Raw genomic sequence first — 114,058 nt, 5'->3', positions numbered from 1 at the left:
GTACGGCCGCGTAGCCCAGGCACCCGAGTTTAAGGGCTGCCCCGTACGTCCGCCGAGAGGTGCCTGTCCCAGGGGAACGGGCTTGCACACAGCAGGACCGGCGGCAGCCGCGGACGGTTGCGTTCCGGTCCCGTCCCAGGTCGCGCCCGCCGCTCCGTCCCCGGCGGCCGGTCCCGCCCCCGCGTGGTGCTCGTCGTCCACCGGGGCCTCCAGCCGTGCGACGGCGCAGCGTGTTCCCGGCTCCGCGTAGGGGAGGTGGAGCACGCCGTCCCGGTTCCAGAATCCGGCCCCGGCCAGCCAGCCCCGCGGCGCGGCGAACTGGTGCAGCCGACGGCCCGCCGGGCGCCACACCCCCAGCCAGCTGCCCGCCGCCCCGTCGATCCGCAGCCCCACGGCGCAGCTCTCCGGCATCAGTATCTGTCCCGGCTGCACGGCGAATGGGGTCACCGCGACATCCGCCGGACGCAGGCACTCCGGGAAGCGCACCGGCAGACAGCTGCCGAGCACCCCCCACCCGAGCCGGTCGTGGCCCGGCGCGTCGGACCGGAGCAGCAGCAGCCCGCTGTCCGGGTCGGCGAGCAGCAGCCGGTCGTTGCTCCCCGGCGTGATCTCCAGCAACGGCGTCAGCTCACCGCCCCGCCCCAGGTCCAGGGCGACCGCCTTCACCGGGCCGTCGTCGGCCGTCTGCCGGTCCAGGGCCAGTATCCGGCCCGCCCGGTCCAGCCAGGCCCCGCCGGAGCAGCGGCCCGGTACGTCCGCGACCTTCTCCGGCCCGAAGGCCCCGCCCGCCACCAGCCAGAGCGCGGTGGAGCGCTCACCGGCCGACAGGGCGTACACGCTCCGGCCGTCCGGCGCGGGCGGCAGCAGCGTCAGCTCCGCGCATTCGACCGCGCCCAGCGGGAGTTCGCCGGTCACCGGCCCGGTGGGGTAGAGCAGCGAGAACGCGTGGTGGTCCGCCACCCGCCGCCGGATGAGCACCCGGCCGTCGGCGAGCGGCACCACCTGGGAGTCCGGCTCCTCGGGCTGGTCAAGGGGGAGGGGCACCGCGTACGGCTCGGGCCCGTCGAGGGTCCAGCGTTCCGGGTACCAGGCCCGCTCCCCGGGGTTTCCGGGAGCGAGGGTGAGCCGGGCCGCGTACGAGGCGTCGGCGGTGAGCGCGAAGGTCCCGTACGCGCCGGGCGCAAGGGGCGCGCCGGGCGCAAGGGGCGCGCCGGGCGCGCCGCTCTCACCGGGCGTGCCGGCTGCCCCGTGGGCGTCGTGCGCCCCCGGAGCGTCGCGTACGTCCGGCGACCCGGGTTCCTCCGGCTCGGCGGGCTCTTCGGGCAGGGGTTTCGCCGTCGTGGCGGCCCCGGTGGCCCCGCCCTCGATGGCACAGACAGTCATGGACTCGTCACCTCCGGCACCCGAAGCTAGTTTTCGCACTTCCTGCCGAACAACGCCACACCCTGCACTTCACACATAAGGGTGGTGATGCCCCGATTCGCCTGAGGGGGAGGGGGTGACTGTGCTGCCCGAGCCGGCCGTGGCTAAGGTTAGGCAGCCCTAAGCAATGCCTGCGCGACCCACAACTGGAGCAAGAGATGTCCCTTCGACGCCGCGGCACCGCCGCAGTCGGCCTGGCGGTGGCCGCCGCCCTCACCCTCTCGTCCTGCGGGAGCGACGGCGGGAAGACCGGCGACGCGGCCAAGGCCGACGCCGGCGGAGACAAGAAGGCGGCCGTCGCCACGGGCGGCAAGGACTTCGGCGACGCGGCGAAGAAGACGGCGGCGTACGGCACGGACGCCAAGCCCGGCGAGTTCCCCCGTACCCTCACCCACGCCATGGGCAAGACCGAACTGAAGGCCGCCCCCAAGCGCGTCGTCGTCCTGGACGTCGGCGAGTTCGACAACGTGGTCTCGCTGGGTGTGAAGCCGGTCGGCTACGCCCCCGCCGAGGGCGACGTGGCCATCCCCTCGTACCTGGAGAAGGACGCGGGCAGCCCGAAGAGCGTCGGCACCATCAACAACCTCAACCTCGAGGCGATAGCGGGGCTCAAGCCGGACCTGATCCTCGGCAGCCAGCTGCGGGCCGCCGACAAGTACGACGAGCTGTCCAAGATCGCGCCGACCGTGTTCTCCATCCGTCCGGGCTTCACCTGGAAGGAGAACTACCTCCTGAACGCCGAGGCGCTGGACCGGACCGCCAAGGCGGAGACCGAGCTGGCCGCGTACGAGGCGAAGGCCAAGAAGCTCGGCACGGACATCGGCCCGAACAAGCCGACGATCTCCATGGTCCGCTACCTGCCGGACAAGATCCGCCTGTACGCCAGGGCGTCCTTCATCGGCACGATCCTTGAGGACGCCGGCCTGCCGCGCCCCAAGAACCAGCAGATCGACGACCTCGCCGCGGAGATCAGCCCCGAGAAGATCGACGAGGCGGACGCCGACTGGATCTTCACCGGTGTGTACGGGGACGTGAAGGCCACCAAGCGCGACACCGCCCAGGCCAACCCGCTCTGGAAGAACCTGGAGGCGGTCAAGGCCGGACAGGCCAAGGACGTCTCCGACGAGACCTGGTACCTCGGCCTCGGCGTCACCGCGGCGGACCTCGTCCTGGACGACCTGCGCGCCGACCTCGTGAAGTAGCGGGCCGGGCCCGCGACGTAACGATTCATGTCCGGCCGCCGGTCCTGGCGCACAGGTCCGGCGGCCATGGCCGCCGGGGCACGGGGGACAGGTAGCCTTTCCCCCGTGCCCCGTCTGTCTGAAGTCATCGCCGAGCTCGACGCCCTCTGGCCCCCCGGGCGGGCCGAGGGATGGGACGCGGTCGGCACGGTGTGCGGCGAGCCCGGAGCGGAGGTCGACCGGGTGCTGTTCGCCGTCGACCCGGTCCAGGAGATCGCCGACGAGGCCATCGCCCTCGGCGCCCAGCTGATCGTCACCCACCACCCGCTCTATCTGCGGGGTACGACGACGGTCGCCGCCGACACCTTCAAGGGCCGGGTCGTGCACACCCTCATCAGGCACGGCGTCGCGCTGCACGTCGCGCACACCAACGCCGACACCGCGGACCCGGGCGTCTCGGACGCCCTCGCCGGAGCCCTGGACCTGCGCGTCACGGGCCCCCTCGTACCGGACCCGGCCGATCCCCGGGGCCGTCGCGGTCTCGGCCGGATCTGTGAACTCGACCACCCCGAAACCCTCGGCGCCTTCGCCGCCCGCGCCGCCGCCCGGCTGCCCGCCACCGCGCAGGGCATCCGGCTGGCCGGCGACCCGGAGGCGCTCGTGCGTACCGTCGCCGTCAGCGGCGGCTCCGGCGACAGCCTCTTCGACGCGGTCCGCGCCGCGGGCGTCGATGCCTACCTGACCGCCGACCTGCGCCACCACCCGGCCTCCGAGGCCGTTCAGCACTCGCCGCTCGGCCTGGTCGACGCCGCGCACTGGGCCACCGAGTGGCCCTGGTGCGAGCAGGCCGCCGCGCAGCTCGACGCGATTTCCGACCGCCACGGATGGGACCTGCGGGTCCATGTCTCGAAGCAGGTCACCGACCCCTGGACCACCCACCATTCCTCTGGAGCCCCCAACTGAACGCCGCGCCCGCCGACCAGATCCGACTCCTCGACGTCCAGGCCCTCGACGTACGTCTCTCCCAGCTCGCCCACAAGCGCCGGTCGCTGCCCGAGCACGCCGAGATCGAGTCGCTCAGCAGCGACCTCGCCCAGCTGCGTGACCTGCTGGTCGCCTCCCAGACCGAGGAGAGCGACACCACCCGCGAGCAGACCAAGGCGGAGCAGGACGTGGACCAGGTGCGCCAGCGCGCCGTCCGCGACCAGCAGCGGCTGGACTCCGGCGCGGTGTCCTCCCCCAAGGACCTGGAGAGCCTCCAGCGGGAGATCACCTCGCTGGCCAAGCGCCAGGGCGACCTGGAGGACGTCGTCCTCGAAATCATGGAGCGCCGCGAGTCCGCGCAGGAGCGGGTCACCGAGCTGACCGAGCGGGTCTCGGCCGTCCAGGCCAAGGCCGACGACGCGACCGCCCGCCGGGACGCCGCGACGAAGGAGCTGGACGACGAGGCGGCCGGTATCGCCAAGGACCGCGAGGTCGTCGCCGAGATCATCCCCGCGGACCTGCTGAAGCTCTACGACAAGCTCCGCGCCCAGCAGGGCGGGGTCGGCGCCGCCCGGCTCTACCAGCGCCGCTGCGAGGGCTGCCGGCTGGAGCTGAACATCACCGAGGTCAACGATGTGAAGGCCGCGTCGCCCGACACGGTGCTGCGCTGCGAGAACTGCCACCGCATCCTGGTGCGCACCTCGGAGTCGGGCCTGTAATGCCGCCTGTCCGCCGGCTTGTCGTCGAGGCCGACGGCGGTTCCCGGGGCAACCCGGGGCCCGCCGGATACGGTGCCGTCGTCATCGACCCGGCCACCGGCGAGACGCTCGCCGAGGCCGCCGAGTACATCGGTGTCGCGACGAACAACGTCGCCGAGTACCGGGGCCTGATCGCCGGTCTGGAAGCCGCGAAGGCGCTGTTCCCGGACGCGTCGGACGGTTCCGTCCAGGTGTGTGTGCGGATGGACTCCAAGCTGGTGGTCGAGCAGATGTCGGGGCGCTGGAAGATCAAGCACCCCGACATGAAGCCGCTCGCGGCACGGGCGGCCGCCGTCCTCCCGCCCACCCTCGTCACGTACGAGTGGATCCCCCGGGCGCAGAACAAGCACGCGGACCGGCTGGCCAACGAGGCGATGGACGCGGGCAGGCGGGGCGAGCAGTGGGAGCCGTCGTCCTCGACGGCGGACCTCGACACGCCCCGCGGCGGGCTTCCCCCGGTCCAGGGGCCGCCCGGTGACGCGGCGGCGGGCGCGGCGAAGGCCCGCGCGGCCCTGGCCGGTGCCCGTGCCGCGGGCACGGCACACCCGCAGGCCCCGGCACACCCGCAGGCTCCGGCGGCCACACAGGCCCCGGCCGCCCCCACGGGCACCCGGGCCGCCCCGGCTTCCGCGCCCGCCCCGCAGGTGGGCTGGGGTGCCGCCCCGGATCTGGGCGCGCCCGCCACCTTCGTCCTGCTCCGGCACGGCGAGACGGCCCTCACCCCCGAGAAGCGGTTCTCCGGCAGTGGCGGCGCCGACCCCGAACTCTCGGAGACGGGCCGCGACCAGGCGGCCCGCGCCGCCGGGCACTTCGCCGCGCGGGGCTCGGTCCAGGCGATCGTCAGCTCGCCCCTGCGCCGCTGCCGTGAGACCGCCGCGGCCGTCGCCGCCCGCCTCGGCCTGGACGTCACCGTCGAGGACGGCCTGCGCGAGACGGACTTCGGAGCCTGGGAGGGACTGACCTTCGCCGAGGTGCGGGAGCGCCACGGCGAGGACCTGACCACCTGGCTGGCCTCCCCCGACGCGGCCCCGACCGGCGGTGGCGAGAGCTTCGCCGAGGTCGCCGAGCGCGTCTCGGCCGCCCGCGACCGCCTGGTCTCCCGCTACGCGGGCCGCACGGTGCTCCTGGTCACCCATGTCACCCCGATCAAGACCCTGGTCAGGCTCGCCCTGGAGGCCCCGCCGCAGTCCATGTTCCGTATGGAGCTCTCGGCGGCCTCCATCTCGACGGTGGCCTACTACGCGGACGGCAACGCGTCCGTGCGCGTGCTCAACGACACCTCGCACCTGCGCTGAGGGCCGGGGGCCGCTCCGGCCCTCAGGCGCGCAGCGCCGCCGCCTCGGCGGCCAGACGCTCGACGCGTGCCCAGTCCTTCGCCGCCACCGCGTCCCCCGGAACCATCCAGCTGCCGCCGACACAGCCGACGTTCGGCAGGGCCAGGTAGGTGGGGGCGGAGGCGAGGGAGATGCCGCCGGTCGGGCAGAAACGGGCCTGGGGGAGCGGTGCGGACAGGGCCTTGAGATAGGCCGTGCCGCCCGCCGCCTCCGCCGGGAAGAACTTCATCTCCGTGACCCCGCGCTCCAGCAGCGCCACCACCTCGGAGGTGGTGGAGACACCGGGCAGGAAGGGCAGGCCCGAGGCCTTCATCGCGTCCAGGAGCGTGTCCGTCCAGCCGGGGCTGACCAGGAAGCGCGCTCCGGCGGCGACCGTGTCGGTCACGTTCCGCGCGGAGATCACCGTGCCCGCGCCCACGACGGCGCCCGGGACCTCGGCGGCGATGGCCGCGATCGCGTCGAGGGCGGCGGCCGTGCGCAGCGTCACCTCGATGGCCGGGAGGCCACCGGCGACCAGGGCCCGTGCCAGCGGCACCGCGTCGGCGGCGTCGTCGAGGACGACGACGGGGACGACGGGTGCGAGGTCCAGCACGGAGGCGGACGGGGCGGCGGGCGCGGCGGAGGGCGCGGAGGAGGTCATGGGGTCATCCTGCCGCGCACACAGCGTCCCATGCAACGAGCGTTGCGCATGATGCAACGCGACCGTCCGGCGGCGGTCAGTGAATCTCCGTCACCACCACGTCGAGCGCCCAGGCCTGACCGGCCCGCGCGGGGGCCGCCGCCTCGACGGTGTACCCGAGATCCCGCAGTGTCTCCACCAACTGGGCCGGCCTTCCCGGCCGTGCGCCCGCCACGAGCAGGTCGCGCACGATGCGGCCCTTGGTCGCCTTGTTGAAGTGGCTCACCACGGACCGCTTCTCGACCCCGTCGACCAGCTGGGAGTGGAGCACCCGCACGCTCGCCGTGCGCGCCGCGATCTCCCCCTTCGGCTTCCACGCCGCCGTGTACGCGGACGACCGCAGATCCAGGACGAGCCCGTCCCCGGCCACCTCCGGCATCACCGCGTCCATCCGGGTCCGCCAGAACGGCCCGAGGGCGCCGAGACCCGGCAGGCTCACCCCCATCGAGCAGCGGTACGACGGGATACGGTCGCCCACCCGCACCGCGCCCCACAGTCCGGAGAACACCAGCAGCGACTTCCCGGCCCGCCGCCGGGCCGCCGTGTCCAGCGAGGCCAGATCCAGCGCGTCGTACAGCACGCCCGTGTAGACCTGCCCGGCCGGACGGGTCCCGGCCGTCCGCAGCTCCGCGTTCTTCGCGATCTCGCCCCGCAGCCCCTCGCTCAGCCCGAGCACCTCACGGGCCTTGTCCTCGTCGGCCAGGCACAGTTCGACCAGCGCGTCGAGGACCGCCGCCCGCGCCCCGGCCAGCCCGGACAGGGACAGGGACTCCGGCTTCAGGGGTGCTCCGCGCCCCGAGGTGGCCTTTCCTTCGGAGGGCGGCAACAGCACGAGCACGGGCGGTTCTCCTTCGTACGCAAGCAGAGGGACCCGGCCTGCGCACAGGGCCCTCGGCAAGGGTACGGGGGCGCGCGGCGCCCCTCGGAACACCGGTACGCGCGGCGAAGGGCGCGCCGCTCACGGGCTGCCGGTCGCCGGTCGCCGCTCACGGGCCGCCGGTCGCCGGTCCCGCCCGGGGCGCCCGGGAGCCGGCCGCCCTGCCCGTCCCGGGCCCGGGATGCCGGTTGCCGCACCCGGCCCTACGCTCGGTTCCATGCCCCGCCGCCATCTCCACCTGACCGGAGCGGCAGACACCGTGCTGGGGACCGCCCTGCGCGACCTGCGTACCGAACTCGGCCTCCCCGAGGGCTTCCCCGCCGATGTGCTCGCCGAAGCGGCGGAGGCGGCGAAGCATCCGGATCTCTCGGCGCACGAGGACGCGACGGACCTGCCGTTCCTCACCATCGACCCGCCCGCCTCCACCGACCTCGACCAGGCGATGTATCTGGAACGCCGCCCCCGCGGCTACCGGGTGCACTACGCCGTCGCGGACGTCGCCCCCTTCGTCCGGCCGGGAGGCGCGCTCGACGCCGAGGCCCACCGCCGGGTGACCACGCTCTACTTCCCCGACGGCAGGATCCCGCTCCACCCCGAGCCGCTGTCGGAAGGCGCCGCGAGCCTGCTCCCCGGGGAGACCCGCCCCGCGGCGCTCTGGCGCATCGACCTCGACGCGGAGGGCCGCGCCGTCACCGCGGATGTGCGCCGGGCCCTCGTACGCAGCCGCGCCGGACTCGACTACGCGGGCGTCCAGCGGCAGATCGACCGGGGCACGGCCGAGGAACCCCTCGCCCTGCTCAAGGAGATCGGCCGGCTCCGCGAGGAGCAGGAGATCGCCCGCGGCGGCATCTCGCTCAACGTGCCCGAGCAGGAGATCGTCGAACACGACGGCAGCTACGGCCTCGCATACCGTGTCCCGCTGCCCGCCGACGGCTGGAACGCCCAGATCTCCCTGCTCACCGGCATGGCCGCCGCCCGCCTCATGACCGAGGCGGGCACCGGCATCCTCCGTACGCTGCCGGTCGCCCCGGACGGCGCCGTCGCCCGGCTGCGACGCTCCGCCCGCGCTCTGCGCATCGACTGGCCGCACCATGTCCCGTACGCCGAGGTCGTCCGCTCCCTCGACCCCGGGAAGAGCGATCACGCGGCCTTTCTCCAGGAGTGCACCACGCTGCTGCGGGGCGCCGGATACACGGTCTTCGAGCACGGCGAACTGCCCACACCCGCCGTCCACGCCGCCGTCGCCGAGCTCTACACCCACTGCACCGCGCCGCTGCGCCGTCTCGTCGACCGGTACGCGGCCGAGCTCTGCCTGGCGGCGGTCGCGGGGAACGAGCCGCCGGACTGGGTACGGGAGGCCCTCGCCGCCCTGCCGAAGGAGATGGCGGAGGGAACGCGCCGCGCCAACACGGTCGAGCGCGGCTGCGTCGACCTGGTCGAGGCGGCGCTCCTCAAGGACCGGATCGGCCAGGTCTTCGAGGCGTACGTCGTCGATGTGAAGGACCGGGAACCGGCCGTCGGCACCGTCCACCTCGCGGACCCGGCGGTCGTCGCCCGGATCGAGGGCGGCACCGCGCGGCTCCCGCTGGGGGAGCGGCTGAACGTCCGGCTCATCCGGGCGGACCCGGGTTCGGCGAAGGTGCTGTTCGCCCCCGCGTGAGCGCGGTGATCAGGGCAGCGGGAACGGCTGCGCGGCAGTGGTGCGCACGGGGGGCGATCCGGGGATTGTCCCCGCCGGCCGCCGCCTCGGCCCGTCGCATGGGCTCGGGCAGCAGGCCGATGTGGTGGTGCCGGACGGTCCGGGAGGTGACTCCGACGAGCTCGGGCGGTCTCTCCGATGCGCGTGGAGTCAGTGGAAACCCTCCCGTCGGGGCAGGGCCAAGCATCCGGGTTGACGCGGCTAACGGCGTTAGCCCATAGTGGGGCTAACGCTGTTAGCTCCACTTGGGAGGTCCGTCATGAGTGCCACCACAACCGCCACCGCCGCTGCTGTCGGCACCGGCACCGCTGCCACCACCGGTACGGCCGGCCGCCTGGCCCTCGCGCGCCGTGCCGCCTGGCTCGTGGGCGCCCTCTTCTGGTCCGTCCTCGCCGTCATGGAGGGCGTCAACCACGGCTGGACCGCCGGACTCCTCGCACTGGCCTTCTTCATCGCGCCCGATCTGACGATGCTCGTCGGCGTCGGCGAGGCCCGCGGCAACGCCCGGGGGCAGCTCCAGCCCCGCGCCGTGCCGTACTACAACACCGCCCACCGGGCCCTGATCCCGCTCGTCCTGCTGGCGGCGTACGCGGTCGTGCCCCTGACCTGGGCCCCGGCCATGGCGGCCCTGTGCGGCTGGATCGCGCACATCTCGTACGATCGCGCCTTCGGCTACGGACTCCGCACCAAGGAAGGCTTCCAGCGTGACTGACCCCGCCACCGGCCCCGCGATCGGCCGGCCCCGGCAGATCATCGCCGCCGCCCGCGCCCTTCTGGAGGACGAGGGCCCCGAGGCCCTCACCATGCGGCGGCTGGCCGACCGGGTGGGCATCAAGGCCCCCTCCCTGTACAAGCACTTCCCCGACAAGTCATGTGTGGTGACCGCGCTGGCCGAGGAGATGCTCCGGGAGAGCGGCGAAGCCCTGGAAGCCGCGGAGCGGGCCGCCCCCGGCTCCTTCCCGGCGCTGGCCACCGCGTACCGCGCCTACGCCCTGGCCCACCCCCACCTCTACCTCCTCACCACCGGCCGCCCCCTGGACCGCGCGGCCCTCACCCCGGGGGTGGAGGCCGCCGCGGCGGCCCCGATCCTGCGCGTCGTCGGCGGCGACGAGCACCGGGCCCGCGCGGCCTGGGCCTTCGCGCACGGAATGGTCGTCCTGGAACTCAACGGCCGCTTCCCGCCGGGCGCCGACCTCACGGCCGCCTGGGACACCGGAGCCGAAGCCTTCACCTGAGCGGCGCGCTCCCGCACCGCCGTCCGAGCCGCCCGCCGGGCCCGGTAGCATGGTCGGCACGGCAGACGAGCCGGGCGGACGGCCGCGTGGGGATCCTCGGATCTCCCCGAGGAACGTCCGGGCTCCACAGGGCAGGGTGGTGGCCAACGGCCACCCGGGGTGACCCGCGGGACAGTGCCACAGAAAACAGACCGCCCGGGACCTCGGTCCCGGGTAAGGGTGAAACGGTGGTGTAAGAGACCACCAGCGCCTGAGGTGACTCAGGCGGCTAGGTAAACCCCACCCGGAGCAAGGTCAAGAGGGGCCGTCGCAGGACGGCCCTGCGCGAACGTCCGAGGGCTGCTCGCCCGAGTTCGCGGGTAGACCGCACGAGGCCGGCAGCAATGTCGGTCCTAGATGGATGGCCGTCTCCCCGGCCGCCGCGAGGCGACCGGGTGACAGAACCCGGCGTACAGCCCGACTCGTCTGCCCCTAGGGCTTCTGACCAGCGAATACGCGGGTCGGGGGCCCTTCTTGCGGTGGACCGGGCCCTGATCGCACCGGGCGACCGGCGGGCAGACCCACCGGTCTCCGACGAGAGCACCGAACTCCGGTTCGTGGACCCCGGCGAGCCGGCCGCGCTGCCCATGCACCACACCCAGCGGCACCGGCTGACGCGCTTCCTGGAGGACCGGCCGACTTCCTGCCCGGGGGATCCCCGGCGCCTCGCCGGACCCGGTCAGGTTTCGGTGCGTCCGTCGGCACGGTGTGGTGCCGTTGCCCAGGACGGGCGCCAGGCTGCGCCGGGGAGCGGTGCCAGGTTCGCGAAGTGGCTGATGATCGCCCGGAGTCCGGGGTGCGGATTGGCTCGGGGGAAGAGGAGCGAGATCGGGTACGCGAGCGCCGGATTGACGATCGGGATGCGGCGCAGGTCGTGGTTGGCCGGCCAGAGGTAGCGGTCGCGCGAGCCCACGAGGGTTGCCACGTCCGCGGAGTCCGCGAGGATGTCGAGGAGTACCTCGTTGCCGAAGTTCGGGCCCGCGGCGTCGATGCGGAGGTCGAAGCCGGTGGCGAGCTGATCGTAGAACTCCGCCCATTCGCTTCGCGGCGCGATGCCCGGCACCCAGATCCGGTGCCCGCGCAGCTGGGCCGGGGTCAGTGTGCGCGCGGGGGCGAGCGGGTGCCGCGGGCCGACGAGGAGTTCCAGCGGGGAGTCGAAGGCGGGGATCATCCGGACGTCCTGCGGCAGAGCGGCCCGGTCGGTGACCGAGCGGAACGAGGCGTCGAGCTCGCCCGCCTGGACGGCGGCGACCGCCACGCGCGGGTCGTTGACCCTGAGGGTCACCACGTCGAGGTCGGTCTCGGGGTGCGACCGCCAGTAGTCGTGCAGAAGGACGGCCTGCGCGGACCGCAGGCCCAGTACGTCGATCCGAAGGGCCCGTGAGCCCGGCCTGATCGAGGTGATGGCGCGGTCGACGTCCGTGATGACGTTCCGGGCGTGCGGGAGGAAGGCCTGGCCGTCGAGTGTCAGCTCGACGCCCCGGGCGGTGCGGGTGAACAGCCGGACGTCGAGTTCGCGCTCAAGGGCCGCGATCCGCTTCGACACGGCCTGTTGCGTGACGCCGAGCTCGTCGGCGGCCTGTTGCAGCTGTCCGAGTTCGGCCGCGCGGACGAACGATCGGACCACCTCGGTATCCATCGGTCCAGCGTAGACGTGCCCAACCGATGGTTGTGGCTCGCCCGGGAGTGGGTTGTTTGATCCGCCGACTGCGCTGCCTGTGTGATGCGGAGGTCCAATTCCTGGTTGTCCTGGGGGAGTCGCATGCGTGTGCAGCTGGGGCGTGATTTCGGCCTGCTGTGGTCGGCCTACGCCGTCAGTACGTACGGTTCGTGGATCGCCTTCGGCGCGTTCCCGCTGATCGCGGTGCGCGTGCTCCACTCATCGGCGTTCGCCGTGTCGCTGCTGGAGGCGGCCGGACTCGCCGTCGCGGCCGTCGTCGCGTTCACGCTCGGGCCGTGGGTCGAGCACCGGGCCAAGCGGCCGGTGATGATCGTGATGGACCTGATCCGGTTCGTCGCGCTGGCGAGTGTGCCCGTCGCGTCCGCCCTGGGCCTGCTCTCGTACGGCCAGCTGCTGGTCGTCTCGGTCGTCTCCGGGACCGCGGGCATCGCGTTCACGGCCGCGTCCGGCGCGTATCTGAAGCATCTCGTCCGTGGCGATCACCTCCTTGTGGCGAACGGGAGATTCGAGGGGACGAGCTGGGCGGCGACCGCGGTGGGCCCGCCCCTCGGCGGTGCGCTCATCGGGCTGCTCGGCCCGGTCGTGACCGTCCTGGCCGACGCCCTCAGCTACCTGCTGTCCGCGCTCGGAGTGCTCCGCATCCGCGGGGACGACATCGCGGCACCCCGGGACCGGACCCCCGGGCCGCGCGGAGCCGGTCTTCTCACGGGCCTGCGGTTCATCCTCCGTGACCGCGTGCTGAGGCGCCTGTTCTTCAACTCGGTCCTGGTCGGCGGCCTGATCATGGCCACAGTCCCGCTCCTGTCCGTGCTCCTGCTGGGCCAGTACCACTTCCCGGCCTGGCAGTACGGTCTGGCCTTCGGCATCCCGGCACTCGGCGGCTTCGTGGGAGCCCGGCTCTCCGCGCGCCTCGTGGCCCGCTACGGCCGATACCGGGTCATGACCGTCTCCGGCCGGCTGAGGTCGCTCTTCCCGCTCGGCCTCGCGTTCGTCGGGCCCGGTGTCCCCGGACTTCTCACCGTGATCATCGTCGAGGGCCTGCTGATCACCTGCATGGGCGTCTTCAACCCGATCTACGCGACGGAACGCCTCCGGCGGACCCCCGCGGACCACACCGCCCGCATCCTCAGCGCCTGGAGTGCCGTCACCAAACTCCTGCACGCCGCCCTGATGGTGATCTGGGGAGTGCTCGCCACGCTCATCGGCCCGCTCGCCGCGATCACCGTGTCCGGCGTCCTCCTGCTCGCCACCCCGCTCCTGCTGCCCGCGCGGAGGCACCTTTCCGCCCCCGGGGCCACAGACCTCCGAGCAGGTATTTCCCTGCCGCGGAAGCCCTTTTCGTGTTCTCCTGACCCCTGATCACCGTCCCGCACCCGCACGGGTGGGCGGGACGTCCGGCGCGGAGACGGGGTTGGCGGATGGCACGGTACGAGTCGGGGCAGCGGGACCACAGCGGGATACGGGTACGCCGGGCGACCGCCGAGGACGCGGGGGCCATCACCCGCGTCTTTCTCGCCTCGCGCGCCGCGGCCATGCCGTATCTGCCCCGTGTCCACAGCGACGAGGACACGCTCGCCTGGATCACCCATGTCGTGCTGCCCGACAGCACGGTCTGGGTCGCCGAGAGCGGGGGCGGCGCCTCCGGTTCCGTGGAACTGCTCGGGTTCGCCGCGCTCGCGGGGGAGGAGCTGGACCACCTCTATCTGCGGCCCGACGCACTGCGCCGGGGCATCGGTACCCGGTTGCTGGCGCAGGTCAGGCAAGCCGCCCCGGAGCGGCTCAGCCTGTACGTGTTCCAGCGCAACACCGGCGCCCGCGCCTTCTACGAGCGGCACGGGTTCACCGCGGCCGGGTTCGACGACGGCGGGCGCAACGAGGAGAACGAGCCGGACGTGCTCTACCGGTGGGTGGCCTGAGCACCCCGCGCGTTCAGATGACCGGCGGCCTTCCCAGCCGTGTCATCCGCCACACCGTGGACCAGCGCATCGGGCGGCGGTCGCCGCACGGGGTGCGTACACCTTCGGCGAAGCCGCCCGCCCAGGCCCGCAGGCCCTTCACCGAGCGGGTGCGGGCCACGGTCAGCAGGGTCCAGGTGCCCAGGTAGGCGGGGACCAGGGGGAGCGGGAGGTTGCGGCGGGCGAGCCAGACGCGGTTGCGGGCGGTCATCCGGTAGTAGACCGCGTGCCGGGCCGGGGAGGTCTTGGGGTGCTGGAGCAGCAGGTCGGGCTCGTAGAGGATCTTCCAGCCCGCGTCGAGCGCCCGCCAGGACAGGTCCGTCTCCTCATGGGTGAAGAAGAACTCCGCCGGCCAGTGACCGGTCCGGGCCAGCATCTCCATGGAGAAGGCGTGGCCGCCGCCGAGGAACGCGGTGACCGGGCCGCGCCGCATCGGGTCGGCGGCGCGCAGCCGCGGGATGTGGCGGCGCTGGGTCTCGCCGTGCTCGTCGGCGATACGGAAGCCGACGATGCCCAGGCGGGGATCCGCCGCGAACAGCTCCTGGACCGTGCGGAACACGCCCTTGTCGACCAGCAGCCCGTCGTCGTCCAGCTCGATGACGACATCCACGTCGCCCAGTTCGGCGAGCCTGCGCAGGCCGACGTTGCGACCGCCGGGGCAGCCGAGATTCTCGTCCAGCTCGATCGTGGTCACCCCGCCCGTCAGGTCGGACAGGCCGGGGAAGGAGCTGAAGTCCGGGAGCTCCGTACCGTTGCCGATGATCACGAGCCGGGTGGGGCGGACGTCCTGCATGGCCACCGACGCCAGCAGCGCCTCGACCGCCTGCGGACGGTCCCCCATGGTCACGATGGATACGCCGATACGTGGTGCGGACAAGGTCGGTACTCCTGGGCTCGGCTGCGGCTCGACCGCGGCCCGGTTGCGGCCCGACCGGGCTCGGCAGCTTTCGGGCGGCGGTGCCCGCGATCGTAACGCCTCTCCGTTCGGTCCATGGACGGTGCCACGTCACCTGTGGGCCGGCCCGTGTTCAGCGGACCGCCCGCCGCGCCGGGCGAGAAGGGCTCCGGCGAGCAGTGAGCCGGCCAGGACCAGCAGGGAGTTGACCAGGATCGCGGCCGAGACCCCGGACAGCACGGCGTCCGGCCCCGTGGCCGCCCCCGTCCGGGCGGTGACGACGGCGCTCATGACCGGGATGCCCAGGGTGATGCCGACCTGCTGGGTCATCGTCGCCAGACCGGTGGCGAGCCCCTGCTCCTCGTCGGGCAGACCCGAGGTGGCGGTGACCATGAAGCCCACGATCATCAGCATGTTTCCGGCACCGCCGATGAACGTGGCCGCCAGCAGCAGCCAGATCCAGGACCCGGAGGTGCCCAGCGCCACCAGCGCGATCGTGGCCGCGGCCTGTACGGCGCCGCCGGTCACGATGGTGCGCCGGTTGCCGAACCGGCCGACCGCGCGTCCGCCGAGGGTGCCCCCGAGCACGGTGCCGATGCCGAGGACGCCGAAAGCGAGCCCGGTGGCGAGCGGCGAGTAGCCGAGGACCTCCTGGAGGTACAGGGTGAGCAGGAAGACCAGCGAGGTCTCGGTGGCGAAGGCGATCAGCCCGGCGGTGTTGCCCCAGATGACACTGCGCCGCTTCAGGATGTGTACGGGGACCAGGGGCGCGACGGCCCTTCTCTCGACGCGGACGAACGCGACGAGCAGTACGGCTCCGGCGAGCAGCGCGGCGAGCGTGGTGGGGGTGCTCCAGCCGGTCTCGCCCGCCTGGGTGAGGCCGAACACCAGAAGAAGGAGCCCGCCGGTGACGGTCATGGCGCCCGGCACGTCGAGCTTCGGCCGTCCGGCGGGACGGGCGTCGGTGATCATGGACGGGGCGAGTGCGACGACGAGTGCGGCGACCGGCACATTGACGAAGAAGGCCCAGCGCCAGGAGAGCAGGTCGGTGAGGAGACCTCCGAGGATGGCCCCGGCGGTGAATCCGGCGGACATCAGGGCGCCGTTGAGCCCGAGCGCGCGTTCGCGCAGTGGGCCCTCCCTGAACGCGGTGGTGAGCAGGGCGAGGCCGGCCGGGGTGACGGCGGCGGTGGCCAGCCCCTGCAGCACCCGCGCGGTGAGCAGGACTTCCGGCGTGGTGGCGAGGCCGCCGACCGCGGAGGAGAGGCCGAGGACGGCCATGCCGCCGATGAACAGGCGCTTGCGGCCGACGAGATCGGCCACGCGGCCGAACAGCAGGGTGAACCCGGCCGCGGCGAGTGCGAACGAGGTGGCGATCCACTGGAGGTGCGAGAGCGAGAAGCCGAGCCCTTCCCCGACGACGGGCAGGGCGACGTTCAGGATCGAGAAGTCCACGGCGACCATGAACTGGGCGCCGAGGAGAAGGGTGAGCACGAGCTTCTGGCGGCCCGTCATGCGGCTGCCCGGCGGTGGCGCGGTGGGCGGGGCGGATACGTGGGCGGGGCCGGGGGCCGATTCGGGGGCCGGGGTGAGCGAGGTACCGGACGCGGACATGGGGTGCCCTTTCCTGAGGCTGCCGCTTTAATGGTTCTACGGTTCCGTTAAGGTGGGGTCACCGTAGCAGGAGGAGGATTACTAATGGAACTGGAGGTCCGTTATGAAGGGTGAGGGCGAGGCTGCCGGCGGTGTGGAGCCGGGAACCGTGCGGCCCGGCGGCCGTACCGCCCGGGTGCGGGAGTCGGTCCTGCGGGCGGCGGGCGACGCGCTGGCCGAGCACGGCTTCGACCGGCTGGATCTGGCCGAGGTCGCCCGCCGGGCGGAGGTGGGCAAGACGACCGTCTACCGCCGTTGGGCCACGCCCGCGGGACTGGTCGCCGACCTCCTCACGGACATGGCGGAACAGTCCGTGCCGCGCACCGACACCGGCTCGCTGGACGAGGACCTGAAGGCCAACGCCCGGCTGGTGGCCCGGACGCTGACCGACTCGCGTCAGGGGGCGCTCTTCGCCTCGGTGATCGCCGCGGCCACCTGTGACGCGCGCACGGCCGACGCGCTGCACCGCTTCTACGCTGTCCGGATCCAGGAGTGGGCCGGCTGTGTGGAGGCCGCGGTCGCGCGTGGCGAACTGCCCGCGGGCACGGACCCGGGCGAGGTGATCACCGCAGTCTCGGCGCCCCTGTACTACCGGCTGCTGGCCGCCGGTGGACCCCTCGACGAGGATGCCGCCGACCGGGCGGCCGCGGCCGCCGCGGCCGCCGCGCGGGCGGGGGTGTTCGTACGGTGAGTCCGGTACGGGCCGACCGGCCTCCGGCACCGCGACAGCATGTCGATAAAGTGCCGGAATGATATTCGGGAAAGCCCGGTTCGAGAGCGCCGTCGCGGACTTCGAGGCCGCGCTCGCGGCCCAGGACGCCAAGCGGTCCGGCAAGGCCTTCGTCCGCCTCCAGGAAACCTTCGGCCAGGCGCGGGAGGCGGAGCTCCTGGACGGCGGGCCGCGGCTCGCCGCCGTGCTCGCCGAGGTGCCGCCCGGCCCGCGGGCCGTCGTCGCGGTGCTCGCGGGGGCCTGTGTCGAGCGCGGCGCGGACGCCGTGCGCTGCGCCCCGGGAGTCCTCACCGGGCTGCGTACGGCGCTGACGGAGGCCGGACGGTTCGCCGAGGCGTGGGCCGCGACCGGCGGCGGCGACTTCCCCGCCCCGGACGGCGGCGAGCCCGGCGAGGACATCGTCGAGCGGGCGGGCTTCGAGGCGGCCGTCGGCTGGTGGACACTGCCGCAGTGGGAGATGGCCGCCGCGGCGATGCTGAACCACTCCGCCGTGCGGCGGGGACCCGTCGAACGGGACGAACTGCTGCGGCTGCTCGATGTGGTGGAGCGGGCGTCCGGCCGGCGGTTCACTTCCCTCTCGTACGCGCTGCTGGTCAAGGACGACGAACCGCTGATCGTCCTCCACCGGGAGTCCGGCACCGGCTACGCCCTGCGGATCTCCGGCATCGGTGACAACTTCCAGCTGCACACCCTGCTCGCCGACGCGCTGATCGGCGGCGGGCATGTTCCCGGTCGTGCGCCGTCGGCCCAGGAGGCCGCCGTCTGCCGCGACACCCCGGGTCAGGCCGACACCATGGGCTCGTTCGACCTGATGGCCCCGGACGGCAGCAGGCTCTGGAACGAGGGGACCCCGGCCGACATCCCGGTCGTCGACGGCGTCCGGCTGCTGGTGCTCGACAGCCCGTCCTACGAGCGTTCCTGGCCCGCCGGGCGCCTCTTCCCCGGCATGCGTGGCGATGCCGTACTGGAGCGCGCCCTCGACCCGGAGGAGACGGCGCGGTGGTTCACGTACGTCTCCGAGGCCGGGGCCGGGGCCGGGGCAGGGGCAGGGGCAGGGGCAGGGACGGGGACAGGGACAGGGGCAGGGACAGGCGCTGACGCCGAGGCCGTCGCCGGCTGACGCTCAGCCGATCCGGGTGCCCGTCCCGGTGACCCTGATCCGGGCGTCGCCCTCACGCAGTTCGACGGTGAGCGTGCCGGGCCGGCCCATGTCCGTCCCCTGGTGCAGGGTCAGGACGGCGGCGTCCGGGACGAGGCCCCGGTCACGTGCGTACGCGCCGAAGGCCGCCGCCGCCGCGCCGGTCGCCGGGTCCTCGACGACTCCGCCGACGGGGAACGGGTCGCGGACGTGGAAGACGCTCCCGGACTCGCGCCACACCAGCTGAAGCGTCGTCAGATCGATCCGGTGCATCAGTGCTTCGAGCCGGGCGAAGTCGTAGTGGAGGTCCGCCAGCCGTTCGCGGCTCGCGGCGGCGACCACCAGGTGCCGGGCGCCCGCGTAGGCGATCCGGGGCGGCAGTGCGGGGTCGAGGTCGGTGGCGGGCCAGTCCAGCGCGGCCAGTGCCTCCGCCAGGTCGGCGGGGCCGATGTCCGTGACGTGCGGCTCGACGCTGGTCAGGGTGGCCCGCAGCTCGTCGCCCTCCCGGGCGACGGTGACCGGAACCTGTCCGGCGGCGGTGGTGAACACCAGGTTGCCGGGGCCGTCGCGGTCCGCGAGGGCGATGGCGGCCGCGACCGTGGCATGGCCGCAGAAGGGCACTTCGGCCTTCGGGCTGAAGTAGCGGACCGTGTAGGCCGCGTCGCCGGTCCGCTCCGTCAGGAACGCCGACTCGCTGTACCCGAGCTCCGCCGCGGCGGCCAGCATCGCCGCGCCGTCCAGGCCGGAGGCGTCCAGGACGACGCCCGCCGGATTGCCGCCGTCCGGGTCGGCGGAGAAGGCGGTGTAGCGAAGGACTTCGGGGACGGGGAGAGGGAGGGGTGCGGGGGCGGGGCTCCGGTCGTCCGGGTCCTGGGCCCGGTCCTGGCTCAGGCCCCGGTCCTGGCTGCGGCTCCGGCTCCGGCTCTCGTTCCGCTTGCGGCTGTCGCTCATGTGGCAGCTCAACCGTGCCGCCCGGTGAGACATTCCCGTCCCGAGCCGCAGGGCCGCCGCGGTCTCCACGGACCGCGGCGGCCGGAGCGAGGGCTGTCCGCCGACGGGTCAGTGGCAGGTGGTGACGCCCTTGCCCGCCTTCTTCCAGGAGCAGGAGTCCTGGAGCTTGCCGTTCGGCTTGATCAGCCGGGCCTTGTCGCCGGTGTTGTTCCAGACGTACGAGCCGCGGTTCCAGTACACGCTGCCCGAGGCGTTCTTGCCCTTGCCGGTGCGGACCTTGACGGTCTTGCCCGCGCCGACGGTGTAGCTGCCGAAGGTGTAGGTGTAACCGGTGTTGTCCTTCAGCTTGTAGCCCTTGAGCTGAAGCTTCTTCTTGCCGTTGTTGTGGATGTCCACCCACTCGGCGTTGAGGGACTTGTTCGACCGGGTGTCCTTGCCGGGGCTGTCGTACTGGATCTTGCCGAGGTGCAGCCCGCCCTGATGGGCGGCCGCCGAGGCCGGTGCCGTGGCGAGGAGCGAGCCGGCCAGAGCGGTGGCGGCGGCCAGGGCGATCGGCGCAGCGGTGCGTATGCGCATGCTGTGGTCCTTCTGTGTAGTTCCGGTGAAGGTGTAAGGGTTGGAGCATACGGCCATCACGCCCCCGCGCGGTGGCCGGATGGTCAAATCCGCAAAACCTTTCATATTACGGCGAGTTCCGGCAGGAACGGTCAACGGTGGGCGTCAGTCCCGCCCGACGTGGCGTCAGCCCCGCCCGACGTACGGCATCGTCGTCGCCAGCACCGTGGCGAACTGCACGTTCGCCTCCAACGGCAGCTCCGCCATGTGCAGTACGGTCCGGGCCACGTCCGCCGCCGCCATCACCGGCTCCACCGCCAGTTCACCGTTGGCCTGGAGGGTGCCGGTCGTCATCCGCCCGGTCATCTCCGTCGCCGCGTTGCCGATGTCGATCTGCCCGCAGGCGATCCGGTACGGACGCCCGTCCAGCGACAGTGACTTCGTCAGGCCCGTCATCGCGTGCTTGGTCGCGGTGTACGCCACCGAGTGCGGACGCGGCGTGTGTGCGGAGACCGAGCCGTTGTTGATGATCCGGCCGCCCTGCGGGTCCTGCTCCTTCATCTGCCGGTACGCCGCCTGCGCGCACAGGAACGCCCCCGTCAGATTCACGTCCACCACCGTGCGCCAGTCCTCGTACGCGAGGTCCTCGACCGGGACCGACGCGGGGCCGAACGTGCCCGCGTTGTTGAAGAGCAGGTCCAGACGGCCGAATCGCTCCCGGACGGAGGTGAACAGCGCGCCGACGTCGTCCGGGTCGGTCACATCCGTGCGTACGCTCAGCACGTCCGGCGAAGCGGCGGCCTCCGCCGTCCGTGCCAGGGCCTCCGCCCGCCTTCCCGCCAGTGCGACCGACCAGCCGGCGCCCGCGAGGGCGAGCGCGACGGCCCGTCCGATTCCCGAACCCGCACCCGTGACGACGGCAACCCTCCGCTGAGTGTTCATGGCCCGGCAGCGTACGGGAGGTGGCGGGAGTGCCGTACGGCCCGTGCCGGGCCGCCCGAACGAAAGACCTGGCCACAGGTGGCACGTGGTGCTCATCGAGCCGCCATGAGAATGTTGTGCACCCGACAACAGCAGGACGTCGCCCGGCACTCCAATGACTTCGACAACAGCCGTCAGGGGAGGGGCACATGACACTCGCACCGTTCAGCACCGCGCCCGGTCAGCAGGACCATTCGGCGGAACTCCGCACCGCCGCCCGGAGCCTCGGGGACGGGGTGGGCCGCCGTCGCTTCCTCACCGCGACCGGCGCCGCCGCCGCGCTCGCCTTCGCGGTGAACCTGCCGACCGCGGGCACCGCGAGCGCCGCGGAGCTCGACGCCCGGAAGATCACCGAGGACCCGTTCACGCTGGGCGTCGGCTCCGGCGACCCACTGCCCGACTCCGTACTGCTCTGGACGAGACTGGCACCGCGCCCCTACGAGGCCGGCGGCGGGCTGCCCGCCGCCCGCGTCCAGGTCCGCTGGGAGCTGGCCCGCGACGAGCGCTTCCGCCGCGTCGTGCGGCGCGGATCGGTCACCGCCCACCCGGAGTTCGCCCACAGCGTCCGCGCGGACATCAAGGGCCTCGACCCCGACCGCACCCTCTACTACCGCTTCCGCACCGGAAGCTGGGTCAGCCCGGTCGGCCGCACCCGCACCGCCCCCGCGCCCGGCGCCCGCACCAGCTCACTGACCCTGGCCGCGGTCTCCTGCCAGGCGTACCACGACGGCTACTTCACCGCCTACAAGCACCTCGCCGAGGAGGACGTCGACGTGGTCTTCCACCTCGGCGACTACCTCTACGAGTACGCGGTGACCGCGACCGGCGGCGCCCGCGACTACACCGACCGCAGGCTCCCCGCGCACTACAACCGCGAGACGATCACGCTGGAGGACTACCGGCTGCGGTACGCCCTCTACAAGTCCGACCCCGACCTGCGGGCCGCCCACGCCGCACACCCCTTCGTCGTCACCTGGGACGACCACGAGACCGAGAACAACTACGCGGGCGGGACCCCCGAGAACGACGTCCCCCCGGAGGAGTTCCTGCTGCGCCGGGCCGCCGCCTACCGCGCGTACTGGGAGAACCAGCCGCTGCGCACCCCGCAGCGGCCCACCGGACCCGACATGCGGCTCTACCGCCGCCTGCGGTTCGGCCGGCTCGCCCAGTTCGACATCCTCGACACCCGCCAGTACCGCAGCAACCAGGCGTACGGGGACGGCTGGAAGGTCCCCGGACCGGAGTCCGAGGACCCCTCGCGCACCATGACGGGCGCCGCCCAGGAGCGCTGGCTGATCGACGGCTGGCACGCCTCGCGTGCCACCTGGAACGTCGTGCCCCAGCAGGTCACCTTCGCGCAGCGGCGCGATGTGCCCACCGATGCCTTCAAGCTGTCCATGGACTCCTGGGACGGCTACCCGGCCTCCCGGCAGCGGCTGCTGAACGGCGCGGAGGCCGCCGGGGTCGACAACCTGATGGTGCTGACCGGTGATGTGCACGTCGGCTACGGCTTCGACCTCAAGCAGGACTTCGACGACCCGGCCTCCCGCACCATCGGTACGGAGATCGTCGCCACGTCCATCACCAGCGGCAAGGACGGCGCGGACAAGCCCGCCAACTGGAACAACCAGACGCAGGCCAACCCGCACATGAAGTTCTACAACGGGCGCCGCGGCTACGCCCGCATCACCCTCGGTACGAAGGAGGCGCGCGCCGACTTCCGTACGGTGTCGGCCGTCACCACCCCCGGCGCGCCCCTCACCACGGCCGCTTCCTTCGTCACCGAGGCCGGGAACCCGGGGCTCACGCCCGCGTAACGCCGGCTCCCGGGAGGCCCCGGCTCCCCGCCGCCCGCCCGGTGCTCAGCGGCCGGTACGGGGACGGGTCAGTCCCGCCCGTCCACCGCGTAGCGGACGCCGATGCGGTCACGTACCGCGTCGAGCGTCCGCATCACCGCGAGCGAACCGTCCAGCGGCACCAGCGGGGACTCGCTCTCGCCCGCCCGCACCGCGCGCATCACCTCGGCCGCCTCGTACTGGAGCCCGGTCAGGCCCTGCGGCCCCGGCCCCGTGGTGATCTCCTCCGGTTCCGCGCCCGCCCGATGCAGCACGAAGCGCTCCGGGTAGAAGAAGCTGTGCGGGAAGTCGATCCGCCCGGCCGTGCCGATCACGGTGGCCGCCGTCGGGTGATGCCCGACGATCGAGCAGGAGAGCAGGGCGGTGGCCCCCGAGTCCCAGCCCAGCAGCATGCCGGTGTTCAGGTCGACGCCCTCGGGCGACAGCAGCGCGTCGGCCTGCACCCGGTCCGGCTCGCCCAGCAGCAGATGCGCGAACGACACCGGATAGACCCCCAGGTCCAGCAGCGCACCGCCGCCCAGCGCCGGATCGCGCAGCCGGTGCCCGGGGCCGAAGTCGCCCGCGAACCCGAAGTCGGCCTGCACGGTACGGATCTCGCCGATGGCACCGTCCCGCACCAGCTCGGTCATCCGCCGGATGACCGGGTTGCAGTACGTCCACATGGCCTCCATCAGGAACAGCCCGCGCTCCCGGGCCAGCGCGACGAGTTCCTCGGCCTGCCGGGTGTCGAGCGTGAACGCCTTCTCGCACAGCACGTGCTTCCCGGCCTCCAGGGCGAGCCCGGCCGCCTCCCGGTGCGCCGAGTGCGGGGTGGCCACGTACACGATGTCCACGGTGTCGTCGGCGACCAGCTCCGCCCAGCTCCCGTACGCCCGCCCGATCCCGAAGCGATCGGCGAACGCCTTCGCGGAGGCGTCCGTGCGGGACGCCACCGCCACCACCTCCGCGTCCGGCATCGACTGCACGTCCGCGGTGAAACTCGCGGCTATGCCGCCCGTCGCCAGCACGCCCCAGCGCACAGTCCTGCTCATGCCCGCCCCCACAGAAAAGGTATCGACCACTCCGGCTGAGCTGAGAGCATAGATGCGGATTCAACGATGCGGAGAAGAGAATGCCGGACAGCGGCGGAAGCCGGGCCCAGCAAGAGCACATACCCACGACCGGAACGGGAACCGCGAGCGGCGGCGCACCCCTTCCCCACCCACCGGCCCCGGGGGCCGCGGCCGCCCGGCGCACCGGGCTGCTGGTCACCATGGTCCTCGGCGGGCTCACCGCGCTGCCGCCCCTGTCCATGGACATGTACCTCCCGGCCCTGCCCGAGGTCACCGACTCCCTGCACGCCCCCGCCGCGACCGTCCAGCTCACGCTGACCGCGTGTCTGGCCGGCATGGCGCTCGGCCAGCTCGTCGTCGGACCGATGAGCGACCGCTGGGGGCGCCGCAGGCCGCTGCTCCTCGGCATGGTCGTCTACGTCCTCGCCACCGCGATCTGCGCCCTGGCCCCCACCGCGGAACTCCTCATCGGCTTCCGCCTCCTCCAGGGCCTGGCGGGCGCGGCCGGCATCGTGATCGCCAGGGCCGTGGTGCGTGATCTCTACGACGGTGTGGAGATGGCCCGGTTCTTCTCCACCCTGATGCTGATCTCCGGGGTCGCCCCGATCATCGCCCCGCTGATCGGCGGGCAGGTCCTGCGGATCACCGACTGGCGCGGCATCTTCGTCGTCCTCACCGTCGTCGGCATCCTGCTCACCCTCGTCGTCTGGAAGTGGCTGCACGAGACGCTGCCGCCCGCTCAGCGCCACACCGGCGGGGTCGGCGACGCCCTGCGCACCATGCGGGGGCTGCTCGCCGACCGGGTCTTCACGGGCTACATGGTCGCGGGGGGTCTCGCCTTCGCGGTTCTCTTCGCCTACATCTCGGCCTCCCCCTTCGTCGTGCAGGAGATCTACGGGGCCTCCCCGCAGACGTTCAGCCTGCTCTTCGGGCTCAACTCGATCGGCCTGATCGTCGTCGGCCAGATCAACGGCAAGGTGCTGGTCGGCCGGATCAGCCTGGACAAGGTCCTCGGCTTCGGCCTCTCCGTCATCGTGCTGTCCGCCGTCGCGCTGCTCCTCATGACGACCGGGGTCTTCGGCGAGGTGGGGCTCGTGCCGATCGCGGCCGGGCTCTTCGTGCTGATGTCCGCGATGGGCCTCGCCATGCCCAACACCAACGCCCAGGCCCTGATGCGTACCAAGCACGCGGCGGGCTCCGCCTCCGCGCTGCTCGGCACGTCCTCGTTCCTGATCGGCGCCATCGCCTCGCCGCTGGTCGGCATCGCGGGCGAGAAGACGGCCGTGCCGATGGCGGTCGTACAGGTGGTGTGCGCCCTGGCGGCCGTGGCCTGCTTCCTCGGCCTGTGCAGGCCGTGGCAGCGGCAGGGACGCGAGGCGGGCGGCCTCTGAGGGCCGCGGGGAGTCCGAAAGGCCGGAACCCGGCCGGGGGAACGCCTTCCCCCGGCCGGGTTCCGGCCTTTCCCGCTGCTTCGGACCTCTCCTCACGGGCCGCCCGGGTGCCTGTCCGCGTCGGCTGCCCGGGACCGTCGGCCGCCCGCGTTCGCCGGCCGCCCGGGTCAGTCGCCGCGCGGGTAGCCGATCAGGTGGATGCGCTCCTGCCGGTCGGTCCAGCGGAACACTCCGACCCCGGTCATCTCGACCACGGGCAGCCGCGCGTTGCGCGACAGCTGGTCGGTCGTCCAGCTCGCGAAGTCCATGGAGACCGGCAGACCGCCCCCGGCCAGCGCGTCGGACGCGTCGCGTGCGTTGGCCGCCCCGTAGGCGATGCCGTCGTCCGTCACCGTGGCGAGGGTCAGATGGCTCGAACCGTCCTCGTCCTCGAAGCAGAACCCCTTCTTCGCCTCCAGGTCGAACGCGAGGTTCCCGGCGATCAGATAGCTGCCCGAGGGGGACAGGACCGCCTGCGGATAGCGGCCGGGCTTTATGGCGGGCTTGTGGCACTCCACCGAGACCAGCGGCTTCCCGGTCAGCGAGTCGTGCACCGTCCACAGCTCGTGCGTGGCCGCCTGCTTCGCCTTCTTGTCGAGCGTCCACTTCGCCAGCACCTGTCCCGGCGTCACGGACGTCGGAACCCCGCTGAGCTTGTCGACGCCCTTGGGCGCGACGTTCCGGCTGAACCAGCCGCCGCGTACCCAGAACTCCCGTACGCCGCTGACCAGCAGCCCCTGCGCGGTCTGGCCCCGCACCTCCGTGAGCTGCTTGCAGGTCTTGCAGCCCTTCGGATACTTCAGCTCGTCGGCCTTGACCTTCGTCACCGTGGCGGTGATCGGGTCGACCACCGCGCTGTTGGCCTTGCCGTCGCTGATCACGATGTCCGGGCCGGTGGCCGTGACATCCGGGGCGCCGGACCACGGCACCTCGATGCGCTGTCGCCTGCCGTCCGTCACGTCGTACACATCGAGGGAGACGAAGGTCTCGGAGGGCGAGAGCCCGTCGCCCACCTTCCCGTAGGACCACGTGGCGAAGAACTGCCGGTCGTTCTTGGTGACGGTCAGCAGATTCGGGTAGTGCAGGGGGTCCGGCGGCCGCCAGGCCTGGCCGCTCCACCCCAGCTCACCGGTGGCCGTGTCGACGGTGCGCAGCCGGTAGCGGTTCTCGGCGGACCTCTCCAGGTAGGCGAGCCGTCCCGTCGCGTAGGAGACCGTGACGTCGGGCGAGGAACCGATGATCTCCCAGCCGCGGGCGGTCGTGTAGTCGGGCGGAGCGGTGAGCCGGGTCACGGGACCCGCGCTCGGCAGGACCGATCTCTTCGGCTTGGCACCGCCCTTGTCCGTGTCCTGGTCGCTCTTGCCGCCGCCGCAGGTCGCCAGCAGGAGCAGCAGGGCAAAAAAGAACACCCCACCGACCAGGGCCAGCCGCACAATCCGTTGTCTCATGGCTCTCCCGATGGACAATCCTGATCTCGCGCGGGTCAGCGTAGCAACAGGCTCAGGAGGATGAGGAGTTCGGCCGGGTCGCTGTTGTGTACCGGTTCCGTGCAGGCGAAGCGGAATACGGCCGGGCCGCCACAACCGCCTACAATTCGGCGGTGAACGTCACCCTTCCCACCGCGGAATCCCTGCGCGCGGCCCTGGCCGGGCTGCTCGACGGGCTGCCCCCCAAGCAGGCCGCGCTGGCCGTCGACCGGCTGATCGCCAGCTACCGCGGCACCACGCCCACCGACGCCCCGATCCTGCGCGACCGGTCGGACGTCGCCGCGTACGCCGCGTACCGGATGCCCGCCACGTACGAAGCGGTACGTTCCGCCCTCGCCGCCCTCCGCGCCGCGGCGCCGCAGTGGTCGCCCGCCACCCACACCGACGTCGGCGGCGGCACGGGCGCGGCGAGCTGGGCGGTCGCCGGGGCCTGGGAGGGGCCGGAGACCACCGTCCTGGACTGGGCCGAGCCCGCACTGGCGCTGGGCCGCGAACTGGCCGGGGCCTCGGGCATCCCGTCGCTGCGCGGCGCCCGCTGGGAGAAGGCCAGGATCGGCGCGGAGCTGGAGCTGGCCCCCACGGACCTGGTGACCGTCTCCTACGTACTCAAGGAGCTCACCGAGCGGGCCAGGACCGGACTCGTCGACGCGGCGGCCGCCGCCGCGCGGGCCGTGGTGATCGTGGAACCCGGCACACCCGACGGCTACGCCCGGATCATCGAGGCCCGCGACCGGCTGATCGCCGCCGGGCTGACCGTCGCGGCACCCTGCCCGCACAGTGCCGCCTGCCCCATCGAACCGGGCACGGACTGGTGCCACTTCTCGGCCCGGGTCAGCCGGTCCTCGCTGCACCGGCAGGTGAAGGGCGGCTCGCTGAGCCACGAGGACGAGAAGTTCAGCTACGTCGTCGCCACCCGCTTCCCCGTGGAGCCGGTCGCCGCACGGGTCACCCGCAGGCCGCAGATCCGCAAGGGGCAGGTGCTGCTGGAGCTGTGCACCCGCGACGAGGGGCTGACCCGCTCCACGGTCACCAAGCGGCACGGCGAGCTCTACCGGGCGGCCAGGGGCATCGCCTGGGGCGACGCCTGGCCGCCGGCTCCCTGAGCGGCCGCCCGCCCCGGGGCGTGTGCCGAAAGTAGCCCCGCCCTTCGGGCGGACGGCGCCACTTTCGGCACACGCCCTAGTGCCGCAGCTCCTGTGTGCAGCACTTCACGCTGCCACCGCCCTTGAGCAGCTCGCCCAGGTCCATCGGCACCGGTTCGAAGCCCCGGTCCCGCAGTGGGTCGAACAGCCCCGTGGCGGCCTGCGGCAGCAGTACGTGGCGCCCGTCGCTGACCGCGTTCAGTCCGAGCGCCGCCGCGTCCGCCTCGCGGGCGATCAGGGCGTCGGGGAAGAGCCGGGCCAGCACGGAGCGGCTGCCGGGGGAGAAGGCGTCCGGGTAGTACATGATCTCGTCGCCCGCCTCGTCCAGCACACACAGGGCCGTATCCAGGTGGTAGTAGCGCGGGTCCACCAGATCGAGGCCGATGACGGGCCGCCCGAAGAACTCCTGGGCCTCGTCGTGCGAGAGCGGGCTGGACCGGAAGCCGCGGCCGGCCAGGAGGTAGGAGTCGGTGACCGCGAAGTCCCCCTCGCCCTCGTTGACGTGGGCCGGTTCATGGATCTCGGTGAAGCCGTGGGCCCGGAACCAGTCGCGGTGGGCCTCGGCCTCCGCGAACCGCTCCCGGTAGGCGAAGAGAGCGCCGAGCACCCGCCCGTCGATCACGGTGGCGCCGTTGGCGGCGAAGACCATGTCGGGCAGGTCGGGGCGCGGGGCGAGCAGGTCGACGGTGTGGCCGAGCGCGCGGTAGCGGTCGCGCAGGTCCTCCCACTGGGTCTGCGCCAGCGGCAGGTCGACCGGTTTCGAGGGGTCCATCCACGGGTTGATGGAGTAGGTGACCCTGAAGTGGGAAGGCGCGCACATCAGGTAGCGACGAGGGGTGGCGTCACGGTTCAACTGGGGCTCCTCACGAACGGCGGCCGGGCCGCGGAACGGTGGGATACGCACGGTCTGCGCGTGAGCCCATGGTGCGCTGTGAACCGCCTGATCCGCAGTGATCCGATCGGGTGGTTCACGCGGGGTGCGCGAACTGATCGGCGTGTGGTGTTTCCGTAGTCAACAAGACGAAACGTATCGACTCGGTGGGCGCTAGATTGGGTGGATGTCACCCAACAGGAATCCCGACTCCAGCCGCCGCAGCGACCGCTCCCGCCGGGCCATCTACGACGCCGCTCTCGCGCTCGTCGGGGAGACCGGCTACGCGAAGACGACGATCGAGGGTATCGCCGCCCGTGCCGGGGTGGGCAAGCAGACCATCTACCGATGGTGGCCCTCGAAGGCGGCCGTTCTCCTGGAGGCCTTCCTCGACCTCCAGGAGCGGGCCTCGGAGCAGTCGGCCGGGCAGTCGGCGGGTGAGGCGGCTGAGGCGGGCGCGGCGGGCGTGGTGGACGTGGCCGCGGAGGAGGGTGTGGCAGCAGGGGCGGGCGACGCCGCCGTGGCGGCGTACGGGATTCCGGACACCGGTGACCTGGCCGCCGACCTCAAGGCCGTCCTGCGGGCCACCGTCGACGAGCTGAACGACCCGGTGACCGGGGCGCCCACCCGGGCGCTCGCCGCCGAGAGCATCGTCGACCCGGTGCTGGGTGCCGAATTCGTCGAGAAACTGCTCGAACCGCAGCTCGGGCTGTATGTCACACGGCTGCGGGCCGCGCAGGCGGCGGGCCAGGTGCGCGCCGATGTCGATCCCCGGGTCGCGCTGGAGCTGCTGATCGCCCCGTTGACCCACCGCTGGCTGCTCAGGACCCTTCCGCTCACCCACGCCTACGCCGACGCGATCGTCGATCATGCGCTGCGGGGCCTGTCCGCCGACGCATGATCCATATCCGGTATGCGGTGACATCGGGCGTGATGGTGCTCACTCGGTGCGGTGGTCCCGGCCCCCCGCTGGCGAACTCTGGCCACCTGAGGCGCAGGATGGTGGGAGCATGGAGGAGCAACGCTGAGGTGAGGGGATAGATGGGCGCCGATTCCGGCCGCTATCGCGGCACAGAGAGCAGGATCTCCCAGTGGCTGCGGCGACGACCCAAACCGCAGCAGGCCGAGGACGACGAAGCGGCCCGGCTGGCCCTGCTCCTCGCCGTCGCCGAGGCGGGCATGCCGATCTCGCCCGCCGCCCATCCGGCCGGATACCGGTGTTCGTGCGATCGCATCGGCTGTCCCACGCCCGCCCGGCACCCCCTCTCCTTCGCCTGGCAGACGCAGTCGACCACCGACCGCGCACAGATCGAGCGCTGGGCCCGCAGCCAGCCGCTGGCCAACTTCATCACCGCGACCGGCATGATCCACGACGTCCTGGACGTCCCGCTGACCGCCGGCCGGCAAGCTCTGGAACGTCTCCTCGCCGCGGGCATCGACGTCGGCCCCGTCGCCCAGTCCGGTGAGGACCGGATGCTCTTCTTCACCGCCACCCGCGGTACGCCGGAGGACGAGGACGAGTGGTGGCCCTGCGAGCTGGACTGCCACCCCGAGACGATGGACGAGCACCCCGGACTGCGCTGGCACTGCCGGGGCAGCTACGTACTCCTGCCGCCCGCCCGGCTTCCCGGTGAGCTGGACGTGCACTGGGTACGGGGCCCGGAGAACGAGCTGCCCGATCCGCTGACCCTGCTGGAGACGCTGACCGACGCCTGCGCGAGCTATGCCGACAGCGCCGAGCAGAGCGACCTCGACCACGATGCGGTGGCCTGGCCATTGAGCCGTTGAGCCGTTGAGTCAGTGAGCGGTTGAGCCGTTGAGCCGTGGCAGGGCCGCCCGACCGTCGGGCGGCCCTGCCGGGTCCGTGATCGGGGCCGGTGCTTCCGGCCGGTTACGAGCCCTGTGCCGACGTCAGCCCCGGCAGCCTGTTGAGCACCCGCACCTTGCCGCCGGACTCACCGCCGCCGCGCCGGGGGATGTACACCAACTGGCTGGAGACCCGCTCCTTGGTGAGACTGCTCCTGACCTCACCGGTCAGCAGCGCCTCCACGTCCGAGTTGACCTCCGGCCGCAGCCCCTTCGCCGCCGTCTGCCGCTCGAAGTGCTTGCTGCTGAAGAAGACCAGCGCCCCGCCGTCCTTCGTCGACAGGCCGAGCGGCGCGAACGTTCCGCTGTCCAGGGCCCGGTCGACGTACTGGTACGAGAATCCCGCCCGCCGGGTGGTCCTGCGTGACTCCCGCCAGCCCGAGGTCGTCGACCCGGGGGCGAAGACATCCGGCTTCCCGTCCTGCAGATAGCCGGTGTACGTGGTGCTCAAGTCCTTCGGGGCGACGGCCAGTTCGCTGCCCCCGGAGTCGGCGGGCAGTGCCAGGCCGTCCGCGTCCAGCCGGAACTCCGGGACCTGGGAGGGGGCGACGACCGCCAGATAGGACGCCTTCCACAGCGCGTCGGGGGCCGTCTTCACGAACACCACCAGCCAGCGGGTGTCCAGCTTCCCGCCGTCCCGGTCACGGTTGGAGTCGGTGTCCGCGAGGAACCAGCGCGGCCAGCCGGCCTTCTTCGGGATCGTGTACGCGGCATCCGTCAGCTCCAGCGGCGAGTGATTCGCGTTGCCGTCCGGATTGTTCTTCTGCCGCGCCTTCAGGCCCGCCTGGTTGATCGCGCCGAGCGAACCGGTCACCCGGTCCGCGTCCAGCGCCGGATCGTACGCCTTGTCCGCCTTGTTGTAGGCGTCCGTGAAGTCCTTGAGCGCCTGCGCGGCCTCAGACTTCGTCGCCCCCGGCAGCACTTCCAGCTCGCCGTGCACCGTCACGCAGCCGCTCGCGCCCACGCTCAGCACCGTCGCTGTCGCGAGCCCCGTCGCCAGTCGACCCAGCCTTCTCATCCGTTGCCTTCTGCGCCTTCTGATCCGTCGCCCGCACTGACCGTCCGAACCCTACCGGGGCGAGGAACAGCGCGAGGGTGGGGATCAGATACAGCGCCCACACCGTGACCTGAAGCACGGTCGGATCGGGCTGGAAGTTGAACACGCCCTTCAGCAGCGTTCCGTACCAGCTGTCCGGCGGGATCGTGGCGCTGATGTCGAACGCCTTGTTCCGCAGCCCGCCCAGGAAACGGGCCTCCTGGAGGTCGTGCACCCCGTACGCGAGCACACCCGCCGCCACCACGACCAGCATTCCGCCCGTCCAGGTGAAGAACTTCGCCAGGTTGATCCTCAGCGCCCCGCGGTAGAAGAGCCAGCCCAGCACGACGGCCGTGGCGATCCCCAGCAGAACCCCGATCAGCGGCTCGGAGGACCCCTCGCCGCTGGCCCGCACCGACGCCCACACGAACAGGGCGGTCTCCAGGCCCTCACGGCCCACCGCGAGGAACGCGGTGGCGACCAGAGCGCCGGTGCCCATGGCGAGCGCCGCGTCCAGCTTGCCGTGCAGCTCCTTCTTCAGATGCCGCGCGGTGCGCCGCATCCAGAACACCATCCAGGTCACCAGACCCACGGCGATGATCGACAGGGAGCCGCCGAGCAGTTCCTGCGCCTCGAACGTCATCTCCTGGGAGCCGAACTCCAGCGCGGCACCGAAGGCCAGCGAGATCGCCACGGCGATCGCGATGCCTCCCCACACCGGACGCAGGGCGTCCCTGCGCTCCGTCTTCACCAGATAGGCGACGAGGATGCACACGACGAGGCTGGCTTCGAGACCCTCGCGCAGGCCGATCAGATAGTTGCCGAACATGCCGGTCCTTCCGCTGTGTCAGTCACACGCCGGTCAGGCGAAGAGCGCCCGGCCCCACCAGTCGTCCTTGTCACGGACGCCCGGCGGGACGGCGAAGACCGCCGAACCCACGTGCTGGATGTACTCGTTGAGCGCGTCGTGCGCCGCGAGGCTGCGCTGCACCGGTACGAAGCCCGTGCGGACATCGCGCTGGTAGGCGAGGAAGAACAGCCCCGCGTCCAGCCGGCCCAGACCGTCCGTACCGTCGGTGAAGGAGTAGCCGCGGCGCAGGATCGTCGCCCCGTCGTTCGTGTCCGGGTGGGCCAGGCGCACATGAGCGGTCGGCAGCATCGCCTTCAGGAACGGCTCGTCACGTTCCCCGGACCTGCCGACCGGGGCGCCCTCGCCCTTGTCCCGGCCGAAGATGTCCTCCTGCTCCTGGAGCGGGGCCCGGTCCCAGGTCTCGATGTGCATCCGGATGCGCCGGGCGACGAGATACGAACCGCCCGTCATCCACCCGGCGTCGTCCTTCCCGCCGACCCATACGTGCCGGTCCAGCGCGGCGGAGTCGGTGCCCGAGATGTTCCGGGTGCCGTCCTTGAACCCCATCATGTTGCGCGGGGTCTGCGCGTCCGGCGTCGTCGAGGACGTCTTGCCGAAGCCCAGCTGGGACCAGCGGATCGCGGTACGGCCCATGCCGATCCTGGCCAGGTTGCGGATGGCGTGCACCGCGACCTGCGGGTCGTCCGCGCACGCCTGGACGCACAGGTCGCCGCCGCTGCGGGCGGCGTCCAGGTTGTCGCCCGGGAACTTCGGCAGATCGATGAGCGCCTCGGGCCGTTTGCCGTCGAGGCCGAACCGGTCCCCGGCGAACAGCGAGGGCCCGAAGCCGATGGTCAGCGTCAGCCGGGACGGCTTGAGACCCAGTGCCTCGCCCGTGTCGTCGGGCGGGGCCTCGGCGAGCCCGCCGTACGCCCCGTCGCCGACCGTCCGCCCGGCCGTCATCCGCTCCGCGGCCCGGGTCCACTCCTTGAGCAGCGCGGTCAGTTCGGCCGGGTCCTTCGTCGTCACGTCGAACGCGGCGAAGTGCAGCCTGTCCTGTACGGCGGTGGCGATACCGGCCTGGTGCGCCCCGTGGAACGGCACCGCGGCCCCGCTCTCCGCGGCGGGCTCGCCGCTCCCGTCGGAGCGGACCGCGGCGACCGCGCCGCCCGCCGCGACGGCGCCGACCGCCAGCCCCGCCCCGCCCCAGCCCAGCAGGGCCCGACGGGACGGGCCGGAGCCCTGCTTCTCGGGGATGTCCCGGATGTTCTCTGCCATGGCTGAAGCCTCCTCGGACCCGCGGTTACTTCGTCACCGCGGCGGCCAGCCTGGACAGCGGCTCGGCGAGCGCGTTGACCGCGTCCGAGAGCTCCTTGCGGTCCGCCTTGCCGACCTTGTCGTACGAGGTGAACTCGTAGGACGCCTTGTCCTCGCGGTACTTGTCCAGCAGCGTGTTCAGCGCCGCGAACTGCTTGTCCAGGGAGGCGGTCAGCGCCGCGTCGTTCTTGACGGCGATCGGCTTCAGCAGTTCGTACGACTTCTGCGCGCCCTCGACGTTCGCCTTGAAGTCGACGAGGTCGGTGTGGCTGTAGCGCTCCTCCTCACCGGTGACCTTGCCGGTCGCGACCTCGTCGAGGAGTTCCTTGGCACCGTTGGCCATCGAGGTCGGGGTGATCTCGGCCTTGCCGACGCGGTTCTGCCAGTCGACGAGGTCCTTGTGGAGGACGGGGGCCAGCGCCTTCTCCTCGGCACCCAGCTTCTTGTCCTGCCACAGCGCCTTCTCCAGGCGGTGCCAGCCGGTCCACTTCTGGCCGTCCTCCAGGCCGTCCTCGCGCACATCGACCTTGGGGTCGATGTCGCCGAACGACTCGGCGACCGGCTCGGTGCGCTCCCAGCCGATACGGGAGTCGGCGTACGCCTTCTTCGCGGCCTCGATGTCACCCGCGGCCACCGCGTCCGTGAAGACCTTGACCTTGGGCAGCGTCTCGTCGGCCTGCGCCTGCACATAGGTGCGGTACCCGGCGACGGCCTTGTCCATCTCCGGGCTGCGCTTGGCCACCGTGCCACCGGTGACCTCGATCTTCTGCCGGATGCCGTCGCCCTTCATGCCGGGCTTGCAGGCGATCTCGTACGAACCGGCCTTCACCTCGGCGGTGATCTTCGCCTTGGTGCCGGGGCCGATGTTCTCCCGCTCGGTCACGATGCGGTCGTCCGGGAACAGTACGTAGACCTCGGTGACCTTGGACCCCTTGTTCTCCACGGCCAGTTCGACATGACCGGCGGGGAGCTCCGTCTTCGAGACCTCGCAGGAGTCGTCCTTGGCGACGACCACGACGGCGCCGTCCGCCTTGCCGTCGCTCTTGTCGGCGCAGCCCGTGACGGCGGTCAGTGCTGCCACCGTGGCGGCAGCGGTGACGACGGAGGAACGAACGGCTCGCATGCGGGCTCCACAGAGGATGGAAGGAAGGGGGTGAAGGGCCGGACAAAGGCGGGTGAGGCGGACCTAACTTAACTGACCCTTACCTGGCCGACACACCCCCGTGCAGTGATTCAACTCTCACCCCTCGCCAGGGGGAACGGACTGGTCACGGCTGACCCATGAACGACCCAGCCGGGGGTCAAGCGGCGGTCAAGAAGCCCGTTCCGGTACGACGAGAGGCGCCCCGGACCGCGGGTGCGGGAACACCTCCACCGGCTGCCGGTAGACCTCGCCGAGCAGTTCGCCCGTGAAGACGGCGGCCGGTGGGCCCTCCACCGCGATCCGTCCCCCGTGCAGCACCGCGGCCCGGTCGGCGTACGCCGCGGCGAGCCCCAGGTCGTGCAGCACCACCACGACGGCGTCCCCGGCGGCGGCCCGCTCGCGGCAGATCCGCAGCACCAGTTCCTGATGGCGCAGATCGAGCGCGGCGGTCGGCTCGTCGAGCAGCAGCAGCGGGGCGCGCTGGGCCAGCACCCGGGCGAGTGCGACCCGGGCCCGCTCACCGCCCGACAGGGCGGAGAACGGGCGGGCGGCGAACTCCGTGACCTCGGTGGCCGCCATCGCCGCGGCCACCGCGGGGTCGTCCTCGTCCTCCCGGCCGGTGCCCGCCCAGGGCGCCCGCCCCATCCGTACGACGTCCTCGACCAGGAACGGGAAGGACAGCGCGGCGGACTGCGGCAGCACCGAGCGGCGCAGGGCCAGTTCGGGCGCCGACCACTCGGTGGCCGGGCGGCCGTCGATACGGACCTCACCGCTCCCGGCGGGCAGATCGGCGGCCAGGGCCGCCAGCAGGGTCGACTTGCCCGCGCCGTTCGGCCCGACGAGCGCCACCACCTCGCCGGCGCGGGCGGTCAGATCGATGGAGTCGAGCACCTGCCGCTGCCCCAGCCGGACGGACAGCCCGACCGCCTCGGCGACGGCCGAACCGGCGGGGACGGGGGCGGGCAGCCGGCGGCCGCGTACCGTGAACGGATTCCTCGGCATCCTCATGCCCAACCACCTTGCTTGCGACGGGTCCTGCGCAGCAGCCAGAAGAAGAACGGGCTGCCGAAGAGCGCGGTCAGCACACCGAGCGGCAGTTCGGCGGGGGCGGCCACGGTCCGGGCGGCGAGATCGCCCGCCACCAGCACCAGCGCACCGCCCAGCGCGCTGCCGGGGACGAGGAAGCGGTGCCCGGGTCCGTTCGCCATCCGCAGCAGATGCGGGACGAGCAGGCCGACGAAGGAGATGATCCCGGCGACGGCCACCGCGGCGGCGGTCAGCAGCGCCACCACGAGGACCAGGATGATCCGCAGCCGCTCCACGTCGACGCCCAGGTGCCTGGCGGGGCGCTCGCCGAGCGCGAGCAGATCCAGCTTGCGGGCGTAGAACGGCGCGACGGCCAGGCCGATCACCGCACACGGCAGCACCGCGAGCACCTTGGGCCAGGTGGCCTGGGCCAGTGAACCGAGCTGCCAGAAGGTGATCTGACTGATCTGCGCGTTGTCCGCGAAGAAGATGAACAGTCCGATCAGCGCGCCCGCGAAGGCGTTCACCGCGATCCCGGTGAGGATCAGCGTCACGACCTCGGTCCGGCCGCCGGAGCGCGACAGCGCGTACACCAGCAGCACCGTCGCGAGTCCGGCGACGAACGCGCAGACGGTGATGGTCCAGTTGCCGAAGAAGCTGAGGCCCAGCGCGATCGAGGCGACCGCGCCGACCGCCGCGCCCGCGGAGATCCCGATGACCCCGGGCTCGGCGAGCGGGTTGCCGAACACGCCCTGCATCAGCGCGCCCGCGCAGCCGAGGGACGCGCCGACGAGCAGCGCGAGGACGACCCGGGGCAGCCGCACGTTCCACAGGACGCTCTCGCCGACCCGGTCCAGCGCGTGGCCGCCCAGTCCCAGCCGGTGCTGGACGGAGGCGAGGACGTCGTCGAGCGGGATGCTGTACGCGCCGAGCCCGGCGGAGAGCAGACAGCCGGCGAGCAGGGCGAGCGAAAGGACGAGGGTGAGGGTGGCCGCGTTGCCGCGCCCGGTCCTTGCGTTGCCCTTCGCCGGAGCCGGAGCCGGAGCCGGAGCCGGAGCCGGAGCCGGAGCCGGAGCGGTCGCGGGCTTCGGCGCTGCTCCGGCCCGTTCCCCGTACGAGGTGGTCACTTGCCCGATCCGCCCTTCGGGTAGAGCTGCCCGACGAGATCGGCGAGTACCTGGTCGGTGCGGGGCCCGTAGTTCAGCAGGACGCCGTCGTCGATCGACACGACCCGGCGGTCCATCCCGGCCGGGGTCTCCGCGATGCCCGGGATCTTCACCAGGCCGTCGATGCCGTCGACCGACTCCAGCCCCTTGCTCATCACCAGGATCGCGTCGGGCGCGGCCTTGGCCAGTGCCTCGCTGGTGATGGCCGTGAAGTCCTTCTTCAGCCCGGAGGCCTTCCCGGCGTCGACGGCGCCCGCGGCCTCCAGCAGCGAACTCGCCCCCGACTCACGGCCGCCGAGCAGATAGACCGAGGCCGATCCGCGCAGATAGAGGAAGGCGACCCGGGGCTTCCTGCCGTCCTCGTGGGCCGGTACGGACTTCTGTACGGCGTCGATACGGGACTGGGTGCGTTCCTTCAGCTCGGTGCCGGAGTCCGGTACGCCCAGGGCGGCGGCCACCGTGTCGATGCGGCGGCCGACGTCGGCGAGTTCCTTGGCCGGGTCGACGACCAACAGCGGGATACCGGCGTCACGGATCTGCTCGATCGCCTCGCCGGGGCCCGTCGTGGTGTCCGCGAGGACGACGGTGGGCTTCAGCGAGAGCACGCTCTCGGCCGAGACGTCATGGGCGCGGGTCACCACGGGCAGCTTCTCGGCCTGTTCGAAGGTCGCGGTGATGTCACGTGCCACCACCTGCTCGCCGAACCCGAGCGTGAAGACGATCTCGCTCAGGGAGCCGGTGAGCGGAACGATCCGGTCGGTGGAGCCGATGGTGACGCGGGCGCCGTCCGCCGAGCGCACCGTCACCGGCAACCGGGGCTCGGGGGAGGCGGCCAGCGGCTCGACCCGGTCGACGGTGGTGGCCGGGGTGCCCGTCGTGCCGGACCCGGCGGCGGGGTCCGCCGTACCCCCGCAGCCGGTCAGGACCAGGGCGAGGGTCACGGCGGCGGCCAGGGCTGCGCCCATCCTGCCGGGAGCGGCCCGGCGCACGGGAGCAGGTCCGCCGGGGCCCTGCCCTCCCGTGGGGGCGTAGTCCTGCGAGAAGCGCACTGGGCACCGTCCTGTCGTTCCGCTGCGTGTGGTTGATGGCTCTTCATGATGTTTCGCGAACTGTCCGGAACAGGGGGTTCCGGGACAGGCTGAACATAGCTTAGGTTAGCCTTACCTGACTCGCTAGACCTCGGAGGGGTCCTCATGCTGCCGTCCAGATCTGCCCGCGCGCTCGCCGTCGCGCTTCTCGCGGTGCTGCTGGGAGCCCTGCTCCCGGCCACCGCCGCGCAAGCGGCGAGCCGCACGGTGCAGGGCGGCCGACTGGACTGGGGCATCAAGTCCTCCTTCCAGAGTTATGTCACCGGGCCGATCGCGGGCGGCAGTTGGAGCCTGACCGGCGGCGCCGCGACGGTCGGCGGCAGCCAGTTCCGCTTCCACTCCGCCACCGGGTCCTACGACCCGTCGAGCGGCGCCTTCAGCTCCGGCTTCTCGGGCGGGGTGCGCTTCACCGGCCACAAGAAGGCCGGCGGCTACGAGCTCGACCTCGCCATCAGCAGGCCCACCGTCAGGATCAGCGGGGGCGGCGGCACCGTCTACGCCGACATGGTCAGCAAGGAACGGGGGAGCGGCCGGGTGACCTCGTCCGCACAGGTGCCGCTCGCCACACTCGGGCTCTCCGGGATCGACATGAAGGGCGGTACCACCCCGATCGCCCTCAACAACGTCCCCGCGACCCTGACTTCCCAGGGTGCCAAGGCGTTCGCCGGTTACTACACGGCGGGCACCCCGCTCGACCCGATCAGCCTCTCCGTCGACACGACCGGCCCGGCCGCGAAGCCGGACGCCGCGAAGAAGTCCTCGGGCTCGCCCTCCCGGGAGAAGGCCGCGGACGGGAAGAAGGCGAAGGCGGGCCGCTTCGAGGACGCCGCCGTCGACTGGGGAGTGCGCCGCACCTTCCGTGAGTACGTCACCGGAGCCATCGGCCAGGGGAAGTGGACCCTGGCGGACGGCGCCCAGGACGGTGGGGCCCTGTTCCGCTTCCCGCAGGGCAAGGGCACCTACGACGCGAAGAAGCAGTCCCTGGACGCCGCCTTCACGGGCAGCGTCCGCTTCACCGGAGCCCATGACCTCGACCTGACATTCGCCGGGGTGGCCGTCGAGGTGGCCTCGGGCAAGGGCACGCTCTCGGCGGACGTGACGAGCGGGGGAAGCACCCGCGAGGGCGTGCCCCTCATCACCTTCACCGCGAAGGACTTCGCACCCGAGGACGGGCTCGCCGTCCTCACCGAGTCCCCGGCGACCCTCACGGCGGACGGCGCCAAGGCCTTCGGCGGGATGTACAAGGCGGGCACCGCGATGGACCCGGTGTCGCTCGCCGTCACCGTCGACGAGAAGGCTCAGCTGCCCGCGCTGCCCGACCTCGGCAGCGAGGCGAAGCCCTCCCAGGAGCCCACGAAGAAGGCCGCGGCCGGGTCCGACGCCGAGCCGGTGGCAGCCGCCTCGGACTCGGGCACCGGCACCGGTACGTATCTCGCCATCGGGGGCGGCGCGGTGCTGCTCGCGGCGGCCGGTGCGGTGTACGCCGTCGGCCGCCACCGGTCCGGCCGGACGTCGTAGCCCTCCCGGTCCCCGCGACCCGGCGACCCGCCCCGGCCACCTTCCCCGGCCGCCCTCCCCGGCCGCCCTCCCCAGTTCCTTCCGGTCCCCACAGCTCTCCCCGTCCCGTAGCCGCGAAGTCGGCAGCTCCGTAGGGCCCGCATGGCCTCGCGGCCCCGCAGGCCACCCCCGTCCCCCCTGCTCCACCCCTGTTTCACCCCCGCTCCCCCCTCTCTCTCCCCCCTTCATCTCCCCTTCCTGACCTAGGAGACCCACGTCATGGCAGCCACCCGCCGCCCCATAGCCCTCGCCGCCGCCGTCGCCACGGCCGCCGCACTGGGCGCGACCTTCGCCCTCCCGGCGCTCGCCGCCGACAGCGGCCCGGCCAAGGACGGCACCTCGGCCGCCGCCCCCACGATGGAACTGAAGGACGGCACGCTGGACTGGGGCTTCAAGGAGTCCTTCCGCAAGTACCTCGCCTCCCCGTTCTCGGGCGGCAGGATCACGGTCACGGACGGTGCGAAGCAGGCCGCGGGCAACGGTGTGTTCACCTTTGTCAACGGCAAGGGCACGTACGACATGACCACCCACGGCACCGACACGGCCTTCGAGGGCGGGGTCAACTTCTATGCCCACAAGGGCGTCCTGGACATCACGCTCTCGGATGTGAAGCTCTCCACGGCCGGCAAGGGCGGCGCGATCACCGCCGATGTGAAGACCCCCGAGGGCACCAAGAACGACGTGGCGGTCGCCGCCCTGGACCTCTCGGCCGTCCGGCCGGGCCAGGGCGCGGGTGGCGCGATGGTCTTCAAGGACATCCCGGCCACGCTGACGAAGGCCGGCTCCGAGGCGTTCAACGGCCAGTACAAGGAGGGCGACGCCCTCGACCCGGCCACGCTCACGGTGAAGGCGGTCACCGGGCCTCCGACCGAGAAGCCCACCGAGAAGCCCACGGAGAAGCCGACCGAGAAGCCGACCGAGAAGCCGACCGAGAAGCCGACGGAGAAGCCCACCGCGCCGTCGACCGGGGAGCCGACCGGGAAGCCCACTCAGAAGCCCACCCAGCCCGCCGCCGACCCGGGCGCGGTGCTCGGCGGAACGCTGGACTGGGGCGTCAAGAAGTCCTTCCGCTCGTATGTCACGGGCCCGATCGCGCACGGCAGGATCGAGACGAGCGGCGGCGCCACCGCCTCCGGCGACGGCTACCGCTTCGGCGACGCCACCGGCCGCTTCGACGCCGACAAGAAGACGCTCAACGCCGAATTCGACGGCAAGGTCCGCTTCCTGGGCCACAAGGAGGGCGACGCCTACACGCTCGACCTCTCGCTCACCAACCTGGAGATCCAGGCGAACGGCACCTCCGGCAAGCTGATCGCCGATGTCTCCACCAAGGACCGGGAGACCAAGAAGGTCACCGAGTACACCGGTCTGGCGATCGCCGACCTGAAGATCCCCGCCGGTGCCCTCACCGCCAAGGACGGCGTCGTGAACCTCTCGGGCGTCCCGGCGACGCTCTCCGCCGACGGCACCAAGGCCTTCGGCGGCATGTACGGCAAGGGCGAGCAGCTCGACGCACTGACCGTCGCCGTCGCCCTCGACAAGAACGCGCAGCTCCCGGGCGGCAGCGGTGGCACGGGCAGCGCCGGCGGCGCGGGCTCGTCCGGCACCGGCGGTTCCGTGGGTGGCGGCACGGTCGGCGGCGGAACCGGTGGCACGGTGGGCGGCGCCGGTGCGCTGGCCTCCACCGGCTCCGACATCCCGACCGGCGCCCTGTTCGCCGCCTCGGGCGTCGTCGTGGCGGCCGGTGCGGGGGTGTTGATCGCGGCACGCCGCCGCCGTACGGTCTGATCCCTCCGGCGGGCCCGTCCGCAGGGCGGCCCGTCCGTCCGATCCGTCAATAACTCGTCAGAGACCCGTCAGGGCCGTACCGGCCGTACGCCGCCGGTACGGCCCTGCGGCGTCGCGGGCGTCCGCGCGGTGCTTGAATGCGCACGTGAGCGACTTCGACGTACCCGATGGCATCGACGTACTACGGGTGTTCTGCGGCCCGGACGGCCGGCACGGCAATGCGCTCGGCGTCGTACGGGACGGAGGCCGCCATCCCGACGAGGCGTCCCGGCAGGAGCTGGCCCGGCGACTGGGCTTCAGCGAGACCGTGTTCGTCGATGACCCCGAGCGCGGCCGGGTCGACATCTACACCCCCGGACTGCGGCTGCCGTTCGCCGGGCACCCGCTGGTCGGCACGGCCTGGCTGCTCGACCTGGAGATCCTGGAACTGCCGGTCGGAGACGTGTTCGCCCGGCAGGACGGCGAGTTCACCTGGATCAGCGCCCGCCCCGAATGGGTGCCGCCGCGCACGCTGGAGCGCTACGGCTCGGCCGCCGAGGTCGAGGCGCTGACGGAGCCGCCGCCGGGGGAGGGCTGGGTCTACGTATGGGCCTGGGAGGACGAGGCGGCGGGCCGGGTCCGGGCGCGGGCGTTCCCGCGCCGCGGCGACGGGATCGTGGAGGACGAGGCGACCGGCGCGGCGGCGCTGCTGCTCAGCGCGCGGCTCGGCCGGGCCCTGAACATCAGACAAGGACGCGGCTCCCAGATCCTCACGGCACCCGCGCCGGACGGCACGGTGGAGATCGGGGGCCGCGTCCTGCTGGCCGTCCGTGGCTGAACCACGGCTCTGTACTTGTCCGTACTGCTCGACTGCTCTGCTGCTGGACTGCTCTGCTTCTCTGTGTACCGCGTGAATTCCCCGTGTACGGCGTGGACTTCTCCGGCCGGTACTACGCGCTGAGCGGGAAGGCCTCGCCCAGCTCCCGGAACACCGCGGTGTTGAGCGCGAAGGCGCGCTTGCACTCGTCGATGACACGCTGCTTCTCCAGGTCGTCCGCGTTCACCGCGTCCAGCAGCTCGCGGTATCCCCGCTTGAACGCGGCCGGGTTGGAGATCTGCTCGAAGACGTAGAAGCGCACGCCGTCGCCCTTGCGCTCGAAGCCCCAGGTCTTCTCCGCCGTGTCCCGGATGATCTGGCCGCCGGAGAGGTCGCCGAGGTAGCGGGTGTAGTGGTGCGCGATGTAGCCGGCGGGCCAGTCGCGGGCGCACTCGGTGACCCGGTCGGCGTAGGCGGCGGTGGCCGGCAGCGGCTCCAGGCCGGTGCGCCAGCCGGGGCCGGCGAGGTGCGCCAGATCGCGTTCCAGCTCGGAGCCGCGCAGCAGCTCGGTCTGTATGAAGGGGCCGGCGACCGGGTCGCCGCGGAGCTCCTCCGCACCCTCCTCCAGTGCGCGGTACACGAACCACAGCTGCTCGGTGTAGCGCGTGTACGCGTCCACTCCGAGCCGCCCGCCGAGCAGATCGCCCATGAAGGTCGAGGTCTCCGCCTCGACGTGCTGCTCGTGCGACGCGGTGCGGATGAGCGTCGAGAAGGGGGTGGCGGTGGCGGTTGCGTCCAAGGCGGGCCTCCGGGGACCGAGGGGACGGGAAGTCCGAGGGAAGACGGAAATACCGGCAGCAACCGCCGCATATGGGTGCGGCGGCGCGTGCCGATATGCCGATCTTCCTACTTAGGCTTACCTAAGTCAACTGGTTCCCGACTGTCTGTCGGTAAAAAACCCTGCCCCCGATGGGCGGCCCGGCATGTTACGGAAGGGTGAGAATGTCCGCTCCGGTCTCCGTCACGACCAGCGTGTGCTCGAACTGCGCGGTCCGCTTGCGGTCCTTGGTCACCACGGTCCAGCCGTCGTCCCACATGTCGTACTCATGGGTGCCCAGCGTCAGCATCGGCTCGATCGTGAACGTCATGCCGGGCTGCATGACGGTGGTCGCGTGCGGACTGTCGTAGTGCGGGACGATCAGACCGGAGTGGAACGAGGAATTGATCCCGTGCCCGGTGAAGTCCCGCACCACCCCGTACCCGAACCGCTTCGCGTACGACTCGATGACCCGCCCGATCACATTGATCTGACGCCCGGGGCGCACCGCCTTGATCGCCCGGTTCAGTGACTCCCGGGTGCGCTCCACGAGCAGCCGGGACTCCTCGTCCACATCGCCGCAGAGATAGGTGGCGTTGTTGTCGCCGTGCACCCCGTTGATGTACGCGGTGACATCGAGGTTCACGATGTCTCCGTCCCGCAGCACCGTGGAGTCCGGGATGCCGTGGCAGATGACCTCGTTCAGCGAGGAACAGAGAGACTTCGGGAAGCCGCGGTATCCGAGCGTGGACGGGTACGCTCCATGGTCGATCATGAACTCATGGGCGACACGGTCGAGTTCGTCCGTGGTCACCCCCGGGGCGATGTGCTTGGCGGCCTCCTCCATCGCCTGCGCGGCGATGCGTCCCGCGATCCGCATCCGCTCCACGGTGTCGGCGTCCTGGACCTCCGGGCCGGTGTACGGCGTCGGAGCCGGCTTTCCCACGTATTCGGGGCGCCGGATGTTTCCGGGTACGGAACGGACGGGAGTGAGCTCCCCTGGTACAAGCAGCGACTGGCCAGACATGCCAGCGAGTCTAACCAGCGACCTTGGGGCAGCATGGCACAGAGGAAAGGAGCCGCTGATGGCCCTGTTCAAGAAGCGCACCGTCGGCAAACCGGGCGAGTGGTACTACTGCCTGGTGCACAAGAAGGTCGAGGAAGGCCCGGAGTGCCCGGCGAAGGACCGGTTCGGCCCCTACACCTCCCCCGAGGAGGCGCAGCGCGCGATGGACACCGCGCAGGAGCGGAACCTGGAGTGGGAGACCGACCCCAAGTGGCACGACCGGACCGGGGGCGACTCCGCGGACGGCGCGGAGCTCGGCCCGGAGGACGGCTCCGCGGGCCCGCCGAAGTAGCCCTTCCGGGCATCCGGCGGGCGGCGGTGTCAGGACGCCACGTCCGCCGCCCGCTTCCGCAGCGCGTCCTCGTCCGTATCGGAGTCGTACCGGATCAGCTTCGGCAGCGCCGCCGTCAGCAGCGCGACCGAGGCGACGCAGGCCACCCCGCCCGTCCAGATCGCCGACCGTGTCCCGGTCCACCCCGCCATGGCCCCGGCCCGGACCTGGCCGAGCTGCGGCCCGACGCTGTACGAGAGCACCTCGATGCCCGCGAGCCGCCCCCGCAGCTCCTCCGGAACGGTCTGGTTCCAGATGGTCGAGCGGCCCAGCCCGCTCAGCATGTCGCCCGCGCCCGCCACTCCCAGACAGACGAGCACCAGCCAGACATTGCTGAACCAGCCCGCCGCCGCGATGGCCAGCCCCCACGCCGCGGCGCCGAACACCACGAACAGCCCGTGCCTGCGCACCCGTGAGGTCCAGCCGCTGGTCAGCCCCAGCACCAGTGAGCCGACCGACCCCGCCGCGTACATCAGGCCCAGCGACCACTCCGCGTCCAGCTCGTCCGCCAGGAACGGGAAGATCGTGTTCGGGAAGGCGAACAGCATCGCCGCGAGGTCGATCGCGTACGTCCCCAGCAGCACCGGACGGCTCCAGGCGTAGCGCGCGCCCTCCGCGATCCCGCGCAGCGACGGCTTCCCGGCGTCGCGGGCGGGCGGCGCGGCGGCCAGACGCAGACAGAGCAGGACGGAGACGGTGAACGTGACCACCGTGACCGCGTACGCCGTCGCGTGCCCGGCGTAGGCCACCACCAGGCCGGCCAGCGCGGGGCCGGCGATCGCGCCGACCTGCCAGCGCAGCGAGTTCAGCGCCGCCGCGGCGGTCTGCTGGTGGTGCGGCACGATCCGGGCCATCAGGGAGTCCAGCGCGGGCCGCTGGAGCCCGGCGAGCGCGGAGACCCCGCCGGCCACCACGTACAGCGGCCAGAGCAGCGGGTCCGGCAGCAGGGCGTTCACCAGCAGGACGGCGGCGAGCACCCCGAGCCCCGCCTCGGTGAGCAGGATCACCTTCCGCCGGTCCACGGCATCGGCGAGCGCCCCGCCGTACAGACCGAAGACGACCAGCGGGACCAGTTCCACCGCGCCCATCGCCCCGACCGCGAGCGGTGACCCGGTCAGCTCCTTGATCTGGAGCGGCAGCGCGATCAGCGCCATGAAGCTGCCGAAGTACGTGATCAGCCCCTGGATCCACAACAGCCGGAAATCGGCGGAGGAACGCCAGGGCGAGAGGTCGGGCAGCAGCGCCAGGAGCCGGGAGGGGATCGGGGCGGGGCGGGCGCGGGGGCCGGGGGAGTCCGTCGCGTCCGGGGAGTCCGGCACCCCCGGGGCTGCCGAGGCGGCCGGAACGTCCGGAACACCCGGGTCGGCCGGAACACCCGGGTCGGCCGGGTCGGCCGGAGGATCCGGAGCGTCCGGTTCGGCAGGGGGAGTGGCTGAGGTCACGAGGTGCCATGCTCGGCGCCCTGCATGCCCTCTGCAACCGGTTTTACCGGCGGGCCGGGGGCGGCTCCGTCGGCCCAGTAGGGTCGCCCCCATGACTACCCAAGACAGTGGCAGCGCCCCCAAGCCCCCCGCCAAGGACCCCTGGGACCTGCCCGACGTTTCCGCACTCACCGTCGGTGTGCTCGGCGGGACCGGCCCCCAGGGCCGGGGCCTCGCCTACCGCCTCGCGCGTGCGGGGCAGCGGGTGACCATCGGTTCGCGGGACGCCGGGCGGGCCGCCGAGGCCGCGGCCGAGCTGGGATTCGGTATCGAGGGAGCGGACAACGCCGACTGCGCGCGCCGCAGCGACATCGTGATCGTCGCGGTGCCGTGGGACGGCCACGCCAAGACCCTGGAAGCGCTGCGCGAGGAGCTCACGGGCAAACTCGTGATCGACTGCGTCAATCCGCTCGGCTTCGACAAGAAGGGCGCCTATGCGCTGAAGCCGGAGGAGGGCAGCGCCGCCGAGCAGGCCGCGGCCCTGTTGCCGGACTCCCGGGTCACGGCCGCCTTCCACCACCTCTCGGCCGTCCTGCTCCAGGACGTGACGATCGAGGAGATCGACACCGATGTGCTGGTCCTGGGCGAGGCCCGCGCCGACACCGACATCGTGCAGGCGCTCGCGGGCCGTATCCCCGGGATGCGCGGCGTCTTCGCGGGCCGGCTGCGCAACGCCCACCAGGTCGAGTCGCTGGTGGCCAACCTGATCTCGGTGAACCGCCGCTACAAGGTGCACGCCGGACTGCGCGCCACCGACGTCTGAGCCGGACCGTACGGACCTCCGAGCCGGGCGGTAAGGACGTCCGAGCCGGACGGTGCCGATGTCCTGGCCGGACCGTACGGACCTCCGAGCCGGGCGGTAAGGAGGTCCGAGCCGGACCGGATCCGGGGCGGAGCGGGGCATGAGGGACACTGGACGGGACCGCGCACCATCCCCGGACAGGAGCCACCCCCCATGCCCCGCCTCGCTCTCTACGCGTTCGTCGTCTGCGTCCTCGCCGTCGTCGCAGCAGTGGTCTCCTTCGTCCAGGGCGGCGTCTGGATCGGGGTCCTCTGGGTGCTGGTGGCCGGGCTCTCGTCGAACATGACGTGGTTCTACGTACGCAAGCACCGGATGGCGGCGGACGCGGCCCGCTGACCGCTCGGACGACCGGGCCGCGCTACCCCGGAACTGTGCAGCGGGGGTCCTGCTCGCCCCAGAACTCCTGCCAGAAGCGGTAGGTGTCGAGGCCGCAGTACGTCTCGAAGTCGCTGACGCCCAGGCCCCGCAACAGCGCGTCGATCGCGTCGAAGAACGCGATGTTCACCTCGGGGATCCACAGGATGCCGAACACGGCGATCAGCCCGAACGGTGCGACCGGCTCGACCTGGCGGCGGATCCGGTACGAGAGCCAGGGCTCGATCACTCCGTAGCCGTCCAGCCCCGGAATCGGCACCGAGTTCAGGATCGCCGCGGTGACCTGGAGCATCGCGAGGAACGCCAGCGCGTACCGGAAGGCGGGCGGGACACCGTCCAGGGCGTCCAGCCAGAACGGTGCCGTGCAGACGACCGCGAACAGCACGTTGGTCAACGGGCCCGCCGCGGAGATCAGGCTGTGCTTCCAGCGGCCGGTGATCCGCCCCCGCTCGATGTAGACCGCGCCGCCGGGCAGCCCGATCCCGCCCATGATCACGAAGATGACCGGCAGCACGATGCTCAGCAGGGCATGGGTGTACTTGAGCGGGTTCAGGGTCAGATAACCCTTGTCCTCGACCGAGAGGTCCCCGCTGTGCAGCGCGGTGCGGGCGTGCGCGTACTCGTGCAGACAGAGCGAGACGATCCAGGCCCCGGTGACGAAGAGGAAGACCGCGAAACCGGCCTGCTCGGCGAAGCCCGTCCACACCGCCCAGCCCGAGACCGCGGTGACGGCGACGATCCCGAGGAAGATCGGGCTGATCCCTTGGCGTCCGGTGCGGGGCATGGGGTGAGTTTAAGGGCCGTCCCGCGATCCCTGGCGGGCGCGCGACGACAGGTGCGGCACCTCGCCGCGTGGTCGGAACGTCCGCGTACATCCGGGGTGACGTTCCGTCGCCTCCGGCGGGCCGGCCGACGCGGGACCCTCGCACATGGCGGGGCCGCGGCAGGCCGTGGTGGTGGGTGCCGCGTTTTTCCCGGGGTCCGTCGCGGAGAATGGGTCCGTGCGTTACTGCATCCTCGGCACCACCCAGGCACTCCGCGACGACGGCACGGCCGTCGCCCTCGGCGGGGCGCGGCTGCGCGCCCTGCTCACCGTCCTCGCGCTGAGCCCCGGTCGTGCGGTCCCGGCCGGGGTGCTCGTCGACGAGGTGTGGGACGGCGATCCGCCCGCCGACGCGGTGGGCGCCCTGCAGGCCCTCGTGGGACGGCTGCGGCGTGCGCTCGGCCGGGCGGCCGTCGGGTCGGTGGACGGCGGCTACCGGCTCACCGCCGCCCCGGACGCCGTGGACCTGCACCGATTCGAGCGGCTCGCCGGGGAGGGGGCCCGCGCCCTGGAACAGGGGGACGCCGCCGGGGCCGCCGCCCTGCTGGACGAGGCCCTCGCCCTGTGGCGCGGCCCTGCCCTCGCCGATCTGCCGGACCGGGCCGCCGCCGCGTCCCGGTGGGAGGCCCGCAGGCTCGACGCGCGGCGGACCGGGTTCGCCGCGGCCCTCGCGCTGGGCCGGGCGGAGGCGGCACTGCCCGACCTGGCCGCCCTCTGCGAGGACCACCCGCTCGACGAACCGCTCCAGGCCCTGCGGATCAGGGCCCTGCGCGACGCGGGCCGCACGGCGCAGGCGCTGGCGGCGTACGAGAAGGTGCGTACGGTGCTCGCCGACCGCCTGGGCACCGATCCCGGGCCCGGACTGCGCGCTCTGTACGGGGAGTTGCTGCACCGGACCGGGGCGGGCGCCCCGCTGGCGCACCCGGTGCCCGAGGGGAGGCCGGCCCCGCAGCTGCCCCCGGCCCCGGTGCCTTCCGACGTCGCGCCCCAGCCGCTTTCCGGGTCAGCCGGGCCCGCCGGGAACCTGCGGGCCCGGCTGACCAGCTTCGTCGGCCGCGAGAGCGACATCGCCTCCCTGCGCGAGGACCTCACCCGTACCCGGCTGATCACCCTCCTCGGGCCCGGCGGCGCGGGCAAGACCCGGCTCTCCCAGGAGGTGGCGGAGGCGGCCGCGGCGGCGTGGCCGGACGGTGTCTGGATGGCCGAGCTGGCCCCCGTGGACGACCCGGACACCGTTGCCGAGGCCGTGCTCACCGCGCTCGGCGCCCGCGAGACCGTGCTGCGCGGTGCCGGTGCGGAGGAGCTGAGGGCCGCCGAGCGCGGTGCCGGGGACCCCCTCGTACGGCTCACCGAACACTGTTCCCGGCGCCGCATGCTGCTGCTCCTGGACAACTGCGAGCACGTCGTCGAGGCCGCCGCCGTACTCGCCGACCACCTTCTCGCCCACTGCCCGCAGCTCACCGTTCTGGCGACCAGCCGCGAACCGCTCGGCGTACCGGGCGAGTTCGTCCGGCCCGTCGACCCGCTGCCCGACCCGATGGCGCTGCGCCTGCTCGCTGACCGGGGGAGTGCCGCCAGCCCCGGCTTCCGGACCGACGCGGACGAGGAGACCGCGGCGGCCTGTGCCGAGATCTGCCACCGGCTCGACGGGCTGCCGCTCGCCATCGAACTGGCCGCGGCCCGGCTGCGGATGCTCACCCCGCGCCAGATCGCCGACCGGCTGGACGACCGTTTCCGGCTGCTGACCAACGGCAGCCGCACCGTGCTGCCGCGCCAGCAGACCCTGCGCGCCGTCGTCGACTGGTCGTGGGACCTGCTGGACTCCGCCGAGCGTGCCGTCCTGCGCCGGCTCTCGGTGTTCGCGGGCGGCTGTGCGCTCGACGCGGCCGAGGAGGTCTGCGCACATCCCGCCGTACGCGGCCACGGCACAGCAGGCACCGCGGCCACAGCAGGCACCGGAACCACTGGCGGTGCCGGAGCCACCGCCGGCACCGAAGGGGCTGACGGCGTCGGAGCTGCCGACGGCACCGCGGGCACCGGCGCCACCGCGGGCACCGACGCCGCCGCACCCGCCGATGAGACCCCCGTCGACTCCCGGGACGTAGCCGCGCTCCTCGGCTCCCTCGTCGACAAGTCGCTCGTCGTCGCCGCGCCCGGCGGTGACGGAGCCATGCGCTACCGGCTCCTGGAGACGGTGGGCGAGTACGCCTCCGAGCGCCTCGACGAGGCGGGCGAGCGGACCGCCGTCGAGCGACGGCATCTGGTGCACTACCGGGAACTGGCGCGGATCGCCGGGCCGGAACTGCGCGGTGCCGGACAGCGGGCCGCCATCGACCGCCTTCAGCGCGAGTACGAGAATCTGCGCAGCGTGCTGCGCCGGGCCGTGGCCACCCGGGACGAGCACGAAGCGCTCTGTCTCGTCCTCTCGCTGGCCTGGTACTGGCTGATGCGCGATCTGCGCGCCGAGGCCCGCCACTGGGCCGACGCGGCCGCCGCGCTGGGCCCCGACCCGTTCGCCCCGCCGGGCACGCCCGTCCCCGCGCTCCTGCGGTCGGCCACCGACCTGCCGCCGCCGATGGAACCCGAGCAGCTCCAGGAGGCGCGGCGGGGCGTGGGGCTCATCCAGCTGGCCTGCATGGACCACGCGGAGGACCTGTGGATGCGCGACGACAACCTGGAACGGCTGCGGGTGATCGCGAGCACCTACCGGACGGGTCTGCCGCAGACCTGCCGTACACCGGGCTCGCTCTGGGTGTACGCCGTCATGCTGTCCGGTGAGGTCGACCAGCTCCGTGAGGTGATGGACGGGACCGTTCTGGCCTGCCGGGAGTTCGGTTATGTGTGGGAGCTGGCCGCCGCGCTCCAGACGCGGGCCAACTTCCTGGCCAACCATCCCGCGTCGGTGGACCGGGCCCGGCAGGACGCCGACGAGAGCCTGGAGATCTTCGTCCGGCTCGGCGACGCCTGGGGCGCCGCCGAAGCGCTCTCCTCCCGGGGCGAGGCCCATGAGCGGGCGGGTGACTTCGTCCGTGCCGCCGAGGACTTCTGCTCCGCCGTCGGCTACGCCGAACAGCTCGGCGCCCAGTCCCAGGTCGCGCTGTTGCGGGCCCGGTACGCGGCCGTCCTGTCCGAGACGGGCCGGAACGAGGAGGCGGAGGCCATCCTGCGTGAGGTCATCGAGGAGGGACAGCACTCGGGGAGCGAGGCGACCCCGGCCGCCCGGATGCATCTGGGGCTGTTGCTGGGGGAGGCCGGGAGGATCAGCGAGGCCAGGGAACAACTCGACCTGCTGAGCGCGGAGTTCAGCTCCGAAACCGTGGAGATCTTCGGTGGGTTCGTGCTCGGGGTGGTGGCCTGGCTGGACAACCTGGAGGGCGATCACTCCACGGCGCTGAAGCGCGCCCTGCAGGCCCTGGAAAGGTCACGGGACCGGCTGTCGCGGATGGTGGCGCCGCAGATGACGTCCGTTCATCTGGTCGCGGTCGCCTGGGCGCTCGGCGGGGCGGGCGGCGAGCGGGGCGCCCGCGACGCCGCGCGGGTGCTCGGCCTGCAGGCCGCGCTGCTGCCCGAGGGCCAGGTGTCGAGGGCGATGGAGCGGCGGAATCTGGCCCGTGCCGAGTCGATCGCTCGCGCCGCACTCGGTGACGCCGCCTATGAGCGGGCGTACGCCGAGGGCGGCGACCTCACGCTGGAGGAGGTCACCGCCCTGGCGGAGGCGTACCGCTGAGGTCGTCCGTCCGGATCGGACCCGCCCCGGGACGCCAGGTCCGCCCCCGGGCAGCAGGCCCGCGCCGGGATCAGGTCTTCCTGCGGAACCTGGACACCGCGAGGGGGGCCACCACCAGTGTGATCGCGGCCGCCCAGCCCAGCGTCACCCACACCGAGTGGGCGACGGGTCCGCCCATCATCAGACCGCGCGCGGCGTCCGCCAGGTTGGACAGCGGGTTGTACTCGGTGAACGTCTGCAGCCAGCCGGGCATCGTCTGCGTCGGGGCGAAGATCGAGGAGCCGAACTGGAGGGGCATCAGCACGAGCATCCCCGTTCCCTGAACCGCCTGGGCCGTCTTCATGGAGAGCCCGAGCAGGATGAAGATCCACATGATGGCGGCGCCGAACACCGCCGACAGCGCGATCGCCGCGATCAGCCCGAGCACCGAGGTCCCCAGCTCCATGCCGAGCGCGAACCCCATGGCCAGCAGGATGAACGTGGCGACCATCATCCGGCCCAGCTCGACCACGATCTTCGCTATGAGGACCGAGGAACGGGCGATCGGCATCGTCCGGAACCGGTCCATGACGCCCTTGCGGAAGTCGTCGTTGACACCGGTGCCGACCGCGGAGGCGATGCTCATGCCCATCATCGCCATCAGGCCGGGGATCAGGTAGTTCAGATAGTCCTGCCGGTCGCCGCCCAGGCTGCCGCCGACCGAGCCGCCGAAGACGTACACGAAGAGCAGCGTGAAGATGATGGGCATCAGGACCGCGTCGAACATCGACTCCGGGTCCTTCTTGATCTGGAGCAGATTGCGCCGCACCAGGGCCCCGATGTGCCGCAGATTGGCCCGCGGGCCGATCCGGCCCTCGCCGGGAAGTGCCTTCGGCGGTACGGACCCGGTGGGCGTGGGTGTCAGAGTCGCCGTGCTCATGCCGCGACCTCCTCGGGGATCGTGTCGGTCACCGACGGGGACTTCTCACCGGTGATGGCGAGGAACACCTCGTCCAGGCTGGGCAGTGCGGTGGCCACATGGGCGAGGGGGAACCCCCGGGTGCCCAGCAGCCCTATGACGGCGGTGAGCTGCTCGTCGCTGAGGATCGGCACGAGCAGCAGCCCCTCGTCCGGTACGGCCTGCGCGCCCGCGATCCCGTCGAGTCCGGCCTCCCTGAGCGCCTGGGCCATCGCGGCCAGCCGCGCCGGGTCCGAGGGCCGGATCTGGAGGGTGCGGCCGCCGACCTTCGCCTTGAGCTCGTCCACCCCGCCGCGCGCGATGATCTTCCCGTGGTCGATGACCGTCAGTTCGTCGGCGAGCTGCTCGGCCTCTTCCATGTACTGGGTGGTGAGCAGCACGGTCGCCCCCTCCGCGACCATGCGCCGCACCTCGTCCCAGACCTCGTTGCGGGTACGGGGGTCGAGACCCGTCGTCGGCTCGTCCAGATACAGGACGGCCGGGCTGCCGATCATGGAGGCGGCCAGGTCGAGCCGGCGCCGCATGCCCCCGGAGTACTCCATCGCGGGGCGCCGGGCGGCGGCGGTGAGCGAGAACCGCTCCAGCAGTTCGTCGGCGCGGGCACGGGCGCGCTTGCGCGGCAGGTCGAGGAGCCGCCCGATCATGTAGAGGTTCTCCCAGCCGGAGAGCTTCTCGTCGACCGAGGCGTACTGTCCGGTCAGCCCGATCCTGCGGCGCAGCTGCCGGGGCTGCCGCACCACGTCGTAGCCCGCCACGACGGCGTGCCCGGCATCGGGAAGGATCAGGGTCGAAAGGCAGCGTACGAGGGTGGTCTTGCCGGCGCCGTTGGGGCCGAGCACACCGAGCACGGTGCCCTCGCCCACATCGAGATCCACGCCGTCCAGCGCTCTGGTCGATCCGTAGTGCTTGACCAGCCCCCGTACCTCGACGGCGTTCCCGCCGTGCCTGAGGTTGTTGTCGATTCGCGTCATGTCCCCATGGGACCAGCCGCCACCGACAGCCCACCGACAGCCCACCGACAGCCCACCGACAGCCCCGGCGGCCGGGGGGTGACAGGGCGACAGCCCGCCGATGGGGGATGTCGGCGGGCTGTCGGTGGTGCGGGAAATGGTCCGCGGGAGGTGCAGTCCCAGGGTGTGCCGGAAGTAGCGCCGTCCGCCCGAAGGGCGTCACGAGCAGGGCGGGACTCTCGGCATACGCCCTAGTGGAACGTGTGCTCGGGCGCCGGGAACGAGCCGCCCACGACCTCGTCGGCGAACTCCTTCGCCGCGTCACCGAGCACCTTGCGCAGGTCGGCGTACTGCTTGGTGAAGCGCGGCACCTTGCCGCCGGTCAGGCCGACCATGTCGGTGTAGACCAGCACCTGGGCGTCCGTGTCGGGCCCGGCCCCGATGCCGACGGTCGGGATGTGCAGGGTGCGGGTGACCTCGGCGGCCAGCTCGGCCGGTACGAGTTCCAGCACGACGGCGAACGCGCCCGCGTCCTGCACCGCCTTCGCGTCGCGCAGCAGTTGCTGTGCGGCCTCCTCGCCGCGGCCCTGCACCCGGTAGCCCATCGCGTTGACGGACTGCGGGGTCAGACCGATGTGGGCCATGACCGGGATGCCGGACTCGACCAGCAGCCGGATCTGCTCGTGGGAACGCTCGCCGCCCTCCAGCTTGACCGCGCCGACCCCGGACTCCTTGATCAGCCGGGTGGCGTTGCGCAGGGCCTGGACGGGGCCTTCCTGGTACGAGCCGAAGGGGAGGTCGGCGACGATCAGGGCCCGCCTGGTGCCCCGGACGACGGCGGCGGACAGCATGGCGATCTCGTCCATCGTGACGGGCACGGTGGTCTCGTAGCCGAGGTGGCAGTTGCCCATGGAGTCCCCGACGAGCATGACCGGGATGCCGGCCTCGTCGAAGACGGACGCGGTCATCGCGTCGTATGCGGTGAGCATGGGCCACTTCTCGCCGCGCTCGGTGGCGGCGGCGATGCTGTGGACGGTGATGCGGCGGGTGCTCGTGCCTCCGTACAGCGCTTTGCTGCTGTCGGCGGTGGGACCCGCGGGGGATGGGGCGGAATGATTCTGCGCAGCCTGAAGCGACATGGCGAAACGGCTCCTTCGTCATCTCGAGGCGCCCTTACGGCGTCCCCGGATCCCCTCCATGGTGGCATCCCCGCGCGGCCGGCGGGAAGTGGGCCCGCACGAGTCGTCGAGGAGGGTAAAGACTTATCAATACGAGACGGTGTCGTATCGAAAGTGGGTTAGGGTCGGGGGCATGTCCATACCGACCGGCGCTCCCGCCGCCGTGCCCCGTGTCCCCGAGGCGATCCACCGCCGCCGCTGGGCGATCCTCACCGTTCTCATGTTCAGCCTGCTCATCGTGGTGCTGGACAACTCGATCCTGAATGTCGCGGTCAAGACGATCGCGAGCCCCGCCCCGACCGGGATCGGCGCCACCCAGAGCGAGCTGGAGTGGGCGATCAACTCCTACACGCTCGTCTTCGCGGGGCTGCTCTTCACCGCCGGTCTGCTCGGTGACCGCATCGGCCGAAAGAAGGTCCTCCTCTTCGGCATCCTCGTCTTCGGCATCGGCTCCGGGCTGGCCGCGCTCTCCTCCTCGCCCGCCGAACTCATCACCTGGCGCGCCCTGATGGGCTTCGGCGCGGCGTTCGTGATGCCCGCCACGCTCGCCGTCCTGATGAACGTCTTCGAGCGCGACGAGCAGCCCAAGGCCATCGGCATCTGGGCGGGCAGCGTGGGCCTCGGCATCGCCATCGGCCCCATCACCGGGGGGCTGCTGCTGGAGCACTTCTGGTGGGGCTCGATCTTCCTGGTCAACGTGCCCGTGGTGGTCGTCGCGCTGGTCGCGATGGTGCTGCTCGTACCGGACTCCCGGGATCCGAAGCCCGGCAAGGTCGACCCGCTGGGCGTCGTGCTCTCCATCGTCGGCCTGGTCCTGCTGGTGTACGGCATCATCCGCGGCGGCGAACTCGCCGACTTCACCGACACCACGGTGCTGGTCTCCACCATCGGCGGCCTCGTCGTGCTGGCCGGGTTCGTCTGGCACGAGAAGCGCAGCAGCCATCCGGCCATCGACATCACGTACTTCAGGAAGCCCGCCTTCTCCGCCGCCGTGGCCGCCATCGCCCTGGTCTTCTTCGCGCTGATGGGGGTGACCTTCTTCTCCGCGTTCTATCTCCAGAGCGTGCGCGGATACAGCGCGCTGGAGTCCGGGCTGCTGATCGTGCCGCTCGCCGCCGCGCAGATCATCTTCGCGCCGCGTGCCCGGCTGGTCGTCGACCGCTTCGGCGCCCGCGCCGTCTGCACGGTGGGCATGCTGCTGGTCGCGGGCGGGCTCGCCGCGTTCGCCCTGTTCGACGCCGGTACGCCGGTCTGGGTGATGTGCCTGGTCTTCTTCGCCCAGGGCACCGGCATGGCGCACATCATGCCGCCGGTCACCGTCGCCGTGATGCAGGCGCTGCCCCGGGAGAAGGCCGGTTCCGGCTCGGCGATCAACAACACCTTCCGTCAGGTCGGCGGGGCGCTCGGCGTCGCGGTGCTCGGCTCGGTGCTGTCCACCGTCTACCGGGGTGACATCGAAGGGCATCTCGCCGGGGTCCCGGCCGGGGTCAGGGACGTCGCGGGCGAGTCGATCGAGGCCACGCTGGGCGTCGCCGCCGGGCTCGGCCCGGCCGGCAAGCCGCTCGTCGCCGCGGCCAACGACGCGTTCATCGGCGCCATGCATGTGACCGCCCTCGGATCGGCGGCGGTCGCGCTGATCGGCGCGCTGGTGGTCGGACTGTTCCTGCCGGGCAGGCCCCCGGTCCGCGGGGACGGCACGGCGGGACCGGCCGCCGGCTCCGGTCCCGATCAGGAGCCGGTGCTGGAAGGCAGGACGGCAGGCCGGTAACCCCGGCAGCGGGCCGGGGCCGACGGCCGGAAGCCGCCCCCATGGGGTGACTCTCCGGCCGTCGGTCGTCCCGCACACTCCGGGTCGGCGAGAATCGTGGCGACGGCAGGACAGCGCGGCGAGAGGCGGATTTCCAGGTGCCGGAACAGGATCGGGCGGGTCGCACGGACCACGCGGACCCCGTGGACCATGAGGGGCACGAGGGCCGCACGGGTCCCGTGGACCACGAGGACGACACGGATCACGGGCAGGACCGCCACGACGCCGGCCGGGCGCCGGGCTGCGGCGGCGCCGGCCGTGCGCAGGATCCGGAACCCCGCCGTGGCCGCCCCCGCAGCGCCGCGGCCGAACGGGCCATCCTGGACGCCGTCATCGGGCTCCTGGAGGCCGGGGAGCCCCTGGCCGGCCTGTCCATCGAGCGCATCGCCCGCACCGCGGGGGTCGGCAAGGCCACCATCTACCGGCGCTGGAGCGGCAAGGAGGAGCTCTTCGTCGACGTCCTGCGCGACATGGAGCCCGCCGACGCCGTCGTCTCCGGCACCGCCGGACTCGACGATCTGCGGGTGCTCCTGGAGACACTGCGGACCCGCGGCCTCGCGCAGCGGTCCTCGGTCCTTCTGCACAACGTCTTCGCCCAGATGAAGAGCCACCCCAAGCTGTGGTCCGAATACCAGGGCACGGTGATCGCACCGCGCCGGGTCGCGATGCTGGCGGCGGTGCGGCGCGCGGTGGACGCGGGCGAGCTCCGGGACGACATCGATGTGGAACTGATCGACGATCTGTTCCTCGGCCCGATGCTCGTACGCACCGTCCACCGCCCCGACGCCGCGCTGCCGGAGGACCTGGCCGACCGCATCATCCGGGTGCTGCTCCAGGGACTTGCGCCGGAAGCCGCAGGCCAGAGCTGACACGCCGGGCCTTCGCCCGAGTATGCGTGTTCTGTCACAAGGGCCTGCGGCCCGGCTCCGGCCGGAACCCGCGGTCCCGGCCCGTTCGTCCTGATCTCCGAACGGCCGCGGTCGGCGGCGGGAAAGAAGCCGCTCATCGCCTAGGGTCGAGAACGCGGCGACGGGCATGGCACGAGGCAGTGAGGACAGCGAATGGTGCAGGCGTACGGAGCGGACACCGGGAACGGCAACGCGGAATCGCAGCGCACCGGATCCCGCTTCCGGGGCCTGCGGGAGCGATGGACCGCCGACCGCGGAATGTGGCGGCGCGGCATCGTGCTGGCGGCCTGCTCGGTCTTCATCACCCTGGTGATGGTCTTCCACGCGCAGATCCCCAACTCGGTCGGCAACCTCGGCAGCCTCACCGAGACGTTCATGCCCTGCATGGTGCTCCTGGTTCCCGTGCTGCTGGTTCTGGGGCTGGTGCGGCGCTCGGCCACCGCGCTGATCGCCCTGCTCCTCCCGGTCGTGGTCTGGCTCAATCTGTTCGGCGGGCTGCTCACCGACAAGGTGGGCACCGGCGGCGACCTCACCGTCGCCACCCACAACGTCAACGCGGACAACCCCGACCCCGCGGGCACCGCCCAGCAGGTCGCCGGTTCCGGGGCGGACGTGGTGGCCCTCCAGGAACTGCCGGGCCGGCAGGTGGCGACGTACGAGAAGTCGCTCGCCGACCTCTACCCGTACCACTCGGTCCAGGGCACCGTCGGGCTGTGGAGCAAGTACCCGCTGAGCGAGACCCGCCCCGTGGACATCAAGATGGGCTGGACCCGGGCGATGCGCTCCACCGTCACCTCGCCGAGCGGGAAGGTCGCGGTGTACGTGGCCCACCTGCCGTCCGTGCGGGTCAAGCTGCACGCCGGGTTCACCGCCAACCAGCGCGACGACAGCGCCGACGCCCTGGGCGAGGCGATCGCCGACGAGCCGCTCGAACGGGTGGTGCTGCTCGGTGACCTCAACGGCACGATGAACGACCGTTCGCTGAACGGGGTCACCGCGCAGATGCGCTCCACCCAGGGGGCGGCGGGCGACGGCTTCGGGTTCAGCTGGCCCGCCTCGTTCCCGATGGCGCGGATCGACCAGATCATGGTGAAGGGCGTCGAGCCGATGTCCTCATGGACGCTCTCGGCGACCGACAGCGACCATCTCCCGATCGCCGCCCGCGTCGAACTCTGACGCAACGGTCCGTTCACCTCGCGGCACACCACCTCTGCGAGAATTTGTTCCGGCTGCTTGCACAAGGTCGGGCGGCGCGGTCGCGCCCGTGGTGCCGAGCCGTTGCCCGGCACCGTGCGAAAGGTTCCTCCCCCCATGCCCCTGGCCCTGCTCGCCCTGGCCGTGAGCGCCTTCGGCATAGGCACGACCGAGTTCGTCATGATGGGCCTGCTGCCCAATGTGGCGGACGACCTGGGAACGTCCGTGCCCACCGCCGGCCACCTGGTATCGGCGTACGCGATCGGTGTCGTCCTGGGTGCCCCGCTGCTCACCGGCCTCGGCTCCCGGGTTCCGCGCAAGCGGATGCTCCTGCTGCTGATGGCCCTGTTCACCGTCGGCAACCTGGCCTCGGCGCTGGCCCCCGACTTCGGCCTGCTGCTGGCCGGCCGGTTCCTCGCCGGGCTGCCGCACGGGGCGTTCTTCGGCGTCGGTGCGGTCGTCGCCGCCCGGCTGGTCCCCGAAGGACGCCGGGCGCGGGCCGTCGCGACGATGTTCCTCGGTCTCACGGTCGCCAACATCGTCGGCGTCCCGGCGGCCACCCTGCTCGGCCAGCACCTCGGCTGGCGGGCGACCTTCCTGGTCGTCACGGTGATCGGGCTCTGCGCGATGGCCGCCCTGGCCCGGCTCGTCCCCCGGATCCCGGTCGAGGCGCACCAGAACATCCGCCACGAACTGCGCGCCCTCGGCAACCGTCAGGTGCTGCTCGGGCTGCTCACCGCGGTCTTCGGCTTCGCGGGAGTCTTCGCCGTCTACTCCTACCTCTCGGCCATGACGACGAAGGCGATGGGCTTCGGCGAGTCCTCGGTGACCCTCGTCCTCGCCCTGTTCGGCATCGGCATGACCCTGGGCGCACTGGCGGCCGGACCGCTGACGGACCGGGCGCTGCGCCCCACGCTGTACGGATCGCTGGGCGCGCTCGCCGTGGTCCTGGCCGTGTTCCCGTTCGCCGTCCATGTGCGGTGGGCGGCGCTGGTGCTGGTGGTGCTGCTGGGCGGAGTGGGGTTCATGACGACCACGCCGCTCCAGATGCTCGTGATGAACAAGGCCAAGGACGCCCCCACCCTCGCCTCGGCCTCCAACCACTCCGCCTTCAACCTCGCCAACGCGGGCGGCGCGTGGCTCGGCGGTGCGGCCATCGCGGCGGGCTGGGGCTGGACGTCCCCGGCCCTGGTGGGCGCCGTGCCGGCCGTGATCGGCCTGGCGGTGGCGGTCACTGAGGGCCTGCTGGACCGGGCCCCGTCGCCCTCGCGCGTGATCGCGAGCGCCGACGCCGCCACCCGGCCCGCACCGGTCGCCTCACGCACGTCCGGCGACTGAGAGCGGAGCGGCCGCGGCGACGGTGAACGGGGCGGCCCGCGGCGACGGATAACGGAGCGGCCGCCGGAGGTCCGAGCCCTCCGGCGGCCGCCCCGGCCGTCGTCCCCGCGTCACTCCGACTCGCGCCACCGGTTCGTGATCGGCAGCCGCCGGTCCTTGCCGAAGCCCTTGGGCGAGATCTTCGTGCCCGGCGGGTACTGCCGCCGCTTGTACTCCGCGGTGTCCACCATCCGCAGCGTCCTCGCGACCAGCGCCGCGTCGAACCCGGCCGCCACGATCGCCTCCAGGCCCTGGTCCCGGTCGACGTACAGCTCCAGGATCCGGTCCAGTACGTCGTAGTCGGGCAGCGAGTCCGAGTCGACCTGGCCGGGCCGCAGCTCGGCGCTGGGCGGCTTGGTGATCGACGCCTCCGGGATCGGCGGGGTCTGCCCGCGCTCCTCGGCGGCCCGGTTGCGCCACTTGGCGAGCCGGAAGACGGAGGACTTGTACACGTCCTTGATCGGTCCGTACGCGCCGACGGCGTCGCCGTACAGCGTCGAGTAGCCGACCGCCAGCTCGGACTTGTTGCCCGGCGCGAGCACGATCTGGCCCTCCTGGTTGGAGATCGCCATCAGCATCGTGCCGCGCAGCCGCGCCTGGAGGTTCTCCTCGGCCAGACCGGTCAGCTCCAGCGACCCCATGTACGCGTCGAACATGGGCTCGATCGGTACGGTGCGGAAGTTCAGCCCGGTACGGCGGGCCAGCTCGGCCGCGTCGCCCTTGGAGTGGTCCGAGGAGTACTTCGACGGCATCGAGACGCCGTACACGTGCGACGCGCCGAGCGCGTCGCACGCGATGGCCGCGACCAGCGCCGAGTCGATGCCGCCGGAGAGCCCGATCAGCACGCTGCTGAACCCGTTCTTCGCGGCGTACGCGCGCAGCCCGACGACCAGCGCCGAGTAGATCTCCTCGTCGGCGTCGAGCCGCTCGGCGTAGCCGCCGGCCAGCTCCGGCTCGTACGGGGCGAGAGGATCCTCGGAGAGCACGACATGGTCGATCCGCAGCCCGTCGTCCACGACCCCGGACGGTGCCTCGGCCGCGGCGGCCGGCAGATCCAGATCGAGGATCACACTGCCCTCGGCGAACTGCGGGGCACGGGCGATGACCTCGCCCTGCTTGTCGACGACGATCGAGTCACCGTCGAAGACCAGCTCGTCCTGCCCGCCGATCATCGCCAGGTAGGCGGTGGTGCAGCCGGCCTCCTGGGCCCGCTTGCGGACCAGTTCGAGACGGGTGTCGTCCTTGTCCCGCTCGTACGGCGAGGCGTTGATCGACAGCAGCAGCCCGGCCCCGGCGGACCGGGCGGCCGGGACCCGGCCACCGTCCTGCCAGAGGTCCTCGCAGATCGCGAGGGCCACATCGACACCGTGCACCCGTACGACGGGCATCGAGTCGCCCCGCACGAAGTACCGGAACTCGTCGAAGACCCCGTAGTTGGGCAGGTGGTGCTTGGCGAAGTTCAGCGCGATCCGCCCGCGGTGCAGCACCGCGGCGGCGTTGCGCGGCGAGCCGGAGGGCTGGCCGAAGCGCGGCGCGGCCGACTCCGAGCGGTCGAGGTATCCGACGACGACCGGCAGTTCGCCGAAGCCCTCCGCGTCGAGACGCGCGGCGAGCGCGCGCAGCGCGTCCCGCGACGCCTCGACGAAGGACGACCGCAGGGCCAGGTCCTCGACGGGGTATCCGGTCAGCACCATCTCGGGGAAGGCCACCAGATGGGCGCCCTGCTCGGCGGCGTGCCGGGTCCAGTGGACGATCGCCTCGGCGTTGCCGGTGAGGTCACCGACGGTCGAGTCGATCTGATTCAGTGCGAGGCGTAGTTGAGGCACGCCGCCCAGTGTAATCGTCTTTCTGACGCGATGTCCTGGCGGGCCCGCGAGAAAACGTCGGGGCCCACCAGGAACGGGCCTCGTGGCCCATCAGGAACGGGCGTCGGGGCCCACCGTGAAGAGGCTCAGCGGCGGTAGCCGAGGACCGTCATCATGCCCGCCTCCGCGTGGTAGACGTTGTGGCAGTGCAGCATCCACAGCCCCGGGTTGTCGGCGTCGAAGTCCACGGTCAGCGAGCGGTGCGGCAGAACGATCGCGGTGTCCTTGCGGGCCCCGGCGGCGTTGCCGGCCATCGCGAAGGTGTGGCCGTGCAGATGCAGCGGATGCCACATCGCCGTCGCGTTGTCGAACACCAGCCGGATCCGTTCCCCGGCCTCGACCGGACGCCGCTGACCCGTGGTGTACGGCTTCGCGTCGAAGGCCCAGTCGTACGCGGCCATGCCGCCGGTGAGCCGGATGCGCAGGGTCCGGTCCGGCGCGCGGGCGGGCAGTGCCACCGACTCGTCCGGCACCAGCCGGCCCGCCTGCACCAGCTTCCCGTCCAGCTCCCGGGGCCGTACGGAGGCGGCGGGCGCGGCACCCCCGCCGGTCCGCAGCAGCGCCATCGCCGACGCCTTCTTGCCCTCGGCGAGCGCGGTCAGCGGGAACACCCCGTCCCCGGCGGTGACCAGTACGTCGTACCGCTCACCCATCCCGAGCAGCAGCGCGTCGGTGGTGGTGTGCCGGACCGGGAAGCCGTCGGTGTGCGTCACCGTCATCCGGTGACCGCCGAGCGCGACACGGAACGCGGTGTCGCCGCCCGCGTTGATGATCCGCAGCCGGATCCGGTCGCCGGGCCGCGCGGAGAAGGCGGACGGGTCCCGCGCGGTGCGCCCGTTGACCAGGTAGTGCGGATAGGCGACATCGCCCGCGTCGCCGCCGAGCAGCGGGCTGGTGGCGCCCATCATCATCCGCGAGGGCCCGCCGCCCTCGCCCTCGGAGGGCGTCTTCGACATGTCGTGCCCGCCGCCGTGGTCCATGCCGCCGTGCTCCGTACCGCCGTCCCCGGAGCCGCCGCCGTCTCCGGAGTCGTCGCCGCCCATGCCCCGGCGCAGCTCGGCCAGGACCGCGTCCGGGGTGGAGCCGTCGACCCCGTCGACCCAGTCGTCGAGGACGACGACCCACTCCTTGTCGTACGCGAGCGGCTCCTTCGGGTCCTCGACGATCAGCGGGGCGTACAGCCCGCGGTCCTGCTGGACGCCCGAGTGCGGATGGAACCAGTACGTCCCCGGGTGCGGCACCGCGAACCGGTAGGTGAAGTCCGCGCCCGGCGCGATGTCCCGCTGCGTCAGCCCGGGGACCCCGTCCATGTCGTTGCGCAGGGCCAGACCGTGCCAGTGCAGCGAGGTCGGCTGCGGCAGATGGTTGGCGAGGGTGAGCGCCAGGGTGTCACCGGCGGTGACCCGGACCTCGCGGCCGGGCAGCCGGTCCCCGTACGCCCAGGAGCTGACGGTGCGCCCGCCGCCCAGATCGAGGCGGGCGGGGGTGGCGGTGAGCGAGACCTTCCGTACGGGGCCGGAGCCCCGCTCGGCCTCGGCGGCGGCGACCTCCTTGCCGTCGGGCGACACGAAGAGGTCATCGGCCTTCGCGCCGGAGGACGGACCGGTCGGCGCGTCATCGGAACAGGCGGCCAGAACTCCGCTGCCGGCGACGGCGAGGGCGGCGCCGAGCACGGCGCGCCGGGTGGGCTTGGTGGGCATGACTGAGTGCACCTCAAGGCGAGATCGTGTGCTGGGTAAGGGGAGGGCGGAGGAGAGCGCCCGCTCCTAAATACGCAGCACCGACACCTGGGCGAGCACGGATGTGCGGGGTGGTGGGTCCGGCCACAGGGCCCGCAGCCGCCGCTCGCCCGCCGCCGCACCGAGCGGCCGGCCGAGGGCACGGAGCCCGAGCAGCCAGGAACCGAGCAGAGCCAGGCCCCAGGCGCCGAGGACGGCGAGACAGACCGAGAGGGGGTCCATGCCGCTCATCGGCCCACCGTCGGGGGAGTGCGCGTCGAGAGCCGCGGCGAGGGGCGCGACGGGTCCTCCGGCGGACGCGGCGAGTCCCGCGGCGGGTGCGGCTGTGGACGGATGCGCCACCGGGTCGCCCGCGGGCACCTCATGTGCCGCGGTCATCCCGGAGGCCGGAGCGGCGTGCTCGGCGGGATGACCGACCGTATGCATGGTGACGATCCCGAAGAGCAGCGCGGCGAGCAGCAGCAGCCGCCCGTACGTCGCGTGCCTCTTCCCCTGACCGGCCATGCCCGCACCCTACCCCTACCGGGTATAGGGGCGGGAGGGTGGCCCAGTACTCCTTCCGGCGAAGGGGTACCGGGCCACGGGCTCTCGGTACAGCGGCTCCGTGGTCCAGGGGTTCAGGGCGCGGTGGCTCAGCGGCACAGCGGCTCGGCGACTCGGTCGCTCCGGGGCTCAGCCGCGTGCGTAGACCTTCTCCGCCCAGCCGGCGATCTGTTCCTCGGAGAGATGCTGCGCGAGGTCGGCCTCGCTGATCATGCCGATCAGCATCTTGTTCTCCACCACCGGAAGCCGGCGGATCCGGTGCGTCTGCATCTCCTCCAGCACCGCGTCCACGCCCGCGCCCGCGTCGATCCAGCGCGGCGTGCCCTGGGCGAGTTCGCCCGCGGTCACCTTCGACGGATCGTGACCCTTCGCCACACAGTCGACGACGATGTCCCGGTCCGTGAGGATGCCGACCATCCGGTCCCGGTCACCGTTGGCGGAGATGGGCAGCGCGCCCACGTTGTGCTCGCGCATCAGCTGCGCGGCGCGGTCGAGCGTCTCGTGGGCGGGGATCCACTGGGCTCCGGAATGCATGATGTCTCTGGCGGTCGTCATGGGGGATTCCTCCTGCGTGCCGGTGGGCACTGCCGTACGGCCCCGAGCGAACCCATCGTCGTGGGCCCGCCCGGAGCACGCGACCGCTATCACCCGTTCGGGTGTGTACGGGAGGTGATGCGACGGCTCAGGAGCGTGGTTTCGAGGCGCCGCGACGCCTCAGGAGCGTGGCTTCGCCCCTCGCGCCGCCAGCATGTCCGCCATCAGGTCCAGCTCGGACTGCTGGGCCTCGGCCATGCCACGGGCGAGCCGCTGTTCCGCCGGTACGGTGCACAGCCCGGCGCACCCCTCGGCCATGGCGACGCCGCCCTTGTGGTGGTCGGTCATCAGCTGGAGGTAGAAGACCTCGGCACGCTCGCCGTCGAGCGTGCGCAGCTCCTCCAGCTCGGCCCTGGTGGCCATGCCGGGCATGAGGGCGCCGTCCTTGCCGGCCGGCCCGGTCATCCCCGCCATGCCGTGCCCCTGGTGCCCGCCGCTGCCCGGGGCCATCCACGCCATGGGCGGCCGCCCGTCCGGGGCGACCTTCGGCAGTTCCCACAGATCCAGCCAGCCGAGCAGCATGCCCCGCTGGTTGGCCTGGGTGTTGGCGATGTCGTACGCGAGCCGGCGCACCTCCTCGTCCTGCGTGCGGTCGCGCACGATGAAGGACATCTCCACGGCCTGCTGGTGGTGGACCGCCATGTCACGGGCGAAACCCGCGTCGGCGGAGGCGGCCGACGGCACCCGCAGCCGTTCCGCGCCGCTTCCGCCGGGGGCCGGGTCCGGCCCGTCGTCCCGCGCGGAGGCGATGGTCGCCACCCCCGCGAACAGGACCGCGAGCGCCACGGCGGAGCTCGCCACCCACCACGTACGCCTGCCGGGCCGCGTACCGCCGTCGGGCCGCGAATCGCCGTCGGGCTCCGGGGTCACTGGGGCGCCGCCAGCCCGCCGGTGCAGGGCGCGCCCGGCTCCGGCGTCTGCGGCCCCTGGACGTACTTCGCGAAGAACTGGTCCACCCGCCGGTCGTCCGCGCCGTCCACCGTGACCTGCTTGCCCCAGGCGCTGAGCATGATCGCCCCGGCCTGGCCCTCGTACGGGCTCATCAGCGAGTAGGGCGTGGCCCCGACGCGCTCGGCGAGCTTCTTCACATCGGCCTCGGGGGCCTTGTCGTTGTACGTCACCCAGACCGAACCGTGCTCCAGGGAGTGGACGGCGTTCACGTCGGGGAGGGCCTTTTCGTATACGTCGCCGTCGCAGTTCATCCACGCCTGGTTGTGGTCGCCGCCGACCGGGGGCTTCATGGGGTAGGCCACGTCCCCGGCCACATGGTTGCGGGTCAGCTTCTTGGCGTCCCAGGTCTTCTCGTCCTTGACCGGCTCGGCCGCCAGCTCCTTCAGGTCCTTCTCGGTCTGCTTGGCGTCCTGCGCCACACCCTCCTCCCGCTTCTCCTTCGCCTCGGACTTCTCCAGCAGCATGTAGGAGCCGAAGCCGACCAGACCGGCCACGACGACGGCGCTGAGGCTTATGGCGATGACACGGGTGCGGCGGTCGCGCGCGCGGTCGTCGTTGCGCGTCTGCTCTGTGCGGGACCTGCGGTCGAAGCTCATGTCGTCGAGTCCTTCTGCGAAGGGGCTGGGAGGGACAGAACCGGTCCGGGGACCGGTGCGCACAGGCCGGCCCGGAGGCCGCTGTGTGCCGTGCACACCATGGGCGCCGATCGTAGTGGGTGGCCGAGTGCTCTCTCTCACATCGAGTGCGTAATCTGGGTGAAATCCCGGGTCGTGATACTGGAGTTCCTCCCCTACCCCGGGCGGTGGTGCACAGACCGTCTGAACTGCAAGGATGTGGCTATGGACAAGCAGCAGGAATTCGTCCTCAGGACCCTTGAGGAGCGCGACATCCGCTTCGTGCGGCTGTGGTTCACCGACGTCCTCGGGTTCCTGAAGTCCGTTGCCGTGGCCCCGGCCGAACTGGAACAGGCGTTCGATGAAGGCATCGGTTTCGACGGGTCGGCCATCGAGGGCTTCGCCCGGGTGTACGAGTCCGACATGATCGCCAAGCCGGACCCGGGGACGTTCCAGATCCTGCCGTGGCGCGCGGAGGCCCCCGGCACCGCCCGGATGTTCTGCGACATCCTGATGCCCGACGGTTCGCCGTCCTTCGCGGACCCGCGCTATGTGCTCAAGCGCATCCTCGCCAAGACCTCCGACCTGGGCTTCACCTTCTACACCCACCCGGAGATCGAGTTCTTCCTGCTGAAGGACAAGCCGGTCAACGGCACCCGCCCGACCCCCGCCGACAGCTCCGGCTACTTCGACCACACCCCGCAGAACGTCGGCATGGACTTCCGCCGCCAGGCGATCACGATGCTCGAATCCATGGGCATCTCGGTCGAGTTCAGCCACCACGAGGGCGCCCCCGGCCAGCAGGAGATCGACCTGCGGTACGCGGACGCGCTCTCCACCGCCGACAACATCATGACCTTCCGCCTCGTCATGAAGCAGGTCGCGCTGGAACAGGGCGTACAGGCCACCTTCATGCCGAAGCCGTTCTCGGAGTACCCGGGCTCGGGCATGCACACCCACCTCTCCCTCTTCGAGGGCGACCGCAACGCGTTCTACGAGTCGGGCGCCGAGTACCAGCTCTCCAAGGTCGGCCGTTCCTTCATCGCGGGGCTGCTCAAGCACGCGGCGGAGATCTCCGCCGTGACGAACCAGTGGGTCAACTCCTACAAGCGCATCTGGGGCGGCTCGGCCCGCAGCGCGGGCGCGGGCGGCGAGGCCCCCTCGTACATCTGCTGGGGCCACAACAACCGCTCCGCGCTGATCCGGGTCCCGATGTACAAGCCGGGAAAGACCGGCTCGGCCCGCGTCGAGGTCCGCTCCATCGACTCCGGCGCCAACCCCTACCTGACCTACGCGGTGCTCCTCGCCGCGGGCCTCAAGGGCATCGAGGAGGGCTACGAACTCCCGGCCGGCGCCGACGACGACGTCTGGGCGCTCTCCGACGCGGAACGCCGCGCGATGGGCATCGAGCCGCTCCCGCAGAACCTGGGCGAGGCCATCTCGCTGATGGAGAAGAGCGAACTGGTCGCCGAGACCCTCGGGGAGCACGTCTTCGACTTCTTCCTGCGCAACAAGAAGCAGGAGTGGGAGGAGTACCGCAGCGAGGTCACGGCCTTCGAGCTGAAGAACCTGCTGCCGGTGCTGTAGGAGAGGGCGGGCGCAGCGATATCGGTCTGTCGGCAGGGGTCCACGGCTCGCGGCTGTGGGCCCCTGCCGCTCTCCGGGGCAACGCCGGGCCGTCTACCGTTGTGTCATCAGGTACGACGCATCAGCATCAGCAGCCCGGGCGCGTCCCCCGGAGCACGTCGCTCAGAGCGCGTCCCTCAGAAACGAGTGAGCGTGAAAGCCCTACGACCTGTTGACCCGACGCTGCCGCCCGACCGGAGCCCCGAGCGGGTCTGGTACACGTCATACGGCTCCAACACGCACCTCGACCGGCTCGCGGCCTATATCAGGGGCGGGCGCGCATCCGGTGCGGCAAGGGAGAACCCGGGATGCCGGAACCCGGCGATGCCCGTCCGCTCCATCCCGGTGGAACTGACCGGTGCCATGTACTTCGCCACCCGCTCGCCCGTCTGGCGAGGGGGGCTGGCCTTCTACGACCCCCGAGCGGGCGGGCGTGTATGGGCCAGAGCGCATCTCGTGACCGCCGATCAGTTCTCCGATATCGCGGCCCAGGAGATGCACAGGGAGCCGGGTGCGGATCTGTGCCTGGAAGAAGTGCTGACCCACGGACGCGCCGCACTGGGTGAGGGCCGGTACGAAACCCTGGTGTGCGCCGGCCAGATCGACGGGATGCCCCTCCTGACCTTTACGGCTCCCTGGAGGATGCGCGATGTTCCATGGGTTCCGCCCTCGGCCGCGTATGTGCGGCTCCTGGCCCTGGGCCTCCGGTCCGCCGGCGCGTGGGACACGGAAGAGGTCGCAGCCTACGTCGCCGCACGCCCCGGTGCCGCTGACACCTGGTCGTATCAGTCAATTGTCGATCTTCTGAACGAAGGCGCGTGAGGAGCGGAGGAAGGTCCCCGGATCGCGCTGAGGCAGCCGGAAGCCCGTGCCGGAGGCCCTGACGGCTCCGGCGAAACCTGTGGCCCGCCCTCGGGCGGCGCGACGACAATCCTGGGTGTGACAGACGAGACGGCTCAGCGCCCCGCCAACCCGCCCCGCACAACCGCCGTCCTTCGCCCGCCCCGTCCCGAAATGGTGCGGCTGGTCGAGACGTTGGACGCGTGCATCGGCGAATTCTTCGAAGCCCGCACCGGATTGCTGGGCACCCATGGATGGGAGGCGCCCCGCGAAGGCTGGGCGCTCAGCAACCTGATGGTGCGCAACATGGAGGCGGTCCTGCTCATGGCGCGCACCGATGAGGTCATGGTGAGCGCCGCCTGGGCGAACGCGAGGTGTGTGTTCGAGCACGCCGTGCGCGTCATCTGGCTGCTGGATCCCCCGGACCGCTTCACGAGTGAATGCCGGTGGCTGGGCTTCCTGGCGGACGTCGAGCGTTTCCACCGCCTCGTGGGTGAGGCGGTGGAGAAGGATCCGGGGCTGGCGGGCGGCACCTTCCACCAGGAACTGGAGGGAGTGCTGCGTGAATTCCGTGAGGGGGTCATCGCGAGGCTTCCTGCGGGATACGAGCCCGAGAAGCCGCCTTCGTTCGAGGCGATGCTCCGCACCATGGACAGTTCCGCCATGTACCGCTACTACCGAGAGGGATCGCAGTACGTTCACGGATCGGTGTGGGGTACGGCGGGCTACCGGAAGAACTTCGGGATACACGCCGAGTTCGGTGAGTTCTCCAGCACCGCGGACTGGATCCTCCCTCTCCGGCTGTGCTGGCTGAGCCTGCGCAACGCGGGAGCGATACTCCTCGACCGGCTGGGGGAGTCGCCGAAGAAGTGCGACTGGGATTCCATGGAGAAGTCGCTCGCACGCGACTTCGAAGCTCTGGTGCGGGCGATAGCGCCGACGAGCGCGTGAGCAGCCGAATCCGCTCGCATCTGCGGCGGCGATCCGACTACCGGGACGGAGCGTGAGTACGACGACGAAGGTCGCCCCGTGAAAGCCGGGCCCGCCGCTTTCGGCGGATCGGACTGTGATGACCGAGGGGCCGGGGAACTCGGTCTTGAGCCACACCATCCGCAGGTCGGTGATGTGGAACGCGTAGTCGAGGACCAACCGCGTGGTGATGGTGCCCAGGCCGAGCCCGCGTGCCTCGCGGTCACCCGAATCCGCGGGCGATCTCGTCCAGGATCTCGTCGATGACCTCCGCCGGATCGCGCGTCAGGTCCTCCTCGATCCACATGCGCATCGCGATCCGCATCGAGGACAGGAACGCCGCGGCGAGGACCGTCGGCCGTACCGGCCCGTCGGTGGGTCCCGGGCGGGTGGCCACCGCTTCGGCCAGGTCGCGTTCCATCGTGGCGTGGTTGGCCAACTGGCGGGCGAGGAGGGAGGGGTGGCGCATGGCCAGGCGGGTGCGTACCGCCCAGGCGCGCTCCGGTGGGTTGACCCGGTCCGCGAACTCCGTCATCGCCGCCCGCAGCGCGGTCCAGGCGGGCTCGTCCGCGGGGCGCTCGCGCACGGCCCGGACGAGTGCTCTTATCTGCTGCTCCTCCCCGTACAGGAGGGCGTCCTCCTTGTTCGTGAAGTAGTTGGAGAACGTTCTGCGGGAGATCCCGGCCGCGTCCGCGACGGCCTCCACCGTCACATGGTCGAAACCGTGCTCGACCGTCAGGCGCAGCGTCGCCTCGTGCACGGCCTGCCGGGTGGCTTCCTTCTTGCGTTCCCGCAGTCCCACAGAGCTCTCCATGGGGGCATTATCCATCCCGGCCAACATTATTGCGCAGTGGGCAAAATTGCCCAGTGTGCATGTATGGTGAAGCCTTCCCTCTCCTGCCCGAAACCTCCGGAGGTTGCGCGTGAGCGCACAAACGGCCGCGCCGACCGACGTCGCGCCGATGGACCACCGTCATGTGCTGAGAGCCCTCAGCGGACTGCTCATCGTGCTGTTCGTGGCGATGATCAGCAGCACGGTGGTCTCGGTCGCGCTTCCGCAGATCATCGGCTCGCTCAACGGCACCCAGTCGCAGTACACCTGGGTCGTCACCGCGACCCTGCTCGCGTCCACGGCCTCCACCCCGATCTGGGGCAAGCTCGCCGACCTGTTCAGCAAGAAGCTGCTGCTCCAGATATCCATCGGCATCTTCGTCGTGTCGTCGATCGCCTGCGGGTTCGCCCAGTCCACCGAGCAGCTGATCGCCTTCCGCGCCCTCCAGGGCCTGGGCATGGGCGCCCTCCAGGTGCTCGTCCAGGTGATCATCGCCGCGATGATCAGCCCCAAGGAGCGCGGCCGCTACAACGGTTACCTCGGCGGCGTCATGGCCGTCGCCACCGTCGGCGGTCCGCTGCTGGGCGGCTTCATCACCGACGCGTCCTGGCTGGGCTGGCGCTGGTGCTTCTTCGTCGCGGTGCCGTTCACGCTCCTCGCCTCCGTGATGCTCGGCCGCACCCTGCACCTCGCCGAGGTGCGCCGCCCCGAGACCAAGGTCGACTACCTCGGCGCCACGCTCATCGCCGCGGGCGTCAGCCTCCTGCTGCTCTGGGTCACCTTCGTCGGCAACGACTTCGACTGGATCTCCTGGCAGACCGCGGCCATGGTCGGCGCGAGCGTGGTGATCCTGGGCGCCGCCGTACTGGTCGAGGCCCGGGTCAAGGAGCCGGTCGTCCCGCTCCATGTCGTACGCCGCCGGGACCCCGCCCTCGCGATCATCGCGAGCCTCGCGGTCGGCATGGCGATGTTCGGCGGCGCGGTCTTCCTCGGCCAGTACTTCCAGATCGGCCGCGGCTACTCACCGACCGAGGCCGGGCTGCTCACCATCCCGCTGATGGCCGGGGTGCTCGTCTCCTCGACCGTCGCCGGCCGCATGGTCTCCCGGACCGGCAAGGTCAAGCCGTACATCATCGCCGGAGTCGTCGTGCTCACCCTCGGCTTCCTGGGGCTGTCCACGATCGACCACGAGACCTCCCTGGTCCTCGTGTCGCTCGGGATGCTCGCCGTCGGCATCGGTGTCGGTATGTCGATGCAGAACCTCGTCCTGGTTCTCCAGAACACCGTCCCGCTCAGCGAACTCGGCGCGGCCAGCGGCGCGATCACCTTCTTCCGCTCCCTCGGCGGCACGATGGGCGTCTCGGTGCTCGGAGCCGTGCTCGCCAACCAGGTCGCCACGAAGATCACCCACGGGCTGACCGAGCTGGGCATCGACCCGGCCGCCTCCTCGTCGGGCGGCTCGACCCTGAACATCGCGGCGATGCCGCCGCAGATCCAGGAGGTCGTGCGTGCCGCGTACGGCGACGCGACGGGCCACATCTTCCTGATCTCGGCGGGGATCGCGGTGATCGGCGTGGTCGCGTCCCTGTTCCTGACCTCCACGAAGCTGCGCGACAGCGTGGACCTGTAGCGCCGAGGTTCCCGGCCCCCGCGGGTGTGCCCCGTGCCGTCACGGCACGGGGCACACCCATTCCAGGCGCGAGAACACCCGCTCGACTGCGGTAATGTGACCCCTCCCCGCACGGGGACCGAACCCCGACGCACGGGGACCAGACCCCGCACGGGGACCGACCGAGGAGGTGAGACCCATTACCGCTGTATCAGGCTGGGTGCTCATCTCTCACGATCGCGTCGTCCACCGGGCGTAGGCGGTCGCGGAGCGCTCATCGGCTTTCCGAAAGGCTCCGCTTCATGTCGGTCTTCCCCCCGTCCGCCCGCTCCTCGATCGTCAGTACGCTCCGCGCCGCCGGCTGTGTCTTCGCCGAGGACGAGGCCGGACTCCTCCTCTCCACCGCCGGATCCCCGGCCGCGCTGGCCGCCATGGTCGAGCGCCGGGCCGCCGGCCTCCCGCTCGAACACGTCCTGGGCTGGGCCGAGTTCTGCGGCCGGCGGATCGCCGTCGACCCCGGTGTCTTCGTGCCCCGCCGCCGTTCCGAATTCCTGGTCCGGCAGGCCGCCGCACTCGCCCCCGCGGACCCGGTCGTCGTCGACCTCTGCTGCGGAACGGGCGCGCTCGGAGCGGCCCTGGCCGCCTGCCTGGACCGGGTCGAACTGCACGCCGCCGACGTCGAACCCGCGGCCGTGCGCTGCGCCCGCCGCAATGTCGGCGAGCCCGGCCGGGTCTACGAGGGCGACCTCTTCGCCCCGCTGCCCGCCTCACTGCGCGGCCGCGTCGACATCCTGCTCGCCAATGTCCCCTACGTACCGACCAAGGACGTCGAACTGCTGCCCGCCGAGGCACGCGTCCATGAGCCCCGGGTCGCGCTCGACGGCGGCGGGGACGGACTCGACGTGATGCGCCGGGTGGTGGCCGAGGCGCCGCACTGGCTCGCCCCCGGCGGCGGTCTGCTGGTCGAGACGAGCGAGCGCCAGGCGGCGCGGGCGGCCCGGACCATGGGCGACGGCGGGCTCGTCCCGCGCGTGGTCACCTCCGAGGAGCTGTACGCCACCGTGGTCATCGGAACCCGGCCCGGCGGCGCACCCCTCAGCCGAACCGCCACCGCGTCTGGCTGAACGGCTCGCCCTTGGTGAAGCCGAAGGCCGTGCGCGGGGTCACCGCGAAGACCTCCGCACGGCCGGCCTCCCCGTTGACGAACGCGCCGTCGCTCACCTCGAAGTGCCAGTCGCCGCCGTACTTCGTCTCCCACGCCCCGGCCAGCCGGGTCAGCGCCCCGGTGTCCGTCACCTGTTCCGCGCGGCCCTCGACGACCACGTCGAAACCCGAGTCCAAGGTGTTGGCCCCGGTCGTCAGGACCACTTCGGGATTGGCGGCCAGATTGCGCGCCTTGCGCTCGGCGGGGCCCGTACAGAAATGCAGCGCATCGTCCCACCAGACCCCGATCAGCGGTGTCACATGCGGGCGGCCGTCCGGACGGACCGTGGACAGCCAGTACAGGCGGGCGGCGTCCAGCACGGCCGCCCCCTCCCGCCACGGGCGGGCGGTGGCGCCCGCGCTGCTGTACCGGGCATCCAGCTCGGTCACGGGAACTGCTGAGGACATCGTGCCTCCCGGGTTCACCCCCGGTGTGCGGACCGCACCCGGGTTCACCTCCCAGTGTGCGGACCGCACCCCGGCTCCGCGCACACCGGCGCGGGGATAGGCTCGAATCCGCTGTGAACGAGAATCGGTCGGCGGGCAGGAGAGCGCGGGATGACAACGGTGCCGGGGCGCAGGAGCAGTACCTTCACCCGACTGCTGCGGCACGGTTTCACCGACCCGTCCGCCGCCGGACAGCTGCTCGACCTCGATGCCCTGATCTCCGTACGGGCCGATCCCGTCCTCCTGGAAGCGCTCGGCGCCACCGCCGACCCCGATCTCGCGCTGCGCGGCCTCGTCCGGCTCGTCGAGGCGCAGGACGAGGACGAACGGCAGGTCCTGCTCGACACCCTGGTGACCGCCAAACCCCTGCGGGACCGGCTGCTGGGCGTACTCGGCGCCTCGGAGGCGCTCGGGGACCATCTGGCCCGGCATCCGCGCGACTGGCACGCCCTCGTCACCTACGAGGCCGCCGACCTGCACCCCGGGATCGCCGAGTTCGAGCAGGGGCTCGCCGACGCCGTCGACCCGGACTCGCTGCGCGTCTCCTACCGCCGGTGCCTGCTCGCCATAGCGGCCCGTGACGTGTGCGGGACGACGGACCTCGCCGAGACCGCCGCCGAGCTGGCCGACCTGGCCACCGCCACCCTGCGGGCGGCGCTCGCCATCGCCCGTACGTCCGTGCCCGCCGACGCCGCCCGGTGCCGGCTCGCCGTCATCGCGATGGGCAAGTGCGGCGGCCATGAGCTGAACTACGTCTCCGACGTCGACGTGATCTTCGTGGCGGAGCCGATCGAGGGGACCGAGGAGAGCGCCGCCATCCAGGCCGCCACCCGGCTCGCCGCCCACATGATGCGGATCTGCTCCGACACCACCGTCGAGGGCACCATCTGGCCGGTCGACGCCAACCTGCGCCCCGAGGGCCGCAACGGGCCGCTCGTACGCACCCTGACCTCGCACCTCGCGTACTACCAGCGCTGGGCCAAGACCTGGGAGTTCCAGGCCCTGCTGAAGGCCCGGCCGGTCGCCGGTGACCCGGAGCTGGGCGCGGAGTACGTGGAGGCCGTCTCCCCGCTCGTCTGGCAGGCCGCCGACCGGGACAACTTCGTCCCCGATGTGCAGAAGATGCGCCGCCGCGTCATCGACAACATCCCCGCCGACCGGGTGGACCGGGAGCTCAAGCTCGGCCCCGGCGGACTGCGGGACGTGGAGTTCGCCGTCCAGCTGCTCCAGCTGGTGCACGGGCGCAGCGACTCCACCCTGCACAGCGGAACGACGCTGGAGGCGCTGCGGGCGCTCGCCGAGGGCGGCTATGTGGGCCGCGCGGACGCGGCACAGCTCGACGAGGCGTACCGCTTCCTGCGCTCCATGGAGCACCGCATCCAGCTCTACCGGCTGCGCCGTACCCATCTGGTCCCCGAGGACGCAGCCGACCTGCGGCGCCTGGGCCGCTCCCTGGGGATGCGCACGGACCCGGTCAACGAACTGAACAAGGCGTGGAAGCGGCACGCCTCCGTCGTACGGCGGCTGCACGAGAAGCTCTTCTACCGGCCGCTGCTGGACGCGGTCGCCCAGCTGGCGCCCGGGGAGACCCGGCTCAGCGCGAAAGCGGCCGGAACCCGGCTCGAAGCCCTCGGATACGCGGACCCGGCCGCCGCGCTGCGGCATCTGGAGGCCCTGTCGTCCGGGGTGTCCCGCAAGGCGGCCATCCAGCGCACGCTGCTGCCGGTGCTGCTCGGCTGGTTCGCGGACTCCGCCGACCCGGACGCCGGTCTCCTCGGCTTCCGCAAGGTGTCCGACGCGCTCGGCAAGACGCCCTGGTACCTGCGGCTCCTGCGGGACGAGGGGGCGGCGGCGGAGAACCTCGCCCGGGTCCTGTCGGCCGGCCGCCTCGCCCCCGATCTGCTGCTGCGGGCCCCCGAGGCCGTCGCGATCCTGGGCGATCCGGAAGGGCTGAAGCCGCGCACCCGGGAGCACCTGGAGCAGGAGGTGCTGGCCGCGGTCGGCCGGGCGGACGGCGCCGAATCGGCGGTCGCCGTCGTCCGCGGCGTACGGCGGCGGGAGCTGTTCCGTACGACGGCGGCGGACATCATCGGCTCCTACGGCACCGAGGAGACCCCCGCCGAGCCCGACCACGGCGCCCTCGTGGACCGGGTCGGCTCCGCGGTCACCGACCTCAACGCCGCCACGCTCGCCGGGGCGCTGCGCGCCGCCGTCCGCGAGCGGTGGGGCGACACCCTGCCGACCCGGTTCGCCGTCATCGGGATGGGCCGCTTCGGCGGTCATGAGCTGGGATACGGCTCCGACGCCGACGTCCTGTTCGTCCACGCGCCGCGCGAGGGCGTCGGCGACGAGGAGGCGAGCCGGGCCGCCAACACGGTGGTCACCGAGATGCGCAGACTGCTCCAGCTGCCCACCGCCGACCCGCCGCTCCTGATCGACGCCGATCTGCGGCCCGAGGGCAAGAGCGGGCCGCTGGTGCGCACCCTGAAGTCGTACGAGGCGTACTACCGGCGCTGGTCGCTGGTCTGGGAGAGCCAGGCCCTGCTGCGGGCCGAGCCGATGGCGGGCGACGAGGCGCTGGGGCGGGGTTTCATCGAGCTGATCGATCCGCTGCGGTACCCGATGGAGGGGCTGGGGGAGGACGCGGTCCGCGAGATCCGCCGGCTCAAGGCCCGGATGGAGTCCGAGCGGATGCCGCGCGGGGCCGACCCGACGCTCCACACCAAGCTGGGGCGCGGCGGGCTGAGCGATGTCGAGTGGACCGTACAGCTGCTGCAGATGCGGCACGGCTGGGCGGAGCCCGGACTCCGTACGACCCGCACCCGGGAGGCGCTGGCGGCGGCGTGCGCGGCGGAGCTGATCCCGGCCGAGGACGCCCGCGTCCTGGACGACGCGTGGGTGCTGGCGACACGGGTGCGCAACGCGGTGATGCTGGTACGGGGGCGGCCCGGTGACATGTTCCCCTCCGACGCGCGGGAGATGACGGCCGTGGGGCGCTACCTGGGGTACGAGCCCGGCCATGTCGGCGACATGCTGGACGACTACCGGCGGATCACCCGGCGGGCGCGGGCGGTGGTGGAGGAGCGGTTCTACGGGGCGCAGTGAGGTTCCACGGCCGGCAGGGGCCGCGCACGGGGCCGCGCGGGGCCTCACGGCTCCTCGGCGGCCCGGGGCCTCAGCGGCGGCCCGAGGACTCCGGTACCGGGCGCCGGGCCCGTGGCGAGACGCCCTGGGACACCGCCGACAGACGTCCCCGGCCGGACGGCACCAGTTTCGGCAGGCGGTGGGGCAGCGATCCGTACCAGGCGTACGAGAGGGCGAAGCCGAACGCCAGGCAGGCCATGCCGCCCACCGCGTCCAGCCAGAAGTGGTTGGCCGTCGCCACGATCACGACGAGGGTGGCCATCGGGTAGAGCAGCCCCAGGATCCGGGCCCAGGGGGCGGACGCGAGCGCGAAGATGGTCAGACCGCACCAGAGCGACCAGCCGATGTGCATGGAGGGCATCGCCGCGTACTGGTTCGACATGTTCTTGAAGTTGCCCGAGGCCATCGAACCCCAGGTCTCGTGCAGCAGCACCGTGTCGATGAAGTGCCCGCCGTTCATCAGACGGGGCGGTGCCAGCGGGTACAGGTAGTAGCCGAGCAGGGCGACGGCCGTGGTCGCGAAGAGCACCATCCGGGCCGCCGCGTAGCGGCCGGGGTGACGGCGGAACAGCCAGACGAGCACTCCGACGGTGACCACGAAGTGCAGCGTCGCGTAGTAGTAGTTCATCGACACGATCAGCCATGTCACCGAGTTCACGGCATGGTTGACGGACTGCTCGAAGGCGAGGCCCAGCGACTTCTCCACCGACCAGATCCAGTCGGCGTTGCTCAGGGCGGCGGCCTTCTGCTCGGGAACGGCGTTGCGCACAAGTGAGTACAGCCAGTAACTGACCGCGATCAGCAGGACTTCGAACCAGAGCCGTGGACGGCGCGGGGCACGCAGTGCACCGAGCTTCGCCGTTCTTCCGTTCCGCTTGGCCTCGGGGGCCGCCTCGTCCACGATGGGTGACGGGGTGCCGGCCGTTCGGCCTTCCTGTGTTTTCACGTGCGATTCACCCATAGGCACAGAGTCTGCCAGATACGTCCCCCTCCGCCCGATCATCCTCCGGTCGGGTTCCGGTCGCACGATATGCACCTCAAGGACGAGAGTGGGACCCTGAGGAGGGTCCGGGTCCCGACGCCGTCGAACCGCGAACCACCAGCTCGGGCATGAAGACGAACTCGCTGTGCGGGGCCGGGGTTCCGCCGATCTCCTCCAGGAGCGTACGGACGGCGGCCTGGCCCATCGCCGTCACCGGCTGCCGGATCGTGGTCAGCGGCGGATCGGTGAACGCTATGAGCGGCGAATCGTCGTAACCCACCACCGACAGATCGCGCGGCACCTGTCGCGACAGCCGCCGGGCCGCCCGGATCGCGCCCAGGGCCATCATGTCGCTCGCGCACACCACGGCCGTGCACCCGCGTTCCAGCAGTGCCGAGGCGGCGGCCTGACCGCCCTCCAGCGTGTACAGAGAGTGCTCGATCAACTCCTCCACCCGCTCCGGGGGGAGGCCGAGCTGTTCGTGCATCGTGGCGTGGAAGCCCTCGATCTTGCGGAGTACGGGAACGAAGCGCTTGGGGCCGACCGCGAGGCCGATCCGCTGATGTCCCAGCGCGACCAGATGCGTCACCGCGAGCCGCATCGCCGCCCGGTCGTCGGGCGAGATGAACGGGGCCTGCACCTTCGGCGAGAAGCCGTTGACGAGGACGAAGGGGACGCCCTTGGCGCGCAGTTGTTCGTAGCGCCGCATGTCGGCGGAGGTGTCCGCGTGCAGCCCGGAGACGAAGATGATGCCGGAGACGCCGCGGTCGACGAGCATCTCGGTCAGCTCGTCCTCGGTGGATCCGCCGGGACTCTGTGTCGCCAGCACCGGGGTGTAGCCCTGCCGGGTCAGCGCCTGGCCGATGACCTGCGCCAGCGCCGGGAAGATGGGGTTCTCCAGCTCGGGCGTGATCAGGCCGACCAGTCCCGCACTGCGCCTGCGCAGCCGTACGGGGCGTTCGTAGCCCAGGACGTCGAGCGCCGCGAGGACGGATTCGCGGGTGGCCGCTGCGACACCGGGCTTGCCGTTCAGGACTCGGCTGACCGTCGCTTCGCTGACCCCCGCCTGAGTTGCGATATCGGCAAGCCGTGCGGTCATGGAAGGCGACTGTACCGGGCCTGTGTCGGATTGCCCACTGTGAGCGGGATTCGGGCGCGAGGCTCCCTCCCGGCCGTCGGTGACGGCGCCCGCCCGCAGATCCGCGGCAACGTCTTGCAAGCTCTTGCGGGCCCCTCGTGCGGGCCGCGATCAGATCGTCGCACTACGCATTCACCGCGCGTGGCCTGTGTCAGCAGGGGGTAGGGGATTCCGTCAAGGGTTCTGGCGGCAACCTTGAGGACACGCGAATGTAACGATCGCCGGACCTTGCAGAAATCTTCCGCAAGGTCTTTCGGTCCTCTTTCATCCTTGTTACGTTCACGTCGACCCGGCGCCGCGACGGAGCGGTACGGCAGTTGAAGGAGTTCAGATGCGACGTGGCATAACGGCCACCGCCCTGGTCGCGGCCCTGGCGCTCGCGGCGACCGCCTGCGGCAGCGATGACGAGTCCGGTGGCGGCAAGAGCTCGGGCGAGCTCTCCGGCACGGTTACCTGGTGGGACACCTCGACCGTCGGCAGCGAGGACAAGGTCTTCAAGAAGCTGGCCGAGGGCTTCGAGAAGGAGCACCCGAAGGTCGACGTCAAGTACGTCAACGTCCCCTTCGGCGAGGCGCAGAACAAGTTCAAGAACGCCGCGCAGTCGGGCGGCGGCGCCCCCGACGTGATCCGCTCCGAGGTCGCCTGGACCCCCGAGTTCGCGGACCTCGGCTACCTGGCCCCGCTGGACGGCACCGCCGCGCTGAAGGACGAGGGCGACTTCCTCAAGCAGGCCGCCGCGTCCACCAAGTACAACGGCAAGACGTACGCCGTTCCCCAGGTCATCGACTCCATGGGCGTCTTCTACAACAAGAAGATCTTCAAGGAGGCCGGGGTCGAGGTACCGACGACCATCGCCGACCTGAAGACCGTCTCGGAGAAGATCAAGGACAAGACCGGCAAGACCGGCCTCTACCTCCGCGGCGACGACGCCTACTGGTTCCTGTCGTTCCTGTACGGCGAGGGCGGCGACCTGGTCGACGCCAGCAACAAGTCCGTCACCGTCGACAAGCCCGAGAGCGTCAAGGCGTTCAAGGTCGTCAAGGACCTCGTCGAGTCCGGGGCCGCCAAGACCGACGCCACCGACGGCTGGGAGAACATGCAGTCGTCGTTCAAGGACGGCAAGGTCGCGATGATGATCAACGGCCCGTGGGCCGTCGCCGACACCCTCGCGGGCAATGAGTTCAAGGACAAGGAGAACCTGGGCATCGCCCCGGTCCCGGCCGGCTCCGTCGCCCAGGGCGCCCCGCAGGGCGGCCACAACCTCGCCGTCTACGCGGGCTCCAAGAACCTCGACGCCTCCTACGCCTTCGTCGAGTACATGACCTCCGTGCAGAGCCAGGCCCGGACGGCCGGCGAGCTGAACCTGCTGCCGACCCGTACCTCCGCCTACGCCAAGCAGGAGGCCGTGGACAGCGAGATCGTCGGCTTCTTCAAGCCGGTCGTCGAGACCGCCGTCGAGCGCCCCTGGATCCCCGAGACCGGCAGCCTCTTCGCCCCGCTGGTCACCGAGTACACCAAGGTCCTCACCGACCAGACCACCCCGGAGAAGGCCGCCTCCGCGACCGGCGACTCCTACCGCAAGCTCCTCAAGGGCTGGAAGTAACAGGAAGGTTGGCCCACTGATGGCTGTCCACACCAGCCAGTCGGTGGCGAAGGCCGCGGACGACGTCGTCGTCCGCGGCCCCAGCCGCGGTACTGGCAACCCCCCGACGCCGGGCCGGCTCCGGCGCGCCGTGTCGACCCACTGGTACGCCTGGGTCATGGTCGCCCCGGTCGTCCTCGTCATCGGCGTGATCATCGGCTACCCGCTGGTCCGCGGTGTCTATCTGTCGCTGACCGATGCCAACGAGCGCAACGTCGCCCGCTCCATCGGGGTCAACGAGATGCCCGCCACCTACAAGTTCGTGGGTGCGGACAACTACGTCGACGCGCTGACGGGTACCCAGTTCCTCGGCACGCTCGGCTGGACGCTGGTGTGGACGGTCTCCTGCGTGGGCATCACCTTCTGCCTCGGCATGGCGCTGGCCAATATCCTCAACCGCCGTATCGCCGGGCGCTCCGCCTACCGCATGGCACTCATCCTGCCCTGGGCCATCCCCGGCTTCGTCTCCGTCTTCGCCTGGCGCTTCCTCTACAACGAGGACCGCGGACTGCTCAACAAGGTCCTGAGCGGTGCGGGCATCGACGGGGTGCCGTGGCTGAACGACCCCACCTGGGCCAAGTTCTCCGTCATCGCGGTCAACGTCTGGCTCGGCATCCCGTTCATGATGGTCGCCCTGCTCGGCGGACTGCAGTCCATACCCTCGGAGCAGTACGAGGCCGCGGAGATGGACGGCGCCACCGCCTGGCAGCGCTTCCGTCACATCACGCTCCCCGGACTGCGCCCGGTCTCCACCACGGTGGTCCTGCTCTCCACCATCTGGACCTTCAACATGTTCCCGGTGATCTTCCTGCTGACCCGCGGCGGACCCGGCGAGGCCACCCAGATCCTCGTCACCCAGGCGTACAAGTTCTCCTTCGAGATCAGCCCGCGCGACTTCGCGCAGTCCTCCACCTGGGGCGTGCTGATCCTCGTACTCCTGATGCTCTTCGCCGTGGTCTACCGGCGAGTCCTGCGCACCCAGGGAGACAACTGGTGACCACCGCAGCCCAGCACCCCGCCCAGCACGCCGCCCGCAGGCCGCGCCTGCGCGGCGACCGTTCGCCGCTCGCCTCCGTGGCCCTGCACCTCACCCTGATCATCGCGTCCGTCATCGCGGTCTTCCCGGTGCTGTGGGTCCTGCTGACCTCGCTCAAGCCCGCCAAGTACGCCACGACGACGGACTTCTTCCGCGAGACCACGTTCGTGAACTACACGAACCTGATCCGGGACACCGAGTTCCTGAGCTGGTTCGGCAACTCCGTGATCATCGCGGGACTCTCCACCGTCATCGGGGTGTTCGTCTCCGCCACCACCGGCTACGCCGTCAGCCGCTTCCGCTTCCCCGGCAAGCGCGGGCTGATGTGGACGCTGCTGATCACCCAGATGTTCCCGGTCGCGGTCCTCATCGTGCCGATCTACAACATCATGTCGAACATCGGCCTGCTCAATCAGCCCGCCGGTCTCGTCATCACCTACCTCACCATCTCGGTGCCGTTCTGCGCCTGGATGATGAAGGGCTTCTTCGACACCATCCCGCGCGAGATCGACGAGTCCGGCCAGGTCGACGGCCTCACCCCGTTCGGCACGTTCTGGCGGCTCATCCTGCCGCTCGCCAAGCCCGGCCTCGCCGTCACCGCGTTCTACTCCTTCATCACCGCCTGGGGCGAGGTCGCGTACGCCTCCGCCTTCATGGTCGGCGACGAGAACCTCACGCTCGCCGGCGGACTGCAGAAGTTCGTCAACCAGTACGGGGCCCAGTGGGGCCCGATGACCGCCGCCTCCGTACTCATCGCGATCCCGGCCGCCCTGGTCTTCCTGTTCGCGCAGAAGCATCTGGTCACCGGCATGTCCGCCGGAGCCGTCAAGGGCTGAGCCGGACACCGGCAGAGCCCGCACGACCGACCGCACCCGTCACGGCGGCGCCGGACCCCCGACCCGGTCCCGGCGCCGCTCCCCACCCAGACACCCCAGGGACGACATGACCCAGCACCTCGCTGCCCCCTCCACCGGCACGTCCGACGACGCCCCGGGCCACCGCACCGGCTGGTGGCAGGACGCGGTGATCTACCAGGTCTATCCACGCAGCTTCGCCGACGGCAACGGCGACGGCATGGGCGATCTCGCAGGCGTCACCGCCCGGCTCCCGTACCTCAGGGACCTCGGCGTCGACGCCGTCTGGCTCAGCCCCTTCTACGCGTCGCCGCAGGCCGACGCGGGCTACGACGTCGCCGACTACCGGGCCATCGACCCGATGTTCGGCAGCCTCCTGGACGCCGACGCCCTGATCCGCGACGCCCATGACCTGGGCCTGCGCATCATCGTGGACCTGGTGCCCAACCACTCCTCCGACCGGCACGAGTGGTTCAGGCGCGCCCTGGCCGAGGGCCCCGGCTCCGCCCTGCGCGACCGCTACCACTTCCGGCCCGGCAAGGGCGAGAACGGCGAACTCCCGCCCAACGACTGGGAGTCCATCTTCGGCGGCCCCGCCTGGACCCGGACCACCGGCCCCGACGGCACCCCCGGCGACTGGTACCTCCACCTGTTCGCCCCCGAGCAGCCCGACTTCAACTGGGAACACCCGGCCGTCGCCGACGAGTTCCGCTCGATCCTGCGCTTCTGGCTCGACATGGGCGTCGACGGCTTCCGCGTCGACGTCGCCCACGGTCTCGTCAAGGCCGAGGGCCTGCCGGACCTCGGCGGCCACGACCAGCTCAAGCTGCTCGGCAACGACGTCATGCCGTTCTTCGACCAGGACGGCGTGCACGAGATCTACCGCAGCTGGCGCACCATCCTGGACGAGTACCCCGGCGAGCGGATCGCCGTCGCCGAGGCCTGGACCCCCACCGTCGAGCGCACCGCCAACTATGTGCGCCCCGACGAGATGCACCAGGCCTTCAACTTCCAGTACCTGTCCACCGCCTGGGACGCCGCCGAGCTCCGCAAGGTCATCGACACCTCGCTGGACGCGATGCGGCCGGTCGGCGCCCCCACCACCTGGGTGCTCTCCAACCACGATGTCACCCGGCACTCCACCCGCTTCGCCAACCCGCCCGGCCTCGGCACCCAGATCCGTACCGCGGGAGACCGCGAGCTCGGCCTGCGCCGGGCCCGCGCGGCGACGCTGCTGATGCTGGCCCTGCCCGGCTCCGCCTACGTCTACCAGGGCGAGGAGCTCGGCCTGCCCGACGTCACGGACCTGCCCGACGAGGTCCGCCAGGACCCGTCGTTCTTCCGCGCGCAGGGCCAGGACGGCTTCCGCGACGGGTGCCGGGTGCCGATCCCGTGGACCCGCGAGGGCAGCTCGTACGGCTTCGGCAGCGGCGGCAGCTGGCTGCCGCAGCCCGCCGGCTGGGGCGAGCTCTCCATCGAGGCTCAGGCCGGCGTGGAGGGCTCCACGCTGGAGCTGTACCGCTCCGCGATCGCCGCCCGCCGCGAACACCCGGGACTCGGTGCGGGGACCGCGGTCGAGTGGCTGGAGGCCCCCGAGGGCGTCCTGGTCTTCGGCCGGCCCGGCTTCGTCTGCACCGTCAACACCACCGGCACCCCGGTACGGATGGCGGCCCGCGGCAGCGTGCTGCTGTCCAGCGCCCCGGTGACCGTCGACGGCGCCGAGGCCGTCCTGCCCGCGGACAGCACCGTGTGGTGGACGGTGTGACCCTGCCCGCGCCCAGGACCGGTGCGGCCCCCCGGCTCTCCGACATCGCCGGACAGGCCGAGGTCAGCGAGGCGACCGTGAGCCGGGTGCTCAACGGGAAGCCGGGCGTCGCGGACACCACGCGTCAGCGGGTGCTCGCGGCGCTCGACATCCTCGGCTACGAACGGCCCGTACGGCTGCGGCAGCGCAGCGCGGGCCTGATCGGGCTGGTGACACCCGAACTCACCAACCCGATCTTCCCGGCGTTCGCGCAGTCCGTCGAACAGGTCCTGGCCGGGCACGGCTACACCCCCGTGCTCTGCACCCAGCTGCCGGGCGGCGCCACCGAGGACGAGCTCGTCGAGCAGCTCGTCGAACGGGGCGTCGGCGGCATCGTGTTCCTCTCCGGGCTGCACGCCGACCTGTCGGCGGACCCGGCACGGTACGCCGCGCTCACCGAGCGCGGCGTACCGTTCGTCCTGATCAACGGCTACAACGAACGGATCAGCGCCCCGTTCGTCTCGCCCGACGACTCCGCCGCCGTGCGGATGGCCGTCGGGCATCTGGCCGACCTCGGGCACCGCAGGATCGGCCTGGCCATCGGACCGCAGCGCTATGTGCCCTCGCGCCGCAAGCGCGACGGCTTCCTCGACGCGTCGGTCTCGGTGCTGGGTCTGTCCCGCGCCGAGGCCGAACTCCTGGTGTGCTCCACGCTGTTCAGCGTGGAGGGCGGCCAGGTCGCGGCGGGCGCCCTGCTCGACCTGGGCTGTACCGGCATCGTCTGCGGCAGCGACCTGATGGCGCTCGGCGTGGTGCGGGCGGCCCGGGGGAGGGGGCTCGACGTACCGCGCGACGTCTCGGTCGTCGGCTTCGACGACTCGCAGCTGATCGCGTTCACCGACCCGCCGCTGACCACCGTGCGCCAGCCGGTGCAGGCGATGGCGGCGGCGGCGGTGGGCGCGCTGCTGGAGGAGATCGGCGGGAGCCCGGTGCAGCGCACGGAGTACGTGTTCCAGCCGGAGCTGGTGGTACGGGGGTCGACCGCGGCGGTGGTACGCGCCGGGTGAGGCCGGCGGCGGCGGACACCCCGGGGTGCGGGCCGTCGCGGGAGAAGTCCCCACGTACAGGAGAGGCACCGGAGCCGGCCCGGACGGGCCTGCGGGGAGTGAGCGGCCCCGGGTGCCTCTCCTGCCGTGACCGGCCCGGCCGGCCGGGCGCGTGGGGCCCGGTGCGCCGAAGCGGCCGGGACCCCCGGCCGGCCGGACCGGAGTCCGGAGGAACGTAACACTCGCGCAATATCTTGCGGAAGACCTTGCAGGCAGAAAACTGCCGGATTTCCTGGATGTGTGCGGGGGATGTCCAAAGGGTTGACCCGGGCCTGGCGGGCTCGTACGGTCTGCTCCGCGGCAAGGTTTGCATTCTTGCAGCAAGAACCTTCAGAAGCCTTCAGGGCACGGCGCGTTGTCACGTGAGGCTGCATCGTCACCCGCGTTTCCCCCACCGCAGGAGGAATGACATGGCACGCAGACCGCTGTCCGCGGCGCTCGCCCTCGTGGCGGGCGCCGCCGTCCTCGCCGTACCCGCCCAACTCGGCGCCGCAGGCGCCGCGCAGGCCGCCGGGCCGGGCGACAAGGACGTCACCGCCGTGATGTTCGAGTGGAAGTTCGACTCCATAGCCAGGGCCTGTACGGACTCCCTGGGTCCGGCGGGCTACGGCTTCGTCCAGGTCTCGCCGCCCCAGGAGCACATCCAGGGCGGCCAGTGGTGGACCTCGTACCAGCCCGTCAGCTACCGGATCGCCGGGCGGCTCGGTGACCGCGCCGCCTTCGCGAACATGGTCAGCACCTGTCACGGCGCGGGCGTCAAGGTCGTGGCCGACTCGGTCATCAACCACATGTCGGCCGGTTCCGGCACGGGCACCGGCGGGTCCTCGTACTCCAAGTACGACTACCCGGGCCTGTACTCGGTCAACGACATGAACGACTGCCAGTCGCCGATCACCGACTACGGCGACCGCGGCAACGTACAGAACTGCGAACTCGTCGGCCTGGCCGACCTGGACACCGGCGAGGACTACGTACGCGGCAGGATCGCCGGGTACCTCAACGACCTGCTCTCCCTCGGCGTCGACGGCTTCCGGATCGACGCGGCCAAGCACATGCCCGCCGGTGACCTCGCGGCCATCAAGTCGCGGCTGAACAACCCCGGTGTCTACTGGAAGCAGGAGGCCATCTACGGCGGCGGCGAGGCCGTCTCGCCCTCCGAGTACCTCGGCACCGGCGACGTCCAGGAATTCCGCTACGCCCGGGGCCTCAAGCAGACGTTCCTCAACGAGAACCTCGCCAACCTCAAGAACTACGGCGAGGGCTGGGGCTTCATGGAGTCGGGCAAGTCGGCGGTCTTCGTCGACAACCACGACACCGAGCGCAACGGCGAGACGCTGACCTACAAGAACGGCGCCGACTACACCCTCGCCAGCGTGTTCATGCTGGCCTGGCCCTACGGCTCCCCGGACGTCCACTCCGGCTACGAGTGGTCCGACAAGGACGCCGGACCGCCCAACGGCGGTCAGGTGAACGCCTGTTACAGCGACGGCTGGAAGTGCCAGCACGCCTGGCGCGAGATCTCCTCCATGGTCGGCTTCCGCAACGCCGCACGGGGCCAGGGCGTCTCGAACTGGTGGGACGACGGTGGCGACCGGATCGCGTTCGGCCGGGGCTCGAAGGCGTACGTCGCCATCAACCACGAGGGCTCCGCCCTGACCCGTACGTTCCAGACCTCGCTGCCCGCCGGTGACTACTGCGACATCCAGTCCGGCAACGGCGTCACCGTCAACGGATCGGGCCAGTTCACCGCCACCCTGGGATCCAACACCGCCGTCGCCCTGCACGCGGGCGCCCGCACCTGCTCCGGCGGCGGCACGGGCCCGACCGACCCCGGTACGGGGCAGTCCGGCGCCTCCTTCGGCGTCAACGCCATCACCCAGCCGGGCCAGAACATCTACGTCACCGGTGACCAGCAGGCCCTCGGCGCCTGGGACCCCGCGAAGGCGCTGAAGCTCGACCCGGCCACGTATCCCGTCTGGAAGCTCGATGTGGACCTGGGCGCCGGTACGTCCTTCGCGTACAAGTACCTCCGCAAGGAGGCGAGCGGCAACGTCACCTGGGAGAACGGCGCCAACCGCACCGCCACCGTCCCGGCCTCCGGCAGGTCGGCGCTGACCGGCGACGTCTGGCGCGGCTGACCACGACTTCCGGGCGGGCCGGGGGCGCACGGCGGTGCGCTCCCGGCCCGCCCGGAGAACCCGCCCCCACCGGCACTCCGCCCCGCGGGAGAACTGCCCCGCAGGAGAACCGCCCCGCGGGCGACCCGCCCACGCGGCGCCCCCATTCCTCAGGCCCCCACATTCCTCAGGCCCCCACATTCCTCAGGCCCCCCCCACGCGCCCCACCCCGTTCCCACCGCAGAGAATCCGAGGAGTACCCGCCCGTGTCCCGAACCACCCTCCGGCGGGGGGCCGTCGCAGCACTCTGCGCGGCGCTGCTGCCCGTCGTACCGGCGGCCTCGGCGGCCGCTCCGTCCAGAGCCCCGGCCCCGCCCCCGGACGCCGCGCTGGCCCGGGAACCGGCCCGGCACGACCTGACCCGCGAGCAGTTCTACTTCGTACTGCCCGACCGCTTCGCCAACGGCGACCGGGCCAACGACCGGGGCGGGCTGACCGGTTCACGCCTGGAGACCGGGTACGACCCCGCCGACAAGGGCTTCTACCAGGGCGGCGACCTCAAGGGCCTGACCGGGAAGCTCGACTACATCAAGGGCCTCGGCACCACCGCCATCTGGCTGGCCCCGATCTTCAGGAACCGGCCCGTGCAGGGCACCGGCAAGGACGCCTCGGCCGGCTACCACGGCTACTGGATCACCGACTTCACCCAGGTCGACCCGCACTTCGGGACCAACGCCGACCTGGAGAAGCTGATCGACAAGGCCCACGCCAAGGGCATGAAGGTCTTCTTCGACGTCATCACCAACCACACCGCCGACACCGTCGACTACGCCGAGAAGGAGTACGGCTACAAGCCCAAGGGCGCCTACCCCTACCTCGACAGGGACGGCCGCCCGTTCGACGACAGCCGGAAGATGGCGAAGGCCGACCGGGACACGTTCCCGTACACCCCGAAGACCACCGTGAACGCGGGCACCAAGAAGCCGTCCTGGCTGAATGACCCCACGATGTACCACAACCGGGGCGACTCGACGTTCGCCGGTGAGTCGGCCGAGTACGGCGACTTCTCCGGGCTCGACGACCTGTGGACCGAGCGGCCCGAGGTCGTCGACGGCATGGCGGAGATCTACGAGAAGTGGGTCCGCGACTTCGATATCGACGGGTTCCGCATCGACACCGTCAAACACGTCGACCTGGACTTCTGGACCCAGTGGGCCACCGCGCTGGACACCTACGCCGCCCGGCGCGGCCGGGACGACTTCTTCATGTTCGGCGAGGTGTACTCCTCCGACACCGCGATCACCTCGCCCTATGTCACCCGGGGGCGGCTGGACGCGACGCTCGACTTCCCGTTCCAGGAGGCCGCGAGGGGGTACGCCTCCCAGGGCGCCCCGGCCTCGAAGCTCGCCGCCGTGTACCGCGACGACTACCGGTACACCACCGACAAGGCCAACGCCTACGAGCAGGTGACCTTCCTCGGCAACCACGACATGGGCCGGATCGGCACCTTCCTGAAGCAGGACAACCCGAAGGCCGACGACGCCGAACTGCTGAAGCGGGCCCGCCTCGCCAACGAACTGATGTTCCTCTCGCGCGGCAACCCCGTCATCTACTCCGGCGACGAGCAGGGATTCACCGGCGCGGGCGGCGACAAGGACGCCCGCCAGCCCCTCTTCGCCTCGAAGGCCGCCGACTACCTCGACGACGACCTGATCGGCACCGACCGTACGCACGCCACGGACGCGTACGACACCGGGCACCCGGTCTACCGCTCCATCGCCGCTCTCGCCGGGCTGACCAAGGAGCACCCCGCGCTGCGCGACGGCGTACAGACCGAGCGCTACGCGGAAGGCTCCGTGTACGCCTTCTCCCGTACGGCCACCGAGCGGCCCTACGAGTACCTCGTCGCCTCCAACAACGGCACCGCACCGCGCACCGTCGAGCTGCCCACCGCCTCCGCGCACATGGACTTCCGGACGCTGTACGGCGGTTCGGGTGCCGTCCGCAGCGGTGGCGACAAGAAGGCCACTGTCACCGTGCCCGCGCTCTCCAGCGTCGTGCTGCGCGCCGACAGGCCGCTCGGCTCCCCGGAGGCCAGGCCGACGATCACCCTGAAGGCGCCCGCCGCCGGAGCCACCGGCACCGTCGAGCTGACCGCCGGCACCGGGGGCGGACAGCTCGACCGGGTCGTCTTCGCCGCGCAGACCGGCAACGGCACGTGGCGCACCCTCGGCTCCGCCGACCACGCCCCGTACAAGGTCACCCAGCACCTGGACGCCTCGGTGAAGGCCGGGACGCCGCTGCGGTACAAGGCCGTCGTCATCGACCGCGCCGGACGCACGGCCAGTGCCCTCGCCTCGACCACGGCGGGCCAGGCGCCTCCCGCGGAGAAGCCCGTCGCCGTCGAACGCGACTACGCCGTCGTCCACTACCGGCGCGCGGACGGCGACTACGAGGGCTGGCAGCTGAAGTCCGGCGACGCCACCGCGGACTTCACGGGACGCGACGCCCACGGCGCGTTCGCCTGGATCAAGCTCGGCGAAGGCGCGTCCTCGCTCCCGTACACGGTCGAGAAGGCCGGTACGGCGGACGGCCCGCAGCGCACCGTCGACCTCGCCCGGACCGGACAGGTCTGGATCGAGCAGGGCAAGGACGGCCAGCGCACCGAGGCCCCCGAAGCACCCGGCCAGGACACCACCAAGGCCGTCCTCAACTACCACCGGGCCGACGGCGACTACGACGGCTGGGGGCTGCACACCTGGACCGGGGCCGAGAACCCCACCGACTGGGCCAAGCCGCTCCGGCCGGTGAGGAAGGACTCCTACGGAGTCACCTTCGAGGTCCCGCTCACCGACGGCGCCACCTCGCTCAGCTACATCCTGCACAAGGGCGACGAGAAGGACCTCCCCAGCGACCAGTCGCTGGACCTCGCCACCCACGGGCACGAGGTCTGGATGCTCGGCGGACAGCCCGGATACCTGCTGCCGCAGGCCGGCGGCGTCCCCGCCCCCGACCTCACCCGGGCCGAGGCCCAGTGGATCGACTCCGGCACCGTCGTGTGGAAGGTGAAGGCCACCGAGGCCACCAGCCAGCAGCTCGTGTACGCGAAGGACGGCGGCATCTCCGTCGTCGACGGCGCGCTCTCCGACGAGGGCCGGTGGCTGCGGCTGCGTACCACCGCCCTCACCGACGCGCAGAGGGCGAAGTACCCGCACCTCAAGGACTTCCCGGCGTTCAGCATCGACGCCCGCGACCGGGACCGGGTCCGTGAGTCCCTGCGCGGCCAGCTCATCGCCACCCAGCGCGCCGCGAACGGCGCCCTGCTCGCCGCCACCGGGGTGCAGACCGCCGGAGTCCTGGACGACCTGTACGGGAGGCACGCGAGCGGCGCGGCCCTCGGACCGGTCTTCCGGCACGGCACGCCCACGCTCTCGGTGTGGGCGCCCACCGCCCGTACGGTCTCCCTCGAACTCGACGGCCGCACCGTCCCGATGCGGCGCGACGACCGCACCGGCGTCTGGTCGGTGACCGGGAAGAAGAGCTGGCAGGGCAAGCCCTACCGGTACGCCGTGCGGGTCTGGGCACCCACCGTGCGGAAGACCGTCACCAACAGGGTCACCGACCCGTACTCCACCGCCCTGACCACCGACTCCGCCCGCAGCCTCGTCGTCGGCCTCGACGACCCGAAGCTGGCACCGCGCGGCTGGTCCGCCCTGAGGAAACCCGCCGCCACCCCGCTGCGCGACGCCCAGATCCAGGAGCTGCACATCCGGGACTTCTCCGTCTCGGACCGCACCTCGTCCCACCCCGGCCAGTACCTCGCCTTCACCGACACCCGGTCCGACGGGATGAAGCACCTGCGGCGGCTCGCCGACGCGGGCACCGGCTATGTGCACCTGCTGCCCGCCTTCGACATCGGGACGATCCCGGAGAAGGAGTCCGACCGGAGCCGGCCCGGCTGCGACCTGTCCGTGTACGCCCCCGACTCCGAGGAACAGCAGGCCTGCGTCGCGAAGAGCGCCGCGAAGGACGCCTTCAACTGGGGCTACGACCCGCTGCACTACACCGTCCCCGAGGGCTCCTACGCCTCCGACCCCGAAGGCACGCGGCGCACCGTCGAGTTCCGCCGGATGGTGCAGGGCCTCAACGGCGCCGGACTGCGCACCGTCATGGACGTGGTCTACAACCACACCGTCGCCTCCGGCCAGGACGACAAGTCCGTCCTCGACCGCATCGTGCCCGGCTACTACCAGCGCCTGCTGGAGGACGGCACCGTCGCCACCTCCACCTGCTGCGCCAACACCGCCCCCGAGAACACCATGATGGGCAAGCTCGTCGTCGACTCGGTGGTCACCTGGGCCAGGGAGTACAAGGTCGACGGCTTCCGCTTCGACCTGATGGGACACCACCCCAGGGCCAACATCGTCGCCGTCCGCGAGGCACTGGACGCCCTCACGGTGGCGAAGGACGGCGTCGACGGCAAGAAGATCATCCTGTACGGGGAGGGCTGGAACTTCGGCGAGATCGCGGACGACGCACGCTTCGTCCAGGCCACCCAGAAGAACATGGCCGGTACCGGGGTCGCCACCTTCTCCGACCGGGCCCGCGACGCCGTGCGCGGCGGCAGCCCCTTCGACGAGGACCCCGGTGTGCAGGGCTTCGCCACCGGCCTCTACACCGACCCCAACACCTCCCCGGCCAACGGCACCACCGCCGAACAGCGGGCCCGGCTCCTGCACTACCAGGACCTGATCAAGGTCGGCCTCACCGGCAGCCTCGCCGACTACACCTTCACCGACACCACCGGCCGCACCGTCAAGGGCTCGGCCGTCGACTACAACGGCGCCCCCGCCGGATACGCCGCCGCACCCGGTGAGGCCCTCGCCTACTCCGACGCCCACGACAACGAGACGCTCTACGACACGCTCGCCTTCAAGCTCCCGGCCGGCACCCCGGCGGCCGAGCGGGCCAGGGCACAGGTGCTGGCCATGGCGGTCTCCACCCTGTCCCAGGGGCCCTCGCTCTCCCAGGCGGGCACCGACCGGCTGCGCTCCAAGTCCCTGGACCGCAACTCCTACGACAGCGGCGACTGGTTCAACGCCCTGCACTGGGACTGCCGCGACGGCAACGGCTTCGGGCGCGGCCTGCCGCCCGCCGCCGACAACAAGGACAAGTGGTCCTACGCGAAGCCCCTGCTCGCCTCGCCCGCGATCACCCCGGGCTGCGCGCAGATCGACGGCGCCGCGGCCGCGTACCGGGACCTGCTCACCATCCGGTCCACCGAGAAGGCGTTCGGTCTCACCACCACCGGGCAGGTGCAGGCAGCCCTGTCCTTCCCGCTTTCGGGCAAGGACGAGACACCCGGCGTGATCACGATGCGCCTCGGCCCGCTCGTGGTCGTCCTCAACGCCACGCCCGGCACCGCGAACCAGCGCGTCCCCGCCCTCGCCGGTGCGTCCTACGCCCTGCACCCGGTCCAGGCGACGGGTGCGGACCCTACCGTCAAGAAGGCCTCGTACGACGGGAAATCGGGCAGCTTCACCGTCCCAGGGCGCACGGTCGCCGTCTTCTCGGCGCGCTGACGCCCACAGGGCTACGGTGACGGCAGACGTCGGCGAAGCGCCGCACAACAGCTGGACACCGTGCGCATCCGCCCCGGTCCCACGGCCCTGCCGCGACTCCCTCTCCCTCCGGGGAGACGGCGCCGCGGCCGGGCCGGCCGGGGCCCCGGGGCGGCGCTGCCGGGCGTCCGCTGCCTCACCGGCGGACCCCTGCTCCAGCGCGCCGGACGGTGATGATCGACCATGGTGGGAAACCTTCCCGAGGAGACGACCAGCTTCGTCGGACGGCAGGCCGAACTGGCCCGGCTGGAACGCGCGCTGGCCACCGGGCGGCTGACCACACTCATCGGCCCCGGCGGCGTCGGCAAGACCCGGCTCGCCCTCCGGGGCGCCCGGCTCGCGGCGGAGCGCCACCCCGACGGAGCCTGGTGGGCCGATCTGTCCCCGCTCTACGACGCGGGGCCGCTGATCCCCACCGTCTCCGACGCCGTCGGGTTCGCCGACCACACCCTGCGGATGCCCGTCGACGCCCTGTGCGAATGGCTCATCGACAAGCGGCTGCTGCTCGTCCTCGACTCCTGCGAGCACCTGCGCACCTCGTGCGGCCATCTGCTGGGGGAGATCCTCACCACGTCGCCCGGCCTCACCGTCCTCGTCACCAGCAGGCAGCCGCTGGGTACCCGGGGCGAACACGTGCTGGAGGTCCCGCCGCTGCCCGTCGACGGAGCCCCCGACGCGTTACGCCTCTTCCGGGAACGGGCGCGCACCGCCGACCCCGGAGCCAGGCTGGACGCACCGGGCGAGGCGGCGGCCGCCGCCGAGATCTGCCGCCGCCTCGAAGGCATCCCGCTCGCCATCGAACTGGCCGCCGCGGGCATGCGGGCGCACTCCGTCGAACAGATCGCCCAGCGGCTCGGCTCCCGCCTGGACACCCTCAACGACGACTCGTTCTCGCCGCGTCGCCACCGTGCCCTGCGCACCACCATCGGCTGGAGCCATGAACTCTGCACCCCGCTGGAGCGCCTCCTGTGGGCCCGGCTGACCCCCCTGCGCACGGACTTCGACGAGGACACCGCCCGGGAGGTCTGCGCGGCGGGCCCGCTCACCCCGGACGGCGTCGGCGAGGCGCTGCGGGGCCTGGTCGCCAAGTCCGTCGTGAAGCGGGACGGGGACCGGCACCGGATGCTCGACACCCTGCGCGAGTACGGCCGGATGTGGCTCGCCGAACTCGGCGAGGAACGGGCCGCCGCCGACCGGCACGCCGCCTGCTTCCTCGCTCTCACCCGCAGCGCCCACGCCGGCTGGACCGGCCGCGAGCAGGTCTCCTGGTACCACCGGATCGCCGACGCCCATATGGACCTGTGCGCCGCGCTCGACCACCTGCTGGCCCACGATGTCCCGGCGGCCCAGGAGATGACGGGCCGGGTCGGCTTCTTCTGGACCTGCTGCGGGCATCTGTCCGAGGCCCGCGGTTACGCCCGGCGGGCCCTGGAGGCGGCTCCGGCGGGCGGACCCGACCGGACGAGGCTCCAGTGGGTGCACGGGGTCGCGGCCCTGCTCCAGGGCGACTTCATGACCGCCGAGCGGCTCGGCGCCCGCTGCGCCGCCGTGGCCGCGGCGGATGCCGACGACGAGGGTGTCCTCAGCGCCGGCTATCTGTCCGGCCTCACCCACCTCATGACCGGGCGGCCCGGGGCGGCCCTCGACGCGGTCGCGGAGGTGCTCCGGGACACCTCCGCGTCCCCCGTGGAATCGGCCTACCGGCTGCGCTGCCACCTCGTCGCCCTGTTCGCCCTGACCGCGACGGGCAGGCTCGACGAGGCCTCGGAGGCCGCCGCGTTCCTGCGGGCCGCCTGCGTGGCGCGCGACGAGTACTGGACCCGGTCCTATGTCGACTACCAGCTCGCCCTGATCGCCCTGTTCCAGGACCGCCCGCAGGAGTCCGCCGCGCACGCCCGGTCGATGCTCGTGGGCAAGCACCGGCTCCGCGACAGCTTCGGCATCGCCCTGGGGCTGGACATCCTCGCCGCCGCGATCGCCGCCCAGGGCGCGGGCGCCCGCGCGGCCAGGGTGTACGGCACCGGGCAGGCGTACTGGCGGATGGTCGGCCACCCGCAGCGCGGCACCCCGGAGCTCGGCCCGGTCCGCGAGGCCTGCGAACGGCAGGCGCGGGCCGCCGTCGGCGACGCCGCCTACCAGCGCGCCTTCGAACGGGGGCAGGCGGACAACGCGGAGGTGGGGCTCGCGGCGGCTCTGCGGAGCGAGCCCGACTGACGGCCGGGCGCCACTTGTGCCGGTCCGGCGATCACGCCAGGGTGGGGTCGGGCGGCGGGGCCGGTACGCCGGACGGACCCGGCCTTCGTACGCCCCGTACCGCACTCACCCACCGCACTCAGGAGCGCTTGATGCCGCAGATCACCGTCGACTACTCCGCCGGGCTCGACGACGCCTTCGACCGACGCGGCTTCGCCCTCGCCCTGCATCCGCTGATCGCGGAGACGGTCAGCACGGAAGTACCCAACTGCAAGACCAGATTCCGCCGGGTCGAGGAGTCCGTGGTGGGCGACGCCCCCACCGGCGATGTGATCGTGCACATCGCCATCGCGATGCTGGCGGGCCGCAGTCCGGAGCTCAAGGGCCGGCTGGCCGATTCTGTGCTCGACCTGCTGCACGGCTATGTGAAGCCCGCCGGGGGACAGGACCTGCATGTCTCGGCGGAGACGCGCGACCTGGACCCCTCGTACCGCAAGGGCTGACGCCGGGGAGTCCGGGGGAGTCCGGGGAAGCCCGGGGACCGTCGGCCGGTCCTCAGGGCTGTCGCTGCGGGGGGACGGGCGGCACGGCGGGCGCCAGGGCGGCGAGCCGCGTCAGCAGCTCCGCGAACGGGCTGTCCGCCGGCTCCTGGGAGAAGACCCGCAGGACGATGCCCGCCATCTCCCGGTCGTACGCGGCGCTGACGGCGGCCAGCGCCGCGAAGTCGTGCACCAGCTGCCGCTCCAGCTCCGCGCGCGGCACCCGCCGGCCGTCCAGCCAGATCAGCGCCGTCGACTCGGCCAGCGACACCCAGGACCGGACGACCAACTCCAGCCGGGCGGGCGGCACTTCCACCCCGAGGTGGGTGATGATCTGCTCGTACGCCGCCTGCCGCACCCCGTCGATCATGGCGTTCGCCGTCGAGGAGCCGACCGCGGGCCCGCCACGCATCAGGGCCCAGAAGCCCGGACCGTGCTCGTCGACGAAGTCGAAGAACCGGCCCATGACCCTCAACAGCCGTGCCCCCAGGGGGCCTTCGAGCGGTTCCAGGAAGCGGGCCGACAGCTCGTCCGCCGCCCGCCGCAGCGCCGCCTCGTACAGGCTCTGCTTGCCGGGGAAGTAGTGGTACACCAGCGGTCGCGAGATGCCCGCGGCGGCGGCAATCTCGTCGATCGACACCTTGTCGGGGGAGCGGTGGCTGAACAGCTCCAGCGCGACACCGATCAACTGCTGCCTGCGCTCCTCGACGCCCATCCTGCGCCGTACCCCGGTCGTCATGCCAACAGCCTATCCGTGGCCGGTCGCAGAGATCGCGGGGGTCCCTCCCGGACCTGGCCGGGAGGGACTTCGCGGCAGCCTTCAGAGGTCCAGCACCAGCCGTTCGCCGCGGCAGCGCGAGACACAGATCAGCATCGAGTCCTCCCGCTCCCCGTCCGTGAGCAGCTCGTCGCGGTGGTCGATCCCCCCCTCCAGGACCCGCTGCCGGCAGGTCCCGCAGAAGCCCTGCTCGCAGGAGTACGGGACATGGGGCAGCTCCTCGCGCACGGCGGCGAGCACGGACTGTCCGGCCTCGACCTTCACCGTACGGCCCGAGCGGCGCAGCTCCACCTCGAAGGAGCCGGTGCCCGCCGTGCCGGACGCCGCCGGGGCGAAGCGCTCCAGGTGCAGGGTGCAGCCGTCCGGGAGCGCGGCGGCGACCGCGTCCATCAGGGGTTCGGGGCCGCAGCAGTGGACCGCCGTGCCGGGTGCCGCGTCCGCCAGGAACGCGGCGGCGTCCGGGTGGCCCGCCTCGTCCTGCGCGACGACGCTCACCCGGCCGCCGTCCGCGCCGAGCCGTTCGATCTCGGCCAGGAACGGCATCGAGGCCCGCGAACGGCCCCCGTACAGCAGTCGCCAGGGGGCACCGGAGGCGGCGACGGCACGCAGCATGGGCAGGATCGGGGTGATCCCGATGCCGCCCGCGACGAACACGTACGCGGGGGCGTCGGCCAGCGGGAAACGGTTGCGGGGACCCCGGACCTCGACCTCCTCGCCCTCGTGGAGCCGGGTGTGCACCTCGCGGGACCCGCCCCGGCCGTCCTCGGCCAGCCGGGTCGCCACGGTGTACGCCCCGGGGTCGGCGGGGTCGCCGCAGAGGGAGTACTGCCGTACCAGTCCGGACGGCAGCAGCAGGTCCAGATGGGCGCCGGGCTCCCAGGGCGGCAGCCCGGCACCCTCCAGCCGGAGCTGGAGCACCCCGTCGGCGACCGGGGTGCGTTCGGTGATCAGCAGCCGCCGGGTGGTGGTGGAGCGCCGACCGGACTGGCCCGATGTGGGTTCGGCCAGAGCGGGCATGGGCCACAGCGGCGACTTCGCGATGCGCCGGCGCATGGCCCGCCGGGCGAGCAGGGCGGCGCCGGCGACCAGGGCGACGGTACGCGGACGGGGCAGGGCCATGGTTCAGCGGGTTCCCGTCGTACGGGCCTCGGCGGCCAGGGCCGCGGGCGATGTGGCGAGATAGTCGACGGCCTGGGCCGTGCTGCCCTCCTGGGAGGGGTGGTAGGACCGGCTGAGGTAGCTGGGGACGGACCGCAGGATGGCACCGGTGCTGGGCAGCGTGCCCCGCCTGCCGCTCTCGTGGAACGCCTTGAACGAGGCCTTGCCGTCGAGCAGGCTCGGGTCGTTCGCCATGAAGAAGCGGACGCCGCGCTGCCACAGGAAGATCAGCGCGGAGAACGCCGTCGCCCAGGTCCGCAGCCGCCGCCGGTAGCCGCCGTCGACATGCATGAACACCTCGAAGGCGACGGACCGGTGCTCGACCTCCTCGGCGCCGTGCCAGCGGAGCAGGTCCAGCATCGTCGGGTCGGCGCCCCGCCGGTCCAGGGCCTCGGCGTTGAGGACCCAGTCGCCGAGGAACGCGGTGTAGTGCTCGATCGCCGCGATGGTCGCGACCCGCTCCATCAGCCACCACTTGGACGCCCGGCCGGGCGGCAGTGTCCGGTCCCCGAGCAGCTTCTCGAAGAACCAGTCGACCTGCGCGGTGTACGGGGTGGGGTCGAGGCCCAGCTTCTTCAGATGCGGCAGTACCTCGTCGTGGGCCTGCGAGTGCACGGCCTCCTGGCCGATGAACCCGATGACGTCCTGGCGCAGTCGCTCGTCATGGATATAGGGAAGGATCTGCCGGTACACATGGATGAACCAGCGTTCCCCGGCCGGGAGCAGCAGATGGAGCACATTGATGGTGTGCGTGGTGAACGGGTCGCCCGGCACCCAGTGCAGGGGAGTCTTCTCCCAGGCGAAGGAGACCTGGCGGGCCTTGAGCGGCGTCCGCTCCGACGCGACCGCCGCTGGCTGCGTGTTAGACATGTTGTCAATGTACTGACGGGTAAGCGGGGGGAACAGAGGCGTGCGGGGATTTTCCCGTACGCGGTCGCGCCGGGCCCTGCCGCGAGCCCCCGCAGGGCCGTGGGCGCCGGGGCGCGCGCCGGTCCGAGAACCTTCGCCGGGGCCGTGGGCGCCGGGCCATGATGGTCGTATGACAAAGACTTCGCAGGCGCGCTCCTTCGACGCCGCGGCCGCCGCCTACGGCGCGAACAGGCCCTCGTACCCGCCCGCGCTCCTGGGCGCGGTCGAGGAGTTGGCCGGCTTCGGACTGGGCGGTGCCCGGGTCGCGGACATCGGCGCGGGTACCGGGCTCGGCACCGCGCTGCTCCACGCGCACGGCGCCCGCGTCACGGCGGTGGAGCCCGGAGACGGGATGGCCGAGGAGTTCCGCCGGAGGCTGCCCGAAGTGCCCCTCGTCCGGGGCGACGGCAACCATCTGCCGCTGCGGTCGCACTCCATGGACCTGCTCACCTACGCCCAGGCCTGGCACTGGACCGACACCGGCCGCTCGGTCCCCGAGGCCCGCCGGGTCCTGCGGCCCGGCGGGGCGCTCGCCCTGTGGTGGAACGACTCCGACCCGACGGTGTCGTGGATCGGTGAACAGGACGCCCGTATGCGGAAGTTCTTCGGTGCCGCCGAGACCCCCCGCGACGCGCGGGTCCGGTTCCGGGCGACCCTGCCGGACGGTCTCTCCTTCGACACGCGCCTGCTGCCCTGGAGCCGGCGCGTGCCGCTCGATGTGCACCTGGGCAACGTCGGCAGTTACTCCGACTTCCTGGTCGCGGACCCGGAGGCGGTCGGCGGCTTCCTCGCCCGGGAGCGCGAGCTGCTGTCGGAGATCTTCCCGGACGGTGTGGTGGAGGAGACCTACGTGGTCAGCCTGGCCGTGGCCCGCCACTGAACTCCCGGGCCCGCCCCTCAGGAGCCGCTCGCGGAACCGCCCTCAGGAGCCGCCCCGGTCGAGATAGGCGAGCACCGCGAGAACGCGGCGGTTGTCGTCGTCCGACGGCGGCAGGCCGAGCTTCCCGAAGATGTTCGAGGTGTGCTTGGCCACCGCCCGCTCCGTGATCACCATGTGCGAGGCGATCGCCACGTTCGAACGGCCCAGCGCCATCTGTTCCATCACCTCGCGCTCGCGCGGGGTCAGGCCGCCGATCGGCCTGTCCTGCGAACGGCGGGACAGCAACTGCGAGATGACCTGCGGATCCATCGCCGTACCGCCCGCCGCGACCCGGCGGACCGCGTCGATGAACTGGTCCGCGTCGAACACCCGGTCCTTGAGCAGATAGCCGATACCGCCGTCGCCGTCCGCCAGCAGCTCGCGGGCGTACAGCTGCTCCACATGCTGGGAGAGCACCAGCACCGGCAGTCCGGGCCGCGCCCGCCGGGCGGCCAGCGCGCACTGGAGGCCCTCGTCCGTGCGGGACGGCGGGAGCCGGACGTCGACGACGGCGACATCCGGCTCCAACTCGGCCAGGGCCCGGGTCAGTTCGGGCCCGGTCTCCACAGCCGCGGCGATCTCGAAGTCATAGGCCTCCAGCATGCGCACCAGACCGTCGCGCAGCAGGAAGAGATCTTCGGCTAGGACAACTCGCAAGGAATCTCCATGGTCACCATGGTGGGACCGCCCGCGGGGCTGCTGACGGCCAGTACGCCGTCGAATGTACTCAGTCGCCGTTCGATTCCGCTCAGCCCCGAGCCGGGACCGATCGCCGCACCGCCCCGGCCGTTGTCCGTGACCGAGATGCGCAGCATCCCCCCGGCGTGATCCAGGTCCACCCAGAGCCGGTCCGCCCCCGAGTGCTTCACCGCGTTCGTCAGGGTCTCGCTGACCGCGAAGTACGCCGCCGACTCCACGGGAGCCCCGGCGCGCCCCGCCAGTTCCACGTTCACCTCGGACTCGACCGGCAGCCGCAGGGCCAGCGCCCGCACCGCGTCGCCCAGCCCCCGCTCGGCCAGCACCGGCGGATGGATGCCCCGTACGAGATCGCGCAGCTCGGTGAGGGCCTCCGCGGAGGACTCGCGGGCCATGGCCAGCATCTTCTTCGCCCGGACCGGGTCCTTCTCGATGAGCGCCTCGATGGTGCCCAGGTTCATCCCCATGGCGACCAGCCGGGCCTGGGCGCCGTCGTGCAGATCCCGCTCGATGCGCCGCAGTTCGGACGCGGCCGTGTCCACCGCCTCGTGCCGGGTCTCGGTGAGCCGGTCGATACGCCGCTCCAGCTCCTGGTCATGGGTGGGGGCGAGGACCGAGCGGGCGAGCACGAAGTGCAGACGCAGCAGCGGTTCGCTCGCCTTCAGCCCGACGGCGAAGAGCACCAGACCGAGCGCGACGGCGGCGAGCGCGGACGCCTGGCTGTCCACCGGAACGAATCCGTACCAGTACGCGTCGTCCCGGAACACCCGCCACAGGCCCGCCGCGAGGACCAGCGACTCCACCGGGTAGATCATCAGGCCCGCGGACAGGGAGGCCACGACGGTGCCGGCCGTCATGTCGACCAGCAGCCACTGGAGGTCCCGCCAGGTCGCCGGGTCCTTGAGCATCAGCGTCGTGCGCTCCACCTGTCCGGTGAAGCCGGGGCGGAGGTCCGGCGGGAAGGGCCGGTACGGCACCGGAATGCGGACCTGCGACCAGGTGACCGCCCACAGCCGGCGCTGGTTGGCGTGCCTGCGCACCGCTTCGAGCACCGGCGGGGTGGTGAGGAGGCCGATGCCCAGCACGATGAAGGCGATGGAGAGGACCGCCAGGACGAACAGGGTGATCGACCCCACCGGACCGGCGACGGCGAGGAAGAGCCCGCGCCCCGCCGCCAGCATCGGCGGCCGTATCCGCCGCGACATCGCCTTCATGGTGTCCTCTCCCCTCGCCGGACCCCAGCGGGTCCCGGTCACAGGACAGTCTCACCCCGGCGACGCCCAGGGCGTCAGCCGTCGGGCCACCCGCCGCAGGGTGTACCTGGCACCACCCTCCGGCCTCGCCCTACGGCTCCGTGACCGGGGGCTTCGACGGCTGGGGCGGACGGCCCGCCGTTCCTAGATTCGGAGCGTCCTGTACGACGTCTACTTCTGGGGGCGACATCCGCATGAGGCGCAACCTCGCGGCACGCATCGGTGTGTGGAGCGCACACCATCGAAAGACGGCCATCCTCGGCTGGCTGCTCCTCGTCGTGCTCGCCACGGGCATCGGCGGGGCATCCGGCATGGTCGAGATGTCCGATGCGGAGAACGGCGCGGGCGACTCGGCCCGCGCGGAGCAGATCCTCTCCGACGCCGGACTCGGCAAGCCCGCGGGCGAGCTGGTCATGGTCTCCGCCGGCGCGGCCGGTGACTGGAAGGAGGCGGCCCGCGACCTCACCGAGGCCGTACGGGGGACCGGCGAGGTGCGGAACCTCGCTCCTCCCGTCCCCTCGGAGGACGGCAAGGAGGCCCTGATCACCTTCGAGATGAAGGGCGACGCGGCGACCTCCGCCGAGCGGGTGCAGCCGGTGCTGGACGCCGTCTCCTCGGTCCGGGGGGACCATGGGAACGTCGAGATCCACCAGTTCGGCGAGGCCAGCGCGGGCAAATGGCTCGGTGACCTGCTCGCCGAGGACTTCAAGAAGGCCGAGTTCACCGCCGTACCCCTGGCGCTGGGCATCCTGCTCGTGGCCTTCGGCGCCGTGGTGGCGGCCCTGCTCCCGGTCGGGCTCGCGTTGACCGCGTGCATGGCCGCCTTCGGTCTGCTCTCGCTCGCCAGCCACCAGCTGCACCTGTTCCAGACCACGTACTCCGTGATGTTCCTGATGGGCTTCGCCGTCGGCGTCGACTACTGCCTCTTCTACCTGCGCCGCGAACGGGACGAGCGGGCCGCGGGGCGCGACGCGGAGACGGCGCTGCGCATCGCGGCGGCGACCAGCGGCCGCGCCGTGCTCGTCTCCGGAGCGACCGTGATGGTCGCCATGGGCGGCATGTTCCTGTCCGGACTGCTGCTGTTCAAGGGCTTCGCGCTCGCCACGATCATCGTCGTGTTCATCGCGATGCTGGGCTCCGTGACCGTCCTGCCGGCCCTGCTGTCCTGGCTCGGCGACCGGATCGACGCGGGCCGCGTCCCGCTGCTGAACCGTCGCGGCAAGCGCGGCGCGCGCGTCGGCGGGGGCATCGCGGGCACGGTGCTGAAGCCCGTCCTGGCCCGGCCCACGGTCTTCGCCATCGGCTCCGTCGTCGTCCTGCTCGCCCTGGCCGCGCCCGCCGTCGGAATGAAGACCGAGGCGCTCGGGCTGGAGAAGCAGTTCGGCTCGGACTCACAGCTCTCCGTCGCCCACCGCCGCATCACCGAGAACTTCCCGGGCGGCCCCGATCCCGCCCTCGTCGTCGTCCGGGCCGACGACATCGGCACACCGGAGCTCCGCAGGGCGCTCGGCTCCTTCGACCGGGTGACCGTCCACGCCGCCCGGAACGTCGCGGAGATCGAGGTGCCACTGCCGGACGGCACGGCGGACCTGGCCGAGCTGCGCGGGAACCGGCTGCCGCGGGCCTTCGACGGCACGGGCGCCGAGGTGCATGTGACCGGGGAGGTCGCCGGATCCGTCGACTTCAACGAACAGCTGAAGCGCGGCATGGTCCCGGTCTTCGCGTTCATCACGGCGGTGACCTTCCTGCTGATGCTGTTCTGCTTCCGCTCGTACGTCATCGCCGCGACCGCGATCCTGCTCAACCTGCTCTCCGTGGGCGCCGCCTACGGGGTGATGGTCGCCGTCTTCCAGCACGGCTGGGGCGCCTCGCTGATCGGTTCCGAGGGAGTCGGCGCGATCGAGTCCTGGATGCCGCTGTTCGTCCTGGTGGTCCTGTTCGGACTGTCCATGGACTACCACGTGTTCGTGGTCTCCCGGATCCGTGAGGCCCGCACCGGCGGCCTGGACAACCGGTCCGCGATCGACACGGGCATCCGCCGCACGGCCGGTGCGGTGACCGGCGCCGCGGCGATCATGGTGGCGGTGTTCGCGGTCTTCGGCACCCTGTCCATGCAGGACATGCAGCAGATGGGCGTCGGCCTCGCCGTCGCGGTGCTGCTGGACGCCACGATCGTACGGATGGTCCTGCTGCCCTCCGTCATGCTGCTGCTCGGCGAGCGGAACTGGCGCACCCCGCGCGGGCTGTCCCGGCTGCCCGCCCTGGAGCACGGCGACCCGGAACCGGCCGGGGCCCCGGAGGCGGCCGGCGGCCCGGTGGGGGCGGGATCCCCCGGCTGACCACCCGCACCACCGCGTCGCGACGCGGCCCCGGGCTCCGGTACGTACCGGAGCCCGGGGCCGCGTCGGCCGCTTCCGGCGCGTCGGCCGGACCGGGACCGTCAGGGGGCGTACTTGTAGCCCACCCGCCGGACCGTCTGGATCGAACGGCGGTGCTCGGCGCCCAGCTTGCGGCGCAGCCGGGCCACATGGACATCGACGGTGCGCCCGTCGCCCACGTGCCCGTAGCCCCAGACCGTCGTCACCAGCTGATCACGGGTGTGCACCCGGTGCGGGTGCGCCACCAGATGGGCCAGCAGCTCGAACTCCAGATACGTCAGATCCAGCGTGCTGCCGTCCACCGAGGCGGTGCGCCGGACGGAGTCGATCCGGACCGGTCCGGCCGTGAGGCTCTCGTCGACCGGCTCCGGGACGAACTGCTGGGCGGCCGGGCCCGGCCGGCCGAACTGCGGGTGGCCCGTCCGGTGCTGGGACGCGGCGACCGCTCCGGCGATGACCGGCTGCTGATCGGCCGGTACGAGCACCAGATAGCCGATCATCGGCGGCTGACCGGGCAGCGCCGGAAGGGTGTGCTGGGGCGCGGGCAGCCAGGTGGCACCCGGCGGCAGGAAGTCGGCCACATCGGAGAGCCGGACGACCTCGTCACGGTCGACGGCACGCAGCCGGTGCCGGTTGGGGGACAGGGGGCGGGCGGAGTCGGTGGCAGCGGCGGACGCCGCGGCTGCCGAGGCGGCGGCCGAAGCGGTGGAGAAAGTACGGGTGTTCGCCATGGAGGGTCAGCTCTTTCGCGCGAGGAGTCGTCAGGGACGGACTTGCGTCGTGCGCGCGGACCGAAGGCCGGGTGAGCGGCTTTAGAGGGCCTGCGCGTTCCACGCGCGGCAACACACCCGGTCGAAATCATGATGCTGACGGGACGGCCAGAACGGCTCAAGGTCGCTGCGACCCGACGCGATGTACTGGAAGCTGGCCATGTCTCCATTGAAGCAGACAACGCGGCACCGCAGGAGGGTCCTCTCACCCGTCGATACGGACCCTTGGCGTTACCTGCCTCACCGCGTCGGCCGCCCCCGCCCCCGCCGGCCGCCCCCGCCCCCGCCCCCGTCGGCCGGTGCCCAACCGGTCACCCGCCGCTCAACCGATCAGCCGCTTGCGCCAGTCGGGGCCCTCCAGCTCGACCGCCCGGTCCGCGGAACCGTCCCACGCCACCGTCAGCCCCTCCTCGCGCAGGGCCGCCACGACCTCGTGACCCACGTCCGCGGTCGTCCGCTCCGACTGGTCGAACCCGCCGAAATACAGCGAGAGCCCGTGCCCCGAGGCGGCGCTGTCGGTGCCCTGCGCGGAGAAGAAGACGAAGCCGCGCGCCTGTTCGTTCTCCTCGTGGATCTCGCTCAGCCCGCAGGGGCGGCAGCAGGTGAAATGGTCACGGGCCGTGATCCCGCGCCCCTCCAGCGCGGCGAAGGCCCGCTCCAGCCGGTCCGCGTCGGTGACGTCCGTCCAGGTGGACTGCTCCTCGACCCGCTCCAGCCACAGCCGCTCCACGAGCTCGTAGGCCTGGGCCCGGGAGACCGGGCGGACACCGTCCTTGACGAGGTGCTCCTCGGCCGCCTCGGTCAGCGAGGTCACCGTGCCGTAGCCGCCGCGCAGCCACAGCCGTATCCGCTCGGTCAACTGCTCCCGGATCTCCGGCGCGAGCTCCGGCACCGGCTCGGCGGCGGGCATCCCGGCGGACGCCCAGCCGATGCCCGTATCCCACGCGGGCTCCTGCCGTGCCCACCGCACCATCGCGTCCACCACCCGCGCGGGGGAGCCGAGCCGCGCCTGGAAGTGGTCCCCGGGGCCGCCCGCGCGGTACTCCAGCTGGTAGTCCTCGCCCTCCTCGTGCCAGACCTGCACAAAGAATCCGGGGCGGTCCGGAACGCGCTGCACCACCAGGAAACGGTCCTTGCGACCTCCGACACGGTGCACCAGAGCGCTCAGCGCCTCAGGGGAAATCCGCGTGTGGGTCTCGGAGTTCTCGGTCTCCACCTTGATATCGAGCATGCCCCCCACCCTGACACGCGCCACTGACAACGGACCCGCTCCCGGCCGCGGACCGGCCACCCACCGCGGCGAGGGGCCGCCCACCGGAAAACCGGTGGGCGGCCCCTTCGCGTACGCGGGACTGCCGGGGGTCAGGCCTGGCCGGCCTTCTCCAGCGCGGAGCAGCAGGTCTCGACGATCAGCCGCGTGACGACGTACGGGTCGACGTTGGCGTTCGGGCGGCGGTCCTCGATGTAGCCCTTGCCGTCCTGCTCGACCTGCCACGGGATACGGACCGAGGCGCCGCGGTCGGAGACGCCGTAGCTGTACTCGTTCCACGGGGCGGTCTCGTGCAGACCGGTCAGCCGGTCGTCGATGCCCGCGCCGTAGTTCTTGACGTGGTCCAGGGGCTTCGACCCCTCGCCGAGCGACTCGCACGCGGTGATGATCGCGTCGTAGCCCTCGCGCATGGCCCTGGTGGAGAAGTTCGTGTGCGCGCCCGCCCCGTTCCAGTCGCCCTTGACCGGCTTCGGGTCCAGGGTCGCGGAGACGCCGAAGTCCTCGGCGGTGCGGTACAGCAGCCAGCGGGCGATCCACAGCTGGTCGGAGACCTCCAGCGGGGACAGCGGGCCCACCTGGAACTCCCACTGGCCGGGCATGACCTCGGCGTTGATACCGGAGATGCCCAGACCCGCCTTCAGGCAGTTGTCCAGGTGCTTCTCGACGATGTCACGGCCGAAGATCTCGTCGGCGCCGACCCCGCAGTAGTAGCCGCCCTGCGCGGCCGGGAAGCCGCCCTCGGGGAAGCCGAGCGGCCGGTGGCCGTCGAAGAACGTGTACTCCTGCTCGATGCCGAAGATCGGCTCCTGGCCCGCGAACCGCTCGGCGAACGGACGCAGCTCGGCACGGGTGTTGGACGCGTGCGGCGTCATGTCGATGTCGAAGACCTCGCACAGGACGAGGATGTCGTCGCCGCCGCGGATCGGGTCCGGACAGGTGAAGACCGGCTTCAGCACCCGGTCGGAGGCGTGGCCCACGGCCTGGCTGGTGCTCGAACCGTCGAAGCCCCAGATGGGCAGCTCCGCGGCGTCCGCCGAGGGGGACCCGGCCATGATCTTCGTCTTGGAACGGAGCTTGGCGGTCGGCTCGGTGCCGTCGATCCAGATGTACTCAGCCTTGAACGTCACGGTCGCCATCCTTTGCGGGTGCTGCGGTCTCTGCCTCGCAGCTTGGCAAGGCGCGATTTCCCGTCCGTTGCCCGGATGTGAACCCCGTGTTACCGAGGTTTCCGCGTGACGCCCGGTCCCCGGGAGCTACACATGGCCCTTGAGCAGCGCGGCGAACCCGGCGGCCCGCACACGCCGCGCCAGCTCCTGCTCGCTGGTCCCCAGCGCGACGGCGGCCGACGACAGCGACCACTGGGCGTCGGACAGGGTGTGCAGCAGATGCCCCCGCCTGATCTGGGCGTCCGAGAGCCGGAACGTCTTCAGATAGGCGACCCGGCCCCGGTGATCGGTGATCGTCTCCCCGATGTGCTGGCCGCTCCCGTCGCGCACGAACGACGGCAGGAACCGCCACAGGGTGAAGGAACCCATCCGGTACACCCGCTCGAAGCCGTACGAGGAGTCCAGCAGCTCCCGCGCGAACAGCGAGTCGTGCGCCTCGGCCCACGCCCTCTCCTGCGCGACCGCCGCCGCCCGCAGGTCGCCCAGGGTCCGCAGATGGGCCCCGCCCCGGATGCGCGCCGCGAACTCCGCCACCGGGGCCCCGTACATCGCGTACTGGTGCACCAGCTCCCCGTACAGGTCTTCCATCAGCGTGGCATGCAGCAGCCGGTAGTCCGCCGGATGCGGCACCACGAACGCGCCGGCGAGCGCGTCGGAGACGTACACCATGACCCCGCACTGGCCGGGGTGGATCTCGAAGACCCGCAGCGCGTCCCCGAGGCCGCGCACCGACCAGCCGAGAAAGGCGTCCTCCGCACGCGGCGACAGCCCCTCGCGCAGCGCCTGGCGCGACCACTCCTCCCAGGCGACCGACGGCCCGCCGAAGTGCAGGGAGAGATAGCCCTCCAGCGCCAGGTGCAGCGGCAGGAAGCGCAGCCGGTCGCCGGGCTGCCGCTTGGCCATCCGGTGGTGGCGGTGCCTGGGCAGCCGGACCGTGCGCGGTGGGCCGCCGTCGTCGAGCTGCGTGCCGTAGGCCGCCGACTGCGCGCCCCCGCCCGACCAGTCGGCGACGAAACCGTGCGGGATGTACGAGGTGTAGTGCGTACGGGGGCCGGCCTCGACGAGCCCCGCGCCGAAGCCCTCGTACACCTCCCGGTGCAGCCGCAGGCCCTCGACCGGCTCCTCGCGCACCAGGGGCACCAGCCGGACGCCGCCCCACACCTGCGCGGGCCGGACCGAGAGACCGGTCAGCTCAAGCCTGTTCACCGCGCCACCGCTTCCTCGTCGTGGTCCCGCCGCGTTCCGCCGTCCACGAAGCGCGCCACCCGCCGGTCCAGATACCGGTACAGCTCGGCCGGTCCGGTACGCCCCTCCGCGAACTGCGCGATCTCCACCAGCGCGGGCAGATCCTCCGCGTCGCGGATACCGGCCGTCGGCACACTCGGTGCCAGCCTGCGGACATCGAAGCCGTCCGCGTCGTATACGGGGTTCATGTGCAGGGCCGCCGTCCGCCGTCCGGGATCCAGCCGGGCCCGCCACACCCGCAGCACCTCGCCCGCGAGACCGGGCGGCGCGTTGTCCCAGCCGTCCGACACGATGATCAGCCGGTCCGGAACGCCCCCGGGCCCCGGCTCCAGCGCGTCCAGGACACACAGCCCGAGCGGGGTGGGCCCCCAGGGGCGCACGAGCAGGGGATCGGTGCCGCCCGACGTCCACAGCGGGCGGTACGCCCCGGGCGCGGCCAGGGCCTCCAGCAGGAAGTGGCAGGCCAGCGCCACCGCGAGCGGCCGGCGCCGCTTCTGGCCCGACCCGGACGAGGAGTAGCTGTCGTCCAGCACGGCGGCGACCCGCCCCCAGCTCCCGGCGTCCGGGCCCGCCGCCCGGCGCGCCGCGGCACGCAGCGCACCGGTCAGCTCCGCACGGTGGGCCGCGCGGACGTCGAAGCCGAGCGAGAGCACGTACAGGGCGAGCCGGGTCAGCGGCATCACGGTCAGATCGACGTCCGGGGGCAGCCGCGGCACCGCGCCCGTGGACCGCTGCCCCTGGGTGCGCAGCCGCTCCAGCCGCGTCATCCGGGGCACCATCCGCCCCAGGAACGCCTCACGCTCCATCCCGTGCCGGGCGGCGAACCCCTCGGCGACGGTGAACGGCAGTTCATGGACGGCGCCCTGCTCGTAGTGGGCCCGGCGCCAGGCGTCCAGCAGCCCGTGCCGGTAGCGCGGCAGCCGGCCGGGCCGGAACAGGAACGCGCCCACCTCGTCCGGGGTGCCCTCGCCCCCCGGGCGCCGCAGATGGATGTGGCGGGCCGCCGTCTTCAGTCCGGCGCGGTACTTCACCGCGTCATGGGCCAGGTCCGGCCGGGCGGCCAGCCAGTCGCGCATGATGGCCCGGGTCCGCCGGTTGTTGACCTTGGCCCGGCGCAGCGCGCCGAACAGCCGGTAGACGCGCTGCGGCGGCAGCGTCGCCAGCCGGGCCGCGATCAGCCGCCCCTCGGTACGCCGCTCCTCGGCACTCGCCTCGGAGGCGTTCTCCAGCAGACCCCGCACGATGAGCGCGGCATTGTGGTCGTTGATGTCCAGGGCGAGCGAAGCGGCGTACACCCGGCGGTAGTTGACCCGCACATACTCATGCAGGAAGTCCAGCGACAGCTGCTGCTGGTGCGCCTCCGAGCGGAATTCGCGCTGTCCGGTCGCGGTGATCGCCGCGTTGACGAAGAGCAGCACGTCCTCGGCGGCGACGAGACCGGCCTCGGTGCCGGTGCCCGCCCCGGTGCCCGCGTCCGCTCCGGTGCCTGCGTCCGCTCCGGTCCCGGGAACGGCGTCTGCTGTGGGCATGGGTCCCCCGTGCTGCTTCCTCCCGCCCGTGCGGGAACGTGAAAGAGCCGGCCGGGGAATGGAGGCGCGAACAGCGAAATCAGTGCTTCAGAGGCAAGTCCCGGAAGTCGCGGCCGGAGTCCCGCGGCCGGCCGGAGAAACGTATCCGCCGACCACCGCCCACCGCCACCTCATTCGCGGACCGGGCACACTGGCCCGTATGACGACACCCACCGCCCCCCTGCGCATCGGCCTGCTCGGTACGGGTCCCTGGGCCCGCGACACCCAGGCCCCCGCCCTCGCCACCCATCCCGGTGTCGAGCTGAGCGGCGTCTGGGGGCGCCGTTCCGGAGCGGCGGAGGAGCTCGCCGCCGCCCACGGAACCCGGGCGTACACGGACGACGCGGGCATCGACGCGCTGTTCGCCGTGAGCGACGCCGTCGCCTTCGCCCTGCCGCCGGACGTGCAGGCCCCGCTGGCCGCCCGGGCGGCGGCGGCCGGGTGCCACCTGCTTATGGACAAACCGGTCGCGACCACCGTGGAGGCGGCGCGCGCCGTCGCAGAGGCGGCGGCGGAGGCACAGGTGGCCTCCGTGGTCTTCTGCACCCTGCGCTTCGCCACCGCCACCTCCGCCTGGATCGCCGAACAGGCGGCGTCCGACGGCTGGTTCACCGCCCGCGCCCAGTGGCTGGGCGCGCTCTACGCCCCGGACTCCGCCAGCGAGTACGCCGCGTCCCCGTGGCGCAGGGAGAAGGGCGGGCTCTGGGACGTCGGCCCGCACGTGCTCTCGGTCCTGATCCCGGTCCTGGGCGAGGTGACCGAGGTGACCTCGGCCCGCGGCCCCGCCGACACCACCCACCTGGTGCTCCGCCACACCTCCGGCGCGTCCAGCACCGTGACGCTCGGACTGGGCGCACCGCGGGGCGCGGCCGGTACCGACATCGAGCTGAGGGGCGAGCGCGGGACGGCCGCCCTGCCGAGGTGGGAGGACCCGGTGGGCTCGTTCCGGGCCGCGGTGGACGCGCTGGCGGACGCGGTACGCACGGGAGTGCCGCACTCCTGCGACGTACGGTTCGGGCTGCGGCTCACCGAGGTGCTCGCGCGGGCGGAGGCGGGACTGGGGGCGTAGGCAGGGGGGCGTACGGCGGGAGGTTCACGCGGGCGCGGGCGCCGGTCCGGGATCGGGCGCGGGGGGCAGGGCGCGGCACAGCGCCTCCAGGGCCTCCGGATAGGCGTGTTCGGCCGGTGTCGCGTACCCCACGACGAGCCCGTCCCGCCTGACCCGCCCGTCCTGCCCGTCCTGTCCGATCCGCCCGTTCCGGTCTCCGGCCCGGGGTGCCGGGGCGGCCGGGTGCAGATAGTCGCCGAGGCCCTCCACGGCCAGCCCCTGCCAGGCGGCGGCCCGTACCACCGAGTGCTCGGTGCCGGGCGGCAGTTCCAGCACCGCGTGCAGACCGGCCGAGATCCCGGTGACCCGGACCTGCGGCGCCCGCAGCTCCAGCGCCGCCACGAGCTGGTCGCGGCGGCGCCGGTAGCGCTGGCGCATCCGGCGCACCTGCCGGTCGTACGCCCCCGACTCGATGAAGTCCGCGAGCGTGAGCTGTTCCGTGGCGCTGGACCACTGCTCGCGCTCGCCCTTGGCCGCGAGTACCGGCTCCACCAGGCGTTCGGGCAGCACGAGCCAGCCGATCCGCAGGGTGGTGGAGAGGCTCTTGCTCACCGAGCCCAGCAGTGCCACATGCTCGGGGTCCAGTCCTTGAACGGCGCCCACCGGCTGCCGGTCGTAGCGGAACTCGCCGTCGTAGTCGTCCTCCACGACCAGGGAGCCCGTCGTCCGCGCCCAGTCGACCACGGCGGCACGCCGTTCGGGACGCAGCGGCCCGCCGGTCGGGAACTGATGTGCCGGAGTGAGCAGCACGGCTCTGTCCGTCCGCCCCAGCTCGGCCACCCGGGCGCCGTGTTCGTCGACGGTCAGCGGCCGGGTGCCGACGCCGTGCGCGGCGAGGAGTCCGCGATGGAACGGCAGGCCGTACTCCTCCACCGCCCACGGCCCGCCGAGGACTTCCGCCAGCAGGCGCAGCCCATGGGCGGCTCCGGAACAGAGGACGATCCGGCCGGGGGAGGCGCGGACCCCGCGCACCCTGGCCAGATAACCGGCCAGCGCCTGCCGCAGTTCGGGCCGTCCGTGCGGATCGCCGGGCCCGAAGGCGTCGTGCGGCGCCCGGGTGAGCGCGCGGCGCGCCGAGGCCAGCCACGCGGTGCGGGGGAAGACCGACGGGTCCGGCTTGCCCTGGACCAGATCCAGGAGCGGCCGGGCGGGGCGCCGGGGGGCGCGCGGGCGCTGTGCCGGAGTGCGCGGCACGGCCCGCTCGGCGACCCGGGTGCCCGAGCCCTGCCGGGCGGCCAGCCACCCCTCGGCGACCAGCTCCGCGTACGCGTCGGCGACGGTGTTGCGGGCCAGCCCCAGGTCGGCGGCGAGCGAACGGTAGGGCGGCAGCCGGGTGCCCGGGGGGAGGCGCCCGGCGCGGATCGCCTCGCGCAGCGCCCGCATCAGGACGGCCCGCCGGTTGCCCGTGCCGGACAGCTCCAGCGGCAGATCGCTGCCGAGGATCTCAGCGGAATTGACCCATGAATCCACCATCGGAATGCACCCCGTATCCGGTCGCCCGTCCTCATAGATTCGTACCCATGACGACGACAGAGATCAAGACGAACGACCGCACCGCCGCCCCCGCCACCACCGTCCGGCTCAATTTCGCGAAGGCCGCGCCGAAGGTCTTCCGGGCCGTGATCGGACTGGACGCGGCGGCCCGTGAGGGACTGGACCCCGCGCTGGTGGAGCTGGTGCAGATCCGCTCCTCGCACCTCAACCGGTGCGCGTACTGCCTCCACATGCACACCACCGATGCCCGCAGGGCGGGGGAGAGCGAGGAGCGGCTGCACATGGTGGCCGTGTGGCGGGAGGCGGGCCACTTCTTCACGGAGAGGGAGCGGGCGGCCCTCGCCCTCACCGACGCGGTCACCCGGGTCGCGGACGCGGGGGTGCCCGACGAGGTCTACGAGCGGGCCGCGGCGCACTTCGGGGAGCAGGAGCTGGCCCAGCTGCTCGCCCTGATCCTCACCATCAACACCTGGAACCGGATCGCCCTGGCCACGGCCAAGCGCGCGGGCACGGACGAGCGCTGACCCGGCCGGGGGGCCGGTGCGCCCCCGCGTGGAGTCCGTACCGCCGCGCCGGTGGTCAGCGGCCCAGCGCCTCCCGGACCGCCTCGTCCGTACGCGCCACGACCGCGCTGCCGTCGTCGGCGGTGATGATCGGCCGTTGGATCAGCTTCGGATGCCCGGCGAGGGCCGCGATCCACCGTTCCCGCGAGCCGTCCTCGCGCGGCCACTCCTTGATACCCAGTTCCTTGGCGGCCGCCTCCTGGGTACGCGTGATGTCCCACGGCTCCAGCCCCAGCCGCTCCAGCACGGCCCGGATCTCCTCGGGCGAGGGCACGTCCTCCAGATAGCGCCGGACGGTGTAGTCGGCCCCTTCGGCGTCGAGCAGGCTCACCGCGCCGCGGCACTTGGAACAGGCGGGATTGATCCAGATCTCCATGGGGCCAAGGTTACGGGAGGGGCTGCCGAAATCCCCTCTGGCCAGGGGCGATTGTCAGTGGTGGGCAGTAAAATGGAGGTAGTTCGTGAGGGTTCCACCACCGTGCCAGGAGGTTGCCGATGGCCGTTGCCGCAGTCACGACCAAGCCGCTCGACACCCAGCTCGCCATGCCCTTCCACCCGCCGCTGCCGAAGCCTCTCCAGAAGAAGCGACTCCCCGCGGGCCGCCCCCGAGAGTGGTACGTCTCCCACAACCGCCGGCTCAAGGCGATGCGTCTGGCCATCGCCCTGCTCGACACGGGCGTGTACCAGCCGTCGAGCGCCAGCAACCACAAGATACGCACCACCGCCGAGCACCTCGGCATCCATCCGCCGTCCGACACCACCTGCCGTATGGTCCGCACCCTGATCCGCTACGGCCGCTGACCCGGAGCGACCTGTGCCCCC

Annotated in this window: 95 protein-coding genes, 1 other RNA gene and 2 pseudogenes (1 of these 98 cut by a window edge); 49 read left to right on the top strand and 49 right to left on the bottom strand. The window is 72.0% G+C overall.

Annotated elements, in window-relative coordinates:
• Window positions 1-1,383 carry the 5' portion of a hypothetical protein gene (locus OHA98_RS30460; RefSeq protein WP_266930225.1) on the bottom strand. It extends 60 nt beyond the left edge of the window, so the window shows 1,383 of its 1,443 coding nt (coding positions 1-1,383); it begins with the start codon at window positions 1,381-1,383; its stop codon lies beyond the left edge, outside the window.
• 197 nt (window positions 1,384-1,580) lie between these two features.
• On the opposite strand from OHA98_RS30460, the gene OHA98_RS30455 reads away from it, so the two are divergent.
• The 4 genes from OHA98_RS30455 to OHA98_RS30440 all read left to right on the top strand — a co-directional run bounded on the left by OHA98_RS30455 (window position 1,581) and on the right by OHA98_RS30440 (window position 5,640).
• Complete coding sequence (locus OHA98_RS30455) at window positions 1,581-2,624, top strand: ABC transporter substrate-binding protein (RefSeq protein WP_266930223.1); 1,044 nt, start codon at window positions 1,581-1,583, stop codon at window positions 2,622-2,624.
• Between the two features lie 105 nt (window positions 2,625-2,729).
• Complete coding sequence (locus OHA98_RS30450; protein ID WP_266930221.1) at window positions 2,730-3,566, top strand: Nif3-like dinuclear metal center hexameric protein; 837 nt, start codon at window positions 2,730-2,732, stop codon at window positions 3,564-3,566.
• Window positions 3,563-4,306 carry a zinc ribbon domain-containing protein gene (locus tag OHA98_RS30445; protein WP_266930985.1) on the top strand — a complete coding sequence of 248 codons (744 nt, stop codon included), beginning with the start codon at window positions 3,563-3,565 and terminating at the stop codon, window positions 4,304-4,306. The genes OHA98_RS30450 and OHA98_RS30445 overlap by 4 nt, the downstream gene beginning before the upstream one ends.
• Window positions 4,306-5,640 (top strand): bifunctional RNase H/acid phosphatase, encoded by a 1,335-nt coding sequence (locus OHA98_RS30440; RefSeq protein ID WP_266930219.1) that lies wholly within the window; start codon window positions 4,306-4,308, stop codon window positions 5,638-5,640. Before OHA98_RS30445 ends, OHA98_RS30440 begins: the two co-directional genes overlap by 1 nt.
• Window positions 5,641-5,662: 22 nt before the next feature.
• Here the strand turns inward: OHA98_RS30440 and eda are convergent, their stop codons facing one another.
• Window positions 5,663-6,319, bottom strand: a complete 657-nt coding sequence (gene eda / locus OHA98_RS30435; RefSeq protein WP_266930217.1) for a bifunctional 4-hydroxy-2-oxoglutarate aldolase/2-dehydro-3-deoxy-phosphogluconate aldolase — start codon at window positions 6,317-6,319, stop codon at window positions 5,663-5,665.
• Window positions 6,320-6,395: 76 nt separating this feature from the next.
• Window positions 6,396-7,196, bottom strand: coding sequence for a peroxide stress protein YaaA (yaaA, locus tag OHA98_RS30430; protein WP_266930215.1), 801 nt, complete (start codon window positions 7,194-7,196; stop codon window positions 6,396-6,398).
• 256 nt (window positions 7,197-7,452) lie between these two features.
• Between yaaA and OHA98_RS30425 the strand changes: the two genes are divergently transcribed.
• The 5 genes and pseudogenes from OHA98_RS30425 to OHA98_RS30405 form a co-directional block, all read left to right on the top strand.
• Complete coding sequence (locus OHA98_RS30425) at window positions 7,453-8,895, top strand: RNB domain-containing ribonuclease (protein WP_266930213.1); 1,443 nt, start codon at window positions 7,453-7,455, stop codon at window positions 8,893-8,895.
• Window positions 8,896-9,193: 298 nt separating this feature from the next.
• The gene (locus OHA98_RS30420) at window positions 9,194-9,646 is read left to right on the top strand and encodes a DUF4260 family protein (protein WP_266930211.1); all 453 of its coding nucleotides are present in this window, start codon (window positions 9,194-9,196) and stop codon (window positions 9,644-9,646) included.
• Window positions 9,639-10,169: a TetR/AcrR family transcriptional regulator gene (locus OHA98_RS30415; RefSeq protein ID WP_266930209.1), complete on the top strand. Its 531-nt coding sequence runs from the start codon at window positions 9,639-9,641 to the stop codon at window positions 10,167-10,169. Before OHA98_RS30420 ends, OHA98_RS30415 begins: the two co-directional genes overlap by 8 nt.
• A 66-nt stretch (window positions 10,170-10,235) precedes the next feature.
• An RNA gene (gene rnpB / locus OHA98_RS30410) (RNase P RNA component class A) lies at window positions 10,236-10,637 on the top strand.
• 98 nt (window positions 10,638-10,735) lie between these two features.
• A pseudogene (locus tag OHA98_RS30405) lies at window positions 10,736-10,843 on the top strand (DNA mismatch repair protein MutT); the annotation flags it as partial.
• A gap of 44 nt (window positions 10,844-10,887) precedes the next feature.
• Here the strand turns inward: OHA98_RS30405 and OHA98_RS30400 are convergent.
• Window positions 10,888-11,847 (bottom strand): LysR family transcriptional regulator, encoded by a 960-nt coding sequence (locus OHA98_RS30400; RefSeq protein WP_266930207.1) that lies wholly within the window; start codon window positions 11,845-11,847, stop codon window positions 10,888-10,890.
• A gap of 123 nt (window positions 11,848-11,970) precedes the next feature.
• Between OHA98_RS30400 and OHA98_RS30395 the strand changes: the two genes are divergently transcribed.
• Window positions 11,971-13,248, top strand: a complete 1,278-nt coding sequence (locus OHA98_RS30395; RefSeq protein WP_266930205.1) for an MFS transporter — start codon at window positions 11,971-11,973, stop codon at window positions 13,246-13,248.
• A 59-nt stretch (window positions 13,249-13,307) separates the two neighbouring features.
• The gene (locus OHA98_RS30390; RefSeq protein WP_266930203.1) at window positions 13,308-13,805 is read left to right on the top strand and encodes a GNAT family N-acetyltransferase; all 498 of its coding nucleotides are present in this window, start codon (window positions 13,308-13,310) and stop codon (window positions 13,803-13,805) included.
• 13 nt (window positions 13,806-13,818) lie between these two features.
• Here OHA98_RS30390 and OHA98_RS30385 read toward each other — a convergent pair whose 3' ends face one another.
• Complete coding sequence (locus tag OHA98_RS30385) at window positions 13,819-14,721, bottom strand: glycosyltransferase family 2 protein (protein ID WP_266930201.1); 903 nt, start codon at window positions 14,719-14,721, stop codon at window positions 13,819-13,821.
• Between the two features lie 129 nt (window positions 14,722-14,850).
• Window positions 14,851-16,353 carry an MFS transporter gene (locus tag OHA98_RS30380; RefSeq protein ID WP_266930199.1) on the bottom strand — a complete coding sequence of 501 codons (1,503 nt, stop codon included), beginning with the start codon at window positions 16,351-16,353 and terminating at the stop codon, window positions 14,851-14,853.
• A gap of 103 nt (window positions 16,354-16,456) precedes the next feature.
• On the opposite strand from OHA98_RS30380, the gene OHA98_RS30375 reads away from it, so the two are divergent.
• Together OHA98_RS30375 and OHA98_RS30370 are read left to right on the top strand one after the other, a co-directional pair.
• Window positions 16,457-17,083 carry a TetR/AcrR family transcriptional regulator gene (locus OHA98_RS30375; RefSeq protein ID WP_266930197.1) on the top strand — a complete coding sequence of 209 codons (627 nt, stop codon included), beginning with the start codon at window positions 16,457-16,459 and terminating at the stop codon, window positions 17,081-17,083.
• A 58-nt stretch (window positions 17,084-17,141) separates the two neighbouring features.
• On the top strand, window positions 17,142-18,242 hold the full coding sequence (locus OHA98_RS30370; RefSeq protein WP_266930195.1) for a hypothetical protein: 1,101 nt from the start codon (window positions 17,142-17,144) through the stop codon (window positions 18,240-18,242).
• Window positions 18,243-18,245: 3 nt separating this feature from the next.
• On the opposite strand, the gene OHA98_RS30365 is transcribed toward OHA98_RS30370, so the two are convergent.
• The 3 genes from OHA98_RS30365 to OHA98_RS30355 all read right to left on the bottom strand — a co-directional run bounded on the left by OHA98_RS30365 (window position 18,246) and on the right by OHA98_RS30355 (window position 20,708).
• Window positions 18,246-19,211, bottom strand: a complete 966-nt coding sequence (locus OHA98_RS30365) for a PhzF family phenazine biosynthesis protein (protein WP_266930194.1) — start codon at window positions 19,209-19,211, stop codon at window positions 18,246-18,248.
• Window positions 19,212-19,319: 108 nt separating this feature from the next.
• A complete protein-coding gene (locus tag OHA98_RS30360) occupies window positions 19,320-19,787 on the bottom strand; it encodes a lamin tail domain-containing protein (protein ID WP_266930193.1) in 468 nt (155 codons plus the stop codon).
• A 165-nt stretch (window positions 19,788-19,952) separates the two neighbouring features.
• A complete protein-coding gene (locus tag OHA98_RS30355) occupies window positions 19,953-20,708 on the bottom strand; it encodes an SDR family oxidoreductase (RefSeq protein WP_266930192.1) in 756 nt (251 codons plus the stop codon).
• Between the two features lie 188 nt (window positions 20,709-20,896).
• Here OHA98_RS30355 and OHA98_RS30350 point away from each other — a divergent pair, with 188 nt between their 5' ends.
• Window positions 20,897-22,564: an alkaline phosphatase gene (locus tag OHA98_RS30350; protein WP_266930190.1), complete on the top strand. Its 1,668-nt coding sequence runs from the start codon at window positions 20,897-20,899 to the stop codon at window positions 22,562-22,564.
• 68 nt (window positions 22,565-22,632) lie between these two features.
• On the opposite strand, the gene OHA98_RS30345 is transcribed toward OHA98_RS30350, so the two are convergent.
• The gene (locus tag OHA98_RS30345; protein ID WP_266930188.1) at window positions 22,633-23,634 is read right to left on the bottom strand and encodes a Gfo/Idh/MocA family protein; all 1,002 of its coding nucleotides are present in this window, start codon (window positions 23,632-23,634) and stop codon (window positions 22,633-22,635) included.
• 80 nt (window positions 23,635-23,714) lie between these two features.
• Here OHA98_RS30345 and OHA98_RS30340 point away from each other — a divergent pair, with 80 nt between their 5' ends.
• Window positions 23,715-25,046, top strand: coding sequence for a multidrug effflux MFS transporter (locus OHA98_RS30340; protein WP_266930187.1), 1,332 nt, complete (start codon window positions 23,715-23,717; stop codon window positions 25,044-25,046).
• A 167-nt stretch (window positions 25,047-25,213) separates the two neighbouring features.
• Here OHA98_RS30340 and OHA98_RS30335 read toward each other — a convergent pair whose 3' ends face one another.
• Window positions 25,214-26,533, bottom strand: coding sequence for a hypothetical protein (locus OHA98_RS30335; protein ID WP_266930185.1), 1,320 nt, complete (start codon window positions 26,531-26,533; stop codon window positions 25,214-25,216).
• A 152-nt stretch (window positions 26,534-26,685) separates the two neighbouring features.
• On the opposite strand from OHA98_RS30335, the gene OHA98_RS30330 reads away from it, so the two are divergent.
• Complete coding sequence (locus tag OHA98_RS30330) at window positions 26,686-27,675, top strand: small ribosomal subunit Rsm22 family protein (protein WP_266930184.1); 990 nt, start codon at window positions 26,686-26,688, stop codon at window positions 27,673-27,675.
• A gap of 76 nt (window positions 27,676-27,751) precedes the next feature.
• Here the strand turns inward: OHA98_RS30330 and ddaH are convergent, their stop codons facing one another.
• Entirely contained in the window at window positions 27,752-28,612 is an 861-nt protein-coding gene (gene ddaH / locus OHA98_RS30325; protein WP_353962259.1) for a dimethylargininase, read from the bottom strand.
• Between the two features lie 160 nt (window positions 28,613-28,772).
• Between ddaH and OHA98_RS30320 the strand changes: the two genes are divergently transcribed.
• Together OHA98_RS30320 and OHA98_RS30315 are read left to right on the top strand one after the other, a co-directional pair.
• Window positions 28,773-29,486, top strand: a complete 714-nt coding sequence (locus OHA98_RS30320; protein ID WP_266930180.1) for a TetR/AcrR family transcriptional regulator — start codon at window positions 28,773-28,775, stop codon at window positions 29,484-29,486.
• 140 nt (window positions 29,487-29,626) lie between these two features.
• Window positions 29,627-30,373 carry a bifunctional DNA primase/polymerase gene (locus OHA98_RS30315; protein WP_266930178.1) on the top strand — a complete coding sequence of 249 codons (747 nt, stop codon included), beginning with the start codon at window positions 29,627-29,629 and terminating at the stop codon, window positions 30,371-30,373.
• Window positions 30,374-30,476: 103 nt separating this feature from the next.
• Here OHA98_RS30315 and OHA98_RS30310 read toward each other — a convergent pair whose 3' ends face one another.
• The 7 genes from OHA98_RS30310 to OHA98_RS30280 form a co-directional block, all read right to left on the bottom strand.
• Window positions 30,477-31,460: a hypothetical protein gene (locus OHA98_RS30310; RefSeq protein WP_266930984.1), complete on the bottom strand. Its 984-nt coding sequence runs from the start codon at window positions 31,458-31,460 to the stop codon at window positions 30,477-30,479.
• Entirely contained in the window at window positions 31,348-32,316 is a 969-nt protein-coding gene (efeU, locus tag OHA98_RS30305; protein WP_266930176.1) for an iron uptake transporter permease EfeU, read from the bottom strand. The genes OHA98_RS30310 and efeU overlap by 113 nt, the downstream gene beginning before the upstream one ends.
• A 33-nt stretch (window positions 32,317-32,349) precedes the next feature.
• On the bottom strand, window positions 32,350-33,615 hold the full coding sequence (gene efeB, locus OHA98_RS30300; RefSeq protein ID WP_266930175.1) for an iron uptake transporter deferrochelatase/peroxidase subunit: 1,266 nt from the start codon (window positions 33,613-33,615) through the stop codon (window positions 32,350-32,352).
• A gap of 25 nt (window positions 33,616-33,640) precedes the next feature.
• Window positions 33,641-34,777 carry an iron uptake system protein EfeO gene (gene efeO / locus OHA98_RS30295; RefSeq protein WP_266930173.1) on the bottom strand — a complete coding sequence of 379 codons (1,137 nt, stop codon included), beginning with the start codon at window positions 34,775-34,777 and terminating at the stop codon, window positions 33,641-33,643.
• 189 nt (window positions 34,778-34,966) lie between these two features.
• The gene (locus tag OHA98_RS30290) at window positions 34,967-35,806 is read right to left on the bottom strand and encodes a heme ABC transporter ATP-binding protein (RefSeq protein ID WP_266930171.1); all 840 of its coding nucleotides are present in this window, start codon (window positions 35,804-35,806) and stop codon (window positions 34,967-34,969) included.
• A complete protein-coding gene (locus tag OHA98_RS30285) occupies window positions 35,803-36,951 on the bottom strand; it encodes an iron ABC transporter permease (protein ID WP_266930169.1) in 1,149 nt (382 codons plus the stop codon). Before OHA98_RS30285 ends, OHA98_RS30290 begins: the two co-directional genes overlap by 4 nt.
• The gene (locus OHA98_RS30280) at window positions 36,948-38,039 is read right to left on the bottom strand and encodes a hemin ABC transporter substrate-binding protein (RefSeq protein ID WP_266930167.1); all 1,092 of its coding nucleotides are present in this window, start codon (window positions 38,037-38,039) and stop codon (window positions 36,948-36,950) included. Before OHA98_RS30280 ends, OHA98_RS30285 begins: the two co-directional genes overlap by 4 nt.
• Window positions 38,040-38,183: 144 nt before the next feature.
• Here OHA98_RS30280 and OHA98_RS30275 point away from each other — a divergent pair, with 144 nt between their 5' ends.
• The 3 genes from OHA98_RS30275 to OHA98_RS30265 all read left to right on the top strand — a co-directional run bounded on the left by OHA98_RS30275 (window position 38,184) and on the right by OHA98_RS30265 (window position 42,240).
• Window positions 38,184-39,596 carry an HtaA domain-containing protein gene (locus OHA98_RS30275; RefSeq protein ID WP_266930165.1) on the top strand — a complete coding sequence of 471 codons (1,413 nt, stop codon included), beginning with the start codon at window positions 38,184-38,186 and terminating at the stop codon, window positions 39,594-39,596.
• Window positions 39,597-39,854: 258 nt separating this feature from the next.
• Complete coding sequence (locus OHA98_RS30270; RefSeq protein ID WP_266930163.1) at window positions 39,855-41,423, top strand: HtaA domain-containing protein; 1,569 nt, start codon at window positions 39,855-39,857, stop codon at window positions 41,421-41,423.
• A gap of 145 nt (window positions 41,424-41,568) precedes the next feature.
• Window positions 41,569-42,240, top strand: a complete 672-nt coding sequence (locus OHA98_RS30265; RefSeq protein WP_266930161.1) for a PhzF family phenazine biosynthesis protein — start codon at window positions 41,569-41,571, stop codon at window positions 42,238-42,240.
• Window positions 42,241-42,352: 112 nt separating this feature from the next.
• Here OHA98_RS30265 and OHA98_RS30260 read toward each other — a convergent pair whose 3' ends face one another.
• On the bottom strand, window positions 42,353-43,018 hold the full coding sequence (locus tag OHA98_RS30260; RefSeq protein WP_266930159.1) for a heme oxygenase (biliverdin-producing): 666 nt from the start codon (window positions 43,016-43,018) through the stop codon (window positions 42,353-42,355).
• Window positions 43,019-43,205: 187 nt separating this feature from the next.
• Window positions 43,206-44,063, bottom strand: coding sequence for a type I methionyl aminopeptidase (gene map, locus OHA98_RS30255; RefSeq protein WP_266930158.1), 858 nt, complete (start codon window positions 44,061-44,063; stop codon window positions 43,206-43,208).
• 58 nt (window positions 44,064-44,121) lie between these two features.
• Here map and OHA98_RS30250 point away from each other — a divergent pair, with 58 nt between their 5' ends.
• Window positions 44,122-44,394 carry a hypothetical protein gene (locus OHA98_RS30250; protein WP_266930156.1) on the top strand — a complete coding sequence of 91 codons (273 nt, stop codon included), beginning with the start codon at window positions 44,122-44,124 and terminating at the stop codon, window positions 44,392-44,394.
• Between the two features lie 29 nt (window positions 44,395-44,423).
• On the opposite strand, the gene OHA98_RS30245 is transcribed toward OHA98_RS30250, so the two are convergent.
• Window positions 44,424-45,695: an MFS transporter gene (locus OHA98_RS30245; protein ID WP_266930983.1), complete on the bottom strand. Its 1,272-nt coding sequence runs from the start codon at window positions 45,693-45,695 to the stop codon at window positions 44,424-44,426.
• Between the two features lie 271 nt (window positions 45,696-45,966).
• Between OHA98_RS30245 and npdG the strand changes: the two genes are divergently transcribed.
• Together npdG and OHA98_RS30235 are read left to right on the top strand one after the other, a co-directional pair.
• Complete coding sequence (gene npdG, locus OHA98_RS30240) at window positions 45,967-46,677, top strand: NADPH-dependent F420 reductase (protein WP_266930154.1); 711 nt, start codon at window positions 45,967-45,969, stop codon at window positions 46,675-46,677.
• A 192-nt stretch (window positions 46,678-46,869) separates the two neighbouring features.
• Entirely contained in the window at window positions 46,870-47,052 is a 183-nt protein-coding gene (locus OHA98_RS30235; protein ID WP_266930152.1) for a hypothetical protein, read from the top strand.
• A gap of 22 nt (window positions 47,053-47,074) precedes the next feature.
• Here OHA98_RS30235 and OHA98_RS30230 read toward each other — a convergent pair whose 3' ends face one another.
• Window positions 47,075-47,875, bottom strand: a complete 801-nt coding sequence (locus tag OHA98_RS30230; RefSeq protein ID WP_266930151.1) for a site-2 protease family protein — start codon at window positions 47,873-47,875, stop codon at window positions 47,075-47,077.
• 217 nt (window positions 47,876-48,092) lie between these two features.
• Between OHA98_RS30230 and OHA98_RS30225 the strand changes: the two genes are divergently transcribed.
• Window positions 48,093-51,641: a BTAD domain-containing putative transcriptional regulator gene (locus tag OHA98_RS30225; RefSeq protein WP_266930149.1), complete on the top strand. Its 3,549-nt coding sequence runs from the start codon at window positions 48,093-48,095 to the stop codon at window positions 51,639-51,641.
• Between the two features lie 70 nt (window positions 51,642-51,711).
• On the opposite strand, the gene OHA98_RS30220 is transcribed toward OHA98_RS30225, so the two are convergent.
• The 3 genes from OHA98_RS30220 to panB all read right to left on the bottom strand — a co-directional run bounded on the left by OHA98_RS30220 (window position 51,712) and on the right by panB (window position 54,688).
• Entirely contained in the window at window positions 51,712-52,560 is an 849-nt protein-coding gene (locus OHA98_RS30220; RefSeq protein ID WP_266930147.1) for an ABC transporter permease, read from the bottom strand.
• A complete protein-coding gene (locus OHA98_RS30215; RefSeq protein WP_266930145.1) occupies window positions 52,557-53,570 on the bottom strand; it encodes an ATP-binding cassette domain-containing protein in 1,014 nt (337 codons plus the stop codon). Before OHA98_RS30215 ends, OHA98_RS30220 begins: the two co-directional genes overlap by 4 nt.
• 230 nt (window positions 53,571-53,800) lie before the next feature.
• The gene (gene panB / locus OHA98_RS30210; protein ID WP_266930142.1) at window positions 53,801-54,688 is read right to left on the bottom strand and encodes a 3-methyl-2-oxobutanoate hydroxymethyltransferase; all 888 of its coding nucleotides are present in this window, start codon (window positions 54,686-54,688) and stop codon (window positions 53,801-53,803) included.
• 172 nt (window positions 54,689-54,860) lie between these two features.
• Here panB and OHA98_RS30205 point away from each other — a divergent pair, with 172 nt between their 5' ends.
• The 4 genes from OHA98_RS30205 to OHA98_RS30190 all read left to right on the top strand — a co-directional run bounded on the left by OHA98_RS30205 (window position 54,861) and on the right by OHA98_RS30190 (window position 59,974).
• Complete coding sequence (locus OHA98_RS30205) at window positions 54,861-56,495, top strand: MFS transporter (protein ID WP_266930141.1); 1,635 nt, start codon at window positions 54,861-54,863, stop codon at window positions 56,493-56,495.
• A gap of 137 nt (window positions 56,496-56,632) precedes the next feature.
• A complete protein-coding gene (locus tag OHA98_RS30200) occupies window positions 56,633-57,403 on the top strand; it encodes a TetR/AcrR family transcriptional regulator (RefSeq protein WP_266930139.1) in 771 nt (256 codons plus the stop codon).
• A gap of 192 nt (window positions 57,404-57,595) precedes the next feature.
• Complete coding sequence (locus OHA98_RS30195) at window positions 57,596-58,618, top strand: endonuclease/exonuclease/phosphatase family protein (protein WP_266930137.1); 1,023 nt, start codon at window positions 57,596-57,598, stop codon at window positions 58,616-58,618.
• Between the two features lie 135 nt (window positions 58,619-58,753).
• A complete protein-coding gene (locus OHA98_RS30190) occupies window positions 58,754-59,974 on the top strand; it encodes an MFS transporter (RefSeq protein WP_266930135.1) in 1,221 nt (406 codons plus the stop codon).
• 110 nt (window positions 59,975-60,084) lie between these two features.
• On the opposite strand, the gene OHA98_RS30185 is transcribed toward OHA98_RS30190, so the two are convergent.
• From OHA98_RS30185 to OHA98_RS30160, 6 genes are all read right to left on the bottom strand, one after another.
• Window positions 60,085-61,839, bottom strand: coding sequence for an NAD+ synthase (locus tag OHA98_RS30185; protein ID WP_266930133.1), 1,755 nt, complete (start codon window positions 61,837-61,839; stop codon window positions 60,085-60,087).
• Window positions 61,840-61,964: 125 nt separating this feature from the next.
• Entirely contained in the window at window positions 61,965-63,578 is a 1,614-nt protein-coding gene (locus tag OHA98_RS30180) for a multicopper oxidase family protein (protein ID WP_266930132.1), read from the bottom strand.
• A 66-nt stretch (window positions 63,579-63,644) separates the two neighbouring features.
• Window positions 63,645-64,121: a hypothetical protein gene (locus OHA98_RS30175; protein ID WP_266930131.1), complete on the bottom strand. Its 477-nt coding sequence runs from the start codon at window positions 64,119-64,121 to the stop codon at window positions 63,645-63,647.
• A gap of 168 nt (window positions 64,122-64,289) precedes the next feature.
• On the bottom strand, window positions 64,290-64,715 hold the full coding sequence (locus OHA98_RS30170) for a CBS domain-containing protein (RefSeq protein ID WP_266930130.1): 426 nt from the start codon (window positions 64,713-64,715) through the stop codon (window positions 64,290-64,292).
• Between the two features lie 159 nt (window positions 64,716-64,874).
• Complete coding sequence (locus OHA98_RS30165) at window positions 64,875-65,555, bottom strand: DUF305 domain-containing protein (protein ID WP_266930128.1); 681 nt, start codon at window positions 65,553-65,555, stop codon at window positions 64,875-64,877.
• 65 nt (window positions 65,556-65,620) lie between these two features.
• Complete coding sequence (locus tag OHA98_RS30160; protein WP_266930126.1) at window positions 65,621-66,301, bottom strand: DUF3105 domain-containing protein; 681 nt, start codon at window positions 66,299-66,301, stop codon at window positions 65,621-65,623.
• Window positions 66,302-66,544: 243 nt separating this feature from the next.
• Here OHA98_RS30160 and glnA point away from each other — a divergent pair, with 243 nt between their 5' ends.
• The 3 genes from glnA to OHA98_RS30145 all read left to right on the top strand — a co-directional run bounded on the left by glnA (window position 66,545) and on the right by OHA98_RS30145 (window position 69,736).
• Window positions 66,545-67,906, top strand: coding sequence for a type I glutamate--ammonia ligase (gene glnA, locus OHA98_RS30155; RefSeq protein ID WP_073725027.1), 1,362 nt, complete (start codon window positions 66,545-66,547; stop codon window positions 67,904-67,906).
• Between the two features lie 192 nt (window positions 67,907-68,098).
• Window positions 68,099-68,767, top strand: coding sequence for a histone deacetylase (locus OHA98_RS30150; protein ID WP_266930981.1), 669 nt, complete (start codon window positions 68,099-68,101; stop codon window positions 68,765-68,767).
• Window positions 68,768-68,884: 117 nt separating this feature from the next.
• Window positions 68,885-69,736 (top strand): DUF5677 domain-containing protein, encoded by an 852-nt coding sequence (locus OHA98_RS30145; protein WP_266930124.1) that lies wholly within the window; start codon window positions 68,885-68,887, stop codon window positions 69,734-69,736.
• A 144-nt stretch (window positions 69,737-69,880) separates the two neighbouring features.
• Here OHA98_RS30145 and OHA98_RS30140 read toward each other — a convergent pair.
• Window positions 69,881-69,973, bottom strand: a pseudogene (locus OHA98_RS30140) (GNAT family N-acetyltransferase); the annotation flags it as partial.
• 4 nt (window positions 69,974-69,977) lie between these two features.
• Window positions 69,978-70,568: a TetR family transcriptional regulator gene (locus tag OHA98_RS30135; RefSeq protein WP_266930122.1), complete on the bottom strand. Its 591-nt coding sequence runs from the start codon at window positions 70,566-70,568 to the stop codon at window positions 69,978-69,980.
• A gap of 148 nt (window positions 70,569-70,716) precedes the next feature.
• Between OHA98_RS30135 and OHA98_RS30130 the strand changes: the two genes are divergently transcribed.
• Both OHA98_RS30130 and OHA98_RS30125 read left to right on the top strand, forming a co-directional pair.
• The gene (locus tag OHA98_RS30130) at window positions 70,717-72,216 is read left to right on the top strand and encodes an MDR family MFS transporter (RefSeq protein ID WP_266930980.1); all 1,500 of its coding nucleotides are present in this window, start codon (window positions 70,717-70,719) and stop codon (window positions 72,214-72,216) included.
• A 281-nt stretch (window positions 72,217-72,497) separates the two neighbouring features.
• Window positions 72,498-73,319: a putative protein N(5)-glutamine methyltransferase gene (locus tag OHA98_RS30125; protein WP_266930120.1), complete on the top strand. Its 822-nt coding sequence runs from the start codon at window positions 72,498-72,500 to the stop codon at window positions 73,317-73,319.
• Here OHA98_RS30125 and OHA98_RS30120 read toward each other — a convergent pair.
• Window positions 73,291-73,806 carry a pyridoxamine 5'-phosphate oxidase family protein gene (locus OHA98_RS30120; protein WP_266930119.1) on the bottom strand — a complete coding sequence of 172 codons (516 nt, stop codon included), beginning with the start codon at window positions 73,804-73,806 and terminating at the stop codon, window positions 73,291-73,293. The two genes, OHA98_RS30125 and OHA98_RS30120, sit on opposite strands and share 29 nt — an antisense overlap.
• A gap of 150 nt (window positions 73,807-73,956) precedes the next feature.
• On the opposite strand from OHA98_RS30120, the gene OHA98_RS30115 reads away from it, so the two are divergent.
• Window positions 73,957-76,950 carry a bifunctional [glutamine synthetase] adenylyltransferase/[glutamine synthetase]-adenylyl-L-tyrosine phosphorylase gene (locus OHA98_RS30115; RefSeq protein ID WP_266930117.1) on the top strand — a complete coding sequence of 998 codons (2,994 nt, stop codon included), beginning with the start codon at window positions 73,957-73,959 and terminating at the stop codon, window positions 76,948-76,950.
• Window positions 76,951-77,020: 70 nt separating this feature from the next.
• Here the strand turns inward: OHA98_RS30115 and OHA98_RS30110 are convergent, their stop codons facing one another.
• On the bottom strand, window positions 77,021-77,950 hold the full coding sequence (locus OHA98_RS30110) for a phosphatase PAP2 family protein (RefSeq protein ID WP_266930115.1): 930 nt from the start codon (window positions 77,948-77,950) through the stop codon (window positions 77,021-77,023).
• Window positions 77,951-78,026: 76 nt separating this feature from the next.
• Window positions 78,027-79,070 carry a LacI family DNA-binding transcriptional regulator gene (locus OHA98_RS30105; RefSeq protein WP_266930114.1) on the bottom strand — a complete coding sequence of 348 codons (1,044 nt, stop codon included), beginning with the start codon at window positions 79,068-79,070 and terminating at the stop codon, window positions 78,027-78,029.
• A 370-nt stretch (window positions 79,071-79,440) separates the two neighbouring features.
• On the opposite strand from OHA98_RS30105, the gene OHA98_RS30100 reads away from it, so the two are divergent.
• The 9 genes from OHA98_RS30100 (at window position 79,441) to OHA98_RS30060 (ending at window position 95,925) form a co-directional block, all read left to right on the top strand.
• Window positions 79,441-80,712: an extracellular solute-binding protein gene (locus OHA98_RS30100; protein WP_266930112.1), complete on the top strand. Its 1,272-nt coding sequence runs from the start codon at window positions 79,441-79,443 to the stop codon at window positions 80,710-80,712.
• Between the two features lie 19 nt (window positions 80,713-80,731).
• Window positions 80,732-81,748, top strand: coding sequence for a carbohydrate ABC transporter permease (locus OHA98_RS30095; RefSeq protein WP_266930110.1), 1,017 nt, complete (start codon window positions 80,732-80,734; stop codon window positions 81,746-81,748).
• On the top strand, window positions 81,745-82,623 hold the full coding sequence (locus tag OHA98_RS30090) for a sugar ABC transporter permease (RefSeq protein ID WP_266930108.1): 879 nt from the start codon (window positions 81,745-81,747) through the stop codon (window positions 82,621-82,623). The genes OHA98_RS30095 and OHA98_RS30090 overlap by 4 nt, the downstream gene beginning before the upstream one ends.
• Before the next feature lie 106 nt (window positions 82,624-82,729).
• On the top strand, window positions 82,730-84,406 hold the full coding sequence (locus OHA98_RS30085) for a glycoside hydrolase family 13 protein (RefSeq protein ID WP_266930107.1): 1,677 nt from the start codon (window positions 82,730-82,732) through the stop codon (window positions 84,404-84,406).
• Window positions 84,391-85,452, top strand: a complete 1,062-nt coding sequence (locus OHA98_RS30080) for a LacI family DNA-binding transcriptional regulator (RefSeq protein WP_266930106.1) — start codon at window positions 84,391-84,393, stop codon at window positions 85,450-85,452. Before OHA98_RS30085 ends, OHA98_RS30080 begins: the two co-directional genes overlap by 16 nt.
• Window positions 85,453-85,901: 449 nt before the next feature.
• Window positions 85,902-87,629, top strand: coding sequence for a carbohydrate-binding module family 20 domain-containing protein (locus OHA98_RS30075; RefSeq protein ID WP_266930104.1), 1,728 nt, complete (start codon window positions 85,902-85,904; stop codon window positions 87,627-87,629).
• Between the two features lie 245 nt (window positions 87,630-87,874).
• Window positions 87,875-93,190 carry a pullulanase-type alpha-1,6-glucosidase gene (pulA, locus tag OHA98_RS30070; protein WP_266930103.1) on the top strand — a complete coding sequence of 1,772 codons (5,316 nt, stop codon included), beginning with the start codon at window positions 87,875-87,877 and terminating at the stop codon, window positions 93,188-93,190.
• Between the two features lie 222 nt (window positions 93,191-93,412).
• Entirely contained in the window at window positions 93,413-95,443 is a 2,031-nt protein-coding gene (locus OHA98_RS30065) for an NB-ARC domain-containing protein (RefSeq protein WP_266930102.1), read from the top strand.
• Between the two features lie 131 nt (window positions 95,444-95,574).
• Entirely contained in the window at window positions 95,575-95,925 is a 351-nt protein-coding gene (locus OHA98_RS30060; RefSeq protein ID WP_266930101.1) for a 5-carboxymethyl-2-hydroxymuconate Delta-isomerase, read from the top strand.
• 52 nt (window positions 95,926-95,977) lie between these two features.
• Here the strand turns inward: OHA98_RS30060 and OHA98_RS30055 are convergent, their stop codons facing one another.
• The 3 genes from OHA98_RS30055 to OHA98_RS30045 form a co-directional block, all read right to left on the bottom strand.
• Complete coding sequence (locus OHA98_RS30055) at window positions 95,978-96,700, bottom strand: TetR/AcrR family transcriptional regulator (RefSeq protein WP_266930100.1); 723 nt, start codon at window positions 96,698-96,700, stop codon at window positions 95,978-95,980.
• A gap of 81 nt (window positions 96,701-96,781) precedes the next feature.
• On the bottom strand, window positions 96,782-97,858 hold the full coding sequence (locus tag OHA98_RS30050; RefSeq protein WP_266930099.1) for a PDR/VanB family oxidoreductase: 1,077 nt from the start codon (window positions 97,856-97,858) through the stop codon (window positions 96,782-96,784).
• Window positions 97,859-97,861: 3 nt separating this feature from the next.
• A complete protein-coding gene (locus OHA98_RS30045; RefSeq protein ID WP_266930098.1) occupies window positions 97,862-98,767 on the bottom strand; it encodes a metal-dependent hydrolase in 906 nt (301 codons plus the stop codon).
• 169 nt (window positions 98,768-98,936) lie between these two features.
• Here OHA98_RS30045 and OHA98_RS30040 point away from each other — a divergent pair, with 169 nt between their 5' ends.
• On the top strand, window positions 98,937-99,686 hold the full coding sequence (locus tag OHA98_RS30040) for a class I SAM-dependent methyltransferase (RefSeq protein ID WP_266930097.1): 750 nt from the start codon (window positions 98,937-98,939) through the stop codon (window positions 99,684-99,686).
• A 42-nt stretch (window positions 99,687-99,728) separates the two neighbouring features.
• On the opposite strand, the gene OHA98_RS30035 is transcribed toward OHA98_RS30040, so the two are convergent.
• Both OHA98_RS30035 and OHA98_RS30030 read right to left on the bottom strand, forming a co-directional pair.
• Complete coding sequence (locus OHA98_RS30035) at window positions 99,729-100,382, bottom strand: response regulator transcription factor (protein ID WP_266930095.1); 654 nt, start codon at window positions 100,380-100,382, stop codon at window positions 99,729-99,731.
• Window positions 100,367-101,635 (bottom strand): sensor histidine kinase, encoded by a 1,269-nt coding sequence (locus tag OHA98_RS30030; protein WP_266930093.1) that lies wholly within the window; start codon window positions 101,633-101,635, stop codon window positions 100,367-100,369. The genes OHA98_RS30035 and OHA98_RS30030 overlap by 16 nt, the downstream gene beginning before the upstream one ends.
• A 233-nt stretch (window positions 101,636-101,868) precedes the next feature.
• Here OHA98_RS30030 and OHA98_RS30025 point away from each other — a divergent pair, with 233 nt between their 5' ends.
• A complete protein-coding gene (locus OHA98_RS30025) occupies window positions 101,869-104,013 on the top strand; it encodes an MMPL family transporter (RefSeq protein ID WP_266930091.1) in 2,145 nt (714 codons plus the stop codon).
• Between the two features lie 101 nt (window positions 104,014-104,114).
• On the opposite strand, the gene OHA98_RS30020 is transcribed toward OHA98_RS30025, so the two are convergent.
• From OHA98_RS30020 to OHA98_RS30000, 5 genes are all read right to left on the bottom strand, one after another.
• Entirely contained in the window at window positions 104,115-104,783 is a 669-nt protein-coding gene (locus OHA98_RS30020; RefSeq protein ID WP_266930089.1) for a winged helix-turn-helix domain-containing protein, read from the bottom strand.
• Between the two features lie 361 nt (window positions 104,784-105,144).
• Complete coding sequence (locus tag OHA98_RS30015; protein WP_266930087.1) at window positions 105,145-106,053, bottom strand: hypothetical protein; 909 nt, start codon at window positions 106,051-106,053, stop codon at window positions 105,145-105,147.
• 131 nt (window positions 106,054-106,184) lie between these two features.
• A complete protein-coding gene (gene glnII / locus OHA98_RS30010; RefSeq protein ID WP_266930085.1) occupies window positions 106,185-107,219 on the bottom strand; it encodes a glutamine synthetase in 1,035 nt (344 codons plus the stop codon).
• A gap of 126 nt (window positions 107,220-107,345) precedes the next feature.
• Entirely contained in the window at window positions 107,346-108,464 is a 1,119-nt protein-coding gene (locus OHA98_RS30005; protein ID WP_266930084.1) for a hypothetical protein, read from the bottom strand.
• Window positions 108,461-110,032, bottom strand: a complete 1,572-nt coding sequence (locus tag OHA98_RS30000) for a hypothetical protein (protein ID WP_266930083.1) — start codon at window positions 110,030-110,032, stop codon at window positions 108,461-108,463. Before OHA98_RS30000 ends, OHA98_RS30005 begins: the two co-directional genes overlap by 4 nt.
• Before the next feature lie 199 nt (window positions 110,033-110,231).
• On the opposite strand from OHA98_RS30000, the gene OHA98_RS29995 reads away from it, so the two are divergent.
• Window positions 110,232-111,140 carry a Gfo/Idh/MocA family protein gene (locus OHA98_RS29995; protein WP_266930082.1) on the top strand — a complete coding sequence of 303 codons (909 nt, stop codon included), beginning with the start codon at window positions 110,232-110,234 and terminating at the stop codon, window positions 111,138-111,140.
• Between the two features lie 24 nt (window positions 111,141-111,164).
• On the opposite strand, the gene OHA98_RS29990 is transcribed toward OHA98_RS29995, so the two are convergent.
• Window positions 111,165-112,652 carry a PLP-dependent aminotransferase family protein gene (locus tag OHA98_RS29990; protein ID WP_266930081.1) on the bottom strand — a complete coding sequence of 496 codons (1,488 nt, stop codon included), beginning with the start codon at window positions 112,650-112,652 and terminating at the stop codon, window positions 111,165-111,167.
• Between the two features lie 47 nt (window positions 112,653-112,699).
• Between OHA98_RS29990 and OHA98_RS29985 the strand changes: the two genes are divergently transcribed.
• Window positions 112,700-113,197, top strand: a complete 498-nt coding sequence (locus OHA98_RS29985) for a carboxymuconolactone decarboxylase family protein (RefSeq protein WP_266930080.1) — start codon at window positions 112,700-112,702, stop codon at window positions 113,195-113,197.
• 55 nt (window positions 113,198-113,252) lie between these two features.
• Here the strand turns inward: OHA98_RS29985 and OHA98_RS29980 are convergent, their stop codons facing one another.
• Window positions 113,253-113,612, bottom strand: coding sequence for an arsenate reductase family protein (locus tag OHA98_RS29980; protein WP_266930079.1), 360 nt, complete (start codon window positions 113,610-113,612; stop codon window positions 113,253-113,255).
• 119 nt (window positions 113,613-113,731) lie between these two features.
• On the opposite strand from OHA98_RS29980, the gene OHA98_RS29975 reads away from it, so the two are divergent.
• Window positions 113,732-114,037 carry a hypothetical protein gene (locus OHA98_RS29975; protein ID WP_266930078.1) on the top strand — a complete coding sequence of 102 codons (306 nt, stop codon included), beginning with the start codon at window positions 113,732-113,734 and terminating at the stop codon, window positions 114,035-114,037.
• The last annotated feature ends 21 nt before the right edge of the window (window positions 114,038-114,058 follow it).

The sequence above is a fragment of the Streptomyces sp. NBC_00654 genome, assembly GCF_026341775.1.
GTDB lineage: Bacteria > Actinomycetota > Actinomycetes > Streptomycetales > Streptomycetaceae > Streptomyces.
This window is presented reverse-complemented; position numbering and strand designations above follow the sequence as displayed.

Excerpts from the sequence above, each read along its gene's own strand:
- OHA98_RS30095 (WP_266930110.1), top strand. The coding sequence starts at position 80,732 with ATGGCTGTCCACACCAGCCAGTCGGTGGCGAAGGCCGCGGACGACGTC.
- OHA98_RS30195 (WP_266930137.1), top strand. The coding sequence starts at position 57,596 with ATGGTGCAGGCGTACGGAGCGGACACCGGGAACGGCAACGCGGAATCG.
- efeB (WP_266930175.1), bottom strand. The coding sequence starts at position 33,615 with ATGGCAGAGAACATCCGGGACATCCCCGAGAAGCAGGGCTCCGGCCCG.
- OHA98_RS30020 (WP_266930089.1), bottom strand. The coding sequence starts at position 104,783 with ATGGCGAACACCCGTACTTTCTCCACCGCTTCGGCCGCCGCCTCGGCA.
- OHA98_RS30100 (WP_266930112.1), top strand. The coding sequence starts at position 79,441 with ATGCGACGTGGCATAACGGCCACCGCCCTGGTCGCGGCCCTGGCGCTC.
- OHA98_RS30170 (WP_266930130.1), bottom strand. The coding sequence starts at position 64,715 with ATGACGACCGCCAGAGACATCATGCATTCCGGAGCCCAGTGGATCCCC.
- OHA98_RS30085 (WP_266930107.1), top strand. The coding sequence starts at position 82,730 with ATGACCCAGCACCTCGCTGCCCCCTCCACCGGCACGTCCGACGACGCC.
- OHA98_RS30455 (WP_266930223.1), top strand. The coding sequence starts at position 1,581 with ATGTCCCTTCGACGCCGCGGCACCGCCGCAGTCGGCCTGGCGGTGGCC.
- OHA98_RS30335 (WP_266930185.1), bottom strand. The coding sequence starts at position 26,533 with ATGAGACAACGGATTGTGCGGCTGGCCCTGGTCGGTGGGGTGTTCTTT.
- glnA (WP_073725027.1), top strand. The coding sequence starts at position 66,545 with ATGGACAAGCAGCAGGAATTCGTCCTCAGGACCCTTGAGGAGCGCGAC.
- OHA98_RS30015 (WP_266930087.1), bottom strand. The coding sequence starts at position 106,053 with ATGCTCGATATCAAGGTGGAGACCGAGAACTCCGAGACCCACACGCGG.
- OHA98_RS30030 (WP_266930093.1), bottom strand. The coding sequence starts at position 101,635 with ATGAAGGCGATGTCGCGGCGGATACGGCCGCCGATGCTGGCGGCGGGG.
- map (WP_266930158.1), bottom strand. The coding sequence starts at position 44,063 with ATGTCTGGCCAGTCGCTGCTTGTACCAGGGGAGCTCACTCCCGTCCGT.
- OHA98_RS30365 (WP_266930194.1), bottom strand. The coding sequence starts at position 19,211 with ATGAGCGACAGCCGCAAGCGGAACGAGAGCCGGAGCCGGAGCCGCAGC.
- OHA98_RS30060 (WP_266930101.1), top strand. The coding sequence starts at position 95,575 with ATGCCGCAGATCACCGTCGACTACTCCGCCGGGCTCGACGACGCCTTC.
- OHA98_RS30440 (WP_266930219.1), top strand. The coding sequence starts at position 4,306 with ATGCCGCCTGTCCGCCGGCTTGTCGTCGAGGCCGACGGCGGTTCCCGG.
- OHA98_RS30025 (WP_266930091.1), top strand. The coding sequence starts at position 101,869 with ATGAGGCGCAACCTCGCGGCACGCATCGGTGTGTGGAGCGCACACCAT.
- OHA98_RS30065 (WP_266930102.1), top strand. The coding sequence starts at position 93,413 with ATGGTGGGAAACCTTCCCGAGGAGACGACCAGCTTCGTCGGACGGCAG.
- OHA98_RS30045 (WP_266930098.1), bottom strand. The coding sequence starts at position 98,767 with ATGTCTAACACGCAGCCAGCGGCGGTCGCGTCGGAGCGGACGCCGCTC.
- OHA98_RS30340 (WP_266930187.1), top strand. The coding sequence starts at position 23,715 with ATGCCGGACAGCGGCGGAAGCCGGGCCCAGCAAGAGCACATACCCACG.
- OHA98_RS30395 (WP_266930205.1), top strand. The coding sequence starts at position 11,971 with ATGCGTGTGCAGCTGGGGCGTGATTTCGGCCTGCTGTGGTCGGCCTAC.
- OHA98_RS30360 (WP_266930193.1), bottom strand. The coding sequence starts at position 19,787 with ATGCGCATACGCACCGCTGCGCCGATCGCCCTGGCCGCCGCCACCGCT.
- OHA98_RS30050 (WP_266930099.1), bottom strand. The coding sequence starts at position 97,858 with ATGGCCCTGCCCCGTCCGCGTACCGTCGCCCTGGTCGCCGGCGCCGCC.
- OHA98_RS29995 (WP_266930082.1), top strand. The coding sequence starts at position 110,232 with ATGACGACACCCACCGCCCCCCTGCGCATCGGCCTGCTCGGTACGGGT.
- OHA98_RS30175 (WP_266930131.1), bottom strand. The coding sequence starts at position 64,121 with ATGGCCGGTCAGGGGAAGAGGCACGCGACGTACGGGCGGCTGCTGCTG.
- OHA98_RS30120 (WP_266930119.1), bottom strand. The coding sequence starts at position 73,806 with ATGTCCTCAGCAGTTCCCGTGACCGAGCTGGATGCCCGGTACAGCAGC.
- OHA98_RS30250 (WP_266930156.1), top strand. The coding sequence starts at position 44,122 with ATGGCCCTGTTCAAGAAGCGCACCGTCGGCAAACCGGGCGAGTGGTAC.
- OHA98_RS30215 (WP_266930145.1), bottom strand. The coding sequence starts at position 53,570 with ATGACGCGAATCGACAACAACCTCAGGCACGGCGGGAACGCCGTCGAG.
- efeU (WP_266930176.1), bottom strand. The coding sequence starts at position 32,316 with ATGTTCGGCAACTATCTGATCGGCCTGCGCGAGGGTCTCGAAGCCAGC.
- OHA98_RS30205 (WP_266930141.1), top strand. The coding sequence starts at position 54,861 with ATGTCCATACCGACCGGCGCTCCCGCCGCCGTGCCCCGTGTCCCCGAG.
- OHA98_RS30040 (WP_266930097.1), top strand. The coding sequence starts at position 98,937 with ATGACAAAGACTTCGCAGGCGCGCTCCTTCGACGCCGCGGCCGCCGCC.
- OHA98_RS30220 (WP_266930147.1), bottom strand. The coding sequence starts at position 52,560 with ATGAGCACGGCGACTCTGACACCCACGCCCACCGGGTCCGTACCGCCG.
- OHA98_RS30315 (WP_266930178.1), top strand. The coding sequence starts at position 29,627 with ATGGGCGCCGATTCCGGCCGCTATCGCGGCACAGAGAGCAGGATCTCC.
- efeO (WP_266930173.1), bottom strand. The coding sequence starts at position 34,777 with ATGCGAGCCGTTCGTTCCTCCGTCGTCACCGCTGCCGCCACGGTGGCA.
- OHA98_RS30345 (WP_266930188.1), bottom strand. The coding sequence starts at position 23,634 with ATGAGCAGGACTGTGCGCTGGGGCGTGCTGGCGACGGGCGGCATAGCC.
- OHA98_RS30320 (WP_266930180.1), top strand. The coding sequence starts at position 28,773 with ATGTCACCCAACAGGAATCCCGACTCCAGCCGCCGCAGCGACCGCTCC.
- OHA98_RS30235 (WP_266930152.1), top strand. The coding sequence starts at position 46,870 with ATGCCCCGCCTCGCTCTCTACGCGTTCGTCGTCTGCGTCCTCGCCGTC.
- OHA98_RS29985 (WP_266930080.1), top strand. The coding sequence starts at position 112,700 with ATGACGACGACAGAGATCAAGACGAACGACCGCACCGCCGCCCCCGCC.
- OHA98_RS30290 (WP_266930171.1), bottom strand. The coding sequence starts at position 35,806 with ATGAGGATGCCGAGGAATCCGTTCACGGTACGCGGCCGCCGGCTGCCC.
- OHA98_RS30125 (WP_266930120.1), top strand. The coding sequence starts at position 72,498 with ATGTCGGTCTTCCCCCCGTCCGCCCGCTCCTCGATCGTCAGTACGCTC.
- OHA98_RS29975 (WP_266930078.1), top strand. The coding sequence starts at position 113,732 with ATGGCCGTTGCCGCAGTCACGACCAAGCCGCTCGACACCCAGCTCGCC.
- OHA98_RS29990 (WP_266930081.1), bottom strand. The coding sequence starts at position 112,652 with ATGGTGGATTCATGGGTCAATTCCGCTGAGATCCTCGGCAGCGATCTG.
- OHA98_RS30180 (WP_266930132.1), bottom strand. The coding sequence starts at position 63,578 with ATGCCCACCAAGCCCACCCGGCGCGCCGTGCTCGGCGCCGCCCTCGCC.
- OHA98_RS30110 (WP_266930115.1), bottom strand. The coding sequence starts at position 77,950 with ATGGGTGAATCGCACGTGAAAACACAGGAAGGCCGAACGGCCGGCACC.
- OHA98_RS30190 (WP_266930135.1), top strand. The coding sequence starts at position 58,754 with ATGCCCCTGGCCCTGCTCGCCCTGGCCGTGAGCGCCTTCGGCATAGGC.
- OHA98_RS30420 (WP_266930211.1), top strand. The coding sequence starts at position 9,194 with ATGAGTGCCACCACAACCGCCACCGCCGCTGCTGTCGGCACCGGCACC.
- OHA98_RS30270 (WP_266930163.1), top strand. The coding sequence starts at position 39,855 with ATGGCAGCCACCCGCCGCCCCATAGCCCTCGCCGCCGCCGTCGCCACG.
- OHA98_RS30350 (WP_266930190.1), top strand. The coding sequence starts at position 20,897 with ATGACACTCGCACCGTTCAGCACCGCGCCCGGTCAGCAGGACCATTCG.
- OHA98_RS30425 (WP_266930213.1), top strand. The coding sequence starts at position 7,453 with ATGCCCCGCCGCCATCTCCACCTGACCGGAGCGGCAGACACCGTGCTG.
- OHA98_RS30230 (WP_266930151.1), bottom strand. The coding sequence starts at position 47,875 with ATGCCCCGCACCGGACGCCAAGGGATCAGCCCGATCTTCCTCGGGATC.
- npdG (WP_266930154.1), top strand. The coding sequence starts at position 45,967 with ATGACTACCCAAGACAGTGGCAGCGCCCCCAAGCCCCCCGCCAAGGAC.
- OHA98_RS30355 (WP_266930192.1), bottom strand. The coding sequence starts at position 20,708 with ATGAACACTCAGCGGAGGGTTGCCGTCGTCACGGGTGCGGGTTCGGGA.
- eda (WP_266930217.1), bottom strand. The coding sequence starts at position 6,319 with ATGACCTCCTCCGCGCCCTCCGCCGCGCCCGCCGCCCCGTCCGCCTCC.
- OHA98_RS30400 (WP_266930207.1), bottom strand. The coding sequence starts at position 11,847 with ATGGATACCGAGGTGGTCCGATCGTTCGTCCGCGCGGCCGAACTCGGA.
- OHA98_RS30105 (WP_266930114.1), bottom strand. The coding sequence starts at position 79,070 with ATGACCGCACGGCTTGCCGATATCGCAACTCAGGCGGGGGTCAGCGAA.
- OHA98_RS30375 (WP_266930197.1), top strand. The coding sequence starts at position 16,457 with ATGAAGGGTGAGGGCGAGGCTGCCGGCGGTGTGGAGCCGGGAACCGTG.
- OHA98_RS30275 (WP_266930165.1), top strand. The coding sequence starts at position 38,184 with ATGCTGCCGTCCAGATCTGCCCGCGCGCTCGCCGTCGCGCTTCTCGCG.
- OHA98_RS30075 (WP_266930104.1), top strand. The coding sequence starts at position 85,902 with ATGGCACGCAGACCGCTGTCCGCGGCGCTCGCCCTCGTGGCGGGCGCC.
- OHA98_RS30130 (WP_266930980.1), top strand. The coding sequence starts at position 70,717 with ATGGACCACCGTCATGTGCTGAGAGCCCTCAGCGGACTGCTCATCGTG.
- panB (WP_266930142.1), bottom strand. The coding sequence starts at position 54,688 with ATGTCGCTTCAGGCTGCGCAGAATCATTCCGCCCCATCCCCCGCGGGT.
- OHA98_RS30115 (WP_266930117.1), top strand. The coding sequence starts at position 73,957 with ATGACAACGGTGCCGGGGCGCAGGAGCAGTACCTTCACCCGACTGCTG.
- OHA98_RS30390 (WP_266930203.1), top strand. The coding sequence starts at position 13,308 with ATGGCACGGTACGAGTCGGGGCAGCGGGACCACAGCGGGATACGGGTA.
- OHA98_RS30000 (WP_266930083.1), bottom strand. The coding sequence starts at position 110,032 with ATGCCCACAGCAGACGCCGTTCCCGGGACCGGAGCGGACGCAGGCACC.
- OHA98_RS30055 (WP_266930100.1), bottom strand. The coding sequence starts at position 96,700 with ATGACGACCGGGGTACGGCGCAGGATGGGCGTCGAGGAGCGCAGGCAG.
- OHA98_RS30370 (WP_266930195.1), top strand. The coding sequence starts at position 17,142 with ATGATATTCGGGAAAGCCCGGTTCGAGAGCGCCGTCGCGGACTTCGAG.
- OHA98_RS30160 (WP_266930126.1), bottom strand. The coding sequence starts at position 66,301 with ATGAGCTTCGACCGCAGGTCCCGCACAGAGCAGACGCGCAACGACGAC.
- OHA98_RS30135 (WP_266930122.1), bottom strand. The coding sequence starts at position 70,568 with ATGGAGAGCTCTGTGGGACTGCGGGAACGCAAGAAGGAAGCCACCCGG.
- OHA98_RS29980 (WP_266930079.1), bottom strand. The coding sequence starts at position 113,612 with ATGGAGATCTGGATCAATCCCGCCTGTTCCAAGTGCCGCGGCGCGGTG.
- OHA98_RS30380 (WP_266930199.1), bottom strand. The coding sequence starts at position 16,353 with ATGTCCGCGTCCGGTACCTCGCTCACCCCGGCCCCCGAATCGGCCCCC.